Here is a 113,019-nt window from a genome sequence, read left to right as displayed (position 1 = left end):
CGCGCATGTCACGCGGATCGGATTTCGCGGCCTCCGCCCATTGCGACGGGCCATAATAGGCATCGACATAGCCAGCTTCCTGCTCACCCAGGGCGAGCGTCAGCTTTACATAGTCGGTTGCGATGGCATCGAGCGCGTTCCCCGCGTTCAGACCGGTTGCGTCGGTGATGATCGACGGTGTTGCCGGTCCTGCCTCCGCTGCTGCCCCGGCAAGGACCAGACAGGCAACAGCAGCAAGCCCGATAGACTTCACAGATTGTCTTTCAGTTTTTCTACTGTAGCATCCGGCAGCACGTCCAGCAGTTCTTCGGCCTCGCCATCCTCCAGCGATTCCAGATGGCGATCCTGCGGGGCAAATCGGAGAATACAATAGCCGACAACAGCCGACAGCAACGATCCGCCAAGCACACCGATCTTGGCTTCCTCGATCAGCAATTCATTGCCGGGAAAGGCCAGCGCGCCGATGAACAGACTCATCGTGAAACCGATACCACACAGCATTGCGACGCCATAGACCTGCAGCCAGCTGGCACCGCCCAGCCGTCCGGCAAAACCGGTTTTGACCGAGATCCAGACGCTGGCAAAAATGGCGATCTGCTTGCCGAAGAACAGACCGGCTGCAATGCCGAGCGGTAAAGGCGCGAAAATATGTTCGATACCAATGCCCTGGAGCGAGACACCGGCGTTGGCAAAGCCAAACACCGGCACGATCAGAAACGCGCTCCATGGCGCAATCGCATGTTCAAGCCGGTGAAGCGGAGAATTTTCCGCGTCCGGAGAGGTCGGCGTGACCACAATCGGAATGACCATAGCCGCCAATACGCCGGCTATTGTCGCGTGGACGCCGGACATCAGTACCGCATACCAGAGCAATGCGGCAAAGATCAGATAAGGCCAGAGCTTGAGCACCCCATTGCGGTTCATCGTGTACATGATCGCCAATATTGCGGCGCTAGCAAGCAGGGCTGCACCGTTGATCTCGGCCGTGTAGACCAGAGCGATGATCGCCACTGCCCCCATGTCGTCGACGATCGCGACAGTGACCAGAAACAGTTTGAGCGAGGTGGGTGCGCGCGGCCCTAGCAGGGCGAGCACACCGATAGCGAAAGCAATGTCAGTCGCCGCGGGAATGGCCCAGCCATTGTAGAGTGCCGGAACGTCCTTGACGATCAACAGATAGATCAGGGCCGGAACCGCCATCCCTGCCACAGCAGCGACCACTGGCAGACGCCGACGGTCCCAGCTATTGAGCCGTCCATCGACAAATTCCCGTTTGATTTCCAGCCCCACCAGCAGGAAGAAAATTGCCATCAATCCATCATTGATCCACAGATGCGGCGTCATCGGGCCCAATTTGCTCGACAGGGTTGGGCCCTTTATCTCGTGCAGAAAATGGTGATACATGTCGTACAGCGGACTATTGGCGACGATCATCGCCAGCGCGGCAGCGGCCATCAGCAATATGCCGCCCGCCGCTTCGCTTTTCAGAAAGTCGCGAAGCGCTGAATTTCTACCTGAGCGTGGCACTATTTTCTTCTCCCTTGGGGGGTCTGTCTCGGAATTTCGATTTTCCGGGTCATGCGCAGGCCCGGTGGTAAAATCAAGACCTGTGTGCAGGGAATTGAGCTCTAGGCAACAAGCAGATCGCGAACTTCAGCGGCAATGGTATAGCTTTTTTCCCGTGCCGCCTGATCGAAGATCGACCCGGAGATGATCAGCTCATCGGCACCGGTCCGCTTCACAAAGCTTTCGACTCCCTGTTTCACTGCCTCCGGCGCGCCGATGGCGCTGCCCTGCATGATCTGTCCGAGCATCGATTGCGCCTGCGGCGGCAGGCTTTCGCGATAGCCTTCCACCGGTGGTGGCATCTTGCCCGGATTGCCGGTGCGCAGCGCAACAAAGCTCTGCATCATCGAACTGGCCAAATATTCCGCTTCTGCATCGCTGTCTGCGGCAAAAATATTGAAGCCGCACAGGACATAGGGCTCGGCGAGCTGCTCCGACGGCTTGAAATCACGGCGATAAATTGTCAGCGCCTCGTCGAGCATCTGCGGTGCGAAATGCGACGCAAAGGCATAAGGCAGGCCAAGAGCCGCCGCCAGTTGCGCACCAAACAGGCTGCTGCCGAGAATATAGAGCGGGATATGGCTGCCCTGCCCCGGTGTGGCCTGAATGCCCAGCCGGTCGTCTCCCGCCAGAAACGCCTGCAGCTCCAGAACATCGCGCGGAAATTCATTGGCATCGCTGTTAAGATTGCGGCGCAAGGCCTGCGCTGTCCGCTGGTCCGATCCCGGCGCACGGCCCAGCCCCAGATCAACCCGCCCCGGAAACAGCGCTTCCAGCGTCCCGAACTGTTCGGCAATGACCATCGGTGCGTGATTGGGCAGCATGATGCCTCCGGCACCGATGCGGATTGTCTTGGTCCCGTGGCCGATATGCGACAGAGCGACGGCTGTGGCGGCACTGGCAATGCCCTCCATCCCGTGATGTTCGGCCATCCAGAACCGCTCGTAGCCCAGCGCCTCAGCATGCCGGGCAAGCGCCAGCGACCGGTCAAGCGCGGTTTGGACATCACTGCCCTGCGGTACCGGGGAAAGATCGAGAATAGAAAATTTCAGTTTGTTTGCCATGGGTTTATGTTACTCCTGAACCTTCAAATGAGGTCTGCATCTTCCGATATCAACTCCCGGCTAAACCGACCGGCGGGGGAGAAATGGCTTTATCTTCGGATTTCAACTATGTAAATTCATGTAAATTACAGAATTTTGCGAACGATTCGATACACTCTGTGACCAGGAGAGCCGTGCGAACACAGTTGGAAGGAAGCTCTCTATGCCATCTCCAGTCAGCGTCGAAGTCGTAATTGGTCTCTATCTGGTTCTGGCCTTTTTCTTTTCCGCACTGCTGGTACGTTTTTTCGGCCAGTCCTCCCTGTCAAAGTCAATCCGGCGCCATTTCTATATTTTTCCCGCCATTCCCCTCATAGCCATTGTCGTACTTCTGCTGAAAATGCTCTGGTACCTGATCCTCTATCCGACCCGTCTGTTACGATTCCTGTTTGAGAAGCTGTCGGGGAAAAAGACCTTCCGCAAAAGAAAATATCACGCCTTTTTCTTCGGCAGCTGACGGGACGAGCCGCGTTCCGCCGGCAAGAATCAACGCGCCAGTTGACCCGCCACCTTTATCGCATAGCCGTCCGGCACCGAACGAAAGCCGAGCGTCGGGAGCAGCAATGTCCAGGCACGGTCGTTGCCCGATAGGAACAGACGCGCGGTGTAAAAGCCGTTTCCCTGCAGCTTGAGCGTCAGCTGTTCCATGCCCGATCCGCTTTGCAGCGGCAGCACCAGCACCCCGTCCTGACATTGGGCATTGCCGAGCAGCCCCTGTTTGAGGTTCAATCCCGGAATATTTGCGTCGAGGGAAACCCGCACCTGACCGCTCGCCGACTGGCAACGGCCACCGGCAAAGCTGATGCTGACCGCCTGCAGCTCCATAACCGAGGCCGGCAGAGGCGCAAGCTGACTGCCAAGATTCAGCACGGTCGTGGCATCCTGCACCAGCAGGCTATTCCCGGACTTGCCGACAGTAGCGACCAGTCCGGCATCGCCGGCGACCGGCGGCCGTTCCAGGTCCATCAATATTCGACCAGTCAGCAACGGCAGTACCCGAACCCCGGCATCGAGATCGCCCAAGGGGAACGGTCCGAGCTGCGCGCCCTCGATCCGGCCGTTCCAGACCGATCCGCTGATCGCCTTGGCCGAGAAACGCGAACCTTCCAGCCCCGCCATGCCTACGGCTAGTCTTAGCGGCAGGAAGAACAAGGCCACGGCGATCACCGCCAACAGGATCAGAACATAGGTCAATGCGCGGGGCACCTGCTTTCCTTCGGTTCAGGGTTCGAGAGAAAATTGGTCGAAATAGGCAAAAATATCGGCTTCCGCGCGGCTCGCGGCATTGCGCCATTTCGGAGCAGACTTGCGGTTGAGCAACACCCCGTCCGCCGACAATATCAGCACCGTTGGCGTGCCCTCGATCGATTTGATACCAAAACGCCGGGCGATATCGATATTCCGGTCTTTGTAACCGACATCGACATAGACAAGCTCATATTTATCCTGCAGCATCGCGGCGAAACGCGGCTCGGCAAACCACCCGGCCAGACCGCGGCTGTCATGGCACCAGTTGGCACCCATAACGACAATCACTCGTTTTTCTGAAGACAGCGCACGCGCCAGCGCGGCGTCGATCAGCGCCGATGCGTTGGCTTCCTGCTCGAACGGCCGGGCTTCCGGATGATCACCGCCATGCGGAACGGCCGATAAAGCGGAGAGCGGAACAAGGGCCAGACTGGCCAGAACAAGCAGCAAGAATCTCATCCACCGGCTATTACACTTCCAGCGGTGTGAGGGAACAGGCTTTTGTCAGGCCGGGGCCGTGCAGCAACGGACTGCCCCCGTACCCGCTAGCCGCGTAGATGCGTATCGAAAAACGCCAGCGTCCGCCGCCACGACAGCGTTGCCGCTTCCTCGTCGTAACGCGGGGTCGTGTCATTGTGGAAACCGTGGTTCACATCGGGATAGAAATGCACGCTATATTCTTTCTGGTGCTCGGAAAGAGCCGCCTCATAAGCTGGCCAGCCGGCGTTGATCCGTTCGTCATTTCCGGCATGATGGATCATCAGCGGCGCCTCGATCGCCGGAGCATCGGCGGCTTCCGGCTGGCGTCCGTAATAAGGCACCGACGCGGCAAGATCGGGATAAGCCACCGCCAGCGCATTGCACACGCCTCCGCCGTAGCAGAAACCGACCGCACCCACATTGCCGGTCGAACCGTCATGATCGCGCAGAAATTCAAAAGCGGCGAAAAAATCTTCCATCAGCTTGGCGCCGTCCAGCGTCCGCTGCATTGTCCGTCCGTCGTCGTCATTGCCGGGATAGCCACCCAAGGGGGACAGGCCGTCGGGTGCCAGCGCCAGATAGCCGGCCTTGGCAACCCGCCGCGCGACATCCTCGATATAGGGATTCAGACCGCGATTTTCGTGGATCACCAGCACAGCAGGCAGCTTGCCCGTCGCTCCAACCGGTTTCGCCATCAGCGCGTTAATCTTGCCATGACCTTCCGGGCTGTCGTAGCTGATCCGCTCGACCGTGATCGCCGGGTCGTTCGGCTCGACCTGCGCTGCCCAGGCATAATCGGGCTGCAACTGATCGAGGATCATCGCCCCGGTCACGCCCGCTGCGGCAAATTTCCCCGCCTGTCTGATAAAGTCCCGCTTCGAGATCATGCCATGCACATAGCCGTCGAATATCTCGAGAATATGGGGGTGGAAGTCGCTTGCGCGCTTGCGGGTCGAAGTCATGATGGATCATCCTTCAGCGAAAATGGGCAGAATCTTGCCCGAGCATAGCATAGAATGAATCATTGAAAATCCCGTTCTTGTTGAGCCTGTCGAAGCGCCCTGATTCCTCCAGCACTGAAGAAGTGCGAGCCTAGAGAATTCCTGCAGCTAGCTCAGGATGAACGGTCATTCTGACCGCGCAACCCTTCAGGCCGCCTCGCTGACCCCCGCTTCGATCTCCGCTGCCTTCGCCTCGACCAACTTCACAATATGATCGACCATATCTTCGTCCGCGACATGGTGATCGGTAACACCGGACAGATAGACCATATGCTTGCCCTTGCCGCCGCCGGTGATGCCGATGTCGGTCTCGCGCGCCTCGCCCGGGCCGTTGACGACGCAGCCCAGTACCGAGAGTGACAGCGGCGTGCGGATATGTTGTAGCCGTTCCTCGAGCTTCTGCACCGTGCGGATCACGTCGAAACCCTGCCGCGCGCAACTAGGGCAGCTGACCACCCGGACGCCGCGCGTTCGCAGACCGAGCGCCTTGAGCATCTCATAACCGACGCGCACTTCCTCCTCGGGTTCGGCCGACAGGCTTACCCGGATCGTGTCGCCAATCCCGGCCCAGAGCAGATTGCCCATGCCGATCGAGCTTTTCACCGTGCCGCCGATCAGACCCCCGGCCTCGGTGATGCCGAGATGCAGCGGGCAGTCCACCGCGTCAGCCAGCTGAGAATAGGCCGCGACGGCAAGAAACACGTCCGACGCCTTCACCGCGACCTTGAACTCGTGAAAATCATGGTCCTGCAAAATCTTGATATGGTCGAGCGCGCTTTCGACCAAAGCCTCGGGACAGGGCTCGCCATATTTTTCGAGCAGGTCCTTTTCCAGACTGCCCGCGTTCACGCCAATCCGGATCGCGCAACCGTTGGACTTTGCCGCGTCGATAACTTCCCGCACCCGCGCCGAAGAACCGATATTGCCCGGATTGATCCGCAGACAGGCCGCGCCCGCCTCCGCCGCTTCGATCCCGCGCTTATAGTGGAAATGGATATCCGCGACGATCGGTACATTGCTCGCCCGGACAATTTGCTTCAGCGCCGCCGTGCTCTCGACATCGGGACAGGACACGCGGATGATATCAACGCCCGCCTCTTCGCAGCGGCGGATCTGGTCGATCGTCGCCTTGGCGTCGGACGTCAGCGTATTGGTCATCGTCTGCACGGTAATCGGCGCATCGCCACCGACCGGAACATCACCGACCATGATCTGGCGGGACTTGCGCCGGTCAATATCGCGCCAGGGTCGCAGCGACGGATTGTCTGAAGTCATATCTTTGCTCTTGTCAGAAGGGCTCGTTTGCCGAACATATACGCTGTCCACCGCCAAATGATAAGTGCCAATCGGGAGAGCATCGATATGATTCGCTATTTACTCAAAAGGCTGGGCCTGTCCCTCGCGCTCTCGGCAGCGACAACAACGGTGAATGCGCAGGATCGGCTGGACGGGGAAGCAGATTGGTCCATCGCCATTCATGGCGGCGCGGGGACGATCGAACGAGACAGGATCACGCCTGAGAAAGATGCGGAAATCAGGACAGCACTGAACGCGGCCCTGACAATCGGCTCGGACATATTGAGAAACGGCGGCACCGCAATGGACGCTGTCACCGCCACCATCGTCTCGCTGGAGAACAATCCCAATTTCAACGCTGGCAAAGGCGCGGTGTTCACTTGGGACAAGACCAACGAGCTCGACAGCAGCATCATGGACGGCAGCGACCTGTCTGCTGGCGCCGTTGCCGGGATCAACGGCACGAAAAACCCGATACTGCTGGCCCGCGCGGTCAAGGATAAAAGCCCGCATGTGATGCTGTCCGGCGAAGGCGCTAACCAGTTCAGCCGCGAACAGGGGCTGGAACAGGTGTCACCGGATTATTACGCCACGCCCTATCGCCTGAAACAGATCGACGACCTGCGCGCCAAAAAGGTCAGCGCCGCCGATGTGGATTACAAGTTCGGCACGGTTGGAGCGGTCGCCATGGACCGGCAGGGCCATATGGCCGCGGGCACGTCGACCGGCGGCATGACCGGCAAGCGCTGGGGCCGGATCGGCGACAGTCCGGTGATCGGCGCCGGCACCTATGCCGACAACCGTAGCTGCGCGATTTCCGCCACCGGCTCGGGCGAATATTTCATCCGTCTCGGCGTCGCCCACGAAATCTGCGCCCGCATCCGGATGCGCTTTCCCGAGGCGATCAAGGAAGCGCAACGGGCGGTGCCGAAAGATGCCGACGGCAATGACACTTATGTCGTCCACGCCAGCGAATTCATGTCATCCGATTCGGAAATCCAACAAATAGCCGATGATGTAATCGCCGAACTGGGCGAACTGGGTGGCGACGGCGGCATCATCTATGCAACACCATGGGGACAGGTCGGCTATAGTTTCAACACCGCCGGTATGTATCGCGGACGCGCAACCAGCGAGCGCGAACCAAGTGTCGCAATTTACGGGGATGAAGAATGAACAGGCGACAGCATAGAAATACGAAATCCAATATCCGCTGAAGACGCAAAAAACGGGCGTTGCGAATCGCGCGTGAGCAACATCGGCTTTCGCCACGCTAGCGGTCGCCGGCGTTGGCACGATTTAATGGCTGTTAAGGACGCAAAAGGGACGTCGGAAATACTCGGATAATATGTTCACTCATGACCCGGTTATCGGGTCTCCAACATTGACTGCATTGCTCGATAGCCGGGATTCACAGTCAGCCTAGCCTAATCCCAATGCGCGGGATCTAGCGCCAGCAGTTCCGACAGCTGCGCATAGAGCGCTGGCTCCTCGCGATGCATCAACCGTGGTTTTTCAAAAAACGCGACAATCGCTTCGGCAAAAAACTCCTGATGGTTGTTTGCGCCATAGGGATCGATGAGGGTGTTGTGTCCACGTTCAACACGTTCCACATGCTTGTGGAAGGCATCCAGCATGGCTTTTTCCCAGCCCTCGTACGCTTGCCCCTTGCGCAAGATCGGTATGCCATTGGTGTCGCCGGTCAGGCTGTCCAGCTGGTGCGCAAATTCGTGGATGACGACATTGTGTCCATCGTCTTCACCGAGCCCCCCGTGAAGCGCATGCTCCCATGACAAGATAACCGGCCCCCTGGCCCAGCTTTCGCCAAGCATCGAGTGCCTGCCCTCATGGACGACAAGTCCGTCATGAGAGTTGCGGTGTATGTGAAAAGCGGAAGGATGGACCAACACGTTTCTGATCGTATTGTACCAGGCCGGACTGTTGGCAATTAACAAGCAGGCTTGAGCGGCGATCGAGAGCCTGATTTCCTCGGTTATCTCGAGACCTTGATTGCCTCGGAAGGTGACCTGATCGAGAAATAGATTGATTTTCCCTTCCAACTTGGGACGCAATGTTTCCGGTAGCCGGCGCACAATCGGCACCAGCCTAGCGATCACTTCGCGCTGTTCTGAAGTCAGCGGTGTCGCCAACAGTTGTTCGCGCCGACGCTTCCTCGCCCAGTTCCGATATGAAAGCACTGCGACAATTGCCAATGCACCAAGGAGGAAGAACAACCAGCTCATGCTAAGGAAGTAAAAACGAAAGATGCAAAATACAATAGCGGTACAAGCAACGCCTGTGCAGCCGTTCACGCCACTGGATGTGCAACGAGGCGGTGGGATAGCAGTCAATGGAACATGCCAGTTTAAGTCGGAAGAATAGCTAGCATCCAGTGATCCTGTCCTACATTGCTGCAACGCGTTATACCGGTCAGATGGTTGACGCAGGATGAGACTATGCGATCAAGGCTGCCTTTTTTGAAAGGTTACACTCGGCGGATCCCGACCTTGGAGTGCACACCGGTTTTCTGCGCTATCCAGCCAAAGGTCACAGAAAATAACCAGGCCTCTTTGTTTAAAGTTCGCCTGGACCGGCAATAATCCTGAAAGAGGATGTTGCAATAGACGGGCGGACTTGCGACGGAGACAGGAAAAATTTCGCAATGCCTGAGGAACAAGAATGAAAAAACTGGCCAAAGCGATTTCACCGGTGCTGGCGCTTTTCATAGTCGCGCCGGTATATGCAGGGGTGCAGGCACCGTCCGAGCAGACCAAGAGCGCCGAAACTTTTGATGCCGGGCAAGCCTGGCAGGAGTTTGAAGACCAGTTCCGTCTGTTCTACGCTTATGCGCAGCGTAGCGACATCGACGTCGAGGCGCAGCTTGCACGATCGAAGGCTCTGGCCGTGCAAGCCCCTGACCGCGACATATTTCGGAAGATCCTGCACCAGACAGCGCTAACCTTTTCCGACCCGCATTTCATAGTCGGCCCCTTTGACGAGACCGACTATTCGATCATTCCCACCGGATCGGATATCGCGACCCGCTATGCCGGTGGCCGCTTTCATGTCGCCGATGTCCGCGCCGGTTCCGCTGCGGACAAGGCCGGCATCCGCCCCGGCTGGCAAATTGTCTCGGCGGACGGAATCGCAATGAGCGCCGCCGCGATCCGGCCTTACGGGAAACTGCTGCCCGAGCCGACGGACCGGCAGAGAAATTACGGCGCGATGCTCGCGGTCAGCGGCTTGCGCAATCAGCCGCGCACTCTCGTCTTTGAGGTCGACGGGAAGAACCGCACGATCAACCTGCCGGCCAGCTATGATCTCGGCAAATCCATAAGCGCCGGCCCGTTGCTCGAGACGCACAGGAATGGCGATATCGGCATCATCCGCATCAACAATGCGCTGGGCAATAATGACCTGATCCCGGCTTTCGACCGGGCTGTTGCCAGCCTGTCCGACACGCGGGCGATGATCATCGACCTGCGCAACACGCCCAGCGGCGGCAATACCGAGGTCGCGCGCAGCATCATTGGTCATTTCGTGACGGACACACGATCCTACCAGATTCACGAAATTCCCAGTCTAGAGCGGGAATTTACCGTGCCCCGCCGTTTCATCGAGCAGGTCAAGCCGCGCAACCCGCAATATCAGGGGCCGCTCGTCGTGCTCGGCGGTCGCTGGACCGGCAGCATGGGCGAAGGGCTGGTCATCGGTCTGGATGCGGCGGCCGGTGCCCATACGATTGCCTCCGACATGGCGGATCTGCTGGGCGCCCTCTCCAATATCACTCTTGCGAAATCCGGAGCGCGCATGGATCTCGGGACAGAAACGCTGTTTCACGTCAATGGCACGCCGCGCGAGGATTATATCGCCGATATGAAACTGGAATCGGCAGACCGTGATGCCGATGGCAACGATCCCGCCATGCGCAGCGCGCTGGAATATCTCGGGCGCGAATTGGACAGGTCTTGATGCCAGGGCGCGATTCCCGCTTCCCCTGCCTTAACCAGTCGGTTAAACGCAGGATATGACATGGAAACCCGAACTGGAAGAACTGGCCGAGCGCCAGCGGCTGGCCGAAAAAATGGGCGGCGAGGAAAAAGTCTCCCGCCAGCATGGCCGCGGAAAACTTGATGCGCGGGCGCGGATTGCGGGGATTGTCGATGAAGGCAGCTTCCGCGAGATCGGCAAGATTGCAGGGCGCGGGACCTATGCCGAGGACGGGACGTTCGAGGATTTCGCGCCGAGCAATCTGATCTTCGGTCGCGCCAATATCGAAGGCCGTCCAGTGGTTGCTTCTGCCGATGATTTCACGGTGCGCGGCGGAGCCGCTGATGCCGCCCTGCACCGGAAATTCACCCAGTGCGAAAAAATGGCCCATACGCTGGGCATTCCGATGATCCGGATGATCGACGGCACCGGCGGCGGTGGTTCGGTCAAAAGCCTCGAGGATATGGGATTTACCTATGTCCCGGCAGTGCCGGGCTGGGAAGATATCATCAAGAACCAAGATACGGTTCCGGTGGTGGCCCTGGCGCTCGGACCGACGGCGGGCATGGGCGCGGCGCGCACCGTCGCCAGTCATTATTCGATCATGGTCAAGGGACTGTCCCAGATTTTCGCTGCCGGTCCCGCGGTCGCCGCCGCGATTGGCGATGATCTCAGCAAGGAGCAATTGGGCGGCTCAGAGATCCACACCACCAACGGCGTGGTTGACGAAGAGGTCGCCAGCGAGACCGAGGCCTTTGTCACCGCCCGCAAATTCCTGTCCTACTTGCCGAGCAACGTGAACCAGCTGGCCGCCCGGACCGAGAACTGGGACCCGGTCGATCGCAAGGACGAAAGCCTGCTTTCTGCCGTGCCGCGGGAGGACAAGCAGGTCTATTCGATGCGCAAGATCATGACATCGGTATTCGACGAAGGCTCGGTATTTGAAATGGGCAAGCGCTGGGGCCGGGCCGCGATCACCGCCTTTGCCCGGCTCGACGGCTGGCCGGTGGCGGTACTCGCCAACGATCCGTCGTTCCTGGGCGGATCCTGGGAAGCCAAATCATCGGAAAAGGTCGAGCGCTTTGCCAAGCTGGCCGAGCAATTCCAACTGCCGGTCGTCCACCTGATCGACAATCCCGGCTTCATGATCGGCGGCGACGCCGAGCGCACCGGCACCATCCGCTATGGCGTGCAGGCGATGAACGCGGTCTATAAAGCGACCGTGCCATGGGCCAGTGTCATCGTCCGCCGCGCCTATGGCATCGCCGGCAGCGCGATGAGCAATGCCGAGAATTTCCAGTACCGCTTTGCCTGGCCCTCGGGCGACTGGGGCTCGCTGCCGATCGCCGGTGGCCTCGAGGTCGCCTACAAGAGCGATATCGAAAGCGCTGCTGATCCGGCCGCGCGACTGGCCGAGATCAGGGCCAAGCTCGACAAGGTTACCTCGCCTTTCCGCACCGCCGAGCAGTTCAGCGTCGAGGATATCATCGATCCGCGCGAAACCCGGCCCCTGCTGTGTGAATTTGCCGATCTGGCCTGGCGGAAGCTGGACGCCAGCTGATACGGGCAGCGCTTTTCCGGAGTCCAGCGGGATCGCCGGCCCCATTGTGCTGACCAAACGGCAGCAACCGCACCGACCCATCGATAATGACCAGATGGCGTGTAAAATTGTGAATAATTTCCATTCAAAGACAGGCAATTGCCCGGTCCTGTGTTAAACATCACCGGGAAATGACGAAAATATCCTATCGTTTCCGGACAGCATAACTATCATTTCATCTACCAAAAGAAACGGTTCATCGCTGGTACAGCAACCAAATGGCATGTGATACGCAGTAACAGCAATGGGTTCGGCACAATGTAGCGGGACAAAAGCTTTTAGAGTTAGGGACAAGAGGTTCTAGAGCACTGGAAATCGTCATTTTGATACTCGTAGCGCAAAAAGTTGCGCGGTTCTAGTTCGATATGATCAACTCCTTCGCCGGTNGCTCAGAGCCTTCTAAGACGTCGATGCGCCCGCTCTGCGCATTTCGCCGGCACTCCAATTTGTCTTGACCAGCGCTGTCTAATTAACCATTCAATTTAGACAACAGAGTTGAACGCCAATTTTGGATTGAGGTAACGCGAGTGCCCCTGAAAACTGCGATCCGTCCCACGATATCCCATCTTATGTCGCGTTATCCCGGCACTCCAGAACCTCTAGTCCCCTAACACACAAGCAAGGAAGGACGAAACGATGTACTTATCTCCGAGATCATTCATCAATCAGCCTGTTCAACCATTGGCCGAGCAGGATCAGGGGCGCGGCTATCAGCCGCTCTACCATCTGGACATCGTCAATCGCTGCCCCGGCTGCGGCAAATCGCACTGGCACGTCGGCCGGATCAGCGCCGAATGCGCCCATTGCGAAACCGCGCTCCCTCTGGCGATGGTCGCAAGCCAGCCGATGCAGCCGCGTTTTACCGAACATCTCAGCAAAACCGCGATGGTCGCCTGACTGCGGCTGCGATTCAGTTCGACCGCATGCGTTCCAGATAGGCGGCCGCTGCATTTGACTTGATCCGCACCCACATCGGTTTGTGGTCGGATAGCTGATATGTCCGCCAGCTGCTCTTGTAATATTTGCCCAGCGCCGCGCCCTGCTTGTCCTTTCCGCCGGCTTTCTTCCTCAATTCCTTTTCATATTCCAGCGCATCGCCATCCCGATAGACCGACTTGAATATCTCGAAAATGCCCGCATTGGCCTTTTTCGGATCGTCGGTCTGCCGGTCGATGAAATTCAGCGTGGCGTCATCGGTCATGAAGGCGATCTGGTCATAATATTTGCTCAGGTCTAGATTGGACGGCCGGTTGAGAGCATTGGGAATCCGGAAACCGTGCCGCTTCAGCGCCGTCATCGTCTCGTGATCGGGATGGACGATATTGAAATCACCCAAAAGGATCAACGACCGCCCCTCCTTTTGGGCTTGCTCGGCACGATCGGCGAAATAGTCGGCGACGCGGTCGATTTCCTGAACCCTTTGCTGCAATTTAGATCCCGATGAGGAACCGTAGAAAAGGTGCACTGTACAGATATCAAACTTGAACCAGCCGGACTGGAACGCCGTGATGAAGGGCGAGCGCCGGAACTGCTTGCCCTGAAACAGTTCGCCACCCTCTCCCGCCGTGTCATCGGTGATCAGCATGTCGGTCGGCAGAACGATTTCGCCGGCGATATTCTGGAACCGCACCTTGCGCTTGTCATAGAGATAGAGCAGCCGTTCACCGCCGCTGCCCAACTTGTGATGGGTCTTGTCCGAGGCAATGAAATCATAATCCGGACCCAGCCGGTCCATGACCGCGCGCCAGTCATCGAGATCGACCACCTCCTGCACCGCGACGAAGTCGAAGCGGGACAATATCTCGGCTATATACATCAGGCTTTCCGGCAGCCGCCGGACCTTGCCGAAATTGCGGATATTCCAGGTCGCCAGCAGCAGCGTCTGCTCGCTGTCCTTGTCGGGCAACTCGCGATCGAGCTGGCCGATCAGCCGCTCGAGATTACCGACGACGCGTGGCCGATCGTTTTTCGGAATATATTTGAGATAATAATATTGCGGCATGCGGCTTCTCCCATTTGCAGGAACCAGAACATGCGACCGATTATCTTTTGCCGGTCCATAGCTGATTTTGGTGCTGTAGGACAGTCTCGATCAATCGATGCCGTTCATTCCGAGCTTGTCGAACCCAAGGTCAGCGAAGCTGGCGGCGCCTGTCGACTGGAGGGCATCTCTCCTTTGCCATCGTGGCCACCCGCCCCGTCTCGCCCTAAAGATCGTCAAATGCCTTTAGCGCAGCCGGAGCGACAATATCGCCCCATTCCTGCACGAAATGACCGGCCTCTTCGATCAGCAGTGGCTCGGGACAGCCCCTGATCAAGCCGTGCATCATCTTCATCACCGGCGGACCGAGCACCGGATCGGAGCCGCCGATCGCCATGAAGCTGGGCCCCGTCCATTCGCTGCTCCAGTAAGCCGCAGCCTGCTTGCTGACTTGGACACCGTCCATATCCGGTTCGACCGGCACCAGCGCCGGGAATGTCCGCGCGCCGGCCTGATAGCGGTCATCCGGATAAGGCGCATTATAGGCAGCAATCTCCTCCTCGCCCATCTCCGGCGTGCCGCGCGCGATGATCTGGCCGGCATCAAAGACCGGAACGGTCAGTGCATATTCCTTCCAGGCGTTGAAGCCGTCGCCCGCGCCTGTCCCAAGTCCCAGCGCCGTGTTCATTATGATTAGCCGCGACAATCGTGGCTCGAAAGCTTCGTCTACCGGCAGCGTCAGGCCGATCAACCCGCCCCAGTCCTGCACCACCAGGGTGATATTCTGCAGATCCAGCCGCTCCACCAGCGCCAGTATATGGTTGCGGTGGAAGTCAAATGTATAGGTTTCCAGTTCGGTCGGCTTGTCGGAGCGACCGAAGCCGAAGAAATCCGGGCATACCACCCGCCCGCCTTTGGTAGTAAAATGCGGGATCATCTTGCGATAGAGAAACGACCAGCTCGGCTCGCCATGCAGGCACAAGAATGTTGTCTCCGCATCAACCGGCCCGGTATCAACCCAGGCGGCGCGCAGCCCCTCGTAGCCGGGCAGATCATCGGCATAGTGAACCGGTACGTCAAAGTCCGGGATATCGGCGAAACGCTCATCGGGCGTGCGCAGGGCGGCAATAGTCATGCTGAATATCCTCTTCTGTTTCGGCCAGCATAGCAGATGTCAGTGCCAGCAAGAAAGGGACCAGCTGCGCCAAAGTTCGTCAAAGTTCAGGCCAACGAACGCTGGTTTTGCGTGAAGAAGGATAGAAAGTTGCGGATGTTTGACATTATATTTCCTGCACATGCAGCGACGCCATTATGCCAGATCGTGCGGGTTCGGACTTCAATCGCAAGATCCAAACAAGGACGGTTGCGCCTGAGGTCGCAAATCCGATAAGGCCGATTGACGATATCATTGATAAGCTTTGGGATCATAGATTGAGGCAATCGGAAAACGATAGAAAACAAATGGATGCATCGAGCACGCTTTGCACATCCTGCGGCCTATGTTGCGACGGCAGCTTGTTCAGAATCGCGCCATTGGTCCCTGAAGATGGCGCTGTTACGCCTCCGTTGCGCTCGCAGGAAGATGACGATGAGCGCTTTCTTTCGCTTCCATGCAGGGCACTGGACAGCGAAAAATGTTGCACCGTGTACGACCACCGCCCCAGGATCTGCGGTGCTTTTCGCTGCGCTCTGCTGGATCAGCTGGATGGGGGGATAATCACTTTGCAGGACGCGACGCAAAAAGTGGCCGTAGCGCATCAACACAAATCAAGGACACTCGCGGTGGTAGGCCAGTTTGTCGATACCGATGGCCGTGGCATGAAAGATATCAAACAAAGTTACCGGGGCTTGAGCAATGCAGATCAGACGCGCGATGCGCGATCCTATAAAGAAGGAGAATTCTTGCTAAAAGCTTTCGGTCATTATCTTCGCAACACCTTCTTGGATAATCGTCAAGTCACGTTGAACTCAGCGCCTTCCACAATCTCAAAGCAGGAAGCCGACAGGCCTTAGATCGCCTGTTTTTCTGAATGGTCAGAATGACGGAAAAACAGAGCTACAAAAAGCATGATGCCGCAGCAGCCTGAAATTAGCCCGCAAAATTTATGAGGCTGCTCCAAGGGTGAGTGTTTCAACTACAGTAATTGCCTTCTTACCCTCGGTATAATCTTCCAGAACGATTTCCATCAATTCAGGCTTCTCATAAGGTCGCTTCGCAGAATTCTTTTCCGGTGTATTTGTTGGTTTCACAATCAAGCCTTTCAATAAATGCCGCGTATTAGTCGCCTTATCTGCTATCTTATATGCCTCGCAGATACCAGTCAAGATGCATCGTCGGGTGCTGGCAAAGGCAGGCTGCGCTTAGCCAGTATTCGGTAAGGCATCGTGCCTCTCCTCCCTGGAATCAAGTTACGACGCCACGCATTCGGAATAGCTCACACCAGATATTCGTCGAGCGTCAGCTGCAGGCGCCGGATCCGGGCCTCCTGATAATTGCCGAGAGACTGGGCGCCTTTTTTCGAGGCCTTGGCGCCATCTCTCTGCATCGCGAGATTGTCGGTGTCCTGATCGAGGATATCCGCAAGAACGAAGCCTTCCACGCTGGTGTAGCTGTCCCCAATCTCCAGCCGGATCGGTTTGGCGGGCGCGGGTCGCTCGCCGTTTTCTGGCAGCGGTTGCAGCACCAATATCTCGTGCAGGCAATGGTCGACGTCGATTGGCCGGAAGCGGTAGCAGAGCCGGATGTTGATGCCGGGGAAGAAGAACATGTTCGGGAACAGGAAATATTCGAGGCTGTCGATCATTTCGCTGGTCGAGACGCCGGAGAGATCGACATTGAACGCGCTGCCATGTTCCTGGCGCAGCATTTCTGCGTGGACTTTCCGGGCCGATGCCCCCTCGGGCAGATCCTTCGGGTCGCGGCCGAGCTTCTCGAAAAGCTTGGCCTCGCTAACCGGCTGGTTGAGGTGCGGACTGGGCACGCCGATCGCGTGCATGAAGCGGCTGACATTCTTGCCGAAAATATCATATTGCGCATTGGCGTCGCCGGCGGTGTAGACTGCCTGCGAATGCGTTTCCAGCACATGATAGGCCTCGAGGAAGGCCTCCATCGCCATCTTCCAGTTGGCCGGCAGGACCTTCTGCGTGTGCAGCGCGACATAGCGGTCGTCCATCGGCCATTGCTTGAAATGGTCGGGCAATATTTCCAGATAGTCGGCCAGCGGCGGTGCATCCTCGTCCATGTTGATGAAAACAAAGCCGCCCCACGTTTCGCAGCGGATCTCGGTCAGGCCGAAATTATCCTCGTTCAGATGCGGGAAGTCCCAGCGGCAGGGAATTTCCTTGAGCGATCCGTCGAGATTGAAGGTCATGCCGTGGAAGGGGCAGCGGATGTGCGAGCGCCGGGCGCCGCTGCTGCCTTCGGTGGCGAATTTCATGCCGCGATGCGGACAGCTATTCACGAACGCGCGGATCTTGCCGTCATCGCCGTGCACGACCAGGATCGAATAGGGGCCGACATCATAGACATGCTGGTTGCCGGGCGCGGGGATATGCTCCTCGCGACAGGCCCATTGCCAGGTCCGGTTCCACATATGGTCGATTTCGCGCTCATGGAAGGCCGGGTCGATATAGCGGTCGAAGCTGATATCCTCGTCGCCGAGAAATTCATATTGCTCGGTCCGCATCGCCGGCGGCGGATTGTCGCCGTCCGCGTCCATGATATCCTGCATCGAGGGACCCGGGCAGCGCGCCTCGCCCGGCGCGAGATCGGGATCGGACGGTTTGGTCAGGTCATAGGTCATAGTCGGGCTCCGGTTTGCGGGTCATGGCGGTACGATGGTAAAGCGGGTCGGCAGGCTTGCGCGCGCCAAGGATCATTGGCGAACCGTCGAGAAATGCGTCGGTGCAGGGATCGTCCCGCACCCAGTCCACCAGTTCCGAACGATAAGCGAATTTCCAGATACCGCCGCGTTTCTCCAGCCGGTCGACATAGCGCCCGCTGATGAACAGGTCGCGCTGCTCGCCCGCCTCGTTGGTCAGCTTGTGATAGGCTTGGTAATAGACTTCGCCATAAGCTTCATCGCCGGACAGCTCGATCAGATGCTGGCCGAGCATATGATGGTTGCGCTCGTGCGTTTTCAGCGCATCGATGCAGAAGTCGGCAAAGCCGTCCGGACCGCCCTCATAGATGCCGTAGCTCAGATAGGCATCGTCCCAGAATTGCGCGCGCAGCAGATCGCGGTCCAGCCGGTCCAGCCCGCGCATGTACCACGCCGCCAGATCGCGGATCGCCAGATTGGCCGTCAAGGCCTCCAGTTCGGTCGCCCTAATCGCATCTCTCCTGTTCTTTTGAGGCATAGTAGGAGCCGGACGGATCGGGTAAATTACTCTTATCGATAGCAGGAGGGATGACCATGGCGGGGGACAATCGAGCAGGCATGCAGGAGCCGGGCCGCGTCCCCGACCCCGCGGAACTGGCGGATCGCGCCGCCATCGCCGAGATCATCGCCCTGCACTGTCGCGGCGTCGACCGGGCCGACGAAGCGACGCTGAAAAGCTGCTACTGGCCCGATGCCACCACCGCTTACGGCCCGGAAGCCGTGCCCGCCCACGGCTTCTGCACGGAGCTGGTGCCGGCGATCAAGGCCTTCCGCCAGACCCACCATTTGGTCACCAACATTCTCTACGCCTTCGATGGACCGCAGGCGCGCGTCGAGAGCTCGCTCATCGCCTTTCACTATCTCGCCGGAGCCGATGGCGCAGACAGCGAGATGACCTATCTCGGCCGCTATCTCGACCGGTTCGAGAAGCGCGGCAATGTCTGGAAGATCCGGCACCGCGAACCGGTGATGAGCTGGAGCCAGAATGCCGCCACCACCCACGACGCCGACCACCCCGCCCTGTCGGCGCTGCGCCAGGCCGCGCGCTTCCCGAACGATATCGTCTATAAATAGCGCGCGGATGCGCCGGTGGGACAGCCGCGCCCCTGCCCTGCAAGAACGTTACAGGACAGCCCGTTTTTATTTTCTGTGACCTTTGCCCCGAGGCCCCTGCAAAACAGCCGGACGTTCCCAACAACAGCCCTGCCTGGTGTGACCTTTTCCACGCTCCGCCCCGGCGCGTCGGCCGGCGAGGACGAATGCCCGGCAAAGACTCGTCACAAGGCGCAGCATAAGCGCAGACGGCCCGTGTAGGACAGCGGATAGTCCGCTGCACCGGCGTCCCGTTGTGATATTTTTGCATCAGAAACGGACAATTTCGACTTATTGCATCGCCGATGGAACGCCGCTGCTTCTGGGCCGTTTCCTCTACTCGTCGATCTAGCGCGCCCGGTATTGGGCGCAGCATCGGCGGGAAGCCCGCAGCCATAGCGGGCAAGGCCGGAACGATCCTGTTCCATGTTTAGTTAGTTGGAGTAAAATTATGAAATCCCCCATGATCACCCCTCTGATCCTCTCTTCGGTTGTCGGCAGCTTTGCCGTGGCCGCCCCTGCTACCGCGCAGTCCGACTCCCCCTTCACCGGTCCGCGCGCGGAAATTCTCGGCGGCTATGACACGCTGCGTTCGGGCAGCGATGTTGATGTCGACACCGACAATGACGGCATTTTCGAGAATAATACGCTCGACCAGTCGGTTGACGGTTTCGCCTATGGCGTCGCGCTCGGCTATGACTTCGATGCGGGTCCCGTGGTCTTCGGTATCGAAGGCGAATATATGGATTCGACCGGCGAACAGGAAGGCGACGAGGACATCAACGCGCCGTTCGGTTACCGCGTCAACCTGAAGCGTGACCTGTATATCGGCGCGCGCGTCGGTGCCAAGGTCAGCCCGACCACGCTGCTCTACGCCAAGGGCGGCTACACCAACACCGCCGTTGAATCCCGCTTCCAGGACCGCGCCGAATCCGATGGCGTCGATCTCAACTTCGACGACAGCCAGCAGGTTGACGGCTATCGTCTGGGTGCCGGCATCGAGCAGGTGATCGGAACCGGCGGCAACGGCAATGGCTCGGGTGCGTTCGTCAAGCTGGAGTATCGCTATTCCAACTATAGCTCGCTGAAATATAACGACACATTGTTCAACGATAATAATGAAATCGGCGTCGACCTCGACCGCCACCAGGTTGTCGCGGGCGTTGGCTTCCGCTTTTAAGCCGGACCTAGCCCGGTAACAGAGGGGCGCGCCGTTCGATGGACGGCGCGTCCCTTCATTGTGTGTTTTTAACGCGTGCGGTTGTCGATATCTGACAGGTTGCCAGCAAGACATTCGGGCCGGGGAAAACCGTCTTCACTGCTGCGGCATAGACCGCGCTTCGTTGCAGCCGTCCTGATTGCCCAGCTTGCAGGCATAACCGAAAAACCGACGGGCCATTTTCAGGTCGACCGGGCCACCGTCGCCGGTGCGCGCCAATATGCCCGTGTTCATGCAACCGCCCACGGCCCCGGCATTGCAAGATTGCGCAAAGGCTGCACGTGCTGTGGCCCGGTCCTGTTTCACCCCTTCGCCGCCGTAGAGCGCATTGCCATAGTTCAGGCATCCGTCCGCCTTCCCTTTCGTGCAGGACTTTTCGAAGGCACTGGCTGCGCTGGCCAGATCGACTGCGCCACCTTGTCCGGCCTGGGCCATCAGCCCCAATCCGTAGCAGCCGTCAACGTTGTCGCCGCTGCAGGCTTTGTCAAACAGACGTCGAGCCTTGACGAGATCTGCACTCACGCCATTGCCAGCATAATGGAGAAAGCCCAGATTATAGCAGGCGCTCGACCGGCTACCCTCGCACGCCTTGGTCAACGGGCCAAGTGAAGCGCCAATATCTTTGGGTCCCCCCTCCCCGTCGCGCAACATCCGGCCATAGACATCGCAGGACGCTGGAATATCAGCGGCACAACCCTTCGCATAGGCGCGCCGCGCCAGCGGCAAGTCTTTCGCGACATGCGTACCGCGATACGCCATAGACCCCAGATTATTGCAGGTAACCGCAATATTTCCGTCAAAACAGGCGATTTTATATTGGGCGAAGGCGGTCGCGTGATCGCCCTTGTTCGCCGCTTCCTGTCCGGCCAGAGCCGCTTGCTGATAGCTGTTCATTCCGGACTGCGCGTGCGCCGTGTTTCCGGTGAGAATCACCGCCAAGACGACAAAAATTTTCAACAGATTCTGCATCGGCTGTTCCTTCGGTAATAGGGATGGATTTTGAAATTCAGCAAACATTGCGATTTGCATTATTGTTCATGGTGCAATGTGCGGAGCGGTATTTCTCTCGCACCTGCCTACGCGCGTCCGCGCTCGACAAGACTGACGGGGAGGCCGAAGACCCAGACGAGGAGTATCTGCGATAGCTGTTTCGACTGCCGCCATTCTGTGCGGCCCAGCGGCTGGAGGACGCGCCCGGCATATTGGTGCAATTGAATATGCCGCATTCACTGCCGCGCGACCGGCGGGAGATTTCCGTATTAATGACCCGGTTCAGATTACCCGACGGGAACCAATAGTCCAGCACATGGAGATTATCGATATAGACGCTGCCCATCGCGCCTGCATTGATGGCGGCAGTCAGCGCATATTCGGCATCATCGACGGTGCGGGAATTGTAAATGGCAGCATAGATTGCGCCGTCATAGTCCCCGCTTTTGAGGAAGCTGGTAACGATGGCGCGCTTGTTCGCCTGTACTGCTTGCCGCGCCGCTTGCTGCCGGGCGCGCTGGGCCGCTTCCGCCCGTTCCATCTTGACCCGACGGGATTTCAGCGATCCGGCAAGATCGCAGATCGATTTGCGGTCTTCACCGCCCGATCCGCATGCATGAGCAGCCAGTTGCTCCGCGTTCCGATAGTCTCCGAGATTATACAGGATACGGGCCTGGTGCATACAGGATTGCCAACGGCCAAAACCACAATTTATACCCCGGTACCGAAGGGCTTTTTCCGCATCGAAATAGGGTGAACCGCTGTCGGCAAAAACCGCTTCTGCCACATCGCAGCCGTCACGATCCTGCTCGGCACATCCCCTTTGTGAAAAATTGCCCGCCGCGGACCAATCCTTGTCGACATCACCTGCCCCGTCAAAATAGATCAACGCCAGGCGGCCGCAGGACGCCCCGTCGAAGTCGTTGCAGCCATTTTGCAAGTAGCGCAGGCTGAGAAAGGCGTCAAAATCCGAGCTTTTCGGATCAGACAGGATCATCCCGGCCTTGCCACATGCTGATTTGTCGCCGGCATTGCACTGCGCAATATAGCTATCCAAAGCAGCGTCGCTTGCCTGCGCCGTTACCGGTGAACTGAGACAAGCCGTCAGCAGCAAGAGACAAAACAGATACAAGGATCGCCAAGCCTGCCCTGTTGGAGCAAGGACGGGCAGCGATGGGGTGGATTGCAGACTGGTCATTGCCCGTGTCTATTTGCAGGCCTTGCGGGCGTCCAATGACAAAGCCTGTTAGGAATCTGCGAACGGCCGGCGTCCGGAGAGCGTCCGCCGGCAGCAGAATGTTCCGGAACCACCTTCCCCGTCTTGTCCAAAGGGCCTCCCGCATCGCCCAAGGCTATCGCAACCGGCTTCTCGATATCGCTCCTATCATGATTTCAGTGGCATCAGGCCCCCTAGTGTGCGACGCTGACACCAATGTGAATAAGCACCAAAGCGCCTCTCTGCATCTAACCTTGCCCAACCGCCTGTCCTACGGTCTTGGCGGAGCGGTTTATGCGGTCAAGGAAGCCGCCTATGTCATGTTCGTGCTGCTGTTCTACACGCAGGTGCTGGGGCTGAGCGGTACGGCGACCGGGATTGTGCTGTCGCTCAGCCTGGTCTGGGACGCGGTGTCGGACCCGATGGTCGGTAGCTGGTCCGACCGCTACAAGAGCCGCTGGGGGCGGCGGCATCCGTTCATGATTTATGCCACCGTGCCGATGGGGCTGGGCTTTATCGCGCTGTTTGCGCCGCCTGATTTCGTGCTCGACAGCCAGCTGTGGCTGGCGGCGTGGCTGTTGGGCTGTTCGCTGTGGATCCGCACCGCGCTGACCTTTTTCTCGATCCCGCATTATACCCTGGTCGCGGAAATCTCGCAGGATTATCACGAGCGCAGTGCGCTGATGGGGCAGCGCACTGCCTTTCTGTTTCTCACCACCTTGCTGCTGCCCTCGGCCAGCCTCTATTTCCTGTTCGACGAGGGTGCGGGCGGCGACGGCCGTTTTGTCGCGAGCAATTATGTGACTTATGGCTGGCTGTCGGCGCTGATCGTCTGGATCACCGCGACGGCGTGCATCGCCGGGACCTGGAAGTTTATCGGCCATACCAGAGTCGACCCTGCCCGGGCGCCCTCCACGCCCGGTTTTGCGGGGCTGTGGCTAGACTTTCTCTCGACCTTCCAGAATCGCAATTTCCGCAATGTGCTCGGCTATGATCTGGGCGCGACCGCGTCTTATGGCATCACCATTGCGCTCAACATCATTTTCTGGACCTATTTCTGGGAATTGCAGGCGACCGAGATGGGGCTGCTGCTCGGCCTGTCCGTGCTGATCGCGGTGCCTATCGCGATGGTCTTCCTGAAGACCGCCGGCCGGCGAATGCCCAAGCATGATATAGTCAAATGGGCGGTGGTGGTGATGCTGCTCGACCTGTCCTGGCCCTATCTGCTGCGCTGGCTGGACCTGATCCCGGACAATGGTGACCCGGTGATCTTCGCGGTTCTGGTTGTCCAGAACGCTGTCTTCATGAGCTTCTTCATCTTGCGGATCGTGGCCATTGCCTCGCTGACGGCCGACCTGACCGACGAACATGAGGCAGAGACAGGCCTCAGGCAGGAAGGCGGTTTCTATGCGGTGCTACAGTTCACGACAAAGCTGGGCGGTGCGGTGGGGCCGCTTTATGGCGGCTTTGCCCTCGACCTGGTCGGGCTGGAGGAAGGCATGCGGCCGGGAGCGGTGGAACGGTCGGCGCTCGACGCGCTGGTCCTGATCGGCGCCGCCGCCATCGTGCCGCTGATGCTGATGGCGTTTTTCTTCACCTTCCGCTTTTCGATGACCGAAGAGCGGCTGCTGCAAATCCAGGCGCTCATCGCGCGGCGGCGGCAGGACCAATAAAAAGGGGGCCAAGCGGCCCCCTTCTCTAATTCCATCTGGACCATCGCGGCCTGTAGAGCCGCTTCGTCCGTTCGCGTCAGCGTCACTCACCCGGTACGGGGAAACCACGCTTCTTGAGGATATATTTGACCTCCGGATCGCGGCCGCGGAATTCGCGATAGGCTTCGCCGCGGTCGGTTTCGTTGCCGGTCGCCAGAATGATCGAGCGGAAGCGTTCGGCGACCTCCTTGTCCCACGGGCTGCCGGCCTCTTCAAAGGCTGCCCAGGTGTCGGCATCCATCGTTTCCGACCAGAGATAGCTGTAATAGCCGGCCGAATAGGCGTCCGACGAGAACAGATGGTTGAACTGCGGCAAGCGGTGCCGCATCACGATTTCCTTCGGCATACCGATTTCGGCCAGTGTTTCACGCTCGAACGCGTCCGGGTCAGTGACCGGCTCTTCGCGGTTGTGCAGCTTCATATCGACAATCGCGCTGGATAGATATTCGACCGTCGCAAAGCCCTCGTTGAAGGTCTTCGACTTGTTGATCTTGTCGACCAATGCCTGCGGCATCGGCTCTCCGGTGTCGGCATGTTTCGCATAATTGTCGAGAATATAGCGGGTCAGCAACCAGTTCTCGTTCACCTGGCTCGGATATTCGACGAAATCGCGCGGCGTGCCGGCGAGGCCCGGATAGGTGATGTCATAGTTGAGATAATGCAGCGCGTGACCGAATTCGTGGAACAGGGTCGAGGCATCGTCGAGGCTGATCAGCGTCGGTTGCCCGTCGCCGCCCTTGACGAAATTATTGTTGTTCGAGGCCAGAACATAGCGGTTCTTGCCGCCCAGATCATGCTGGCTGCGATAGGTGGTCATCCATGCGCCCGACCGTTTTCCCTCGCGGGCATAATTGTCGAGATAGAAGAGACCGACCAGCTTGTCGCCGCGCTTCACCTCGAAGGTGCGCACTTCGGGATCGAAGACCGGAACGCTGCCGGTATTTTCGGTGAAGGTCATGCCGTACAGCTTGCCCGCCGCATCGAACATCGCGTCGACCATATTGTCGAGCTTGAAATAGGGTTTGATCTCGGCCGCATCGAGATCATATTTTGCCTTGCGGACCTTTTCGGCATAGAAACGATAGTCCCAGGGCGCGATGGTAATGCCGGCGCCTTCCTTGTCGGCAATCGCCTGCATGTCGGCGACTTCTTCCTTCACCCGGGCAACGGCTGCTGGCCAGACTTTCATCATCAGTTCCATCGCCGCTTCCGGATCCTTCGCCATCGTGTCGGCCATGCGATAATGGGCGTGGGTCTTGAACCCGAGTAGTTTGGCGCGATCGGCGCGTATCTTCAGGATCTTGGCAATGGTCGCGTTGGTATCATTCTCGCCGCCATTGTCGCCGCGGTTGATATAGGCGTTATAGACTTTCTCGCGCAGGTCGCGGCGCGTGGAATTCTGCAGGAAGGGCTGCATCACCGAACGGGTGTTTTTCAGCGCCCAGCCGGTCTTGCCCTGCGCTTCGGCAGCGGCCTTGATCGACGCGACAAAGCTGGCGGGCAGGCCGGCCAGATCGACTTCGTCGGTCAGATAGATATAGCTTTCCTCGTCCGCGAGCACCTTGTTGGAAAAATCGTTGAACGCTTTTGACAATTTGGTGTTCAGCGCGATCAGCTTTTCCTTGTCCGCACCTTCGAGCAATGCGCCGTTACGGACGAGTTGCTCGTAATTGCGTTCGACAAGACGCATCTGCTGCGCGTCCAGGCCGGCGGATTCCCGGTTGTCATAGACCGCCTTGGTCTTTTCGAGCAATTTTGGATCCAGCGCCAGCTCGTCAAAGAAAGCCGAGATTTTCGGCATCCATTCGCCCTGAATCTTGCGAATTTCCTCGTTCGATAGATTGCTGCTGTGGACACCCCAGATGGCGAACAGCTCGTTGGAATCATTACCGGCCAGTTCCATAGGCAGGGTGAAATTCTGAAAGGTCGGGGGCTCAGGATTGTCGCGGATCGCAACTACCTCTGCCTTGACCCTGTCCATGGTCGCCTGAAAAGCCGCGGGAAAATCGGAGACCTTGATCTTGTCCCAGGCAGGCACGCCGTCATAGGGACCGGTCCAGGGTTGGAGCACGCTGTTCCCGCTAATATCCGCAGGGACCGCTTGCATTGCGCTCATTTTGTTCAGTTCGGCTGTCGTCATTTTTTTTCCATGATTGTCGGCGAGAGCAGGTGTCGCGGTTGCGCCGATCAGCGCGGCGCTTGACACGCCCAGAAAGATTTTACGGGTGGATATCGTGAATCGCATCTACATTTCTCCAAATATGGGATCCGCTCTACGCGGCTGACCCCGAAGCGCACAAGGCGCAGTTGGAGACCGTCTAGCCAAAGCGGAGCGGAAACGCAAAAAAGGTTGCGTTGGAAATCAAATATTAGACGAACGACTGTTTATTGCCGATGAACGACATCGGAATATCCGGCTATTCCGGTCTTTCAGCAAGCAAGGCGCGGACCAGCGGCTGCAGATTCTCGTCATAGCGGGCGAGCATCACATGCTCTTCGGCATTTTCGAAATGGCTGATCAACTGCCGGCCGTTCCAGTAATGCAGGGCAATGGCCGGCGGGTCGGCAACGATCATGTTGCGCCCATCCGGATTTTCCGGATCGATCGCGCTCAGGTCCAGCGCCACCTGCGGCGCGGTGGATGCACAGATCGCCAGGCTGACATCCCCCCACCAGGTGGAAATATTGCGGTGCAGATGGCCGGTGATCATGCCCTTGACCTGGTCATGACCCGCCACCGTTTCCGCCAGCCGGCTGACCCATGGCTCGTCGGGATGGGTGGTCATCCACTCGATCCCGCTTTCGACCGGCGGGTGGTGGAGGATCAGGATGACCGGCTTGTCCGTTTGCTCGGACAGCCGCGCGGACAGCCAGGCGGCACGGGTTTCACAGAAAGCGCCGCCGTGACGCCCCTCTTCGAGCGTGTCGAGAAACAGCAGCCGCAGCTCCGCCGTGTCCACCTCATATTGAACGAAGCCGTCGGGGGCCGGAACGTCGGGAAACTGTTTGCGAAACGGCGCCCGCAGATCATGATTGCCGAGACACATGTGGACCGGAAAGGGCACGACGGACAGAGCATTTTCCAGCCGCTGATAGCTTTCCTGATCGCCGCGGTCCACCAGATCGCCGGTTGCCAGCAACAGATCGGGCTGCGGAGTCATCGCGCAAATCGCCTTGATCGCCTGATCGAGCCGCTTTCGGTTGAATTCTGCCGGATTATCCGGGTCAAAGCCCAGATGAATATCCGTGATCTGCGCCATCAGCATGGACGCTCTCCCCTTTTTGCCTTTGCCCTAGCGCCGGGCAATCTGCTTCTCCGGCTTTGTCTGCTTGTCTTTCTGTTGTTCCTTGATCAGCCAGGGCGCTCCGTCATCGGCGTGATAGTCGTGACACATGGCGCAGGTCGATGGCACGTCGGATGCTTCCTGAAATTCGCCGCCGTGGCATTCGCGGCAGGTCTTTATGCCCGGCAACAGCAGGTCAGTGGCCTGCTTCGATGCCGGTGCATTGTGACAGCTTTCACAGGTTTCTTCCTTATGGGCGTCATGGCTGAACCAGCCCTTGTGCATATAGCGGTCGGTCTGGGTCACCGGCTTGATGCCGTAGTCGACCCGACCGCGCGCGGTCGGCGGGGTGACGCCGTGACAGTCGAAACAGGCACCGCCGCGCGAGAAGACCTCGCTGATCGCCAGATTGGCGCGGCTTGGCCGGAAACGGACGGCGCGGGCATAGTCGCTCGCGACGCGGATATCGTTGCTTTCGCCCGGACGGCGGCGTTTCATTCCACCGAGATTGATCGGCCGGGCCGGGCCGGTGGAGCGGTAATAGGCCCGAAGATCGGCCTGCACCATCGCCGGTTCGCCGTGCCGCAGGGTCCGCACCGTGCCGCCAATCTCGTCAAAGGCCAGACTGTGGCACATGCTGCAGTCTTCCTTCATGTCGACCGGTTCGAAGCGCACGCCCTTGGGGTCCGGCGTGTGGCAATCCTTGCAGACCAGAGAGGGACCGAAACCATAGTCCGCCGCCAGCCGGCGCCCCATTTGCGCGACACCGCCGGTCTTCGACAGATGCAGGTCATGGGGGAATTTCAGGCCGTTATTCTCGGTCGGCTTGTCATCCAGCGAGATACGCTCACGCGGCGGGTTCTTGCCGCCCGGGCGAACCAGCACAGCGGGCCGGAATTGCGGATGTTCGATGCCGAAGTCCGACGCATTTTCCAATTTCGTGTCGGTCAACCGTGCATCCATCCCGTTGTGGCAATCCGCGCAGAATTTTTGCGCAGTGGGTTCCATAGCACCGGCGCCTTCATGCTCGCTGTGACATTCGACACACCTGCCCGGCGGTTTGTTGAAAGCCGAAGCGAAAGCGGCGCCGATTTTGCCGAAACCTTCCGGGTCGCCCCGTGCCGTCAGCAGGCGCGGCTTGGCCGCATGGTCGTGCGCATCATCTTCGTGGCAGGTGAGACAGGTCTGGTCCTGCACGGTGACGAAGGCGTCGACATGACAGGCCTGACAATCCTGCTCCAATCCATGGTGCGCGCTGCTCAGCGCGCCCGAGGACCACATGGTGTCGGCGTGAAACTGGTCGGGCCGCTCCTCGACCCCGCGCCAGGTCGCCCAGGTGTAGATCGGCCAGACCAGAAAGGCCGCCAGCACCAGCGCGATAAAGCCCCACGCGCTGACCCGTTTGCCCGGGAGCAGCCCTTTGAGCGTGTACAGCGTCGACTCGCTGCGCGTTTCGGCGGAATCGGAAAGAGCCTCGACCCGCTTGACGGTCAGGATGATATCATCACCCTCTTCGCTGACGACAATGATATGGCCGCCGAAGCCGAGTTCCGCCCCGGTGGCCGGATCGATGGTGACGGAAATCCGCTGCTGTCCGTCGAGGGTAAAATTCTGTCCCGACGTGCTTTCGACAATGAGTTGCCCATCGTCACGCTTGCGAATGACCGCATGATCCGGATTGACGGCAAGATCGGGCAGGTGGATCGCGTTGCCGGTGCTGCGGCCTACACCGATTTCATCCGTCGAGAAGGGCTTGGACCGGGTAATATCCCGGCCGGCGGCGGTGGTGGTGATCTGGCGAACAATGAAGGTCATATCGGTCTCTCCATCCTTACCAGTAGAAGAATACGCTGATGATATGCGCGGTGAGCGAGGCGATCAGCGCGAACGTCATCGGAACATGGATATAGAGCCAGACCTGCAGCATCGCCTTGAGCTTCAGGTGGCGGCGGACGCGACCCAATGTGGATTCCTTTTTTTCGAGCAGCGCCTCGACCTTGTCGAGCGGATCGTCACCGCCCATTTTAGGCTGGTAGGCCCGCTCGCGACGCAGGTCGGCCTGCGCCTGACGGGTCGCGCAATCGGGATATTTGCCGGAAATGCGGCGGAAGAAGCCGCCGCCAAACGGGTCTTGTTCAAGCGATTGCAGCACCTGGGTGGCATGTTCCGCCGATAGCGGCTGCGCTGCCTCGTGCAATTGCCGGTCGAGCGAGCGAAGATTTTCGAGCATCTCGGTCTCGGTCATTTCGTCGCGATTGTCAGACAGCGCCTTGGGTATGGTCACATAGAAATAGATACCGACGATGCCGGAAATGATCACAATCATCATGAACAGATAGGCGGCGGTGTGGATATTCCAGCCGAGCTGGAAGCCGGTGTGCAACGTGCCGATCACGATCAGACTGAGCCCGAGATAGATATGCGCCGAGGTCCAGGCCTTGAGTGACCACTGGCCCGGTGTCATCGCCCGCTTGCGCACGCCCAGCATGGTCAGCCACAGGATCAGCAGCGCCCCGATCGTGCCCAGCGTATAGCCGTACCAGCTGCCGCCATTGTGCCGCGGCGACACATCGACAAGCAGATAGCTGACGATACAGACCAGCATGATCGCCGCGGAAATCTTCAGCCAGCGGAACCCGGCATGTTTCAGGAAGCCGTCGTGCATCGCGACTTTCTTGCGGCCGGACGGGGCCGGGATGGCGTTGCTGGCCATTATGGGGTGCCCCCCTTTGCTGCGGGTTTGGTGTCTGGTGATACCGTTCGTGCTGAGCCTGTCGAAGCACCGCGTCTTGCCATCTGTCCTTCGACAAGCTCAGGACGAACGGGATGTTGCAAAAACAAACAGTTCACACCTCTTCCCCTTCCAGCTTGGCGACGGTGAGAAATTCCTCCGGAGCCACGCGGATCGCCGCACCGGTCGGGCAGGCGCGAACGCAGGCGGGGCCGCCCTTGATCCCGGCGCACATGTCGCATTTGATCGCTTTCTTCGGTTTCTCCACCGATGGATCACTATGCTCGGCGCTCCAAGTCTTGTCCGGCTCGCCCGGCCCCGGACCGGTGCCGAAGAACAGCCAGCTGAGCAGGCCGGGCTTTTTCGGCGGCACCTTGTCCATGCGGATCACACCATAGGGGCAATAGCGCTGGCAATTGCCGCAGCCGATGCAGCTGTCGTCGATGAACACCTCGCCATCGGGACCGCGATGAATGGCATCGGGCGGGCAGTCGGACATGCAGTGCGGATGCTCGCAATGGCGGCAACTGGTCGGCACATGCAGATGGGCGTAGGTCTTGCCCGCCTCGCGATCGAGACGCGACAGGCCCTCGTGACTGTCGGCACAGGCTTTCTCGCAATTGTCACAACCGACGCAGAGATTTTCGTCGATCAGCAGCACATCCGTGGCTTCGCCAATGCCATTGTCGACGAGGAAATTGGCAATGCCCGAATACATGTCGACGACGCCCGAAAAACTGTCCTTCTTCGCTTCGACAAAGGCGTTTACATCCTGTCGCGCGGCCATTTCCATCTTCGCCTTGCGCATCAGGTCCGGATGGGCATCGAGCACTTTCTTAAAGGCATCACCGTTGATCCTGATCACTTCCGACTTGATTGCGGCCTTGACCGTCGCAGTGCGATAACCACCAGCGATCAACGTCATTTCCCCGACATAGGATCCGGCCGGCAAATAGGAGAGGAACACCGGTTTTCCGCCGATCTGCTTCTCGACCACCATCGAGCCGACACGAATGACAAATATGTCGTTGCCCTCGCCGCCTTCTTCGATAATCGCTTCGCCGGCGCGGACGTTGATGATCTCGCTGGTCTCGACAACCTCGGCAATATCCTCTCTGGTCAGACCCGAACCGAACATCTGCAGCAATTGCCGTTCGGTGGAAATACGCGTGATAGCGCGCTTCGCAGCCGGCACCGATGCCTGCAGTTTCAGCGCCGCGGTGCGTGGAATTTCGACGACGATGACATCCTCGGCGGCCTTGATCGTCGCGCCGCGGCGGCGGCCCGAGATCAGACCGACCTCGCCAAAGATCGAACCCTGTTCGATCGGCACAGTGATCGAGGGATCGTCCGGATTGATTTCGACCGCGACCGAACCCTGGGCAATAGCGAACAGCGAACTTCCCGGATCGCTTCGTTCGAAAATGGCCTCGCCGCGGCGATAGCTTTGCGGCTGACTGTCGAGCATGAATTCGCGCATCTGCAAGGGTGAAAGTTCGTTGAGGATGGTTATATTGGCGCGGAAAAATTCCAGCCATTCGTCAACCGTCCGCCCTCTCGGCAGGCTGCTGAATTTTTCTTCGAGGATCGGCTCGTCGGCGGGTTTCAGATCGCTATTGCCGTTGATGAACTCGATGACATCATAGCCCTGGTTCATGCAATGTTTGATCAGCGGATAGCCGGCAAGCGCACCGATAACGTATAGGCCCTTCTTGGTGCTTTCGAAGGCCGGCGACAATTTGGGATAGGCCTCGCGGTCTTCGCTGGTAAATTCGATTCCGCATTCCTCGACAAATTTGCGCGGCGGCGCGCTGCCCATGCGCGCGATGATCCGGTCGCATTTGATCGTCTCTTGCCCGTCGCGGGTTTCCAGCACCAGTTCGCCGTCCCTGACCTCGGCCGGCGTCGTCTCGTTGCGGATCATCACCTTGCCCTGCTCGCCCGCTTCCATCAGCAGTTTCACATTGGCTTTCTTGGCACGGGCAAATTCGGCCGAGCGGTTGAGAATGGTGACAACATTATTCTGCGCCGCATCGGCAGCGAGACCCAGGGCGTTTTCGATTCCCGCATCGCCCGAACCAATGACCGTGATATGCTCGTCATAATATTCGCCCGGATCGTCGAGCTGGTATTGCACCATCTTGTTGTCGCCGCCGGGGCAACGCATCAGGTTGGGATTGCCCTGCGTACCGATCGCCATGACGATCGTTTCGGCTTGCACTGTATCGCCATTTTTCAGGGTGAGGGTGAAATTGCCTTCCTCACCTTCGATCTTGACCGGCTCCGCATTATACCTGACGTTGACGCCGCGCTCTGCGGTCTGTTCATCCCAGGTGCCGAGAATATCCTCGCGCTTGCCCGCGTCGAAATTCATGTCCGAGCGCAGCACGAGCTGGCTCGGCGTCGCCATCACATGCTTGCCCTTCTGATATTTGAAGATGGTATCGGAGAGATGGTCGGTCTTTTCGAGCAGCACATGCTTCAGCTTGAGCTGCGCCGCGCGGCCAGCCGCGCTCATGCCCGCCGGTCCGGACCCGATGATGACTACACGAAACTTGTCCGACACGCGCTCGCTTCCCCCTTATGCTTTCCCCGACCAACGCACCCTCATACGTCATAGCGATCCGGTTCGGCTTGTAATTCGGCTTTAGCGCGACCCAAAAGATTGAACTTTGGCAGTATCTTACCAAAATGCCTCTTCATTGCCAGTGCAAAATATCACAGCTATCTCGGTGCTTGTCAGGCAGGTAACGGCTGCTTATCCCTGCACGGTAAAATGAATATGTGAAACAGCCCGAGGATTGACCATGGCGAAACCAGCTCCATCGATGAATATCAGCCGAATCGCGCTTATCGTCGCGGCTTTGCTGGCGCTGGGAGCGGTGGCGGTGCAGGTCTACCGCAGCATGAATGACGAGAGCGGTGGCAGCACGACTATTGCCGATGCCGGGACCGAGGCGGCACCCAGCGTCGATGAGGTTATCGACGGTCTGGAAAAAAAGCTGCAGGAAAATCCCGACGATGCGGAAAGCTGGCGGATGCTGGGCTGGAGTTATTTCGAAACCGGAAAATTTGCAGAATCGGCTACCGCGATGAAGCGCGCCACCACGCTGGATCCGGACAATCCCGAATATTGGTCGATGCTGGGTGAGGCGCTGGTCATGGCTAGCAACGGACAGCAAGTACCGGACGACGCCGCAGCCGCCTTCCGCAACGCTCTGAAACATGATTCGAAAGATCCCCGCGCGCGCTATTTTCTGGCAGTAGAGAAAGACATGGCCGGTGACCACCGGGGGGCGATCGACGACTGGTTCGCCTTGCTCGAAGACACGCCTGCCGACGCGCCTTATGCCGCCGATATCCGGCGTGTCATCGGCCAGGTGGCGGAGAATGAAGGCATCGATGTGAAAGCCCGTCTGGCGAAAGCCGCCCCCGCTGCACCGACAGGCGGCGTCACGACCGACGGTCCGGCAGTCGCCACGGCGGCCATCCCCGGTCCCAGCCGACAGCAAATGCAGGAAGCGGCCGCCTTACCGCCCGGCCAGCAGGAGGCCATGATCGCCAATATGGTCGATGGTCTGGACAAGCGGCTGCAGTCCAACCCCGACGATGCCAATGGCTGGATCATGCTGATTCGCAGCCGCATGCAACTGGGCCAGACCGTACAGGCGAAACAGGCGCTCGACCGCGCCTTGAAGGCTTTCAAAAATGACGGGACCGAGTCCAAGCGGATCAGGGAAGCTGCGGCAGCCCTTGGTGTCTAGGCGGTATCGGCCGCCTTGCCGCACAGAGATAAACCATGTGACAATCCTGTCGCCCCATTTCTGTTCCGGGCCACACAGCGTCGCGAAGACAGCATAGCGCCGAGGCAACGGCACTATCCGGAACGGGCAAAGTTACACGAGTTTACGCCACATCCCATCGTGTTGTCGGGCTGGTGCTTTATTGCTAGGCTGGGAATGGCCTGCTTGTTGCGTGAAATGTCCATTCTGGAACAGTTTAGCGCAAATATGAACTTGAAAACGGCATCCCTGACCATAACAAACGTTGAAATCTCTTGACCGACCTCTCCAAAAAAAGACTGGATCGCTTCGTACGGATCGTTGCAAAAACCCGGCGCCAGATATCCGAACATTTTTTCGAGAATCTGAGAATTCCGGCAGCGCCGTGCCTGGATATCCTGCTGGCATTGCACACCGCCGATAGCGCTGCACTGAGCGAAAACGAGATTTCCGACTATATTTCCTGCGGTCCTTCTGTAACCCAGAGATTCCTTGACCTGATGGTAAGCAAAGGTCTGGTCGAAAAAGACGACGACAAGGTCCGGTTGACCGCCAGTGGCCAAGATGAACTGTCCGGTGTTATGGAGCAGTTTCACGCCGATTTTATCGCGAAGGTCCTATAATTTAGAAAGCGTCCGGGGCGTCTGGCCCCCTCGCGCGGGAGGCCGGTTGCACCGCAGAGTCGCTGACGAAAGCAAGCCGTTCAGCCTGCATCGCCCGGCAAGCGCGGTGAAGCCAGGGCAGAGACGATCTTGCATTCGCCAACCGTGCCATCACCGCAACATTGCAACATCAGCGACAATTCCTCGCGCAGGGCGGTGAGATCGGCAATTTTCTGGTCCACGGCGACGAGATGCGCCGAGGCCACTTCATCGACCGCATCGCAGGGATCCTCGCTGTCATCGGCCAGTCTCAGCAGTTCGCGAACCGATTCGAGCGTAAATCCCAGCGCACGCGAGCGCCGGATGAACGTCAGGCGCTCCATATGGGACAGGTCATAGTCGCGGTAATTTGCCTGTGTTCTCGCCGGCTCCGGCAAAAGTCCGGAGGATTCGTAATAGCGGATGGTTTCGACCTTCGTGCCCGTCTGCTTTGCCAACTCGCCGATTCTCATGCCTGACCCTATAGTTACTACAGGGTGCATAGATAGGAACGAGTCTCGAAAAAGCCAAGGATATATGATGGCCGGAAAGCGGTGTGGGAGCGAAACCGGCGGTCGAACAATGCGGGATGCCCCGCGCTGGAAGATGCCGGCGCTGGCATTCAGCGGCGGCTGACAGATCGTCTGTCAGACCCGCGGCGAGATCTGGTCGCTGCGGGCGGCGGCGAAGGGCACGCAAGGACAGTTGTGAGGAGGCACAGCCGGAACTTCTCCTGCAAGGGGAAAGATCGCTAGCGGAACAACGGCTCGCCAAAACTCCGGAGTTTGCGGCTGTGCAGCGTCCCCTCGTCCGCCTCTTTGGCCAGCAGATCAATCGCACGCAGGCCGATCGCCAGATGCTGGCCCACCCGCTCCTGATAAAAGGCATCGGCCATGCCGGGCAGCTTGATCTCGCCATGCAACGGCTTGTCCGAGGCGCAGAGCAGCGTCCCGTAGGGCACGCGGTAGCGATAGCCATTGGCGGCAACCGTCGCGCTTTCCATATCGATAGCGATGGCGCGGGACTGGTTGAGACGGCGGGCAATCTGTTCGAAGCGCAGCTCCCAGTTGCGGTCTCCGGTGGTAACCACCGTGCCGGTGCGCAATTGCTGCTTGAGCTTCGATTTGTCGATGCCGGTTTCCGCCTGCACCGCTTCGGTCAGCGCCAGCTGCACTTCGGCGATCGTCGGCAGCGGAATACTCGGTGGCAGCACATCGTCGAGCACATTGTCGTCACGCAAATAGGCGTGGGCAAGGACATAGTCACCGAGCCGCTGGGTTCGGCGCAGCGCGCCGCAATGGCCGATCATCAGCCAGACATGCGGACGCAGCACCGCGAGATGGTCGGTGATCGTCTTGGCATTGCTCGGGCCGACGCCGATATTGACCAGGGTCACGCCGGGCCGGCCGTCGCTGCGGACCAGATGATAGGCCGGCATTTGCGGCGGCTTGGCAATTGGTGGAGCGGACGGCTTGCCATCCTGACCGGTAATCCGGTTGCCCGGCTCGACCAGCATCGTGGCCTTACCCGACGTTACTTCCTTCAGGCCATATTCGATGAATTCGTCAACATAACGCTGATAATTTGTAAACAGGATGAACGGCTGGAAATGTTCCGGATCGGTGGCGCAATAATGGCGGATCCGGTGCAGCGAATAATCGACCCGTTCGGCGGTGAACAGCGCCAGCGCCGAGGCTTCCTCGCCCTGGAATATCTGGCCGCCATCGACGATCTCGTCATTGGTCTTGACCAGATTCGGCGTGTGGAAATAATTGGGCAGCTTCTCCTTTTTCGCGCGATCCAGGCCAGCGCCGGCATCTTCCAGCGCGAAGGCCAGCGGTATCGGCGTGTCGGACAGTTCGACCCGGATTTTCGCGGTGAATGTGCTGTCGATCCGTTGCAGCTGGTCCAGCAGATATTCGCGGTACAGCTTCGGCTCGGTAATTGTCGTGCGATAGGTGTTGATATCGGCGAGATGGCCGGACGCCAGATGGCTGGTCTCGGTCGCCTGATCGGCGGGAATTTCAACGCTGATCTGCGGATACAGGCCCTGTTGCCGGTCATCCTTGGCCAGTTTCGATGTCGCGTAGCGGCGAAAGCGCGCGGCGGTGATTTCAATCTGTTCCGCGTATAGTTTTTCAAGCAGCGCCACGGCTTCGGCAGGCGTGGCACATAAAGTGGATTCGGTTGTCATGTAGTCTCCGTTACAGTTTCAGCCCTTTAACGGAAAAACGGATCAAAGGGAAAAACTAACTACGGGAAAGATCAAGAAAGCGGGCTGCCGCCTCGAATTCCTTTTTCTTGCGATCCCGCAGGGCAGCGGCCTGATCATCGCGCCCCCATTGCTGTTCCTGCCAAAGCTCTTCCAGGTTGGCCAGCGGCCAGAGTTGATCAATATCATATTGCTGTTCGACCAGCCCCAGTGTGGCGATCAGCGAGCCAGACAGGCCGACGAGCGACAGCATGGCGGCGATGACAAAATCGGGCTGCGCCTCGACCGCAGCGGTCAGACGGGCAACGGTGTCTTCGGGCTGCGCCTGATAGCGGATGCCGTGGATCAGGTTGAACCCCACATCATAGCGTTGCCGCGCCCATTCGAGCAGCGGATCCCAATGCTCCGCCTGATGATCGATCAGTGCCTGCTGCCCCCCGTCGGCCCGGTAATAAAGCATATCGCTGTCGGCAAAGGCCGCGATACGGGAGACGATCCGCTCACGCTCGTTGCCAACCTGGTCAAGCGCGCCTTGCGCAAGAGCCGTGAGCGGCATCGAAACCGGGACAATATCGTCTTCCTGGGCCGCCCATTCCGCGGCAATCGCATCGGCGAGCGCGGGGGTCGGTACAGCCAGCGCATTGCGCTGCGGCGTTTTCATGGGGCGCCCGTCGAGCATGATGGCAAAGACGTCACCGGCAGGCGACACCGATGCTTCCTTGTAAAATCGCTTCATGGGGCGTCCGCGCCTTCTGCCGCTTTCGCGATTTCTTCCTCGGCAACCCGCGCGCGGATATATTTGCGGATGATCCAGACCGGCAGCACCCACATCTGGGCCAGACCGATAATGAGCAGCACATAGCCCACTGGAGCCGGAACCGGCGGCAGCTTGTCCAGCGCGATCGCCAGACCCAGCATCACCAGCACCACGCCGAGCAGGCGGATGATGCTGATCAGCCAGTGCACGGCTTTTGCCTGCTTTTCCTTCTCCGGATCGGGGATATATTCGTCGCGTTCGTCTTGGCTGTCGATCGGATCGGTCATCGGTTCAATATTCCATGCAGGTCCGCCATATTGGCCACCACTATTTCCGCGCCGGCCTCGATCAGTTCATGCTCGTCATGATAGCCCCAGTCGACTCCGACCGGCCGCACGCTGGCGTTAACCGCCATCGCCATGTCGAAACTGGTATCGCCGATCATCGCCGTGGTTTCCGGCGCCGCACCCGCTTCGGCCATCGCCAGTTCAACCATCGCCGGATGAGGCTTGGAAGGATGCCGGTCCGCCGTCTGGAGAGTGACAAAGCGGTCGAGCAGACCGTGGGTTTCCAGCACATGCTGCAGGCCGCGGTCCGACTTGCCGGTGGCGACCCCCAGCACCCAGCCGGATGCCTCCAATTCTTCCAGTGTCTCGAGCAATCCCTCGTAGAGCGGTTCGTGCACGCCGCCCGCTTGACGCATTTCGAAAAAGCCGTCCTTGTAGGATTGGGTCACCGCCGCGACCAGTTCAGCGTCCTCGCCGGGCAGCAGCTGTGATACCGCCTCGATCAGGCTGAGACCGACAATCCGCCGCACCAGATGATGATCGGGTGGGACCAATCCATGTTTTGTAAAGGCCTGATCCATCGAGGCGCAGATATTGGCCTGACTGTCGACCATCGTGCCGTCGCAATCGAACAGGGCTAGCTTGTTGCTCATGTGTCTCCGAATTCCTGCATCAAATGGGCCATCGCCCGCCGGCCCGTGGCATTCAGCGCAGCGGCTGCATTGTCCCGCGCCGCCGCCGGCTTGTTCTGGCCAAGCTTCGCGGTCGGGCGCCAGGCCAGTATTTCCATCTCGAAACCGATGATTGCATCGACCATTTTGTCGAATTTTGCGGCATCCATCTTGTCGCGGTGCCACGGCTGCTTCGGCGCCAGCTTCGCTTCATTCTGCTCCGTCAGGTCGTCAAGCAGGCCGATCAGGCCTTCGCGCTCCATCTGCCGGACCGTCCCCTCCAGTTCCAGCGCCAGATAATTCCAGGTCGGCACCTGATCGTCCATGTCGTACCAGTCCGGACTGATATAGGCGTCGGGCCCATTGATCACACACAGCGCCTTGTGCCCGGCAATATGGCGGGTCAGCGCATTGCCGCGCGACAGATGGAATTGCAGCGCACCGTCGCCGGTGGAAAAGACCGGCACATGGGCCACACGCGGTCCGTCCGGCGTTTCGGCAAAAACCATGCCGAACCCGATATTGGCAATCATCGCCTCGAGCGCTGCCCGCTCGTCGGCGTCGTGATGATCATTGGCGGATCTGGGCCAGCGGAAGGCGGGATCGGGATGCATTATCTGGGCTTCTTGCGCAGCGCCTGCTTGACCTTGGCCTTGTGCGGCATGTTCTTCTTGTGCGTAGCCTTGCCGGCATTGGGCCGTTCGCGCTTGGTCGGTTTGCCGGCCTTGGTCGGCTTGCCCGTGGTCTCGCCGCGACCGCGCCGTTCGCCCCGTTTGTCCTTGCGGATCTGTTTGGCATGCGCTCTGGCCTGCTGTTTGCGGACCAGCTTGCCACCCGGTTTCTTCTCGTCGAGCGGCAGATCGCCGAGCAGCAGATCGAGCCCGAGATTATCCACCGTTTCGGCAAAATGGGCCGGCAGGTCGGCGCTGACGTCGAGCGTGTGCCCATCCGGATGCTCAATCCGCAACCGGCGGGCGTGCAGGTGCATCTTGCGGCTGATCGTGCCGGTCAGGAAAGCATCCTTTCCGCCATATTTGCCATCGCCGACGATCGGGTGGCCGATCGCCGCCATATGCACGCGCAGCTGGTGGGTGCGTCCGGTATAGGGCTGCAATTCCACCCAGCAGGCCCGGTTGCCGGCGCGTTCTATGATCCGGTAACGCGACTTGGCGGACTGGCCGTTTTCCTCGTCGACGTGCATTTTTTCGCCACCCGAACCCGGCTGTTTGGCAAGCGGCAGGTCGATCATGCCATCGGCGATTTCCGGAACGCCCATGACGATCGCCCAATAGACCTTGCGCACGTCGCGGCCCGAAAAACGCTTGGAAAAGAACGAAGCCGCTCCGGGCGAACGGGCCAGCAGGATCGCCCCGCTGGTGTCCTTGTCGAGCCGGTGGACCAGCTTGGGCCGGGATTTGGCATCAAAGGTCAGCGCGTCGAGCAGGCCATCGAGATGGGTTGTCGTCTTGCTACCACCCTGAGTGGCGAGACCCGGCGGCTTGTTCACGATGATCGCGGCTTTGTCCTTGTGGATCACCAGTTCGCGCGCGAAATCGATCTGGTCCTGCGACAGGTCAGCCTTGGCCTTGACAACACGGCCCGGTCGCTCGATTTCCTGCGGGGGTACGCGCAGAACCTGCCCGGCCTGCACGCGATCCCCTGGCGAAACACGCTTGCCGTCCAGACGCAATTGTCCGGTACGCGCCCAGCGCGAGACAATGTTGAACGGGACATCTTCCATGTGCCGTTTGAACCAGCGATCCACCCGGATATCGTCATCGTCGGCGGAGATCGTGAACTGCCGAACATCGAGTGTCTTCAGCGCCTGCTTCTGCTCCTTGGTCGAGCCCTGCGGCTTTTCCTCTTCGGAGCCGCTTTCGGCGGTGGGGTCGAAGCCGCTCATGCCAGCGCCCTGACGGCCATCAGACCGGCGAACAGGGCCAGCACCGAACCGGCGACGGAGACCAGGGCATAGACGATTGCTACGCCCCATTGACTGCGCTCGATCATATTGAGAACTTCCAAACTAAAGGCCGAAAAAGTTGTAAAACCACCCAGCAGGCCGACGCCGAGCAAGAGCCGCCACGGCTCGTCGATAAAACTGCTGCGCGCCAGAACACCGGCCAGCACGCCCATCAGGAGACCGCCAGTCACGTTGGCCACCAGAGTTCCTATGGGGTATCCCACGGGAGCAAGGTGAAAGACAAGCCGGCCGAGATGATAGCGTCCCGCCGCACCCATCGCACCGCCTGCCATGACAAGAAGCGTAGCGTTCATGGGCGTCCCTTAGTCGGCTTGCGCGGTTTTTCCAAGCATATCATTGGTCAGCCACAAACGGATGGCGGTTGCAAGACCGGGCGGTTCCTCTGCGGCGATGCGTTCGACATCGATCCGGGCGACCAGTGCGTTGACTGGCAGATCGCGGCTGTCGGCGGCCGCTTTCAGCATGTCCCAGAACAGCGGCTCAAGAGAAATCGATGTCTGATGCCCGGCAATGGTGATACTCCGCTTGACCGGCGGGTGGAAGATTTCAGGCCTTTCTAGAGCCACCCGGACAATTCCCGTCGGATCAGCGACTCGAGCATGTCCATCCCGGTATCGCTGTCGTTGAGGCAGGGCAGATAGACGAATTTCTCGCCGCCGGCGGCCTGAAACTGCTCCTTGCCCCGTATCGCCAGCTCCTCGCAGGTCTCGAGGCAATCGCTCGAGAAACCGGGCGCGAAAATCGCGATATTCTTCTTCCCCTGCCCCGGCAGCGCTTCCAGCGTCGCGTCGGTTGCCGGTTCGAGCCATTTCGCCCGGCCAAAGCGCGACTGGAAAGCAACCACCAGCTCCCGGCCCATCTTTTCGGACAGCAGACGCGCGGTCTTCTGGCAGTGGCAATGATAGGGGTCGCCCAGTTCCAGCGTCCGTTGCGGCATGCCGTGGAAGCTGGCGACAATCGCGTCGGGAACAAAATCCAGCGCCGCAAGATCGCGTTCCAGACTGGTCGCCAGCGCGTCGATATAGGCCGGATCGTCATGATAGGCGGGGAGCAGCCGGATTGCGGGTTGCCAGCGCATGGCAGCAATCGCGTCGAACACCGCATCATGGACACTCGCGGTGGTGGCGCCGCTATATTGCGGATAGAGCGGCGCGATCAATATGCGATCGCAGCCTGCCGTCTTCATCGCTTCCAGCCGGGACGCGATGCTCGGATTACCGTAGCGCATGGCCCAGTCGACCATTACACCATCGATTTTGGGGGCCAGCTTTTCCGCCTGCTTGCGCGTGTAGGACGCCAATGGCGAACCGTCCTCGGTCCAGACCAGACCATAAGCTTCAGCGGATTTTGCCGGACGGGTGTTGAGGATGATCCCGCGCAAAATCGGCTGCCAGATGACCGAGGGAATCTCGACCACTCTCTTGTCCGACAGGAATTGCTTGAGATAGCGCTTGACCGCCTTCTTCTCCGGCGCGTCGGGCGTGCCGAGATTAACCAGCAGCAGGCCGACTTTTTTCGCCGCGACGGGCGGATGGTCTTGTGGCAATGGTCCGGTTTCACGCATGGTCAGGATATTTCTCCGAAAAGTGGCAATTGCCGGAGCCTCGCGCCGGTTGCCGAGAATAGCGCATTGGCGATGGCGGGCGCAACCGCCGGCACACCGAGTTCCTCATAGCCAGCGGATTCTTCCTCGCTTCTGACAAATTCGATCTGGATCGGCGGTATCTCTGCCAGTCGCGGCAGAGACAGGTCGCGCAGTCGCCTGGCCTTGGGCAGACCTTTTTCAAACCGGGTAGCACTGCCCAGCGCCATCGCCAGCCCGAAGACAATGCCGCCCTCGATCTGTTGCCGGGCTATATCGGGGTGGATGATCCGGCCGATGTCGACGCTAGCGGAAATGCGGCGTACTTCCAGACCGCTGCCACCCCTGCTGGCGCTCGCGATGATAGCGATATGGCCGCCGCGCATGCTGTGACAGGCCATGCCCTGACCGCTGCGATCCAGACCACCGTCCCAGCCGGCCATGGCGGCAACGCTGGTCAGGCAGCGGGCCAGTCTTGGCGCGTTGTTCATCATCTGCATGCGGAATGAGAGGGGTTCTACGCCGGCCTTCGCTGCCAGTTCGTCGATGAATGATTCGAGATAGAAGACATTGCTGCTGTGTGCGTTGCTGCGCCAGTTGCCGGTCGGCACGCCGACAAAGGCACTATGGTGGTCAACCGTCAGATTGGCGATGTCATAGGGTATGTCGAGTCCCTCGACAGCCTTGCTATCGGCGTCCCCGATCGAAGAGCGCATAGCTTCGGCATTGCCCAAGCCGTCGAACAGCCTTTTCACCTGTTCGCGTCCCGTAGGGGGAGCGGCAATCTTGATCTGCAGTGCCTCCACGCGGCCGCCCTTGGCCATAGCGGCATCCAGCCGCGCCTGGCTCGGCGCGCGGAAATGGTCGTGCATCAGATCTTCAGCACGGGACCACATCAGTTGCACCGGCCGTCCCATTTTCCTGGCGATCAGTGCAATCTGCGCGGCGATCTCATTGTCGAGATTGCGGTCGAACGAACCGCCGCTCAGCATCGGATAGAGAGTCACGCGGTCCTGCTGTATGTTCAGCGCTCGGGCCGCCGCCTGTACCGCCGCAACCGGCGCTTGCGTCGCCATCCACAACTCGAGGCCGCCATCCTTGTATTCCGCGGTTGCGGTCCGCGTCTCGATCGGCGCATGCAAGGCGGCATTGGCATGATAGCGCGCCCGGACCAGATTTTCCTCGGTGAATAGGCCGCTGGTTTCTCCACGCGACAGAAAGCGCGTTCCCGGCCCGTCATCCAGCGCCTTTTGCAGAAAACCGTCGATCCGCTCGCTGTCGGCCATGAAGCCGCGCGTTTCGAAAATCGGACTCATTTTATCCAGCGCCCGGTTGGCCGCCCACCAGTTGGTAGCGACCGCCGCGATCCATTGGTCGCCCTCGACCACGTCGATAAAGCCGGTAATCTTGCCGGCACCGGCGCGGTTGAACGATTTCAGCCTTGTCTCGCCGATCGGACCCTGTCTGATCGCGGCATAGACCATGTCCGGCAACCGCACGTCTCCGGCGAAATTGGCCGAACCGTCGAGCTTGCTGGGCAGATCAAGGCGCGGCACGTCCTGTCCGATCAGGCTGCCGGCTCCGGCTGTCCGCAACGGCACGGGATCGGGAAGATTCTGGCTTGCCGCTTCGCGAACCAGCGCGCCGAACCGCAAGCTTTTCTCGCCATTGGCGATCATCCCGTTTTCGACCGTACAGGCTTCCCAGGGGACATCCCATCGTTCGGCCGCCGCCTTGGTCAGCAAGACGCGTGCTGCCGCCCCCGCATCGCGGAAACTGGCAGCAAAAGCAGGAATGGAAGTGGAGTCGGCCGTCACCATGAACTGTTCGCGCACCGCTACATTCTGCGCGATCCATTGCACCGCGGCATTTTCGGTTAATTTTTTGCTGCCGGCCGGCATCAGGGATTCAGCCCATTGTTCGGCCAGCGGGATGTTGCTGTATAGTGAATTGATCGGCGCCGGTTCGACCGCAACGGTGCGCCAGTCTGCGCCCAGTTCGTCGGCGAGAATTTGTGGCAGTACCGTATAGACACCCTGCCCCATTTCGCTTTGCGGCACGACCACCGTGACCTGCCCGTCTTCGGATATTTTCAGAAACGCACCGAATATCTGTTCATTCTCGGTCGCGGCGATGTTCGGTTCGTAGCTGCGCGGCCAGATCGCCCAGGCCAGCGCCAGTCCGCCAAGGGCACCCCCGCCGATCAGGAATTTGCGACGGTTCAGTCCGCTTGCTGGCTGGTCAGGCTGCGCAATATCAGGTTCCGCCGCCATTGAATTATTTCAGCAACCCCAGGCGCGGAATATCGATCTTCGGGCAACGGTCCATGACCACCTTGAGGCCTGCCTCGGTCGCCCGCTGTGCCGCCGCCTCGTTGATCACGCCGAGCTGCATCCAAACCGATTTCGCGCCGATCGCGATGGCTTCGTCGACGACATCACCCGCCGCTTCCGAATTGCGGAAAATATCGACCATATCGATGTCACCATCGATCGCGGAGAGCGAACCGGCCACCGTCCTGCCATGCAATTTCTGGCCGGCCAGACCGGGATTGACCGGAACCACGTCATAACCCTGATCCAGTAGAAATTTCAGAATCCGGTTGCTGTCCCGTTCAGGTTTTGCCGAGGCCCCGACCAGGGCGATGCGCCGCGTCGATGTCAGCAATTCGGTAAGATCCTGATCGTTTTCCAGCAGCATGTCGCCCTTTCTCCGCCCTATTGATTGTCCAGCCATGTCGCCAGCTTTTGCGCAATATCACGAAACGCCTGTCCGTGCACATCGTCGCGACAGGCCGGTGGCATTCCACCGTCACTGGACTTGCGGATCTCGATATCGAGAGGAATTCTTCCCAAGAAGGGCATATCCATGGTTTTCGCCGCCGCTTCCGCACCACCGGCACCGAACGGATCGCTGACCTCGCCACAATGCGGACATTGGTAGCCGGCCATATTCTCGACCATGCCGATGATCGGGATCTTGGCCTGGTTGAACAGATCCACCGCACGGGTTGCGTCCATCAGTGCCAGATCCTGCGGTGTCGAGACTATCACAGCGCCCACCGGCTTGTGATGCTGCATCATCGACAGTTGTACATCGCCAGTACCGGGCGGCATATCGACGATCAGTTCCTCGACATCGCCCCAATGCGCGTCCACCAGCTGCTCCAGGGCCTTGCCGGCCATGGGTCCGCGCCAGGCGATCGCCTGGCCGGGTTTGGCCAGATGCCCCATCGACAGGACCGGCACATCATATTCGTTCGGCACCGGAATCAGTTGCTTGCCTTCTGCTTCGGGCCGCCGGCCTTCGCAGTGGAGCAACCGTGGCTGGGATGGACCATATATATCGGCATCAACCATCCCGACCTTGCGGCCGAGCTGCTGCAATGCAATCGCCAGATTGGTCGACAGCGTGGATTTCCCGACGCCGCCCTTGCCGCTGGCCACTGCGATCAACCGCCGCACGACCTTCTCTGCGGTCATCGCAATATCGACTTTCTCGATCCCGTCCAGCGCCAGCAGCCTGCCTTTCACGGCAATCTCGATCTGGCCGCGCTCGCGCACGTCCAGTCCGCCAACATTGAGCACCAGAGCAATCCGGCCTTCGGTAAATTTTACGGCGCTGAAACGGCCCTTGGCAACATCTTCTAGCGCTGCCTCGATTGTGGAAATATCGGTCATCGGATCGACATAGTTACACTTTTCTCGGATTGACACTGTTTTTCTGGCAGCGCGCTACCTATAAAGAAACTATGAATGAAAATATTAACGGTGACGCACGCCGCAAATCGATTTTGGGCTCAATTCTGAACATGGCCGGCCCCTGGGGCAATGACGGCGACGGCGGCAATGGAGGCGGCAGCGGCGGTGGTCCGCGCAATCCATGGGGCAACCCCTCCGGCGGACCATCCGGTGGTGGTCGCAAGGGTGCGGCCTCGCTTGAAGAACTGTTCAAAAAAGGCACGGGCGGCGGCTTCAAGGGCGGCATTCCCAAGCGTCCCGGCGGGCGGTCCTGGTGGCCCCTCATGGCGATCGGCTTCATCATCCTCTGGGTGCTGCTGACCAGCATCCATCGGGTCAGCCCTCAGGAACGCGGTGTCGTGACATTTCTGGGTTCCTATTCGCGGACCCTGCAACCGGGCCTGCATTTTTCGCTCCCCACTCCGCTGGAGCAAGTCGTCAAGCTGGACGTTGAGGACATCCGGACGATCGACATCCCCGAAGGCGAAGCCGAGAAGTTGATCCTGACCGGTGATCAGAATATCGTCGATCTCGCCTATTCGGTGCGCTGGAACATCAAGGCGCCGGAACTGTTCCTGTTCCAGATTGCCGAACCGGAAGAGACGATCAAGGAAGTAGCCGAAGCAGCAATGCGGGCGGTGGTCGCGAATTTCACGCTGGATGATACGATCGGCTCCGAACGGACCGAAATCGAACAGCAGGTGGAACAGAATATGCAGCAATTGCTCGACGGCTATGGCGCGGGTGTGGTCATTCGCGGTATCGCCATCAAGAAGGCCGATCCTCCGGCCGCGGTCAACGACGCGTTCAAGGAAGTGTCCGCCGCACAGCAGACCGCGCAGACCTATCTCAACGAGGCGCGCGCCTATGCGCAACAGCTCACGGCGCAGGCACAGGGTGAATCCGCCGCTTTCGACAAGGTCTACGAAGAATATCGTCTGGCTCCGACTGTGACCAGACAGCGCATGTATTATGAAACAATGGAACGTGTCCTGTCCAAGGTCGACAAGACCGTAGTCGAAGCCCGGGGCGTGACGCCCTATCTCGCTTTGCCCGAACTGAAGAAACGCGCCCAGCAACCCGCGATAACGACCGTGGAGGGCAAATAATGGGACAGATTATGAAAAATCCCGTGGCGCTCGGCGTGATCGCCATTGCGGCGCTGTTCATTCTGCTCAACACCATCGTCATCGTGCCGGAAACCCGGCAAGGCGTCGTGGTCCAGCTCGGTGAACCCAAGAGAATTGTCAACCGTTACCAGTCAGGCGAAGCCTTTGGGGAAACCGGGGCTGGCCTGATCGCCAAGATCCCGTTTTTCGAGCAGATCGTGTGGATCGACAAGCGAATCCGCGACGTCGAAATGGAACAGCAGCAAGTGCTGTCCACCGACCAGTTGCGTCTGCAGGTCGATGCCTTCGCCCGCTTCCGGATCACCGATCCGCTGCGCATGTATATTGCTGCCGGCAGCGAAGAGCGGGTTTCCGACGAGTTGCGCCCTATTCTGGGTTCCGCACTGAGGAACGAACTGGGCAAGCGGCCTTTCGCCGCTCTGCTGAGCCCGGAACGCGGTCAGGTCATGGATAATATCCAGGCCGGTCTCAACCGCGTCGCCCGCCAATATGGTGCGGAGATTGTCGACGTGCGGATCAAGCGCGCCGATCTTCCCGACGGCACGCCGCTCGACAGCGCCTATCAGCGGATGCGGACAGCGCGGGATCAGGAAGCCCGGACGATTCGCGCACAGGGAGCAAAGCAGGCCCAGATCATTCGCGCAGAGGCCGATGCCAGCGCCGCGCGGACCTATGCCGAAAGCTTTGGCAAGGACCCGCAATTTTACGATTTTTACCGCGCCATGAAGAGTTATGAAACCACCTTCCAGGACGGTGGTGAGAATGGCCCGCAAAGCTCATTCGTGCTGTCCCCGGACAACGAATATCTGCGCCAGTTCCGGGGCCGGTAAAGCATCTTGCCTTCGAACCGCGAAATTATCGACGCCTATTATACCGCATTGTCGGTGATGGACGTCGATGGTTTCGAGGCGCTGCACCATCCGGATGTCGTGTATAATGTCGCGGGGAACACGATCATTTCCGGGCGCTATGACAGCTTCGCCGCCCTGAAAGCGGTTTTGCCGGCCATATTCGAGGCTCTGGATTTCGAGCGGTTCCGCTTTGCGGAAAAATGGCGGATAATGAACGACAGTCCGGAGGGCGCAACCACCATTATGGAGGCCAGAGGCTTCACCCGAAACGGGCAGCGCTACGACCAGCGCTACGTTCATATCTTTTCATTTCGCGACGGGAAAATAGCGTCGGTTCACGAATTTTTCGACACGCAACTGGCCAATGACGCGCTCGGCTTTACAGGCAAGCCGGCGTTTGACACCGACGGTTCGTTTGAATTCTGACATCAGAAAGGCCGGATGCGGCGGCCGTCGACTACAAATGTCGTCTTTTCTGCACAATGGCGGTTTTTTTCTGCGAAACGACGATTCGCGGCTTGCGAAAGCTATTTTGCACACCCAAATAGGTTGGCATCGGGAATGTCCCGCAGTTCAGCGCTTAGGATCGGCGGACATATATGCTAATATTCAATTTCCGTTCATGAAAATTGCGCCATTAATCCCGCGATTTTGAACGGATCTGGCGATTGGAACTGATTGGTTCCGCCAGAAATTTGAGAGGAAGATTATAGTGCGTTACGCTTACGGAATTTCAGCCGCTTTGCTATTGGCCGGCAGTGCAGCCACCCTGACCGGTATCGGTCCTGCGGGAGCACAGACCGCCGCCAATGACAGCTCGGTGATGCGCAACGTCGTGCCGCGCGCCGGCGCGCCGATGAGCTTTGCCGATCTGACCGAACAGCTACAGCCTGCTGTGGTCAATATCTCCACCACCCAGCGCGTGCGGGTGAACAACAACCCCTTCGCGGGGACGCCCTTTGACGGCCTGTTCGGCAATCGCCAGAGCGGGGGCGGCGAGCAAACCCGCGAGGCGCAATCGCTCGGTTCCGGCTTCATCATCTCGGCCGATGGCTATGTGGTAACCAACAACCATGTCGTGGCACCCGGCAACCGCAATGCGACGATCGAATCGATTACCGTGATCATGCCGGACCGCACCGAATATGAAGCGGAGCTTGTCGGTCGCGATGCAGCATCCGATATCGCCGTGCTCAAGATCAAGGCCAGCAAGCCGCTGCCGTTCGTGAAATTCGGTGACAGCACCAGCGCCCGGGTCGGTGACTGGGTGATTGCCATCGGCAATCCCTTCGGACTCGGCGGGACGGTGACCACCGGAATCCTGTCTGCCATTCACCGCAACACCGGCCAGGGTGGCGCCTATGATCGCTTCCTGCAAACCGATGCCTCGATCAACCGCGGCAATAGCGGTGGCCCGATGTTCGATCTCAACGGCAATGTCATCGGGATCAACAATGCAATCATTTCGCCCACCGGCGGCAATGTCGGAATCGGCTTTGCCATTCCCGCCGAAGTCGCCGCACCGATTGTCGAAACCCTGAAAGACGGGAAGACGATCGAACGCGGTTATCTCGGTGTCCAGATCAGCGCGCTTTCCGAAGACCTCGCAGATTCCCTGGGTCTGGAGAAGAATCGTGGTGAATTTGTCCAGCGGGTCGAACCGGATGAGGCAGCAGCCAAGGCCGGTATCCAGGCAGGCGATGTGATCACCAAGGTGAACGGAAAGGCGGTAACCCCCGACCAAACCCTCTCCTATCTGGTGACCAATCTTCCGATCGGCACCGTGGTTCCGATCGAACTGATCCGCAACGGCAAGACGATCAAGGTCAATGCCAAGCTTGGAAAACGTCCTTCCGAAGAGGAACTCGCCGGCAGCACCTTTGACCCGGATGCGGAAGATGATGCGATGGGCCAGAATGACGATGGAACCAGTGCGCAGGCAACCGCCGACGCGCTAGGACTGTCGGTAATCGACCTGACACCGGCAATCGCCCGGCAGATCGGTGTCCCATCGTCGCAGAAAGGCGTGGTGGTAACCACCGTCAATCCGAACAGCGACGCAGCCCAGAAAGGCATAAGACGGGGATTTCTGATCACCAGCGTCAACCGCAAGCCGGTGACCACGGTTGCCGAACTGGATGAGGCGATCAGCAATGCGACCAGCGCGAACCGCGAGGCCGTACTTTTGCAGATCCGTCGCGGTGCTCGCCAGCCCGTATTTGTTGCGGTCCGGCTACAGGACAATTAAACGCATATAAACAGATGTAACAGACAAGGGCCGGCGCTTGACGCCGGCCTTTTTTTTGCGTCAAGTCGGGATCAGCTTTGCAATATGATTGAGGGGATCCGCTGATGGCCGATGCAACAGAAATTTTTCTCGGACTGGGCGGCGGCGAACGGCAAAGCCTCAATCTCTCCCGCGCAAACCGGCACGGCCTGATTGCCGGCGCAACCGGTACCGGCAAGACGGTCACGCTGCAGGGGCTGGCCGAAAGCTTCTCGGCCAACGGCGTTCCCGTTTTTGTTGCCGATGTGAAAGGCGATCTGTCCGGTGTTTCGATGGCCGGTTCTGGCCAGTTCAAACATGCCGACAAACTGGAGGAACGGGCCAAGGAACTTGGCATGGAAGATTACGCCTATTCCGATAATCCGGCGATATTCTGGGACCTCTACGGTAAACAGGGTCATCCGATCCGGACCACGATCACGGAGATGGGACCGCTGCTGCTTGCTCGCCTGATGGACCTGAACGACACACAGGAAGGCGTGCTCAATATTGTTTTCCGCTTTGCCGACGAAGAAGGATTGCTGCTGCTCAACCTGGACGACCTGCAGTCGATGCTCGCCTATACGGCGGAAAATGCGAAGCAGCTGTCCGCCAAATATGGCAATGTCAGCAAGGCCAGCGTCGGCGCCATTCAGCGCCAGCTGCTCCAGCTCGACAGCCAGGGCGCGGGACAATTCTTCGGCGAGCCCGCTCTGGAGATTGATGATTTCCTGAAATGCGATGACCAGGGCCGTGGCTATATCAACATTCTCGCCGCCGACCAGCTGATGCGTAGCCCGAAACTCTATGCCACTTTCCTGCTCTGGCTGCTCGCCGAGCTTTTTGAAAGCCTGCCGGAAGTCGGCGATCCGAAAAAGCCGAAACTGGTCTTTTTCTTTGACGAAGCCCATCTCCTGTTCGACGATGCGCCGAAAGCCCTGGAAGACAAAATCGAACAGGTTGTGCGCCTGATCCGTTCGAAGGGCGTCGGCGTCTATTTCGTCACCCAGAATCCGGTCGACATTCCGCAGGAAGTTGCCGGCCAGCTCGGCAACCGTGTGCAGCACGCGCTGCGCGCCTTCACCCCGCGCGACAAGAAAGCGATCAAGGCCGCCGCCGACACGTTCCGGATCAATCCTGATCTGGATGTAGAGGAAGCCATTACCGAATTGCGCGTTGGCGAGGCGCTGGTATCGACCCTGCTGGAAGACGGCGCGCCCTCGATCGTCGAGCGGACCCTGATCAAGCCTCCCCGGTCCCGCCTCGGACCGGTCACGGCAAAGGAACGCGCGATCATCAACTCCATCTCTCCTTATGACGGCAAATATGATACCGAGATAGACCGGAACAGCGCCGAGGAAATCCTGGCGCAAAAAGTGATCGACGCGACAGAAACCGCCAAGGAGGTTGAGGAAAAGGGCGAGGAAGAGGTCCGCAAACAGCCGCGCAAGAGCAAGAGCATCTGGGAAAAAGCACTCAGTCGCGGGACAAAAGTGGCCATGGGTTCAGCAGCGGGCATGGCTGCATCGACCATGCTCGGCAAAAAATCACGGGCAAACCCGGTGCGGACCGGCGTGACGTCCGCCGTCGGTTCTGTGGTGACGGATCTGGCGGGGCCGGTTGCGGGACGCTTCGTCCGCAATCTGATCGGCGGGTTAATGCGCTAACCGGCGCTGTCCCTGTAGTCGCTAGTCTTTGTTGCCCAGAAAACGCGCGACAATATCCTTTGCCAAGCGGGTCGGGCGCAAAGTGTCGGCGTCAATGCAGCACCAGCTTGACTGGACTTCGGCCAGGACCTCTTCACCCCGCCGAATGACCGTGCTGTAGAAAGCGCGCGCGCCGTGGACTTTTTCCAGCAACACTTCCGCGATCACATCATCTTCCAGAAACGCCGGCTTGCGATAGGTGATCTCGTGCTTGAGCGCGACCCACAGATGGGCGGCGACCGCTTCGGAGGGCGCAAATTTCTGCCAGTGCGCGACCACAGCATCCTGCACCCAGGTCAGATAATTGGCATTATTGACGTGGCCCATGAAATCAATGTCGGACGGTTCGATCGCGATGCTATGATGGTGTGAAATGCTGCTCATATCGACAATATATAAGAATGACCGTGACCGATTGATAGGGCAAAGTCGATTCTGGTGCTGAATCCGGGAAAGCCGCGCGACATCAGCCGCGAACAAGCTTGAATTTTTCGAACGCCAATCGCTGGTCCATCGTAAAGTTCGTAAAGGCCCCTGCGCCGTCAACCGACGAGAGAAATTCGTCCGCCGCCGCCTTCTCAACATCCGCCAATCCCCGGTGATAGTCCAGCGGGCGTTGCAGCATCCACAGGCTGAACGGCGGTGCGATCCGCTGTCCGGTCACGCCCTCGATGGAAAAATCGGCCATGCCGACCGCACGCGGAATTTCGGTATCGCGATTGGCATCAGCCCAGCGGGCGAACATATCGCTGGTTTTCTGCAGGAAGGGCATCTGCTCTGCCATCATCCGCTCCAGCACCGGGATCAAGGTCGACGGGATCGCGTCATCCGGTAGAAATTCTCCCGATAGCGGCTGCTGCACATTCACCATCCGCTCGACCCATCCGGCAACCTTCGGCGCCAGCCGCTTCATGATCTCGCCCGATGCCGGATCGCGGTATAAATGGGCATAAAGCGGACCGATAAGACCGTAATCGCCGATCGAAGGACGCGAACCCAGCAGATAGTCATGTTCGGCAAAATGCCGGTCGAGATCGGCGAGAAGCGCTTCATAGCTTGCCTCGATCGCGGGGATGGTCTGCTCGTTAATCCCCAATATCGGACAAAAACCCTTGAACGTCTGGCCCCGCTCCCGGCCGATGACAAGCTGTTCCTCCCGGCTGGCTTCGGGGGCTGCAACCGCCCCGAATTCGCCGTAGACCCATTCTTCATTATAGTTCCAGCGATAGTGCATCGCCGGGATCACCAGCCATTCGTCACCGAACACTTCCATCAGCAGCGCCACCAGCCGCTGCTTCGGCGTGTCGGGATAGACCGACGGCCCGCCGGTCGTCGCTTCGAAATGATCGATAATCAGCGTTGTGTCCTGAAGCGTTTCGCCGCCGTCGGTCACCATCACGGGAATAACGGGGCGACCGACTCTGGGGACGATAACCGTCTTGTAAACCTCTGTGGTGCTGAGAATCTCCTCGTAATCCACCCCTTTCCAGTCGAGATAGGCCCGCGCCTTGCCCGAATAGAGGGACAGCGGCCCGCCGTAGAATTTATGCGGCATCAGCCACGGCCCCGGTAGGACGCGACGCCCTGATCCGGCACCCAGAGCCCCTTGGGCGGCTCGCCCGACTGCCAGAAAATGTCGATCGGTATGCCGCCGCGCGGATACCAGTAACCACCAATCCGCAGCCATTCGGGTTTCATTTCGTCAAACAGCCGCCTGCCGATTCCGACCGTACAGTCTTCATGGAAGGCGGCATGATTGCGAAAGGAACTCAGAAACAGCTTCAACGACTTGGACTCGACGATGGTCTCTCCCGGCGCATAGTCAATGACCAGATGCGCAAAATCCGGCTGGCCGGTGACCGGGCAAAGCGAGGTGAATTCGGGCGCGGCAAAGCGTGTCAGATAGAGCTCGCCGGCGCGCGGGTTGGGCACATAATCCAGCACAGCGCTCTCGGGCGAAGCAGGAAGTGCGCTGTCCTTTCCCAGAAATTTCGGTGCGGGTTTTTGGGTGTCATCATGGGTCATGGCGGTCTTTTAGGGCAGCCCGTGCGCCATGTCATTAGCCAGCGCCATTTTCATACTGCCCCAAAGCACAGATCGTCAAAAGCCGCCTGATTGTACAAAAGGCCCGACATGTCAGAGAAAATTCTTATACCGATACTGGGCGATCAGCTGTCGATGGATATCTCGTCCCTGGACGGGCAAAACCCTGATGACTGCATCTTGCTGATGATGGAGGTCGAGGACGAAACGACCTATGTCCGGCACCACAAGGCCAAAATCGCCTATATCCTGTCGGCCATGCGCCACCATGCCAAGGCACTGGCAGAGCGGGGATGGTCCGTCGATTATGTGAAGCTGACCGACCCCGACAACCGTGGCAGCTTTTCCGGAGAAATCGCGCGGGCGCTGGAGCGGCATCGCATCGACCGCATCCGGATCACCGAGGCCGGTGAGTGGCGGGTCATGGCGATGATCGAAAATTGGGAGGACCAATTCGCCATCCCGGTGTCCATATGCCCGGATCGCCGCTTTATCGCGACGCATCAGGATTTCACAAACTGGGCGGACGGTAAAAAGCAACTGCGGATGGAGTATTTCTATCGCGAAATGCGGCGAACGACCGGAATCCTCATCGACCGCGACGGCAAGCCGGAAGGCGGCAAATGGAATTACGACAGCGCCAATCGCAAACCGGCCAGGGGCGACCTGTCCATTCCCCAGCCGATCCGCTTCCGGCCAGATGCCATAACGGAACAGGTTCTGACCATGGTGGCGGAAGAATTTTCCGGTCATCCCGGGTCACTGGAGCAGTTCCATTTTGCCGTCACCTATGAAGAAGCGATGCGGCAAAAACGCAAATTTCTGGACGAGGCCTTGCCCAGATTCGGAGACTATCAGGATGCGCTGCTCAGCGGAGAGCCGTTTCTCTGGCACTCGATCCTGTCTCCCTATATCAATTCGGGCCTGCTCGATCCGCTCGATCTCTGCCACGAAGTCGAGCAGCGCTATCGAGACGGTGACGTTCCGCTCAACGCCGCCGAAGGGTTTATCCGGCAAATCATCGGGTGGCGCGAATATATACGCGGCATCTACTGGCGCGAGGGTCCCGATTATGTCGAACGCAATTTTCTGAAGGCCAAACGGCCTCTGCCGGAATTTTACTATTCGGGTGAAACCGACATGCACTGCCTGTCCGAAGCCATTGGACAGACGCTCGATCTGGCTTATGCCCATCACATCCAGCGGCTGATGATAACGGGCAATTTTGCCCTGATCGCCGGTCTCGATCCGCAAGCGGTGCACCAATGGTATCTGGAAGTCTATGCCGATGCCTATGAGTGGGTCGAACTGCCCAATACGCTGGGCATGAGCCAGTTTGCCGACGGCGGCATTATCGCATCCAAACCATATGCTTCGTCCGGCAATTACATCCACAAAATGTCGGATTACTGTCAGAAATGCCACTATGACGTGACAAAGCGCGTTGGCGAGAACGCCTGCCCGTTCAACGCCCTGTACTGGGACTTTCTCGACCGCAACCAGAACAGGCTGGCCGATAACAATCGCCTGGCAATGCCCTACCGCACGTGGGGCAAAATGGATTCTCAAACGCGAGACGACATCCGTCGGCAGGCGAAAAGCTTCCTCGATCAGCTGCAGGGAAACTGAATTGCCGAAAAAGCACATAAGCGGTAGATTCGTCCGGCAATGCGTTATAGCCTCGACGCCTTGAAATCGAGTCGCTAAACGGCGGTTGGAGTAGCGCAAATAATTGCGGGCATGAGGAGTTTAATATGGAATTGCTGGTAACGACCGAATGGTTGGCCAACGAACTGGGCGCATCCGATCTGCGTATCGTGGACGCGACGAAATTCATGGCGGATGCCGGTCGTAATCCGGCCGCCGAATATGAAGCGGGCCATATTCCCGGTGCGGTCTTCATGGATCTCAGCGATCTGACCGACAGCAGTAACCCGATCGAAAACATGCTGCCGCCAGCGGAGAAATTTGCCAGCCGCATGCAATCGCTCGGCCTGGGCGATGGCAGCCGCGTCGTTCTCTATGATGACAGCCCGCTCAAAAGCGCAGCGCGCGCCTGGTGGATGCTGACCATGTTCGGAGCGCATGAAGTCGCCATTCTCGACGGTGGCATTGCCAAGTGGAAAGCCGAAGGCCGGCCGCTGGAAAGCGGCAAAGAGGCCTTGCGCCACCGCCATTTCACCGTCTGGAAGGACGACAAGGATATCCGTACCAAGGCCGATATGCTCGCCAATCTGCACAGCAAGGACGAGCAGGTCATCGATGCGCGCCCTGCCGATCGTTTCAGTGGCGAGACTCCGGACCCGCGCGGCAACATTGCTTCCGGACATATTCCGGGATCGACCAATATCCCGCACAGCAACTTCTTCAACGCCGACGGCACATGGAAAAGCAGCGACGAAATCAAGGCGATCTTCAGCGATGCCGGCATCGATCTTTCCCAACCTCTGGTCACGACCTGTGGCTCCGGCATGACCGCAGCGGTCGTCTCTTTTGCTGCCGCACTGGCGGGCGCAGAAAAGACCGCGCTTTATGATGGCAGCTGGGCAGAATGGGGCGCCGACGCCGACACCCCGAAAGAATCCGCCTGAACATGCCGGCGCTGCTGGAACGATAATTGGCAGATGATGACTCCGGCTTGAAAAAACCGGCGACCCAGGTTGTTACCGGCGGTCGCCGTAAAAATTGGACCGGAGCCGTGGTCAATCCCCCTATCTGGCGGGGCAGCACCCATCTTTACGAGAATGTCGCCGATCTCCGGGAAGGCCTGAAGACCAATGACGACGGGCGGTTTTTCTACGGTCGCCGCGGCTCGCCTACTCAATGGTCACTGGCCGATGCGCTGACCGAAATGGAGCCCGGCGCCGCCGGAACGATGCTCTATCCTTCTGGCGTTGCGGCCATATCCTGCGCGTTGCTGGCTGTGCTCAATCCCGGCGACGAAATCCTGCTGACCGACAGCAGCTACGATCCCAGCCGCAGCTTTGCTGATGCCTTTCTCAAGCGGATGGGCATCACCGCCCGCTATTATGATCCGCTTATCGGCGCGGATATTGCGGAAATGTTCGGCCCCGCTACAAAAGCCATATTGATGGAAAGCCCGGGCAGCCTGACCTTCGAGGTTCAGGATGTACCAGCCATTTGCAAAGCGGCCAACGCGGCAGGCATCGTCACCCTGCTCGACAACACATGGGCAACGTCACGATTTTTTCCGGCGCTGCAACATGGCGTGGATATCGCCATAACCGCAGCGACAAAATATATTGTCGGACATAGCGATGTGATGATGGGCGCGGTCACCACCCATGACAAATATTGGCCCCGGCTCCGGCGCACCGCGCAGCAACTGGGACAGGTGGTTTCTCCGGATGACGCCTATCTGGCCGCGCGCGGATTGCGGACGCTGGACGTCCGCCTGCGCCAGCACGAGGCCAGCGCACTCGAAATCGCCCGGTGGCTGAAGCAAAGGTCCGAAGTCGGTCTGGTCCTGCACCCTGCCTTACCCGATTGCCCGGGCCACGATATCTGGAAACGGGATTTTAAAGGGGCATCCGGACTATTCTCCTTCGAGCTTGCCGATGCCGACGAACATTCCCGTGCGGTCTTCATCGATGCGCTGGCGCTGTTTGGCATAGGATATAGCTGGGGCGGATTTGAAAGCCTCGCGCTGCCGGTCGATCCCGCGAAGCATCGCAGCGCGGTACCATGGACCCGAAGAGGAGCGCTGGTCCGGCTCAACATAGGCCTGGAAGACCCGGCTGATCTGATAGCGGACCTTGCCAAAGCTTTCGAATATTATCACAGTGTCAGCCCATGATCGACAATGCGCTGAAATATATTGAAGCTTTTGCGCCCGACATCCCGCGCAATGTTCAATATATCCAAGGCGCCATCGCTGCGGGGCTGGTGGTTCTCGCGCTGACCGCCGGCTGGTATCTCAGCAAATATATCGGTCCAAAACTGCGTCACCTCTGGGAAGCGCGCGCCGGTTATGAAAGCGAACTTGCCGGCCGCCGCATCCGCGACATGACCCGCCGAGCCACTACCTTCATATTATGCGGCATTTTCCTGGCGGCCTATCCCTGGTATCTGATTGCGCAAGTCGTCTTTTCACTGACCATTGCAATAACCGTCGGCCTGTTCGCCAATGACCTGATCCGTGGCGTACGGATGCCGAACTGGTTGGGAACAACCATTGGCCTCGCCCTGTTCGTCAGCATCGGGTCCGGGCTGGTCGGCGGAATCGAGCCGATTACCCTGGCGATGGACAAGGTCGGGTTCAGCCTCGGTTCCCGCCGGATCTCACTGCTCTGGATTGTCACGCTGGCGATGACCGCCGTCATTCTGCTGGCGGTGGCCCGCGTGCTGATGAAGCTGGTGGCCTATATCATCAGCAACAGCGAGCTCGACGCCGCGCAAAAGGTATTGGGGCAGAAACTGGCTACGGTTTCGATATTGGCCGGAGCCTTTGTGCTTGGTCTCGACGTGGTCGGGATCGATCTCACAGCCCTCGCGGTATTTTCTGGTGCCTTCGGCCTCGCCATCGGCTTCGGCATGCAGAAGACGATCGGTAATTTGATCGCCGGGATCATCCTGCTGATGGACCGCTCGATCAAACCGGGGGATGTGATCGCGGTTGGCAATACCTATGGCTGGGTCAACAAGATCGGCGTGCGCGCCGTTTCCGTCCTGACGCGTGCGGGCAAGGAACATCTGATTCCGAACGAGGATTTGATGACCCGCGAAGTGGAAAACTGGTCCTATTCGAGCCCCAACGTCCGGATCAGCATTCCGGTCGGCGTATCCTATAATACCGACATGGATCAGGCGATCGAGCTGATGAAACAGGCTTGTGTCGATGTGCCGCGGGTACTCAATCATCCCAAACCGGTTGTCTGGATGCTTGAATTTGGCGACAATAGCGTCAATTTCGAGATTCGGTGCTGGATCAAGGACCCGCAATCCGGTGTCGGCAATTTCAGAGCGGCAATTTTGAAAAGGGTCTGGGATCTGTTCAAGGAACATGGTGTCGAAATTCCGTTCCCGCAGCGCGATCTCCATATCAAGTCCTTGCCGGAAGGCGGGACTGTCATATTGCAGGCCGGATCGGAGCCGGCCATTGGCCCGGCAGGACCAAACGGCTCGGACTGACCAGATGCTGGAAATTTGGTTACGGTATCAGCCTGGCAGACGCCGAATGACGCTTTATTAATCACCGGCAAACAAATCCGCCTAAATTTTAAGCGGCCGAAAGCAAGTCTGTGGCGCAAGTGCAACATTTCAGAATTATGTCATCTTTACTGTCATATTCGTTCTTGTGCAGCGCAATAATATAGAGCAGCTTTCTTGGGCATGTTTAGAGACTGTTCGCGTTCGGGGTATCTGACGTAATATAATAACAGCGGAAACAAAAGTAGGAGGGGCGATACGCATTAACGAGAAAGGGATTTCCATGCGCACGTCCAATAAAGCTAATCTTGGCGGAAAAGCCAAATCAACCATCATCGGCCTCTCGGCCGCATTGCTTGCCTCTACCGCAGCCCCTGCCCTGGCGCAGGATGCGGAAGAATCCGCAAGCCCGATCACAATTTCGGGAAATGCAGCGGTCACTTCTGACTACCGCTTTCGCGGTGTAGCGCAGTCCGGCGGCGATGTCGCTATTCAGGGCGGCATCGATATCGGCCATGAAAGCGGCTTCTACATCGGCACCTGGGGATCTTCGATCAACTTTGCCGGTGGTACCGAGCTCGACATTTACGGCGGCTGGTCCGGTGAAATCGCTTCCGGTATTACCGCCGATATCGGTCTTCTCTATTATTTCTACCCTGACGCCGGCGGCGTTGGCGGTGGAGCGACCGACTTCTTCGAACCATATGCTTCGCTCTCGGCTACGCTGGGCCCGGTTGAAGCCACGGTTGGCGCAGCCTATGCTTGGAGCGGGCAAAGTGCTCTGGCCAACGAAGACAATATCTATCTTTACACCGACCTGAGCGCCGGTATTCCCGACACTCCACTGACCTTGAATGCGCATCTGGGCTATTCGGATGGCGACAGCTTCCTCAGCACGCTGCAAGGAACCGACGGCAACTATGTTGATTGGTCGTTGGGCGTAGACTATGCGATCACCGAAAATCTGTCGCTGGGAGTGGCCTATACGGACACCGACGATTCCCCGTCACAGAAAGATTTCACCGACTCTGCATTCGTCTTCACTCTCGGCGTATCCTTCTAAATTCACAAAGCAACGCTGAAAAAGGGGCCGCTCGGACAACCGGGCGGCCCTCTTTTTTAGCTTGCCGCCACCAGCCTTTGTGTTGCCGGATGCTTCGGATGCTCGATGACCGCCTGCATTGCACCGGATTCGACGATCCGCCCTTCTTCCATCACGGCAATCCGGTGACATATTCGCCGGGCGGCGGCAACGTCATGGGTGATGAACAGAAGGCTCAGGCCGTTATCTGCCTGCAGCCGGAGCAGCAGATCCAGAATTTCCGCTCCCACTAGCGGGTCGAGCGCCGATGTCGCCTCGTCCAGCACCAGAAGCTGTGGCGCCGCAATGACTGCCCGTGCGATCGCTACCCGCTGCGCCTGCCCGCCCGAAAGGCTGGCAGGAGAACGGGACAGAAAATCCTCCGTCAGATCGACTTCCAGCATGGCCTGCCGTGCCATCTCGCTCCGGTCGACAGCTATCAGACCGGGCCGCAAGTTACGCAATGGCTCGGACACAATATCCTCAACCCGCCATTGCGGATCGAGACTGGCAACCGGGTCCTGAAAGACCGGCTGGATCAACTGGCGCATGGCAAGATTGCGCTGGCGACGTCCGGGAAGCGGCGCGCCCTGCCACCGGATTTCTCCACTGGTTACCGGGCCGATACCGGCGATAGCCCGTCCAAGGGTGGATTTCCCCGATCCGGAGCCGCCGACCAACGCCAGGGACTCACCTTGCCGGATCATGATGTCGGCGTTGACCACGGCCCGGATCTTACCGCTGCGCCAGCCCGGTCGCGGGAATTCAACGCCGACATCCACGGTTTCGAGCAGCGGCTCACCGGGTTGGCCAAGCTTTGGCGGTGCCTCGTCTAGCCGCGGCGTAGCAGCGATCAGGCGCCGGGTATAATCTTTCGCAGGACGGGTGATAATCGTCCGTGTCGCCCCCTTTTCCACCAGCCGGCCCTTTGCCATCACCACCAACTGGTCGGCATGGCCCTCGACTGAAGCCAGATCATGACTGACCAGCAGCATCCCGAGCTGATGTTCGGCCCGCAATTCATCGAGCAGGTCCATGATCTCGGCGCGCAAGGACGCATCCAGCGCGCTGGTCGGCTCGTCGGCAATCAGCAATTTGGGATGATGGGCGATAGCCGCGGCAATCATCACCCGCTGGCGCTCGCCACCAGACAGCCGGTGCGGGAACTGGTCCAGTCGCTCGTCTGCCCGGGTCAGGCCGACCCGTTCCAGCATGAGTGCCAGTTCCTTGCGCGATGGCCGTGGTGATCCGGCCTGCATCGCGGCTTCCTGCAATTGCGAGCCGACCGTCAGATGCGGGGTCAGCGCGGTCTGTGGCTGCTGGAACACAAATCCGGTCAGCCTGCTGCGGGCGTTACGCAATTGCTGGTGGTCAGCGCTGGCCAGGTCGATGCCATCCAATATCATCGCGCCCGAAGCGATACCAGGCGACAGGCCGAACGGTGTCAGGCAAGTGAGGCTCTTTCCCGACCCCGAGCCGCCGATGATTGCGGTGCATTGTCCCGCTTCAACGGTCAGGCTGACATTTTGGACCAGCCGCTTGCCGGCGATCTCCACCGCCAGTTGGTCTATCTCATAAAGGCTCATGAGAAGCGGTCTCGCAATCGCTCGCCTTCGATCGTCAGGCAGACCAGGATCAGCACCAGCAAGCCGCCGGGCAGCAGCAGGCCAAGCGGCGCCATATCCATGTCGTCAGCGCCTTCCTTGACCAATATGCCGAGCGATGTCAGCGGTTCCTGCACGCCCAGGCCCAGAAAGGAGAGGAAACTCTCGACCATTACCACCTGCGGCACGGTCAGCATCAGATAGGCCAGCGCAACGCCGGCGATATTGGGCAATATATGGCGCAGCACGATCGTCGTGGAAGGCGTCCCCGCCGCTTCGGCCGCCAGAATGAAGGGCCTTTGCTTCAGCGCCATCACCTGCCCCCGCACCACCCGCGCCATGGTCAGCCATTCGACCAGCCCTATACCGACGAAGACCAGCAATATCGACCGGCCGAACACCACCATCAGCAGGATCACGATGAACATGAAGGGCAGCGCGTAGAGACCATCGACAATCCGCATCATCAGCTCGTCGACTTTGCCGCCGATCCAGCCCGCGGTCGCGCCCCAGGCGATGCCGACGACCAGCGACACCAGCGCCGCCGCCATCGCCACCAGCAGCGTGATCCGGGTGCCCGCTGCCAGCCGCGCCAGACGATCCCGGCCAATGTCATCGGTGCCGAATATATGCGGTTCGCTGAACGCCGGCGCGCGGACGGCATCCCAGTCGATCTGGTCATAGCTCCAGGGCAGAAAGAACGGCAGCAACAGAGCCAAAGCGGCAATCAACAGAACCAGAGCTAGCGGGAGATGACGCTTCAACATGCGCTCACCCTTCCCGCATTCTGGGGTCGAGCCAGCCGTAGATCAGGTCGGCAAACAGATTGAACAATATGATCAGCGCGGCGTAGAGCGTGACCACACCGAGCACGAGCGGATAGTCGCGGTTAAGCGCGCCCTGCACGAAATAGCGGCCCAGCCCCGGCAGGCCGAAGACGGTTTCCACCACCACGGCCCCGGTCAGCAGCCCCGCTGCCGCCGGGCCGAGGTAGCTTGCGACCGGGACCAGGGCGGGCCGAAGACCATGTTTGAACAGGATTTTCACCTCGGGCAGACCGCGGGCGCGGGCGGTGCGGATATGATCCTGCTTGAGCACACTCGCCAGACCGGCCCGGGTCAGTTTGGCAATCGCCCCCGACACCGGCAGCGCCAGGGCGACGACCGGCATGATTAGCCAGGCTCCCCCTTGTCCCGTTCCCGATACCGGCAGCAAGCCGAGCCATAGACCAAAAAACAGCGCCAGCGCGGGTCCGGTGACAAAGGTCGGTAGCGCGGTTGCAACCGTCGCCAGCATCATGATCGTCTTGTCCGCAGCCTGTCCGGCTCGCACGGCAGCAAACAGGCCGGCCGTCACCCCGATCATCAGCGCCAGCACTATCGCCAGCCCGCCCAGCGTCAGCGAAATCGGCAGGCCCTGCGCGATCAGTTCCGATACGGTAAAGTCGCGATAGACCAGCGAAGGCCCGAAATCCCCCTGCACCAGCCGCGAAATATAGAGCCACGCCTGCTCCCACAAAGGCCGATCGAGACCATAGGCCTGTTGCAAGGCCGCCTGCGTTGCCGGATCGAGCGGTCGCTCGCCGTCAAACGGCCCGCCCGGCGCCAGCCGCATCAGGAAGAAGGATGCCAATATGATCACCAGCAATGTCGGGATGGCCGTCATCAGCCGCCGGGTGATCAGGGCAAGCACGTGCCGCTAGAGCTCCATCCCGGCAAAACAGCCGCGCACTTCCTGCACGAACAGTTCCGGCACTTCCATCGCCGCGAAATGGCCGCCCTGTTCAGGCTCTCCCCAATAGTGCAAGTTCTGGAACCGTTGCTCTGCCCAGCGGCGCGAAGGGGTGATGATTTCGTGCGGGAAGATGCTGCACCCCGAGGGAACAGTGACCGGATCGACATTGGGCGCGCCGAAGCTTTCGCGGTACAGGCGCGCCGAGGAAGCACCGGCATTGTTGAGCCAGTAGATCATCACATTGTCGAGCAGGCGGTCGCAGTCGAAATTCTCGTCCGGCGCCTTGGCATCCTCTGCCCAGCCCTGGAATTTCTCCATGATCCAGGCCATTTGCCCGACCGGAGAATCAGCCAGACCATAGCCCAGGGTCTGCGGCCGGGTCCGCTGGATTTCCGCATAGCCAGCCCCCTGCTCCTGATAGACCGCGAAATGGGCCAGTGACGCCTGCTCTTCGGGGGTCAGGCTGGCCATCATCTCGTCCGACGGTGGTCCGACGACCACGAGATTGACATGCACGCCGGCACAATGGCCGAGATTTTGTGCGCCGATCACCGAGGTCACCATACCGCCCCAGTCGCCGCCCTGCGCGAAATAGCGGTCATAGCCGAGCCGCGTCATCAGCGTGTCCCACGCTTTTGCGATTTTCTCCAAGCCCCATCCGGTCGTGGTCGGCTTGCCGGAAAAACCATATCCGGGCAGCGACGGCAGCACCAGATGATAGGCATCTTTCGCCTCCCCGCCATGTGCCACCGGATCGGTCAGGGGACCGATCACGTCCATGAACTCGACGATCGAGCCGGGCCAACCATGTGTCATCAGCAGGGGCCGCGCATCCGGCTCTGGCGAGCGGATATGCATGAAGTGGATATCGACGCCGTCCATTTCGGTCAGGTGATGCGGGTATTGATTGAGTTCCTGCTCGCAGCGCCGCCAGTCGTAGCTGGTCCGCCAATGTTCGACGATGGTTTTCACATAGTCGAGCGGGATGCCTTGCGACCAGTCATCCACCGGCTCCGGATCGGGCCAGCGCACATGCCGCAACCTTATATCGAGATCGTCCAGTGCCGTCTTCGGGATATCGATTGTGAAGTCTCTGATCATATCATTCATATAAACCAACTTCTTCCTGTTCGTGTATCCCGAGCCTGTCGCCAGACGCAGGCTCGACAGCTCTATTCCGACATGCCGGAATAGAAAGCAATCGACTCACATCGTCGGAACCGGCACTTCGCCCGAATAGTCGTAAAAGCCCTTGCCCGTCTTGCGGCCCAGCCAGCCGGCTTCGACATATTTGGTCAGGATTGGCGCGGGGCGATATTTCGGGTCGCCGAAGTCGTTCTGCAGCACGCGCAGGATTTCCAGCAAGGTGTCCAGCCCGATCAGATCGGCCAGGGTGATCGGCCCCATCGGATGGCCGAGGCCAAGCTGCACGCCGCGGTCGATATCTTCCATCGACGCCGTGCCTTCGCCGAGCGCGAAAAAGGCCTCGTTGAGCATCGGCAGGAGGATGCGGTTGACGACGAAACAGGGCGAATCTTTCGCCATCACCGGAGTTTTGCCGACAGCTTTGGCGAAATCGCTGGCCATGGCCGCGGTCTGGTCACTGGTTGCGAGCCCGCGGATGACTTCGACCAGCCCCATCAGCGGCACCGGATTGAAAAAATGCACACCGACAAAGCGCGACGGGTCTTTCACCGACTGCGCCAGCCGGGTGATCGAAATCGATGAGGTATTGCTCGCCAAAATCGCCTGGTGACCCAGCACTTCGGATGCTGCGGCAAAAATCTGGCGCTTGACGTCTTCACGCTCGGTGGCGGCTTCGATGATGATGTCGGCATTGGCCATCGGGTCAAGCTGGACGATCGGCTCGATTCGGCCGAGTGCGGTTTCGGCGGCCTGCTGATCAATCTTGTCCTTTTCGACCAGTCGCGACAACTGCTTGGCGATACCCGCCCTGCTGCGTTCGGCGATTTCCATGCTGACATCGGAAAGATAGACGTGATAGCCCGCCTGAGCAGAAACCTGCGCGATGCCGGCGCCCATTTGTCCCGATCCGATAATACCGATTGCTTTCATATCATGCCCTTCATGCTGTTCGATGTGTTTGCACAAGCCACTAGCGATTGTCGGCCAAACTGGCTAGATTGCAATTATGTCCCCTATCAGTTTCATTGTCGGAATATTTGCCACCATCACCGCCGCGACCGCCCAGCCGGCGGCGCAACCCGGAGGGATCCGGACTTTCCGGGACTGGGCTGTCGGCTGCGACAATGGCGGAAACTGCCAGGCTGTTTCGCTGGTTCCGGACGACGGCGGATCCGGATTTGACGGCTGGGACGGACCGGTTTCGATCGTCAGGACCGCCGGCAAAGATGATATTTTCAGGATCCGCGTCCTGTTTCCTGCCCGGGAGATGGACCGTTACCGGATGAATATCGATGGCAAGCTGGTCGACACCGGGCCGATTGTGCAAGGCGATTATCCGATAGAGATTGTCGGCACGGATGCCGAAAAGGTGGCGAAGGCTATTATCAACGGAAGAAATCTCGTCATCCAGGGGCCCCAGGGCGAGAATATCACGCAAATTTCGCTGGCCGGTTCTTCGGCCGCCTTGCGCTATATCGACGAAAAGCAGCAGCGCGCCGGAACCGCAACCGCTCTGGTCGCCAGGGGACCGCGAGAATATCAGCCCGCGGATAGCGAAATTCCGACCATCACGGTCGACCGTTGGGACGATTCCAAACTGGCCCCGGAAACCGGCGATATCGTGGCGCTGGTCGAAAAGTCCAGATGCAAGGACGAGCGCTACGGGCTGGTGGAGGACCAGGTCTTTCCGCTGGGCAAACGCGGCAACCGATTCCGGGCGCTGGTGCTGATTTCCTGCGGCTCGGGCGCCTATAATTTCTCCAGCGCGCCCTTTATCGGGGAATATGTCGCAAATCCCCGCGCGACCAGCGGCTGGACGTTCGCGCCCGCCCGATTTGACCGTCAGCCCAGCTGGGGCGGCGAAGGTACCGACCCGTTGCTGGTCAATGCGAGCTGGGATGAGCGGGAGCGGAAGCTCAGCAGCTATGGCAAGGGCCGCGGGCTCGGCGATTGCGGCAGCGCTGAGAATTATATCTGGGACGGAGACATGTTCCGGCTGACCGATGCCAGCGCAATGCCGGAATGCCGCGGTGCCTATGAATGGATTTCGATTTGGCGCGCAAACTACCGCATTCTCGAAGTGACCACTGCGCCTGCCGAATAATCCTAGGGCGCGTGCTTGAGCGGATGGGCTTCCACCAGCATGAGCGTAAAATAGTCCAGCTCGTCGCTCCATTCGCGCAAGGGCGTCCAGCCGCCGGCCCGCAACATCAGCCGGGCGTCGCGCAAGCCGTATTTATGGCTATTCTCGATATGGATTTTCTGTCCTCCGGCCATTGCATGGCTATGCCCGTCGATTGAAAATTGCACATCGTCCTGGGCTTCCAGATAGATTTCGATCCGCGCATATAAATCGTTCCAGACCGCCTTGTGACGGAACCGGTCAACCGGAATATCTGCTGCCAGCTCGCGGTTGATCCGGTGCAGCAGATTGAGCGAAAATTGTGCCGTCACGCCGGCCGCATCATCATAGGCGTCGATCAGCGTCTGGACATCCTTGATCCGGTCAAAACCGATCAAGAGCTGCGCGCCCTCACCCAGCGTTTCCCGCATGAAGCGCAGCAGGTCGACCGAAGTCCGGGCGATCATATTGCCGATCGTCGAGCCGGGAAAGAAACCGAGCTTCGGCATGTCGGCCATGGCCTCCGGCAGCGCCACCCGGTTCATGAAATCGGCCTCGACCGGATATATCGGCAATTCCGGGAATTCTTCCTGAAGCAGCGAAGCGCTATGTTCCAGAAACTCGCCGGAGATATCGATCGGCACATAGGCCGCGGGGTCAATCGCTTTCAGCAGATTCGGGGTCTTGACCGAACTCCCCGAACCGAATTCGATTACCGCCCGGCCGGTGCCCGTCGATGCAGCAAAAGCCGCTCCGTTGTCCCTGAGCAATTTCGTCTCGGTCCGCGTCGGATAATATTCGGGCAGCTCGGTAATCTCTTCAAACAATTCCGAACCGCGCCGGTCGTAAAGCCAGCGCGCCGGGATCGCATAGGTGCGGTTTTCAAAACAGCGCCGGACGTCCTTGCGAAACGTATGGTCGACAAGAGAGGTGGTCATGTCCATGAGGGCGTCCTTAACGTCAAAGGTCTTTGGCTAGCCGCAATCCGCAGAATTGCCAGCGCTGGTGGGGATAGAAGAAATTCCGGTAGCTGGGCCGGACATGGCCAGGCGGAGTCGCGATACTGCCACCCTTCAGGACAGCCTGGCCCGACATGAACTTGCCATTATATTCACCGACCGCCCCGTCGGCCGGCCGGAACCCCGGATAGGGCAGATAGGCGCTGCCGGTCCATTCCCACACCGCGCCATTGTGCGGAAGGCCATGATTGGCCGCCACTTCCCATTCGGCTTCAGTGGGCAAGCGGGCGCCGGCCCAGGTGGCATAGGCATCCGCTTCATAATGGCTGATATGTTGTACCGTGGCGGACAGGTCGAGCCCATGGTGGCCGCCCAGTCCGAACGCGGACCATGTCTTGTCCGGTTCCCGGCTCCAGTACAGCGGGGCTTCAATGCCGTGCTGCTGTACCCAGGCCCAGCCGTCCGACAACCAGTGGCTGGCCTCCCGATAGCCGCCATCCTCGATAAACGCGAGCCATTCACCATTGGTCACCGGGCGGCTGGCAATCGCGTGAGGATGAAGCAATGTCTCGTGTCTCGGTCCTTCGCAATCAAAGGCAAAACCGGGTCCGTCATGACCGATTGGCTGTACACCCGTTCTGCCTTCGATCCATTCCAGAGGTCCGGGCTCTGCGGCCTCAACGGGATCCGCGCAGGAATAGGCGGGCTTTAGCGGATTGCGGGAAAAGAGATGGAGGATATCGGTCAGCAACAATTCCTGATGCTGCTGTTCGTGGTTCAGGCCAAGCTCGACCAGATCGAGCAATTCTGCGGAGAAGCCGTCCATCGCCCCCTCCATTGCCGTGTCGACATGACGACGATAGGCCATGACCTCCGCGAGCGAAGGGCGGGTTAGCAAGCCCCGTTCCGATCGTGCGTGACGGGCACCTTCGGCTTCATAATAGCTGTTGAACAGATAGGAATAAGCATCGTCGAACAGGTGATAGCCGGCGACGTGATCACGCAGCAGGAAAGTTTCAAAAAACCAGCTGACATGGGCCAGGTGCCATTTTGCCGGAGAGGCGTCGTCCATCGATTGTGCGGTCGCATCGGCATCGCTCAGCCCATCGGCCAAACCAACCGAATAATGTCTCACATCGCGGTAGCGGGCCAGCAGCTCACCTGCCCGGGAATCACTATGTGCGTCGGCCGCGTGCGAAATCGGGCGATGTGGTTGGCTGGCGATCAATCCTACTCCGGTAGCGGCTCTTATTGTCTTCGGAACATAGCGCGAACAATGATTAGGTCAACTACGCATATACACTCCGACTGGTTGCATATATCTGCGTTGCAGGGCACTTTAGCGTCCTAACGCGAGGCCCCCGGAACCCATAGAATGTCGTCCTTGCCACCCCGGTTCAGCGCGCGTCCGACTACGAACATATAGTCCGAAAGACGATTGATATAGGCCAGCGCCTGCGGGTTGATCGACGTCGCCCTGCCCGCGGCAACACAGGTCCGCTCGGTCCGCCGGGCCACGGCGCGCACCAGATGGATGGCTGCGGCGGCTTTCGTTCCGCCGGGCAAGATGAAGCTGGTCAGCGGGTCTAACTCGGCCGTGGCGGCATCAATGGCTTTTTCCAGCCGCTCCACTTGTGAAGGGACCACTCTCAGAACCATTTCCGACGGCGTAAAATCATCGCCTTCAGCGGCCGGCGTTGCCAGGTCCGCACCCAGATCGAACAGGTCGTTCTGGATAACGCGCAAGGTCTGGACCAGCGTGTCATCGGCGATTTCGCAAATCGCCACACCGAGCACACTGTTCAATTCGTCCACATCGCCAATCGCCGCCATTCGCTGATCATTTTTGGCAATGCGCGATCCGTCGACCAGACCGGTCGTCCCGTCATCACCGGTGCGCGTATAGATTTTGTTTAGCTTTACCATCGGGGAAGCGGCCTAGCTCTGGCCACCCGCCACTGCCAGCAATATCACCACCAGAATGATCGCGATCGCCTGATATTTGACGCGCGCAAACATCATTTCATTCTGCTTCTTGTGCGAAGCGGTAATGCCTTCGGCATCTACATCGCCTGGCTCCATATTGGCGAAGGCGATCAGCCCGCGCACAAGTGCATAAACAACAGCGCCAGCCGCTGCGATGATCATCAATATCAAAATATAGCTCATAATTTCACCTTAAGCCTGCGAGAGGGATATTCCAACAGGGAAGATTCCCGCCCTGAGATTCTGTACCAGTCGATAGCCGTCTTCACCAGCGGCCCGCAATACGGACAAAGAGGCAGAACCGCGGCTTTTCGACAGCTTTTCCCCCTTGTCATCGAGCAGCAGCCGATGGTGAAAATAGATAGGGGTGGGCAAGGCCAGCAATGCCTGCAGCAGGCGGTGGATGTCGGTAGCGGCGAACAGGTCTTCGCCGCGCACGACATGGCTGATCCCGTCCCGGGCATCATCGAGCGTTACAGCGAGATGGTAGGCAACCGGCATATCCTTGGGCAGCAGAATAACGTCGCCAAGTCGCTCGGGTTGGGTCAAGCGCTCGCCTTGCCGCTCGTCGATCCAGCGCAACGGGCCGGTGATCGCCGCGGCCTTTGCGACGTCAAGTCGCCAGCTATGCGGCTCCTGAGCCGCTCGCTTGCTTGCCACTTGCGGGTCCAGATGACGGCATGTTCCCGCATAAACCGGACCATCAGGCCCTTCAGGCCGCCCCCCTTGTTCCCATAATTGCCGCATATCCGACCGGGTGCAGAAGCAGGGATATAACAATCCCATCGCCTTCAGCCGGTCGGCTGCGGCCGCATAGCTGGCAAGCCGTTCGGACTGGAAAATCACATCCCCGTCCCAGTCCAGGCCTAGCCAGCGCAGGTCATTCTCTATCGCCTCGACAAATTCCGAACGGCTGCGGCCGCTGTCGATATCCTCGATCCGCAGCAGGAACCGGCCCGCGCGCTTTCGGGCGAAATCATGCGCCACCATCGCTGCATAGGCGTGACCCAAATGCAACAACCCGTTGGGACTGGGGGCAAAACGCACCACAATATGTCGATTCAATTGCCCACTTGACGTCATGAGCCGGATAATGTTCTCTGTGTAATAGTCATGTCACGTTCTTAGGCATAAAGAGCAGACAGTAAAGGACAAGGGAGACAGACACGCATGTACCACCCCGACCTGCTGAGGCATCCGGAAAGCTGCCCCTCGCTTGTCCTTAATGCAGACTATACGCCGCTGTCCTATTATCCGCTCAGCCTGTGGTCCTGGCAAACAGCAATCAAGGCGGTGTTTCTCGACCGCGTCGACATCGTTTCCAGCTATGAGCGCGAAGTACACAGCCCCAATCTCGACATGAAAATCCCGTCGGTGATTGCCCTGAAGAAATATATCAAGCCGTCCGAATATCCAGCCTTCACGCGTTTCAACCTGTTCCTGCGCGACAAGTTCGAATGCCAATATTGCGGATCACCCGACAATCTGACCTTTGACCATGTCATCCCGCGCCGCCAGAAAGGCCGCACGACTTGGGAAAATGTGACCACCGCCTGCCTGCCCTGCAATCTCAAGAAAGGCGGCCGGACACCCAAGGAAGCGCATATGCAGCTCGCCAATCAACCGATCAAGCCGACCAGCTGGCATTTGCAGGAACATGGCCGGGCCTTCCCGCCAAATTTTCTCCACGACACCTGGCATGACTGGCTATATTGGGATATCGAGCTGGAAAGCTAAGTCATTCCAAATCCGGTGATCGGGAATCAGACGTAGCGCATCGGCAGTTTTTGCGTGGCTTTGCGTTTCTCGACATTGTCCAGCATCGTTTCGACAGTCACCACAAGCTCGTCGGGGTCAAAGGGCTTTTTCAGATAATCTGTGGCGCCGGCTTCCCGCGCGATCCGTTCATCGGCCGCAGACGACCTTCCGGTCAACATCAATACCGGCGTCGCGAATAGTTCATGATGGTTGCGAATGCGGCGAACCACTTCAACCCCGCCCATTCCCGGCATGCTGCAATCCAATATGATCAGATCGGGGTTTTTCGCCTTGGCTACTTTCAGTGCCGTCAGGCCGTCACCGATCACGCCAATGGCATGCCCTGCATCTATCAGCGTATCACGGACGATCTCGGCAACCATTTCATCGTCTTCGGCATAAATAATTCTTGCCATGGAAAAATCTCCTTGATCAGGCGCGTTAGCAGGAACTCGTTAATGAATTGCCCGGCCTCCCGCGGGCGGCAGCCGTACCATATCCTCCAGCGCCCTGTGGAGGTCAGGCAAATTTGCTCAGTCGCGGATTCCGAGAAAACGAAACGTCTGTCCCAGACTGTTGAATATGCCGTGCGCAAAAATCAGCGGCATGATATTCTTGCGGCCGAACCAGAGATAAAGCATTGCAAAGGCAAACCCCCCGGCTCCGGTGATCAGGGCACCATGCATACCCTGATAATAATAGTGCCGGTAGCCGAAGAAAATCGAGGAAAACAGGGCCGCTCCGATCTCTGCCTTCCCGCTTCCGCCGAAGGCTTTGCTGGTCCGGTCGATGACAAAGGCGCGAAACAACAGCTCCTCGAAAAAGGATCCGTGGGTCCAGACCAGCAGCATGATCCCGATATAAGCCGCCAGATTGCCCTCGATATGGTCAAACCGGCCACTGGTGCCGACATCTTCGAAAAATGCGTCGGCGAAAAGCTGCATCAGCTGTGTAGCCGCGATGAACAGGGCCATTGAAAATAGCGTCAGTCCAACAGTTTTCCACCAGTTTTCGGGCCAGCGCAGTCCCAGATCCTTCCAGCCCAAGCCTCGGCGCCGCAGCAAAAGGGTCGCGACCAGCATCGCCGAAAATGTGGATGCAGGACCGGCATAGAGATAGCTGAAGGACAGAACAGACTGTTTGACCCCGACCAGAACCGCCAGAATTATGACCAGGTCGACCAGTGCCACCGGATCAAATCGCCTCACCGGCATTTCGGCCACAGGCCCCCTTTGCGATTTGACTGACATCTCGCCCTCATTTTCCCGATGTGTATTACCCCAATATAACACCAGAATTTAATCTCGCAACCACGCAGTATTTCTTGACCCTGCTGGCGGTGCAGTGCAGCATATCAATATGACAGAATCCCTGACCGTCCGCCAAAATCCAGACATCAAATATCTCGGCAAATTGCTGGGCGACGTCATTCGTTCCTATGGCGGGGAAGACCTTTACCGGCGCACCGAATATATTCGTTCGACCAGCGTCGATCGCCATCGCGGTCTCGCCGATGCGGATGCGATTGATCCCGGTCTTGATGCGCTGTCACTCGACGAGACGCTCGCCTTTGTCCGTGGTTTCATGCTGTTTTCCCTGCTCGCCAATCTGGCCGAGGACCGGCAGGGCGTCGCAGCGGAGAAAGGCGCCACGGTGGTCGAGGCGATCGAACTGCTCGCCAGCGAGGGGGTAGATCGGGACGCGATCCTGCAACTGCTCCAGGACGCATTAATCGCGCCGGTGCTCACCGCCCACCCGACCGAGGTGCGGCGCAAGAGCATCATCGACCATAAATCCCGTATTGCCGAACTGCTGCTGATGAAGGACGAGGGAGAGGAAGAAACCCCGCAAGGCGATATGCTCGACGCGGCGATCCTGCGCCAGATCGCCCTGCTCTGGCAAACCCGTCCGCTGCGCCGCGAGCGGCTGTTTGTCACCGATGAAGTGCAGATTTCGCAAAGCTATATGAAAGACGTGTTCCTGCCCGTCCTTCCCCGGCTCTATGCCAAATGGGAGCGGACATTGGGCGCGCGGCTGCCAAGTTTCCTGAAGCTCAACAGCTGGATCGGCGGCGACCGGGACGGCAATCCCTTTGTCGACGCAGGCGCGATGGAGGAAGCCTTGTCGCGGGCTGCCGAAACCGTCATCGGCTATTATCTGATGTGCGTGCACACATTGGGTGCAGAACTGTCGATCTCCACCGAACTGGCCGAAGTGCCCGAAGCGGTGCTGGAACTGGCCGAGGCCAGTGGTGATGACTCGCTCAGCCGCAAGGACGAGCCCTATCGCCGCGCCTTGTCCGGTATCTATGCCAAATTGTCAGCGACCCACCTCAAGTTGTGCGGACATGTTCCGGGGCGCGCGTCGACAATTACCGCCGAGGCCTATGACAATCCGCAGCAATTGCGCGAGGAACTGGTCATTCTGGCGCAAGGCCTGAAATCGGCCGGCAAGGGCGTCTTCGCGACATCCGGAGCGTTGGGCCGCCTGATCCGGACGGTCGAGCTGTTCGGCTTCCACCTCGCCACCCTCGATATGCGCCAGAACAGCAAGGTTCACGAACGCGTGGTCGCCGAATTGCTGAAACAGGCGGGTGTCGAAGATGACTATCTGGCGCTGGACGAAGCGGCGCGGGTCAAGCGGCTGCGCGCTGAACTGGCCAATAACCGTCCCCTTGCGAGCCCGTGGATAACCTACAGCGACGAGACCCGGAAGGAATTATCAATCATCCGCGCGGCTGCCGAAGCGCACCGGAAATATGGCCCCGAGGTGATCACCAATTATAATATCAGCAACGGCGAGAGCGTTTCCGATATATTGGAAGTCTATGTCCTGTTGATGGAAACCGGCCTCTATCACGCACCCACCGAAGACAGTGATTCACCGTCCTGCCCGGTCATGGCGGTGCCGCTATTCGAAACCGTCGCCGATCTGGAAAATGCACCGCAGGTGATGAGCGATTTCTTCGCGCTTCCCGAAATGCACGCTCTGGCAAAGGGCCGCGGTCATCAGGAAGTGATGATCGGCTATTCGGACAGCAACAAGGATGGTGGGTATCTGACCTCGACCTGGAGCCTGTTCAAGGCGAGCGATGCTTTAACCCCGATTTTCGCCGATGCGGGCATAAAAATGCAGCTATTCCATGGGCGCGGCGGTGCCGTGGGCCGTGGTGGCGGATCCGCCTTCGGCGCGATCAAGGCCCAGCCCAAGGGCACTGTCGCCGGCCGTATTCGGATCACCGAGCAGGGCGAAGTGATCGCCGCCAAATATGGTACGACCGATGTCGCGGAAGCCAATCTTGAAGCGATGACCTCCGCCGTGCTGATCAATTCGCTCGAGCCCGACCGGACCGACGATAAGGTACAGGCCGATCATGCCGCGGCCATGGACGAAATCTCGCAAGTCGCGTTCACCGAATATCGCGATCTGGTCTATGGTGACGACAGCTTCCGGACTTTCTTCCGGCAGATGACGCCGCTGACGGAAATCGCCAAACTGAAGATCGGTTCGCGCCCGGCCAGCCGTACGAAGAGCGACAAGATCGAAGATCTGCGCGCCATTCCCTGGGTGTTCAGCTGGGCTCAGGCCCGGGTGATGCTGCCCGGCTGGTATGGTGTCGGACAGGCGCTTCAAGCCTTTGACGACAAGGCGAAACTGAAGGATATGGCGCAGAGCTGGCCCTTTTTTCAGGCATCGCTCTCCAATATGGAGATGGTGCTGGCCAAGTCCGACATGGGTATTGCCGCCCGCTATGCCGGCCTGGTCGAGGATCAGGACATGGGCCAGACTTTCTTCGGCCGCATCCGGTCAAGCTGGTACCAGACGCGCGACATATTGCTGGAAATCACCGATCAGCCGCATCTGCTCGCAAAAAGTCCCGCGCTGTTCAACAGCATCGAGTTACGGCTGCCCTATATCGAACCGCTCAACCATCTGCAGATCGAACTGATGAAACGGCTGCGCGCCGGCGAAGATGATCCGCGTATCGGGGAGGGCATCCAGCTGTCTCTCAACGCCATCGCCACCGCATTGCGCAACAGCGGCTGACGGTCAGCCCGGTTTCCGGCCTGAACCCATCTGACTCTGCTGCGAAAAGGAAAGCATTTTTCCGAGCATTTTTGTCAGTCGCTTGTGCCTTTTTCCGCGCCTAGACTTCTCCGAAATAGGAGAGATTCATGGCTGTCGAGACCAAGCGTAGTTTTTGTCGTTTTTGTCACGCAAGTTGCGCAATGATTGTCGAGGTGGAGGACAATAAGGTCAAATCCGTCCGCGGCGACAAAGAAGACCATTTGTTCCACGGCTACACCTGCATCAAGGGTCGCCAGTTGCCTGATATGCACAATCTTCCGGACCGGATGATCACCAGCAAGATCCGCCAGCCCGATGGCAGCTTCAAAGACATATCGACCGCCGAAGCGCTGAAGCTCGCCGGTGAGCAAATGAAGAAAATGGTCGAGGAGCACGGACCACACAGCATCGCGATCTACTGCGGCACCAATGCTTTTCAGAACAGCGCCGTGCTCGGCACCTCTTATGCTTTTGCGCAGGGTATCGGATCGCGCAACTGGTATACCAGCGTTACGGTCGATCAGCCGGCCAAGGTTTTCACCACCGCTCGCTATGGCATGTGGATGGGTGGCGGCAACGCCTTCACTGAATCCGATGTCGCGATGTTTGTCGGCAATAATCCGATCGTCTCCCATTATTCCGGCGGCATGCCGACATCCTCTCCATCACGTGGCCTGCGCGATGCAAAGGCGCGCGGCATGAAAGTCATCGTCGCCGATCCGCGGGTCAGCGACATGGGCAAACTGGCGGACATTTATCTTCCGGTGAAACCGGGCGAAGACCCTGCCCTGCTCGCCGGCATACTCAACGTGATTTTCGAAGAAAAGCTCTACGACCAGAATTTCGTCGCCGCCCATGTCGACGGCGTGGAAGAACTGGAAGAGGCGGTCAAACATATGACACCGGATATCGCCGCGAAGCGCGCCGGGGTCGAGAAGGATCAACTGGTCGCCGCCGCCCGGATGTTCGCCGGTGCCAACAAGGGCCGGGTCGTCACCGGCACCGGTCCGGAAATGGCCGGCAATGGCACGCTGACCGAATATCTCGTGGCTTCGCTCAACATTCTCTGCGCCCGCTTCAACCAGGAGGGCGAGCGGGTTTCCGCGCCGATGGTCTTCAATCCGCTGATGGGCGGACCGAGAAAGGCGCAGGTCGCGCCGAAGATGCCGACCTTTGGCGAGGGCTTCCCCAAATCACGGATCAGGGGCCTCGGTCATCTCGGCAAGGAGATGCCGTGCAATGTGCTGGCCGACGAAATCCTGACGCCAGGCGAAGGTCAGGTCAGGGCGCTGATCTCGATCGGCGGCAATCCCGAAATCGCCTTTCCCGACCAGCAGAAAGTCCGCCGCGCGCTCGACGAATGCGAACTGTTCATCCAGATTGACCCGTGGATGTCGGCCAGCGCCAAACGCGCCGACATGATCCTGGCACCGAGCATGTGTCTGGAACGCGAAGACATCAACAATGTGTCGGATGCCTTCACCGAAGAAGCCTATGGCCATTATACCGAGGCGATGGTGCCGCCGCCCGGCGACACGATGGACGAATATGAAATGCTCTGGTGGCTGGCCAAGCATATGGGCATCGAAATGAATTTCCCTGGCGGCCCGGTCTCGATGGAAACCTGCCCGGACAAGGCGACCGTCCTAGACCTGATTTCCGAAGGCTCTCTGCTCAAACCGAGCAAGGCCAGGGCCGATGCAGCGGCGCTGGAACGCAAGGGTGCGGCGATCACCTATGAAGACCTGCATCCCGTCGTTGGTCCGGCCGATCCGGACGCGCAGGAGAAATTCGATCTCGCTGCTGGTGCCATGCCCAGCGAACTGATCGATTATGCTGCCAATGATCCGGTCGAGAGCGGCTTCGATTTCCGCCTCATCTCCCGCCGGTCCAGACACCGCTATAACAGCAATGGCCACACCTTTCCGAAGCTGGTTGAAAAAATGCCAACCAACCCGGCCTTTTTCAATCCCGCCGATCTCGCCGCAGCCGGCATTGAAGACGGTGCGATCATCGAAATAAGCTCTCCCAATGCCTCGATATTCGGGCTCGCCAGGGCCGACGAAAAAATTCGGCCCGGCGTTATCTCAATGAGCCATGCGTTCGGCGATAGCGAGGCTGGCAAGGACGATGTGATGACCAAGGGCGGCTCGACCAACCGGTTGATCGTCGACGATGCCGATATCGATCCAATCACCGGACAGGCGATGCAAAGCGCAATTCCGGTCAAAATTGCCGCGGCCTAGGGGATGATGCCATGACAATGAGCGAGAATTATATCGACCAGATGAAAGCGCTGATGGAGTGGGAGGCTTCCCGCACCGCGCCGCCGGAGGGATTTCCCCACCTTCCTGACCTGCCCGCTGGCCGCTATACGAGTCAGGAATATTATGATCTCGAGCAGCAATATCTGTGGAAGAAGAGCTGGCTGTTCGCGGCGCATATCGATGAAGTCCCCGAACCCGGCTGCTTCATGAAATGGGAACAGATTGGCGATCCGCTTGTCATCGTCCACGGCATGGATGGCGAGGTGCGGGCGTTCTACAACACCTGCCGCCATCGCGGTGCGCCGGTGGTGACCGAAGAAAAGGGCAAGACGCCGCGGCTGATGTGCGGTTATCACAACTGGACTTACAAGACCGACGGTTCTCTGGTCGGCGTGCCGGAAAAGCAGGACTTCGGCCCGGATTTCGACATGTCCTGCCGCAGCCTGATCCCGGTCCGGTGCGAGCGGCTGGGTAATCTGATCTTTGTCAATTTTGACGAAGAGGCCATGCCGCTGAAACAATGGCTGGGGCCGGTCTGGGATGAATGGAAAGAATTCCGGTTTGACAAGATCAGGCTTGCCGCGCGCCACAGTTTCGACCTGAAGTGCAACTGGAAGGTGGCGATGGAGGCCAATATGGAGGTCTATCATGTGCCCTTCATCCATCCGGATACCGTCTCTCCTCTGGTCGACAGCAAGCGCAATGTGAACACGCTCTACCCCAACGGCCATGCCCGGATGCTCGCGCCTGCGCCCGCACAGACCGACCGTGAACATGTCCGCGCCATTGACAGCCCGCCTAACTGGCAGGAGATCGATGGCGTTGGCGAATTTGGCCGCACCTGCACGCAAAGCTACACGATGTTCCCCAACTGGGTGTCACCGCTGAGCAATTATTTCGTTCCGCCGCTGATCTTCTGGCCGACCTCTTTGAATACAACCCGGCTGGAACTGGTGACCATGGCAATGGATTGGGGTGATGGCCCGGCCCCGGATCTGTGGACCGTGCCGGATGAGAGCAAGCCCAATGGCCGCGACATGTCGCCGATCATTCTCGAGGACACGCAATTCGGTGAAATGATCCAGAAATCGCTGGAGAGCGACGGCTTCAAGAGCGTGCCGCTAAGCTATCAGGAAGCGCGCATTTACAGCTTTCATCAAAATTGCGACAAGATGATCGGACTCAACCGCGTGCCGGATCATCTCGCAGTAGAACAGGTGATCGGCGAGGAATGGGTCTATCCCAATGATCCCCGAGTCGCACAGATGGAACAGATGGAAGCAGCAGAATGAAGACGGGAAAAACCTGATGGGACGCGTGCAGGACAAGATCATATTGCTAACCGGCGGAGCAATGGGACTGGGCAGGGCCGCGTCACAGCGTCTCATCGACGAGGGCGCGCGGGTGATCATCACCGATCACAATGCCGAAGCGGGCGCCGCAACCGCAGCGGAGCTTGGCGACAAGGCGGAGTTTCTGGAGCAGGATGTTACCAATCCGGATCGCTGGGGCGAAATCATCGCCCATGTCGAGGGGAAATATGGCCGGCTTGATGTTCTGGTCAACAATGCTGCGGTCACCGTTTTCGGTTCGATAGCGGACGTCAGCTACGAGGATTTCAAACGCTGTTACACCGTCGATGTCGACTCGATATTTCTCGGTTGCAAGACGGCCCTGCCGCTGATGAGCAAGACGGGCGGGTCGATCATCAACCTTTCCTCCGCCGCAGCTATCAACGCCAGCGCCGATCTGGTTGCCTATAACAGCGCCAAAGCCGCGATTCCGATGCTGACAAAGTCCATTGCCCTTTACTGCGCGCGCGAGAAAAACAGGGTACGGGTCAATGCGGTGCTGCCCGGCACGATCATGACCCCCAATGTCCGCAGCGTCATTGATGGAACGCCCAATCCAGCGGAAACCGAGGAATCCTTCCAGCTGGCCCAGCCGGTCGGTCACATGGGCGAACCCGACGATATCGCGCATCTGATCGTCTATCTTGCCTCCGAGGAAAGCAAATTCGCCACCGGAGCCGCCTTTGCGGTCGATGGCGGTCTGAGCATCTAGCTTGCCGGAGCGGCCAACGGACAGGGCCCGTGTCTTTATATTGCAGCAAAGCCTAGCCTTTCCCGCACCAAATCCCTAAATGCTCCAACATGCATTTTCTCGATCAAGCCAAAATCTATGTCAGCTCCGGTCAGGGCGGGCCTGGCGCTGTCAGTTTCCGGCGTGAAAAATATATCCAATATGGCGGCCCCGATGGCGGCAACGGCGGCAAAGGTGGCGATATCGTGTTCGAAGCCGTCGAAGGCCTGAACACATTGATCGACTTTCGCTATGCCCAGCATTTCAGAGCCCCGCGCGGCAAGGGGGGCGCCGGCCGCAACCGGACCGGTGCGGGCGGCCATGATCTGGTCATCAAAGTGCCTGTCGGTACCCAGATCCTGTCCGAAGACAAGGAGCTGGTGCTGCTCGACTTCACCCGCGAAGGCCAGCGCGCCACCTTTCTGGAAGGCGGAATCGGCGGACGCGGCAACGCCAGCTACAAAAGCTCGACCAATCGCGCCCCGCGCCAGCATCAGCCCGGCGAACCGGGCGAGGAAGCAGCCGTCTGGTTGCGACTGAAGCTGATCGCGGACGCGGGCCTTGTCGGCCTGCCCAATGCCGGCAAATCGACTCTGATCAACAAGGTGACCAATGCCAGCGCCAAGGTCGGGGCCTATCCCTTTACAACCATCCACCCCCAGCTCGGTGTGGTCCGGCACAAGAGCCGCGAGTTCGTACTTGCCGACATTCCCGGCCTGATCGAAGGCGCAGCGGATGGCGCTGGCATTGGCGACCGCTTCCTCGGTCATATCGAACGGTGCAAAATATTGCTCCATCTGATCGATGCGACCGGAGACGATCCGGTGCAGGCCTGGAAGACGGTCACCAAGGAACTGGAAAAATATGGCGGTGGCCTCGCCGAGAAACCGCAAATACTTGCGCTCAACAAAGCCGATCTGCTGGACGACGAGCTGATGGCGGACATTGCCGACCAGTTGCGCGCAGCCGGTGCGGAACATGTTCTGCCGGTATCGGGCGCCACCGGCGAAGGCCTCGATGCTGCGCTGGACAAAATACTGGAAGCGGTCGGCGAGAATAGCTCCATCGAGCAAAAGGGCCTGGATTCAGACACCTCTGGCGAAGAGGATATTGCCAAGGACTGGTCACCGCTGTGAGCGTTGACAAGCCGGAGACGATAGTCGTCAAGGTCGGCTCTTCCCTGCTGGTCGGCGAGGACGGACAGCCAAGACGGACGTGGCTTCAAACGCTGGTCGCCGATATCGCAAAACGCCATCAGGCGGGTGACAATCTGATCATCGTGTCTTCCGGTTCGATCGCTCTGGGCGCGCGCAGGCTCGGCCTCGAACAAGGTGGCCGTTCCAGCCTTTCCGATGCACAGGCAGCGGCTTCTGTCGGCCAGATCGCACTCAGCAGCCTGTGGTCGGAGCTTCTGGCCGAACATCAGATCACCGCCGCCCAGATGCTGCTCACGCTGGACGATATGGAAGATCGCAAACGCTATCTCAACGCCACCGCGACGCTGGAAAAGCTGCTGGAGCATCGCGCCGTTGCGGTCATCAACGAGAATGACAGCGTCGCCACTGACGAAATCCGCTTCGGCGACAATGACCGGCTTGCCGCGCGGGTCGGCCAGGCCGCATCGGCTGATCGCGTGCTGCTGCTCTCCGACATAGACGGCCTTTACGACCGCCGCGAGGATAGCCAGGCTTACGGACAGTTTATTGGCGTGGTCGAAGCGGTTGATGAAACGATCATGGCGATGGCAGACGGCAGTTCTTCATCCGGCCTGGGTTCGGGCGGGATGATATCGAAGCTGGAAGCGGCCAAGCTCGCCAATCTAGCCGGAATCGAGCTGTCGATCATTTCCGGACGCCACGACCATCCGCTGGAACGCTATGCACTGACCAACGTCGGGACCCTGTTCAGGGCCGGCGATGGCGCCAATGCCCGCAAGGCATGGCTGGGCGGACGACTGACCTCGGCCGGATCGATTACCATTGATGCCGGTGCGATCGCAGCCCTGCGGTCGGGAAACAGTCTGTTGGCGGCCGGAATCATCACAATTGACGGCCAGTTCGAACGCAGTGACGTGGTCGATATCCGCGATGAAGACGGTCTGACGATCGCTCGCGGTCTGGCCGAATATAACGCGCTCGACTGTGCCAAGATCATCGGTCGCCGCAGTTCGGAACTGGAGGCTCTCCTCGGCTATGCGCCGCGAAGCGCGGTGGTTCACCGCAACCAGATGGTGCTGGTCTAGCCGCGATGGCCGACATTGCTCAAAAGACAGTCGCGATCACCGGCGCGACCGGCTTTGTGGGCAGCCGGATGCTCGACCTGATCGTCCGGAACGGATATCGCGCCCGCGCACTAACCCGCCGCAAGCAGGATGAACGCCCCGGCGTCACCTGGGTACGCGGCGCGCTGGACGATCCGGGAAGCCTCGCTAGCTTGTGCAGCGGCGCGGATATGTTTCTGCACATAGCCGGCGTGGTCAACGCTCCGGACAGAGCCGGCTTTGAGGCCGGCAATGTAGCAGGCACGCTGGCCGTCATCGAGGCCGCCAAACAGGCTGGAACGCGGCGTTTCGTGCATGTCTCCTCGCTGGCTGCCACCCAGCCCCGGCTGTCGATGTACGGCGAAACCAAGGCGAAGGCGGAAAAGCTGGTCCAGACCAGCGGCCTCGACTGGACGATTATCCGCCCTCCCGCCGTCTATGGCCCCGGCGACGGCGAGTTTCTTGATCTGTTCAAAATGGCGCGACTGGGTTTCCTGACCCTGCCGCCCGATGCCGACGGCCGTTTGTCGGTGATCCATGTCGAAGATCTCTGTCACGCCCTGCTGGCCTTGCTACCGGAGAAGGAAGATTTTACCGCGAAGATATTCGAGGTCGATGACGGCAAGCCGGGCGGCTGGACGCAGGCCGGCTTTGCCAAGGCCATCGGTCGGGCAATGGACAAGCGTGTTGCAACGGTCGGGACCCCCAAATTCTTGCTCCGCCTGGCTGCCGGGGCCGACCGTCTGCTGCGCGGCGACCGGGCCAAGCTTACCGAGGACCGGGTGAATTATTTTTGCCACGATGACTGGACGATAGACCCGCAGAGGCGAATCCCGGGACCGTATTGGCAAGCGCGGATCGAGACGCACCAGGGTCTCGAGGACACCGTGAAATGGTATCGTCAGAACGACTGGCTGTAACCCGGTTCAGACAAGCGGCCCGGCGAACTGCTCGTAAATATAGGCGATGAAGGTCAGCGTCAGCCCCGCCAGAAATACCCGATAGGCCCATCCCAGAAAACGATATTTTTTCCGCTCGAGAATCTGGCCCATCTGGTAGATATCACGCAACATCGCCCGATAGGTCGATTCCTGGGTGCGCAGTTGTGTTTCCAGCAAATGTTCGACGAACTCCTCTTCGGAAATTTTGGAAAAGCCGCCAAAAAACAGCATATTGGGGGAGTTGTTTTTCTCGAGCTTGAACGAGGGCATCACCGCCAGCGCCGCCAGACCAGCGGATATGAAGGCTGAAATCGCCAGAATGAGGAGCGGCAGGGATATATTGCCAGCGTGGCTCTGGCCAATGGCGAGCGTGAAAACAACAAATGTCGCGCCAATCAGCATATTGGCCTTGTTGTCCGCCATGACACTCAATTGCACATGGTGGCGCTGGGTGGTTCCCAGCGCATAGACAACTTCATCCGGCCATCTGCTGCCTTCGTCCATAATCATACTCCCAAACCTGTAGACCTCGATAAGGCAGAAGAGTGGCAGAAAGCGCATGTCCGGGCAAGACAAGGCGCGCATTGTGCCGCTTTTGCGCCTTATTCGCTTGCCAATGGTGCGCATGTCTTGGCAAAGGTCGAGAATAGCAATTTTGAAAGCATATTATGGCAAATCGCGAAGAAATCATGGCCAAGGTCAGCGAACTGATCGGGCCGTTTAACAACAAGGGCGTCGAACTGGCCCCCGGCACCACGTTTCAGGGTGATCTCGAATGGGACAGCCTGACGGTCATGGACTTTGTTGCCGCGGTCGAAGACGAATTTGACATCATCATCACGATGAACATGCAGGCCGAGATCGAGACCGTCGGCCAGCTCGCCGATGCCGTCGCAAAGTTGATGGAAAACTAGAACCGGACACCCGTTCGCCCTGGGCTAGATCAAGGGTCGCACGAGCGGGTGATTCGTACTTCGACAGGCTCAGGACTAACGGAAGTAAAGCATGACCGATCTACTCAGTAAATTTGACCCACTCATCCAGGAGCGCGAGAATCTCCTCGCGACGGGCGTCAAGGATCCGTTTTCGCTGGTGATGGAAGAGGTGCTCTCACCCACCGTCGCCATCTGTAACGGCAAGGAAACGATTCTCCTCGGCACCTACAATTATATGGGTATGACCTTTGACGATGACGTTCGTCAGGCCGGCCTGAAAGCGCTGGAAGAATTCGGCTCCGGCACCACCGGCAGCCGCGTGCTCAACGGCACCTACAGCCTGCATCGCGATTGCGAGGAAGCGCTCAAGGAATTTTACGACATGGACCATGCTATGGTCTTTTCCACCGGCTATCAGGCCAATCTGGGGATCATCTCGACGCTGGCGGGCAAAGGGGATTATGTGATCCTCGACATCGACAGTCATGCGTCGATCTATGACGGCTGCGCGATGGGCAATGCCGAAATTGTCGCTTTCCGCCACAATGATGTCGAAGCGCTGGAAAAGCGGCTGAAACGCCTGCCCGCCGAAGCCGGCAAGCTGGTTGTACTCGAAGGCGTCTATTCGATGCTCGGCGATGTGGCGCCGCTCAAGGAAATGGTTCGTATCTGCAAGGAAAACGGCGCCATGGTGCTGGTCGACGAAGCCCATTCGATGGGTTTCATCGGCGAAAACGGTCGCGGTGTCTGCGAAGAGCAGGGCGTGATTGACGATGTCGACTTCATCATCGGCACCTTCAGCAAAAGCGTCGGGACGGTCGGCGGCTTCTGCGTCTCCAACCATCCGAAAGCCGAAATATTGCGCTTGGTTTGCCGCCCCTATGTATTCACCGCCAGCCTGCCGCCCAGCGTCATGGCCACGGCAAGCACCTCGATCCGCAAGCTGATGCACAGTGGCAACAAGCGCGCGCATCTCTGGGAGAATAGCAAGAAGCTCCACCAGGGCCTGCGCGACCTCGGCTTCACTCTCGGCACGCCGGAAGCGCAAAGCGCGATCATCGCGGTGATCATGCCGGATCTCGAAAAAGGCGCGATGATGTGGCAGGCGCTGCTCGCCGAAGGACTCTATGTCAATCTCGCCAGACCACCGGCGACACCGGCCAATATGACCCTGCTGCGCTGCTCGCTCTGCGCGGAACATACGAGCGAACAGGTCGACCAGATCCTGGGCATGTTTGAAGCAGCCGGGAAAGCAGTAGGGGCAATCTAGCGCTATGAGTAGTTCCATCCTCATCGAACAGCGCGGCGCGATAGAAATCCTGACGCTCAACCGCCCCGACAAACTCAACACGATGAACGAGGAGATGATCTTCGCGCTGCAGGATTATTTCCGCGGGCTGCAGAAGCGCCACGACGTGCGCGTTGTGCTTTTCCGCGCCGAAGGCCGCGCCTTTTGCGCCGGCCTCGATATCGGCGGCTGGAAGAATGACGGGTCAGCCGGGCAAGTCCAGCATGTCTGGCGTACCCAGCGGTCCATCGCCACGGTGATGCAACTGATGCGGCAATGTCCGCAGCCGATTATCGCGCTGGCCCGGGGCGCAGCCTGTGGCGGCGGATTCTCGCTATTGCTCGCCAGCGACGTTCGCTTTGGCGCGCCGTCGCTGAAAATGAATGCCGCCTATATCAAGATCGGCCTCGGCGGCTGCGACATGGGCTCCAGCTATTTCCTGCCGCGCATGGTTGGCGCTTCGATTGCATCGGAACTGATCCTGACCGGCCGTTTCATCCATGCCGAACGGGCGGAAAAATATGGCCTGATCAGCGAAGTCGTCGACGATGACAAGCTGCTCTCGACCGGCCTCTCCCTGGCCGAAGAGATGCTCGACACCGCGCCGATGGGCCTGCGCCTGTCGAAGGATGCCCTGAACCGCAATATCGATGCGCAGAGCTTCGAGGCAGCGCTCGCCATCGAAGACCGCCAGCAGGTGATGCTCTCGATGACCGAAGACAGCCGCGAGGCGGCCAAGGCCTTTTTTGCGAAAAGAAAGCCGGATTACAAGGACCGCTAGCATCTCGTCATTCTGAACTTGTTTCAGGATCTCGTCACTCTTGCTCCCATCTTCCGGTTCGGATTCCGGGGATTCTGAAACAAGTTCAGAATGACGGAATCATTTGCATGACGGGATCATTTGATCGCCCCGCCGGCGATCAATCGCGGCAGCATTACCAGCGCGCCCAATATCGGCCATTTGCGTTGCCAGGGCTTGATCACATAATCGGTCCCGGCGTGCCGGTTGATTTTCCACGCCAGATAATCAATCCCGCCGGCATAGGTGGCGGAGGCCTTGGCCAGCCTGGCGAGCGTCAGCAATTTTCCGTTGCGTCGCAATTGCCGCCATCTTTTTTCCACCGCATCGCGAGAGGCGACAATTTTGAGCTTTTTGTCCTCCACCTCATCCCGCGCGGCAATCGCCGCAAGCACGGCCGGTCCGAATCGCGCATAACGTTCCGGATCGGAATCAACTACGGAGCCGGAGCGGTCCTTCCGCTCAGCGCGCAGTTCGGCGCCGTAGGTCAGCTCAAATCCCCGCTTCCAGAGGTCGACAATATTATATTTGGTGTCGATGTTCATCATCGGGAAAGTCATGTCGAACAGGGTGATGGAAGCGCCTTCGATCGCCTCGACCGCTCGCACCTGCGCCGCTTCGTCCGCCTGCCAGACCAATCGGGACGGTTGCGCGAACCGCGCCCAGACACTGACCGCGCTGGCGCCGATCCGGTTCAGTTTGTGAAAATCTGATTCGCTGAGCACCGCCACCTTGGCAACCAGTCCATCATGTTCCGCCGGAAAGACATTGGGTGGCAAGCGCCTGTTCGCCCCCACGAGCCAGCTTTTGCCATAAGCCGCCTCGTAATCCGACACGATCAGATAAAAATCGAGCATCTGCCCGTCGAGCTCGGTGGAGCGCAGGCAAGAGCCGTAGAACAGCACCGCGCGCGACGCCTCGCCATATTGCGCGGCAATGGCAGCGGCAAAGGCGGTCACCCTCCCGTCGACGGGCTGGGCCAGTTCCTGTGCAATCAATGTCTTGAGTTCGCTCACGCGAAACGTCTTAGCTCAGGCGGCGAGCCGAAGAAAGGATACTGGTTTGGTGGATTTCAGAACGATCGGTTGTCCCGGCTGGGCGGAGAAAAGTTCGCCGTCCATCAGCACATTGCTGCCATCGCCTTCGATACGGATCATGTCTCCCCGTTCCAGATGGATGCCTTTCTGCACTTTTCGTCCCAGCCGCCCGAAAATCACCGACAACAGAAAGCGCATGATGGCACCGGCCTGATGATCAATGGCCAGAAACTGCATCCGGCCAATCGCATTCTTGTTCCGCATCGACCGCTTCATCAGCAACAGCTTCTCCAGCGTGGTGACGATCAACACCGCAAAATTGCCCTGGAACTGACCATCCCGAATCAGCGATATCTTGATCGGCGTCGACCGCTTCGGCAAAAACTTGCCCTTTATTCCAAACAAAACGGAGGCCAGTGCGGCGAAAACCGTCAGCACATGCGCGGCCGCGTTAGGCAGGCCCAACGGGTATATCTTGTGCCGGCAATAGAGAATGAACTCGGACAGGCCGGCCCCGCCCAGAAACATGCCCAGCACCACCTTGCTATCCTTGCTGCCATCCGACAGCGCGATCAGTTCCCGGTCGACGAGATGTTCGTGCAGATCATGTTTGGCCAGTTCCACAATCCGTTCCAGCGCCTTCAGCGGATTGCCCTCTGCGCCCAGATCAAGCGCTATCAGATTCGTCTTCCCGTTCGGCAGAACGGCCACAGGTGGCGGATTGTCGCCGAAATGGCCACCCTGGTGCAATTCGGTCAGCGCCGCCTGCACCGTGCCGTCACCGCCGTTGATGACCAGCACTTTCGGTTTTACCCGGGCAATGGTTTGCAGCGCCTTGGCGATTTCGTCGACATGATCCACCTCATAATGGAAAACATCGCTATTCTTGACGCAATAAGAGCGCACCTCCGGCAAAATCGACCGGTTTCCGGTGGAGTTCGGATTGGAAAGAAGAGCGACATTTGCCATGAATTAGCCCCAAATTGTCCTGCGTACTGGATGCATCACATATATTTCATAGTGATGCGGATGGATTTAACCTCATTGCCAAGGGCAAATTTGGTTTTCTTATAGCTTGGTTTCCCAAGATTGAAGATGTTGATGCTCGGATTGTTCGACATGCCGCCACCGTCTCTGGACAGGTCGGTCTTGCCATTGCCGTTCATATCATGACGAACAGCGATCGCATATTCGCCGGAGCGGCTGAACGGCAGACAAAAGGTCATATTTGTCGCGCTGGCCGGAACCTCGATGCGAGACAGCCATGCGCCTTTTTTCAGCCATTCCTCCTCGGTGCCACGGTAGCTCTGGACGCGAACCTTGCCTGTCGCTTCCTTCAGTCCTTCAATTTCCACCCGGACAGCGGGCCCTTTGCCCGTCTGACACTGGCGCATATCATTGGGTATGACCCGGCCTCCGGCGATTGCAGGGGCGGAAGATAGCAAAATAGCGGTCGAGAATGCGATAGATGCCGCAAATTTCAACATGACGTAGTAACTCCTAGTCGTTATACCCGCGCCATTACTCCGGCGCGGACGAGAATCAGCCCCCCGATCTACCGATTGCTATGGAATTGATTTGCGGCGAAAACATGGTGAGAGGGAGACAACAAGTTGAAACTGCTGACTTCCACTGATCGCTATCTGGCCAGATTGATCGCGGTTCCGCTGTTCAGCACATTGGTGATCGCCGCCATGCTGCTGGTACTGGAAAAAATGCTGCGGCTTTTCGATTTTGTCGCTGCAGAAGGCGGGCCGGTCAGCGTGGTCTGGCGCATGCTGGCCAATCTTATTCCCGAATATCTGTCGCTGGGCATACCGATCGGGCTGCTGCTCGGAATCCTGCTGGCTTTCCGGCAACTGGCGCTCAGTTCGGAACTCGATGTTTTCCGCGCTGTCGGCCAGGGCTATGGGCGGCTGCTCCGCGTCCCCTATCTGTTCACGATCGCGCTGATGCTGGTCAATCTGGCTCTGGTCGGATTCATTCAGCCGCTATCCCGTTATTATTATGAGGAACTGCGCTTTGAATTGCGTTCGGGCGCGCTGGGCGCATCGATCAAGGTCGGCGAATTTACCAATCTGGGCAACCGGATGACCCTGCGCATCGAGGAGAGCCGCGACAACGGCACCAAATTGAGCGGCATGTTCGTGCGCGCCGAGAGCAAACAGGGCCAGACCGTTTCGGTCACAGCGAAAAGCGGTCAGTTTCTGGCAACAGACGATCCCGACACGATCATATTGCGACTGACCGATGGCGTATTGGTCCACGACGCGCCGAACTATGAAAAACCGCGCATCTTGAGCTTCAGCAACCATGATCTGCCAATCGACCTGCCCGATATCGAAAGCTTCCGGTCACGCGGCGGCAAGGATCTGGAATATACGATACCCGAACTGGTCCGGGTCGGGCAGGATGAGAACCGTCCGGTCGCCGAACGCAACGAAAGCCGCGCCAATTTCCATTTCCGCATGGTCGAAGTGGTGATGATGCTGCTCTTGCCGCTCTTGGCAGTGGCGCTGGCGGTACCCCCGAAACGCTCCAGCTCGGCGCTTGGTGTATTCCTGTCGATCATCATGATTGTGACCTATCACAAGGTCAATGAATATGGCGAAGATATAGGCGCTCTTGGCCTGATCGATCCGATTATCGCGCTATGGCTGCCCTTCTGCCTGTTCGCCGCGCTGATCATATGGATGTATCATGTCGCAGCCCATGTGCCGGGCGGCCAGCCGATCGGTGCTCTGGAAAAGGCCTTTTCCAAATTCGGTGGGGTTTTCAAGGGGCTGCTCAATTTCAATCGCAAGCGCGCGTTGATGAAGGAATAGCCGGACATGGACTTTTTCCCATCCCGTACACTCGCCATCTATATGGCAAAAATGTTCATCATCCGGACGCTGGCAGTGCTGGCGCTGCTGGTGCTGGTGCTGCAGGCGCTCGACCTGCTCGGCGAAAGCGGCAAGATCATGGCCTATGAAGGCAATGGCGAAGCCGAACTGTGGACATATGTATCCTTGCGGGCGCCCCAGCTTATCGCTCGTTTTCTGCCCTTTTCCGTGCTGCTGGGAACGATTATCACGCTGGCCACGCTGAACCAGAACAGCGAAGTCATCTCGATGAAGGCCGGCGGCCTGTCCGCTCACCAGATTCTGGCCCCTCTGATCGTTACCAGCATGGGCGTCGCGCTATTGTCCTTCGTTTTCAACGAAACGATTGTCGCGCCTGCTACCGCCCGGTTGTCACAATGGGAGAAAGTGGAATTCGGACCGATTCCGGCGGAGAGCAACGTCCGCACCAATGTCTGGGTGAAAGATGGTAATAATCTGATCAACGCGCGGACCGTGACCGGTCGTGGCAATGACGTTCTGTTGCAGGACATCGCCATCTATAATCGCACCGAGAATGGACTGAAAAGTCTGATGCAGGGCGAGGAAGCGCGGTTCACGGGCGACGGCTGGCGAGTGACCGGCGTCACCCAGTTCGATGTCGGTACCGGAACCGAGCAAAAGAAGGCCGAGGTTCTGACCGGCGATTCGATCCGGCCGGACCAGTTCACCCTAACCAATGTGAATGCGGACAGCCTCTCGATTGTTGCGCTGCACACGGCAATCGGCGAGCTGGAGCGCGCGGGACGTCCGACCATGGGCCTGAAAGCAGGCTGGTGGCACAAGATATCCGGTCCGATGTCATCGATTCTGATGCCGTTGCTGGGCGCGGTCGCCGCGTTCGGACTGGCGCGGTCAGGGCAGTTGTTTCTGCGCGCCGTGATTGGCATGGCTCTCGGATTCGCCTATTTCGTGGCCGACAATTTCGCGCTCGCCATGGGCAATATCGGCGCCTACCCGACCTTGCTGGCGGCCTGGGCACCGTTCATGCTGTTTTTCCTGATCGGCGAAACCGTGCTGATCCGGACCGAGGAATAGACGCTTCAGTTTCTCCCGGCGCTGCCCCGCACGAGTCCGGTAATCAGAGTCCACAGACTGTCATGATCCGCCCGGTAGAATTTGGATTCGCTCGGCAATTCTGCCGCCAGACGCCGGTGCGCTTCGCCCAGGCTGTGATAGGGCACACCCGGCAACAGATGGTGCAGCGCATGATAACGCAGGCCTACCGGCGCCCATAACGCAGGCAAGGTTGCGGGTGGCGGTACGTTGACGCTGTCCAGATATTGCGCCGTCACGCTCATTTCCTGGCCGTCATTTTCCCAGAGGTGGGCGACCAGGGTGCGGATCTGGTTCAACACGACACTGCCCGACATCACCGCCAGAAAGATCAAGAACGCGCGCAGCGGGATCACATCGGTGGCAACCAGGGCCAGCAAGGCGATAGCCCAGATACTGGCGCCGATCTCGCACGCCAGCCAGCGGCGTTTCAGCTCGCCCTCGGGCGGCTTGCGGCGGAATTCCGGATTGATGATGAGGCCCGAATAGCGCTCGACAACAAGCTTGCGCAGCGGCGGTATGACTGCCGACAGCGGGCTCAGAACCGCATAGCGGAACAGCAGCGCTACCGGTGCCAGTGCAGCGACGACCACAAACAGCGGCACCGACCAGGGTTTCATTAGCGCCAGCGGCAGATATTCCGGATCTTCCACAGTGCCATATTTCCTGGTCCGGTGATGGATGCTGTGAATGCCTTCATACATGAAAGACGGGATCAGCATCGGCACACCGAACAGGGCGTTCCAGGCAAAATGGAAACCGGGAAGAGCATTGCGGCGGATATGGGTCAGTTCGTGGATGAAACTGCCGGCCCGGTATAACGCCAGCACGGCGATCAGGCCAAATGCGACAGCGACGGCGGTCGACGGGCTGAAAATGGCGCCGGCCAGCGATCCATAGCCTATGGCCGTCGATGCCAGAAAATCAGCCCAGTAGATCAAAGGCTTCGGCGCATTCAGGTCGCGCGTGACCTTGGCTGCCGTGCGGATCAGCTCGACATCCTCGGGAACGGGAACAGCCGCATTGGCGCGGCGCGATGCTGTCGCTGCCGCCGGCGGATTTTTCGGAGAGATAGTTGTCGAACTCATAAACACCTGCATTATCGTTGGATGGCCTAGAGCAGCATATCGTGGCGACATCATGGCAAGGACAAGACCGCAATGGCGCAGCTGCCCTTGACATTGCGCCTCAATTAACGCCACAGCCAGCCGCATATTTAGAAGGATAAAAAATGGTAGCCACTCAGGATATAGCCGTAGAACCTGTCACTACCAAGGCCCAGACCAAAGAGTTTATCGATATCGCCTATCGGCTCAACGCCGGTGATCCGCACTGGGTTCCCCCTCTCAGGTCCGAAGTTGCAAAGCTGATTACACCTGGCAAGAACCCATTTTTCGAACATGCCCGGGTGCAATTGTTTCTCGCTCTCCGGCACGGCAAGGTAGTTGGCCGGATCAGCGCGCATATCGACGAGCTGGCGCTGAAACAGCCGGCCGAACAGGGAATGGGGCCCGGCACCGGCAACTGGGGCCTGATGGAAGCCAGCGATGAAGCGGTGATGCACGCATTAATCCATCGTGCCGAAGCATGGCTGAAGGATCAGGGCATGACCCGCATACTGGCCCCGATCAGCATGTCGGTCTGGGAAGAACCCGGTCTTCTGACCAAAGGCCATGACCATAGTCCAATGATCATGATGGGCCACCATAATGCGGAATATCAGCGCTGGATCGAGCAACTTGATTATACGGTCGCCAAGCGGCTGGTGACCTATCATTTACCGGTGGAAGATGGCTTTCCTGAACTGATCAATCGGATCGTGGCTTCGGGCGAGCGCAACAAGAAGCTCACGATACGCAAGGTCGACAAGAAATATTTCGACCGCGACGCAGCGATCATCATGAATCTCCTGAACGACGCCTGGTCTGGCAATTGGGGATTTGTCCCGATGACTGACCACGAGATCGAACATGCCGGCAAGAGCCTGAAACCCATTGTGTATGAAGATCTGATCCGGATTGCAGAACTGGAAGGTGAACCGGTGGCCTTCATGATGACGTTGCCCGACATGAACGAAGTGCTCAAGACCATGAAGGGATCGCTCTGGCCGTTTGGCTGGGCGAAGCTGCTCTGGTGGTTGAAATTTCCCAAGTCCAGTTCGATGCGGGTCCCGCTCATGGGGGTCAAAAAGGAATTGCAGAACAGCCGACTGGCCAGCCAGATGGCTTTCATGCTGATCGAATATATCCGGCGCGACGCAAAGCGGAATTTCGGCACGAAACGCGCGGAAATCGGCTGGATACTGGAAGACAATCAGGGAATGCTGGCGATCGCCGAAGCGATTGAGGCAAGCATCAATCGCGAATATCTGATTTACGAGAAACCCATCAGCTAGGAAAAAGTGCGCAGGCCGTCGCCGAACGGCGGCTATAGATCCAGATCCACCCAGGCCGGCGTGTGATCACTGGCTTTTTCCCGCCCGCGATGCTCCTTGTCGACACCGCAGCTTTGCAAACGGTCGGCGGCAAGCGGGCTGAGCAGCAGATGATCGATTCGGAATCCCTGGTCGCGCTGCCAGCCGCCGCTGCGATAGTCCCAATAGGTCCAGATTTTGCCGGCAGGATAGGTCACGCCCAGCGCATCGGTCCAGCCGTCGTTCAATATGCGGCGATAGCCCTCGCGGCTTTCCGGCTGCATCAATGCATCATTTTGCATTGCTTTCACCGAAAAGACATCATTGTCGCGCGGGATGACATTATAGTCACCCGCCAGCACCGCCGGTACTTCTTCCGCCCAGATCTCCGCAGCCCGCTCGCGCAGCCGTTTCATCCAGCGCAGTTTGAAATCGAATTTCGGTCCGGGATGGGGATTGCCGTTGGGCAGGTAGATGCTGGAAACGCGAACTTTCGCGCCATTTTTGGCACGGATATTGGCTTCGATATAGCGGCTATGCTCGTCTTCCGGTTCGCCGTCGAGCCCGCGCTTGACCTCTTCCGGCACCTGATCGCGCGCCAATATGGCAACACCGTTGAAACTTTTCTGCCCGTGCCAGATCGCACCATAGCCGATTTCCTCGAACTTACCGGCGGGAAAGCCCTCGTCCTGCGTCTTGATTTCCTGCAGACAGGCGACATCGGGCCTGGTCTCTTCAAGCCACTCCAGAAGGCGCGGCAGGCGCGCCTTGATGCCGTTTATGTTGAAGCTCGCTATTTTCACTTAGATAGAGAAGCTGGAGCCGCAGCCACAGCCGGAAGCAGCATTGGGATTGGTCACCTGAAAAGCGCTGCCGCCCAGCGATTCGACAAAATCCACCGCGCTGCCGCGCACCAGATCGAGACTGATCTCGTCGACAACCAAGGTAACGCCGGACTCTTCAACCGCAATATCGTCTTCTTCGATGCCATCCGCCAAACCAAAGCGATATTGGAAACCGGAACAGCCGCCCCCTTCGACAGCCAGCCGCAAAATGGCCGCCTTGCCCTGTTTTTCGGCAATGGCCGCGACACGCTTTGCAGCGTTGGGAGTCAGGATAATATCCTGTTCGTTGGTTGCGAGCAGCTGGTTCATAATCTTTAGATAGGGAGAATCAAAAGGAGCGGCAAGCCTTAAGCTCTAACCGCTCCCTGATGCACCCTCTCCCAAAGGTGTGAAATTCGTATTATTCCGCCGGACCGCCCAATGCAACGCCGGAATTCAGCTTCTGCGCGATCAGGAAATCATTCGATTGCATGAACGGGATGGGATTGACCGCTTCGCCGGCGATCCGCACTTCATAATGCAGGTGGCTGCCGGTGGAACGGCCGGTCGAGCCCATGAAACCGATCAGGTCGCCGCTCTTGACCCGTGCATTGGCTTCAACATTGAGCCGCGACATATGGCCGTAGCGGGTCTGGATGCCGTTGCCGTGGTTAATTTCGATATATTTGCCATAGCCGCCCAGCCATTGCGCGCGACCGACAATGCCGTCAGCGGTGGCGTAAATCGGAGTGCCAATCGGGCCAGCCATATCGAGGCCCTTGTGATTGGCGCGACGGCCCTTGAAAGGGTCGGAGCGGAAACCGTAAGAACTGGTCAGCGTAAAGTCTTTAACCGGCTTGCGGGAAGGGATGGTCAGCTTGACCTCTTCTTTTTTCCCCTGGCCGCTCCATTTGTCGAAAATCAGTTTGAAAGCGGGGTCAGCTTCGCCCAGTGCGCTTTCGGCTGCCTGGCTTTTCAGAACATCAACCGGGATACTGGCTTCTGCCGCTTCTTCCGCTGATGCAGCGGTGGAAAAAATCATTGCCGATCCGAGAAGGGCAACCGCTGTGATCTTGCTCACAGATTTCTTAAACAAAACTACTATGTTTTCGGTCATAAAATGAACGAACCTTTATTTGCGACCCATGAAACCCATGGCTTGAATTTTGTGGCGGAACTTTCGCCCCCGTCGTGCGTTTACGGGTGTAAATTCATATTGGTTAATTATTCAATGCCATAATAATATTCTCGGGTCAGACCGGCTGTCTGGCGCGCTGAGTCGTTAAATGGAGGCTTCAACCCGCCTTTGAAGTGGGCTTTTACAAGATTTTTCCAATGGGTGTGGGGGGCCAGATTGCCCTTTTCACAGACGATTTCGAACCATTTTGTCCCGAAAGATACATGGACAATCTCGTCATGATAGATTCGCTCTAGCACCTTTGCTGTCAGTTTATCGCCTTGCTGCCTGAACCGTTCGACGGTTTCCAGCGTCACATCCAGCCCCCTCGCCTCGAGTACCATCGGCACAATTGCCAGCCGCGCCGAAACATCATGGGCGGTATTTTTGGCGCTGTCCCACAGCCCGTCGTGCGCCGGAAGCGCGCCGTAAAAGCTGCCCTGGTCCCGCAATCGCCTGTCCAGCAGCGCAAAATGCATCGATTCTTCGGCACCGACCCGCATCCAGTCATCGATAAATTCGCGTGGAAATTGCGCGCCAAAGCGCCCGATTATATCGAACGCCAGATCAATCGCGACAAATTCAATATGGGCCAGAGCATGGATCAGAGCGATTCTGCGCGCCACCGAAGTACCCTTGCCCCGCCGCGGCATGTCGCGCGGGCGCATCAGCACCGGATGATCGGGTCGCGCCGGCATGTCCGGCATGGCTTCACCAAATCCGTGCGCGAGCCGTCCCAGCCGCCATTCCCGGGCCGCGTGGCGCGCAGCCATCACCTTGGCGCGCGGATCGGCGGTCTGCAGCACGCGCAAAACCGCGCTGCCGACATCAAGCTGTTCGGTCATGTCAGGGGACTATGCCGCCTGCACCGCAGCCAGCACCTCTTCAGCATGGCCCTTGACCTTCACTTTCGGCCAGGCCTTCAGCACGGTGCCGTCCGGCCCGATCAGAAATGTCGAGCGGATGATCCCCATGAAGGTCTTGCCGTACATTTTCTTTTCCGCCCAGACACCGATTTTCTCGAGAAACTCGGTGCTTTCGTCGGAAGCGATATCGACGGTCAGCTCCTGCTTGCTGATAAAATTCTGCTGTCGTTTCGGCGAATCGGCCGACATGCCGAGCACCGCGGCGCCGGCTTTTTCAAATTCCGGAAGCAGCGCCGAAAAATCCTTCGATTCCGTCGTGCAGCCCGGCGTGCTGGCCTTTGGATAAAAGAACAGCACGAGCTTTTTCCCGGCATAGTCGGAAATCCTCACCGGGCTGCCATCCGGCGCCACCAGTTCCATATCCGGAATTTTGTCGCCCACATCGATCATATAATATCTCCTAATATTTCATCGGGATCCGGCCGCAACAGCCTGTTCCACTCGTCGATAACGCATTGGCGCGCCCGATCATAGCCGTCGAGCAGCGCATCCCAGCTTTCCTGCCCCGCCGCCTTGGCAATCAGGGCGCGGCTGGTTTCCGGCGGAAAATCGCAATCCGGCGACATCAGCCGCAGTGCCACCAGCAAGCGGGTCATCAGCTCATGCGCGGTGATCATTTCTCGGTCGAGATGCCCCGCGTCCACCAGCGCGCGGACCGCCCTGCCCAATTGCGGGTAGAGCGCCTCACCCGTTTTCAGCTGCAGAAAATGGACGATAAACTCCCAGTCGACCAGACCGCCTTCCATCATCTTGGTATCCAGCGGCCCCTTGGGCGGTTTGTGTTCGACAATATCCAGCCGCATTTTCCGGACCGCCTTGCGCAAAGCTTCGGGTTCGCGTTCCTCGCCCAGGATGTCGCATATTTCTTTTTGAAGCTCGGCCCGCGCGGCCTTGCTCCCGTAGACGGGTCGCGCCCGGGTCAACGCCATATGTTCCCAGGTCCAGGCATTTTCCCGCTGATATTTGTAGAAACTCTCCAGCGTAACGGCCAGCGGTCCCTGCGTACCCGAAGGCCGCAATCTTGTATCGACTTCGTAAAGCGGGCCAGCCGCCGTTGGAACGGACAGCGCCGTCACCAGCCGCGCGGCCAGACGGTTATAATATTGCGTAGCTCCCAATGATCGCTGGCCGTCGGACTCGGCACCATGATCCCCGCTGAACAGAAAGATCAGATCGAGATCCGAAGCATGGGTCAGCGCCTCGCCGCCCAGTCGTCCCAGCGCCAGAATGAGCAGCGCGCCGCCGGGTATCTTGCCGTGTATATCTTCAAATTCCGATATCGTCGCGTCGGTCAGCACCTGAATCGCCGCCTCCGCTACCCGGGCATAGCCCGCCGATATTTCGAGCGCGTCATGATGCCCCTCGATCAGTTGCACACCGAGTGCGAAGCGCTTGTCGCCGACCCGGGCCCGCACCCGGTCCAGCAGCATCTGGTAATCATCGCCCGGCTCCATACGGGCAAATTGTCCCACCAGTTCATCCACCGACGGCGGCAGATCCAGCGCGGTCGCATCGATCAGGCCATCGAACAATTCGGCCCGCTGGGCCAATGCATCGGCCAGAACCGGCGCGTGGCTGAGAATCTTTCCAAGCAGCTCGAGCAGGGCGGGCCGCGCTTCCAATATCCGGAAGAAATTGATCGCGGTCGGCAATTTCTCGATCAGGCTGTCGAGTCGCGCCAGCGCCTTTGTCGAATTGGGAGCCGTAGCGATCGCATCCACCAGATCGGGCAATATCGCCTCGAAGGATTCGTGAGCAGCAGAGGAACGCAACGCGGTAACCTTGCCACTCCGCCAGCGCCGGATCGCCTGCAGGAAGCTGTCCCCCTCGATCAGCTTCTTCTCCGCTATTACCGCGGCCAGCTTTTCCTCATCGACCGGCAGACGTCGGTCGTCTTCCGGCTCGATCAGATCATCGTAGATGGTGCCAACCGCCTCCACATGCGGCGCGAGCAGGTCGAGCAGCTGCTCTCCGCTCTGGAGTCCGTGCAGTCGTGCGACGCGGTCAAGGTCCGTCGCCGTATCAGGCAGACTGTGGGTCTGCTGGTCGTTAACCATTTGCAGCCGGTGCTCGATCACCCGGTAAAGCTCGTAGGATTCGCTCAGCACCCGTGCCTTGTCGCCATCGATCCGTTCGGCCTTGACCAGCGCCGCCAGCGCATCGCGCGTGGCCGGTGCGCGCAGATCCGGCTGACGGCCGCCGAAGATCAGCTGGTGCATCTGGGCGTAAAATTCCGTCTCGCGGATGCCACCGCGCCCGCGCTTCAGATCGAAACCCGGACCGAATTTCTGACCGGCGGCATAATGATCGCGAATTTGGGCCGTAACCGAGCCGATATTCCTGATCGCGCCATAGTCCAGCGACCGGCGCCAAATGAACGGATTGATCGTCTCGAGAAAATATTGGCCCAACCCTGGGTCACCGGCGGCGGCCCGGGAGCGGATATAGGCCGCCTGCTCCCACGCCAGCGCGCTCGATTCATAATAGCTGATCGCCGCTTCGACCGGCAGCGCCACCGGGCTGACTTCCGGCGACGGTCGCAGCCGCATGTCTACGCGGAAGACATAGCCGTCGGCGTCGCGGGCGTTGAGCGCTTCGACCAGCTGCTGGCCGATCCGCCGCGCTGCGTCGCTCGGTTCTTCCTTGCCGCGCACCGGGATTTTGTCGGGATCATAGATGAAGATCGGATCGATATCCGAGGAATAGTTGAGTTCCCGGCTGCCATGCTTGCCGAGGCCGATGATCGAGAATCCCTCCAGCGGCGCATCGGGATAGCGGTTCGCATATATATCGGCCAAAGCCTCGTCGAGCGCCCGATCGGCAAAGTCCGAAAGGCGGGTGATCACGTCGGTGAGCGACAATTGCCCGGCAAGATCGCCAATCGCGAGCGTGAGGGCCAGAGCCCGTTTTTCCCAGCGCAGCTTTTGCCGGACATTGGCGGCGCCCTCCCCCGCATTGCGCACATATTCCAGTGCCGCCTCGAGATTATCCTCGGCCAGCAGATCCGCCAGTTCGGGCAGCACCTGCATCGTCCTGCCGAGATAGGGCGCATGGTTACGCGCGCGGTCCAGCGCATCCTGCAGGGTCGTTTTTTCCGGCAGTCCGATGATCATGATTTCAAATAGGCGCTGCGGAAATTTTTGGCAAAATCGGCAAAGGTCCCGGCGGCAATCGCGTTCCTCATACCCGCCATCAAAGACTGATAATAAGCGATATTATGCTCGGTCATCAGCATCGCGCCCAATATCTCCTTCGCCCGGATCAGATGGTGCAGATAGGCGCGGCTATGGTTCTGGCAAACCGGACAGGCGCAATTCTCGTCCAGCGGAGCGAGATCCTCGGCAAATTTCGCGTTGCGGATATTGATCGGTCCCTGCGCGGTAAAGGCCTGCCCATTGCGGCCGGACCGGCTCGGCAACACGCAGTCGAACATGTCGATGCCGCGTTCCACTGCGCCAACCAGATCATCCGGCTTGCCGACTCCCATCAGATAGCGCGGCTTGTCAGCGGGCAGTTGTCCCGGCGCATAGTCGAGCACATCGAACATCGCCTCCTGTCCCTCGCCCACGGCCAGACCGCCAATCGCATAGCCGTCGAAGCCGATCTCGATCAGCGCCTCGGCCGAGGCCGCGCGCATTTCCCTGTCGAGCGAACCCTGCTGGATTCCGAACAACGCCGCCTTAGCCGCATGGTCCTCGCCACTGTCGAACCCGTCGCGCGACCGCTTGGCCCAGCGCATTGAGCGTTCCATCGACGCCTGTGCTTCCTCGCGTGTCGCTCCATTTTTGGTGCATTCGTCGAACGCCATGACGATATCGCTGCCCAGCAAGCGCTGAATCTCCATCGACCGTTCCGGAGTCAGCATGTGCCGCGAGCCGTCGAGATGGCTCTGGAACTCCACACCATTCTCGCTCAGCTTGGTCAGGTCGGACAGGCTCATCACCTGATAACCACCGCTATCGGTCAGGATCGGCCGATCCCAATTCATGAACTTGTGCAAACCACCCAGACGCGCCACCCGCTCCGCACCGGGGCGCAGCATCAGATGATAGGTGTTGCCAAGGATGATATCGGCGCCGGTCGCGCGCACGGTTTCCGGCTTCAGCGCCTTGACCGTCGCCGCGGTGCCCACCGGCATGAAGGCAGGCGTGCGAATATCGCCGCGCACCATGCTGATCTTGCCGGTCCGCGCCTTGCCATCGGTCGCGGCAATAGAAAAGGAAAAGCGCTCAGCCATGCAAATGCCCGATTTCTGCTACGAAACCAGATTTTACGGCCTCGATTTTGTGTTTTTCAACTGTTGGTGTAACCACTGGTCCATCCTGCTCGAATATTTCAACATCTGTGCAGGATGGGCGCAGATTCTCAAAGACCTAAATCGGGAGTAATTTATGACACAAGCAACGAAACTTGGTTCCGCAGCAACCGCACTGATTGCGGCAGCCGCGCTTTCCGCCTGTTCTGGCGGCAACAGTGAAGCAACCAGCGAGACCGCTGAAGCCACTGGCAATGAAGTGACGGAAGTGGCCGCAGCCGATCAGGAAAAATGCTATGGCATCGCTCTGGCCGGCGAAAATGATTGCAAGGCAGGCGAAGGCACAACCTGTGCCGGCACCTCGGTCCTCGATTATCAGGGCAATGCCTGGAAAAATACCGACGCCGGTGATTGCGAAGCCATGGGCGGCTCGCTCACCGAAGTCGCTGACAATGAACCGCCGGTCCCTCCGGCTGAGGCTCCGGCCGAAGGCTGAGCCCTTCCGGCAGCGAAACAAAAAAAGGGCGGCCCGAACGAGCCGCCCTTTTTTAATATCAGCAACGTCTGTGCCTAGCTTGGCAGACCGCTGATCGACTTCATTTCCATGAAATCTCGCAGACCATAGACACCGCCTTCGCGGCCGTTGCCCGACTGTTTATAGCCGCCGAAAGGCAGGCCGGGTGCCGGCCCCCAGTTGTTGACGATGACCATGCCTGCTTTCAGTTGCGGTGCGACATCGGCAGCAGCAGCCGGATCACCGGAAATAACCGCAGACAGCCCATACTCGGTATCATTGGCGATCTCGATCGCTTCGTCCAGATTGTCATAGCTCATGAGAGTGACAACCGGACCGAACACCTCTTCCTTGGCGATCCGCATATTAGGCGTCACGCCGCTGAACAGGGTTGGCTTGATATAATAGCCGCGGTTCACATTGGATGGCAGATCGGTGCCGCCGGTTTCCAGCGTGGCTCCGTCGTCAATCGCCGACTGGATCAGATCCTGGATCTTGCCAAATTGCGCCTTGTTCACGACCGGCCCTATATGTCCGCCCTCGACGGTCGGATCGCCGACTTCCTGGCTCTCGACAATATTCTTGACCACCGCAATGGCGTCGTCCGTCTGGTCCTTGTGCACGAGGACGCGGGTTGGTGCGATGCAGCTTTGCCCGCTGTTGATCATCACCCCGGCGATCGTCGGCGGCAGCACTTCCTCCAGCTTGGCACCGGGCAGGACCAGATTGGGCGATTTGCCGCCCAGTTCCTGATGGACGCGCTTGACCGTATCGGCGGCCGCTTTCGCCACCAGGATACCGGCGCGGGTCGATCCGGTGAAGCTGACCATATCAACGTCGGGATGCGAGGAAATCGCTGCGCCCACTGTCGGGCCGTCACCCTGTACGAGATTGAATACGCCGGCAGGAACGCCTGCCGCATCCATGACTTCGGCAAGGATCGCGGCGCTGCCGGGACATTCTTCGGACGGTTTCAACACCATCGTATTGCCGCCCGCCAGAGCCGGAGCGACCTTCAATGTGATCTGGTTCAAAGGCCAGTTCCACGGGGTGATCATGCCGACCACACCAATCGGTTCATAAGCGATCATATTGGGGCCGACTTTCTCGGAGAACTCGAAATTCTTCAAAGCTTCCAGCGTGCCCATGAATCCGCCGAGTCCGGCAGGCGCCTGCGCGGCATTGCCCAGGCTGACCGGCGCGCCCATCTCGACCGCCAGCGAAGCGGCAATATCGGGCATGCGTTTCTTATATTCCTCGATGATCCGCTCGAGCAGCGCCAGCCGTTCCTCGCGCGAGGTCTGGCTGAACGTCTTGAACGCGGCTTTTGCTGCAGCAACCGCGGCATCGACATCGGCCTTGGTGCCCAGCACGATCTTCGTGCCCGGCTCTTCGGTCGCCGGATTGATGACCTGGTGCGGCGTGCCGCCGATGGAATCGACCCATTGGCCATTGATATAATTCTGTTCGTAACTGTCCATTGTCATCTCTCCATTTGGAAACTTCTGTTTCAGGCATAATCATGCCCTGATTCGCTTTCTTATGCCACTAGTAACAGGGTCAGTCGGGCCTATTGCCCCGGCAGCAGCAGGCTGGAGTCGCCATAGCTGTAGAACCGATAATCATGGGCAACAGCATGAGCATAGACCGCTTGCATCGTCTCCAGCCCCATCAGCGCACTAACCAGCATGAACAGCGTCGATTTGGGCAGGTGGAAATTGGTCATCAGGCCGTCGATCGCGCGAAACTGGTAACCCGGCGTGATGAAAATATCGGTATCGCCTTCGAACGGACGGATAATCCCGTCCTCACCCGTCGCGCTTTCCAGCAGGCGCAGGCTGGTGGTGCCAACCGCGATCACGCGGCCTCCCGCTTTGCGCGCGGCATTGAGCCGGTCTGCCGTGGCCGCATCGATCCGGCCCCACTCGCTGTGCATCTGGTGGTCGTCGGTTTCATCGACCTTGACCGGCAGGAAAGTGCCCGCGCCAACATGCAGGGTCAGCGTTTCGCTGCCGATGCCGGCGGCGGCCAAAGCATCCAGCAACCTGTCGGTAAAATGCAGCGCCGCAGTCGGTGCGGCAACCGCGCCCTTTTCGCGGGCAAACATCGTCTGATAATCTTCCGCATCGCGCGCGTCGATCGCCCGCTTGCTGGCGATATAGGGCGGCAGGGGCATGGTCCCCGCACGCTCGAGCAGCAGCTCGACCGGCTCGTCACCCAGAAAATGCAGAATGAAACTGCCGTCGTCCAGCTTGGCTTCCGCTTCCGCCGATACATCCGACCCGAAATCAACCACCTCGCCGACCCGCAGCCGCTTGGCGTTTCGAATGAAGGCCTGCCAGCGGCGCAGATCGACCCGCTTGTGCAGCGTTGCACCGATTTTCGCTGCGCCGCGTGTGCCTTGCAGCTGCGCGGGAATCACCTTGGTATCGTTGAATATCAGTATATCCTGCGGGCCGAGTAATTGCGGCAGGTCGCTAACGCTATGGTCGGACATCCGGTCGCCGTCGACCCGCAACATTTTCGCGCTGTCCCGCGGGACCGCCGGCCGCAGCGCGATCAGTTCCTGCGGCAGCGCAAAGTCGAACAGATCAACGCGCACGGCTCAGGCTAGGGATTGAACGGTGCGTTCAGATCGTCGACCGAGAAAGGCTTCTCGGCGGCATTGTCGAGCGCGCTCGGCAAGACCGGCGGCTTGTTGTCTGCAGCGATCGAAGCCTGCAGGATCCGGCTGGGATTGGCTGGCGGTTCGCCGCGTTCGATGGCATCCACATATTCCATCCCGGCGATCACCCGGCCAAAGACCGTGTAATTTCGGTCGAGCGAGAAGCGCGGGTAAAAGACGATGAAAAACTGGCTGTTGGCGCTGTCTTCGCTTTGCGCGCGCGCCATCGAAACCACGCCCCGAACATGAGGAAACTGGCTGAACTCGGCCTTCAGGTCGGGCAGTTCTGACCCCCCGGTGCCGGTGCCCGTGGGATCGCCGGTCTGCGCCATGAACCCTTCGATCACCCGGTGAAAAATAATGCCGTCATAAAAGCCCTGACGCGTCAGGGTCTTGATCCGCTCGACATGATTGGGTGCCATGTCCGGAAACAGCTTGATCGTCACCCGGCCACCGGTCGACAGATCGAGATGCAGGATATTCTCTTCGGCAGGAACAGACGCCGGTGCCGGTGTCTGTTCAGACGCTTCCTGCGCGTGGGCAGGAAGGGAAGCCAGAAAAAGGGCGGAGATGGTCAATAAAAATTTGCGCAGCATGGCATACTCGATTTGGTATTGCGGGAAGGGAAAGCAAACAGCCTTTGGACGATTCTACCTTTCACTGCAATGAATTGCTGGGAAACCCTATTGATCGCCCTTCAGGCCGATCTTTTCCACTCTCGCTGTAATTTCATCGGCCACAAGCGGTGTCACGAACTTGTGGATCTCGCCGCCGAACATGGCAATTTCCTTGACCAGACGCGAGGCAATCGGTTGCAACGAGACATCGGCCATTAGAAAGACGGTCTCGATATCGCCATTCAACTGCTGGTTCATGCCGGCCATCTGATATTCATATTCGAAATCGGCCACGGCACGCAGACCGCGGACAATCACACCGGCTCCCTGTTTTTCCGCAAATTTCATCAGCAGCATATTGAAACCGACGACCTCGACACCATCGCCCAGTTCCGCGGTTTCCCGGCGCACCATTTCCAGCCGCTCCTCGTCGGAGAACATCGGCGATTTCGAGGGATTGGTGGTCACACCGATCACCAGCTTGTCGACCAGTCGCATACCGCGCTTGATGATATCCATATGGCCCAATGTAATGGGATCAAATGTCCCCGGATAAACGCCTATTCTCATGTCCCGTCCTTCCCGCCTAGCGGTCTCTGGTGATTGTATATTCGGCAATGGCGCGCAGCAGGTTGGCTTCATCGCCATAGCCGTTCAAATGCGATTTGGCCTGATCCACCAGCATCTGCGCCTGTTCTCTGGCCCTATCCAGCCCCATCAGGCTGAGAAAGGTTTCCTTGCCGGCCTCTGCATCTTTTTGCAGCGCCTTGCCGGCCTTCTCCTCGTCACCCTCGACATCCAGGATATCGTCGGCAATCTGGAAAGCGAGACCCAGATCATGGGCATAGCCGCGCAGGCTGGTCCGCCCTTCACTGGCCACCCGTCCCAGAATAGCGCCAATTTCGACGCAGGCACCAATCAGCGCTCCGGTTTTCAATTGCTGCAAGCGGGTCACTGTCGGCAGATCGAAAGTCGACTTTTCCGCCACCAAATCCATCATCTGGCCGCCCGCCATGCCAGCCGGTCCGGCAGCCTTGGCGAGGCAGGCAGTCATCTCGGCGCGGACGAACGGATCATGATGGGTGCGCTCGTCAGCCAGCAACTCAAAGGCCAGCGCATGCAAGGCATCGCCAGCCAGAACCGCCGCCGCTTCGCCAAAGGCAATATGGGTGGTCGGCTTGCCGCGGCGCAGATCATCATCATCCATGCAGGGAAGATCATCGTGGATCAGCGAATAGACGTGCAGGGCCTCGACCGCGGTCGCGGCCCGGATGGCGCAGCTTTCATCGACATTGAACAGCCGCGCGGTCGCCATCACCAGCAACGGACGCAACCGTTTCCCGCCGCCGATCGCGGCATGGCGCATGGCCTCGTATAATTCGCGACGGGCGTCGTCAGGCACCTGTAACAGCAAATCGAACTGCCGGTCGATGGCGGTAGCAACCCGTCCCATCTCCCGCAAAAGATCCGAATTATTATTGGCCGCCACCGGCTCAGTCCGCGTCAAAAGGTGCAGTAGCTTGTGGTTTGCCATCGCGGTCGAGAGTGATTTTCTCGATCTTGGCCTGCGCGGCTTCCAGACGTTGCTGACACAGCCCGCGCAGTTTCTCGCCTTCGCTGTAGAGCGCAATCGACTGGTCGAGCGGCACATCGCCGCTTTCCAGTTTGCGGACAATATCCTCGAGCCGCTTCAGCGCGTCCTCGAAATTCAGGGCGGAAAAATCTTCTTTGGTTTCGCTCATGGCGAAATTCAATGACGGCGCTTTGGGCCGCGGTCAAGGGCCGGCCTTCACTAACATCCACTTCCGGTGTAGCTCTGCACAGAAAAGCTAGGGGAAGAAACATGTTCATCGGTCATTTTGCACCTGCGATGGTCGCAGCAACCCATCCCAGGGCACCGGGACTCGGAACGTTATTTGTGGCAGGACAACTGGTCGATTTCGGTTTTTTCGGGCTGGCATTGGCGGGCATAGAAAATTTCCGGATCACGCCCGGGATCACCGAAATGGTCCCGCTTGACCTTTATGACATGCCTTATACCCACAGTCTTTTGGGCAGTGCCGTCTGGGCGGCCGTCTTTGCGCTGCTGATCTGGCTGTTCACCCGCAACCGCACCGGAGCGCTGATCGGTGGTGCCGTGGTGCTGTCGCACTGGTTCCTCGACCTGCTGGTGCACGCACCGGACCTGACGCTTGCCGGGTCACCGCCCAAAATGGGCTTTGCGCTCTGGAACCATCCGATGATCGAAATGCCGCTGGAACTGCTCCTCACCTTTGGCGCGCTGGCCTTTTTCGTCGTTCGCACCCGCCCGGTTGCCGCCGGCTCCCGAATTGCCTTAGTGCTTTTGGCCATATTGCTGGCCGTATTTCAGGCTGTTAACTGGTTTGTCCCGGAACCCGAGACGGCCGACGCGAATATGATGATTACCGCGCTGATCGCCTTTGCGGTCCTGTCTGCCGTCGCATTGCTTGTCGGCAAGACGCGGGCGTTGAAACAGGTCTGATCCGCAAAGTGCCAAGACAGGAAAGCAGAAAAAGCCATGACCCACTATATTGCCGCCTATTTTATCGCCGCCATCATCTTCGGCATTCTCGATTTTCTCTGGCTCAGCAACATGGCCCAGAACCTTTACCGGCCGGTGATAGGCGAGATCATGGCGGATGAATTCCGCAAGGCACCAGCGATGATATTCTATGCGATCTATCTGTTCGGCATCGTCTGGTTCGGGATCAAGCCGGCGCTGGCCAGCGGCCAGTGGTCCACGGCCTTGCTCAACGGCGCGTTGTTCGGCGGGATCGCTTATGCGACCTATGACCTGACCAGCCAGGCCGTACTCAAGGTCTGGTCGACCAAGATCAGCCTGTACGATATCGCGTGGGGCGCCTTTGCTACCGGCGTGACGGCGGCGCTGACCGCCTATCTGGTGCTGAAATTCGTAAAGGCCTGACGCGCGTTCCTTAGCGTTTCGCCTTCGCGGCCAGTTGTCTCATCCTGTCCGGCAGCAAGGACAATATCTCCCGCTGCCGGCCGGGCGAGGCGGAACCCCATTCGCCAATTTCCGACAGGCTGCGCCCGCAGCCGATACAAAGCCTGCTCGAACGATCTATGGTGCAGATATCATTGCATGGCGATTTCAAGCGGATAGCTGCTCGTCGATCTGGCCGAGCCGTTCCTTGCCGAAATACATTTCGCCATCGACATAGATGGTCGGGATGCCAAAGGCTCCGCGCTCTACCGCATTTTCCGTGTTGTCGATCAGCGCCTGCTTGACCGCCGGGTCCTGGGTCTGCGCGAGAAGATCGGCCGCGTCGAAGCCGCCGTCCTGCAAGATACCCCCGAGCGTGTCGCCATCGGTCACGTCGAGTCCATCTTCCCAGATCGGCGGCAACAGCAGTTCGATGAGCGCGACCCGCCTATCCGGTTCCAGCGCCACCAGCATTCGCTGCAGCGTAATGGTGTTGAACGGAAATTTCGGGTTCATCCTGAATTTGCTCAGCTTGTGCTTCTGGATGAACCGGTTCATCTCCAGCATCGCATAGTCATTCTTGCCCTTCACTTCCGCATCGCGGATGAACGGCGGCGCGTTGCCGGTCAGCTTGTGCATGCCGCCAAGAAAGGCCGGGGTGATTTTGATGGTCGCGCCATGTTTTTCGGCCAGCGCCTTGAGCGGTTGCCAGACAAGATAGGCGTTGGGGCTGACAAAATCGAAAATCAGCTCGATGGTCTTGGACATAGGTTGCTCCTTTGAACCTATCCTTAAAGCAGCGCCACGAAACATCAATTCCCTCTAGGCGAAATTGCCCCGCCCCGTTAAAGGGTCTTCATGACCACAGACACGATGATTACCGAGCCCAAAATCTCCACCGAAACCGTGCGCGAGCATGGCCTCAATGCGGAGGAATATCAGCGCATATTGAATGCGCTGGGCCGCGAGCCGAATATTACCGAACTGGGCATCTTTTCAGTGATGTGGTCGGAACATTGTTCCTACAAGTCATCGCGCCTGCATCTGAAGAAGCTGCCGACCACCGGCCCGCAGGTTATTTGCGGCCCCGGCGAGAATGCCGGTGTGATCGATATCGGCGACGGCCAGGCGGCGATCTTCAAGATGGAGAGCCACAACCATCCGTCCTATATCGAGCCTTATCAGGGTGCGGCAACCGGCGTCGGCGGCATCCTCCGCGACGTATTCACCATGGGCGCGCGGCCTGTGGCCAATCTCAACGCGCTCCGCTTCGGCCGGCCCGACCATCCGAAGATGAAGCATCTGGTCAAGGGCGTGGTTGCGGGTATCGGCGGCTACGGCAATTGCGTCGGCGTCCCGACGGTCGGCGGCGAGACCAATTTCGACCCGGCCTATGATGGCAATATCATCGTCAACGCAATGACCGTCGGCGTAGCGGACTCAGACAAGATTTTCTATTCGGCAGCCTCAGGCGTCGGCAACCCGATCGTCTATGTCGGTTCCAAGACCGGTCGCGACGGCATCCACGGCGCGACCATGGCGAGCGCGGAATTTGACGATGACAGCGATGAAAAGCGCCCCACCGTGCAGGTCGGCGATCCGTTCACCGAAAAACTGCTGATCGAAGCCTGTCTCGAACTGATGGCCAGCGACGCGATTGTCGCGATTCAGGACATGGGCGCGGCCGGGCTGACCAGCTCCAGCGTCGAAATGGCGACCAACGGCGAAGTCGGCATCATTCTCGACATGGACAAGGTGCCCTGCCGCGAAACCGGCATGACCGCTTATGAAATGATGCTCAGCGAGAGCCAGGAGCGCATGCTGATGGTGCTGAAACCCGGCCGCGAGGAAATGGCCGAAGCGATTTTCACCAAATGGGAACTGGATTTCGCGGTGATCGGCGAAGTTACCGACAGCCGCCGGATGGTGCTGACCCACAAGGGCGAGACCGTCTGCGATATCCCGCTCAGCCCGCTCGCCGACGACGCGCCGCTTTACGACCGCCCGCACCTGACCCGCGAGGAATATGCCGCGCATATCAATGTCCAGCCGGTCGGCGACCTGCCCGAAAGCACCGATATCGGCGCCGATCTGCTCAAGATGATGGCCAGCCCCGCGCTCGCCTCGCGCCGCTGGGTCTGGGAGCAATATGACTCACAGGTCGGCGCCGACACCGCGCAACGCTCCGGTGGCGATGCCGCGGTTGTCCGCGTCCATGGCACCAACAAGGGCCTCGCGATCACCACCGACTGCACTCCGCGCTACTGCAAGGCCGATCCCTATGAAGGCGGCAAGCAGGCGATTGCCGAGGCTTATCGCAACCTCTGCGCGGTCGGCGCGAAGCCGCTCGCCACCACCGACTGCATGAATTTCGGCAATCCCGAAAAGCCGCATATCATGGCACAATTTGTCGGTACGATCGAAGGCATGGGCGAAGCCTGCAAGGCGCTCGACATGCCGATCGTATCGGGCAATGTCAGCCTCTACAACGAAACCACCGGCGCCGACGGCATCAGCCACGCGATCCTGCCGACCCCGGCGATCGGTGCGGTCGGGCTGATCGACGATCTCGACACGATGATGACCATCGGTTTCAAGCAGGAAGGCGATTTGATCGCGACCATCGGGTTCCATCACGAGGAACTCGGCCAGTCGACCTGGCTGCGCGAAATCCATGGCCGCACCGATGGGCCGCCGCCGAAAGTCGATCTCAAGGATGAAGAATGGGCCGGCCGGATCGTCCGCGAACTGATCGCCGCCGGCAAGGTCACCGCCGTCCACGACATCAGCGACGGCGGCCTCGCCGTCACGCTCGCCGAAATGGCATTGGCTGGCAATCTCGGCGCCGAAATTGACCCGATGACCAGCGCCTTTGCCTTCAGCGAAGCGCAGGGCCGCTATGTCATCACCTATCGCAACGAAGATGATCTGGATCGCGCGAAAGTGCCGTTCGAGAAGATCGGACAGGTCAAGGGCGACAAGCTGGTGCTGAACGGCAAGCCGGTTGCGGTTACCGATCTGCGGGAAGCGAATGAAAGTTTCTTCCGCGACTGGATGGAAGACTAGCCCCTCCACCACTGCTTCGCAGCGGTCCCCCTCCCCGTGCCTGCGGCACAGGGAGGAAGACCATTTTGCTCCCTGTTGCGCAGCAATGGGGAGGTGTCGGCCTGAAAGGCTGACGGAGGGGCCTAACGCAGACTCTGAATATATCGCAATAGCCGGTCGGCGACATCTGCCGGATCATCGAGAACTTCCTGCGCAGATATTCTGATGATTTCGACGCCCTCTTGAGACAGTTCCCACTCGCGCTGCTCGTCACGCTCTGGACGATTGCCCATATCATGGGCCAGGCCGTCGACTTCGACACCCAGCTTTGCTGATGGACAACAGAAGTCCAGTATATAGGAGCCAATCGGGTGCTGGCGCCGGAACTTGATGCCGAGAGGCTTCTTACGAAGTTGTTGCCAAAGCATGATCTCCGGCTTGATCATGGTTTTGCGCAGTTCCCTGGCCTTTAGGATGGTTTGTCTTGTCGTTTGTGCCAATTGCCCCTCCGTCACGCCTTCGGCGCGCCACCTCCCCATTGCTGCGCAACAGGGAGGAAAGATGTAACATAAAATTCTGTGATGAGGGACGGTCAGGCCAAAACTGTCAAGCCGCACCTTTCCTCCCTGTGCCGCAGGCATGGGGAGGGGGACCGCGCGAAGCGTGGTGGAGGGGCTTCAGCCGTGCTTCTCGCCAACCAGCGGAAACAGATACACGCACAGGAAAGGGAACCACGCTGGCATCCAACCGTTGATGTGGATAATCATCTAATGCGAAAGGATGCCGATCATGGCTTCAGGATATTCGGATACCCCGCTAGCCAAAAAACTCTCCCTCAAGGACGGCATGCGCGTCTGGTTTCTCGACATGCCGGACCGTGTCCGAGCCGACATCGAGGATAGCGAACTGACCCTATCCGAGGATGAAGTCCCGTCGCCCGGCCTTCACTCGGCCCATATTTTCGTTACCGAACGGAACGCGATGGAAAAGCATCTGACTACCCTGCGTGACATGATCGATCCCGCCGGTCAGGTGTGGGTGAGCTGGCCGAAAAAGGCGTCCAAGGTCGAGACCGACATCAGCGAAGACACGATCCGCGAAGTCGCCCTGCCGATGGGATTTGTCGATATCAAGGTCTGTGCCGTGAACGAGATCTGGTCCGGCCTGAAACTGGTCATCCGCAAGGAATTCCGCTGAGAAATTCGCCCTGAAGCGAGGCTTCGGGGAGGGGGACCATCCGGAGGATGGTCGAGGGGTGTTGGTGCACCTTGCCCATCCGAGCCGCTTCGCGGCCCACCTCCCATAGCATCGGTATAAGGAGGAAGCGTTTCTAAGCCGTTTGTGCCAGCATATCGTATGGATCGACATTTCCGGCCCGGAACTTCGCATGGGCTTCGTGATAGAAATGCGGTGTCTTGATGTGCAGCCGCTCGCGCAACGCGTCCAGCGGCTGGGCGAGCAGATCGGTGATCGATTCCTCGTTGATCTTGGGACAGGCCTTGCCCATTTTCTGGCCTTCGCGGATCGCGCTGAATATCGGCGCGTCACTCTTGACCTGCTTCTTCATGTTGAGACCCGCGGCATAAGCGATGAAGACATTGCCCAGTGACGGGTTCTGGCCATAGGTAAAGGCCAAGACGCACGCTTCGCCCAGCGCATCGCGGCCATAGCCGGTAAGCACGTGGAGCAAGTCATGCGTATCGCGCTGGCGGAAACCGTACCATTCGATCATATCGCCATATTTGCGCGGACTGAACTGGTCATATTCGGCGATCAGACCGGCGGCGCTCAGCCCTTCCTTTTCCATGAAGTCGCAATAGGCATGGGCCAGACTGCCCGCCGGCATCTTGCGCAAACGTTCATGATCATCCAGAAGCGGGGCCAGTTCCGGCTCGCTTTGCAGCAGCGCCCTGCCCTTGTCGCTTTCGACAAATTTCCTGGCATCCTTGCGGAATCCGGGACGCGGCAGCGATTCAAAAATATGGAAGACCTGTTCGGTATCTTCCTTGTCCTTGATCAGTTCGCGAAAATGATGAAGCGCTTTCAGGGGACGAAAGCGGGCTGCGGGGCGATCCGGGTGGACAAATGGCATGTGCGAATCACCGGGCGCCGAGAATTTATGGTCAATTTTCATACGGTCTATATGTCGCTTACTGACATCTATGTCAATAGAGCTTAGTGGCTTTCCCGAACGCAGTCGCTGCGCTATCTCTGTGCCGCAAAAGCCGATGACGCGTTTTGACCGCAGGAGATGGTAGAATGAAGCCGCATGACAACCTGCCCTATAGCCAGTTGCCGGATTATTCCGACGCGGAACGGGTCGCCCGGTCGCGCGCCTTTTACGAGGCGATCCGGACCCGGCGTACCTGCCGCTATTTCAGCAACGAAGCCGTGCCCCGCGC

General features: G+C 58.9%; 112 protein-coding genes (2 of these 112 only partly in view). 42 read left to right on the top strand and 70 right to left on the bottom strand.

Annotation, left to right across the window (positions count from 1 at the left end):
• The 3 genes from BOSE62_RS16155 to BOSE62_RS16145 all read right to left on the bottom strand — a co-directional run.
• On the bottom strand, positions 1-253 hold the start of the coding sequence (locus tag BOSE62_RS16155) for a hypothetical protein (protein WP_236554095.1). It extends 1,094 nt beyond the left edge of the window; the window shows 253 of its 1,347 coding nt (coding positions 1-253); its start codon is at positions 251-253; its stop codon lies off the left edge, out of view.
• Positions 250-1,527, bottom strand: coding sequence for a Na+/H+ antiporter NhaA (nhaA, locus tag BOSE62_RS16150; RefSeq protein WP_159647750.1), 1,278 nt, complete (start codon positions 1,525-1,527; stop codon positions 250-252). The genes BOSE62_RS16155 and nhaA overlap by 4 nt, the downstream gene beginning before the upstream one ends.
• 101 nt (positions 1,528-1,628) lie before the next feature.
• Positions 1,629-2,630 carry an LLM class flavin-dependent oxidoreductase gene (locus BOSE62_RS16145; RefSeq protein ID WP_159647749.1) on the bottom strand — a complete coding sequence of 334 codons (1,002 nt, stop codon included), beginning with the start codon at positions 2,628-2,630 and terminating at the stop codon, positions 1,629-1,631.
• Between the two features lie 202 nt (positions 2,631-2,832).
• Here BOSE62_RS16145 and BOSE62_RS16140 point away from each other — a divergent pair, with 202 nt between their 5' ends.
• Positions 2,833-3,126, top strand: a complete 294-nt coding sequence (locus tag BOSE62_RS16140; protein WP_159647748.1) for a hypothetical protein — start codon at positions 2,833-2,835, stop codon at positions 3,124-3,126.
• 29 nt (positions 3,127-3,155) lie between these two features.
• Here the strand turns inward: BOSE62_RS16140 and gspN are convergent, their stop codons facing one another.
• The 4 genes from gspN to ispG form a co-directional block, all read right to left on the bottom strand.
• Entirely contained in the window at positions 3,156-3,875 is a 720-nt protein-coding gene (gene gspN, locus BOSE62_RS16135) for a type II secretion system protein N (protein WP_159647747.1), read from the bottom strand.
• 15 nt (positions 3,876-3,890) lie between these two features.
• On the bottom strand, positions 3,891-4,376 hold the full coding sequence (locus BOSE62_RS16130) for a thioredoxin family protein (protein WP_159647746.1): 486 nt from the start codon (positions 4,374-4,376) through the stop codon (positions 3,891-3,893).
• 86 nt (positions 4,377-4,462) lie between these two features.
• Entirely contained in the window at positions 4,463-5,359 is an 897-nt protein-coding gene (gene yghX / locus BOSE62_RS16125) for a YghX family hydrolase (RefSeq protein ID WP_159647745.1), read from the bottom strand.
• A 186-nt stretch (positions 5,360-5,545) separates the two neighbouring features.
• Positions 5,546-6,673, bottom strand: a complete 1,128-nt coding sequence (gene ispG / locus BOSE62_RS16120) for a flavodoxin-dependent (E)-4-hydroxy-3-methylbut-2-enyl-diphosphate synthase (protein ID WP_159647744.1) — start codon at positions 6,671-6,673, stop codon at positions 5,546-5,548.
• Positions 6,674-6,760: 87 nt separating this feature from the next.
• On the opposite strand from ispG, the gene BOSE62_RS16115 reads away from it, so the two are divergent.
• Complete coding sequence (locus BOSE62_RS16115) at positions 6,761-7,870, top strand: isoaspartyl peptidase/L-asparaginase family protein (protein ID WP_159647743.1); 1,110 nt, start codon at positions 6,761-6,763, stop codon at positions 7,868-7,870.
• 251 nt (positions 7,871-8,121) lie between these two features.
• Here the strand turns inward: BOSE62_RS16115 and BOSE62_RS16110 are convergent, their stop codons facing one another.
• On the bottom strand, positions 8,122-8,937 hold the full coding sequence (locus BOSE62_RS16110) for a zinc-dependent peptidase (RefSeq protein ID WP_159648099.1): 816 nt from the start codon (positions 8,935-8,937) through the stop codon (positions 8,122-8,124).
• 436 nt (positions 8,938-9,373) lie between these two features.
• On the opposite strand from BOSE62_RS16110, the gene BOSE62_RS16105 reads away from it, so the two are divergent.
• The 3 genes from BOSE62_RS16105 to BOSE62_RS16095 all read left to right on the top strand — a co-directional run bounded on the left by BOSE62_RS16105 (position 9,374) and on the right by BOSE62_RS16095 (position 13,181).
• Entirely contained in the window at positions 9,374-10,666 is a 1,293-nt protein-coding gene (locus tag BOSE62_RS16105) for a S41 family peptidase (protein ID WP_159647742.1), read from the top strand.
• Positions 10,667-10,721: 55 nt separating this feature from the next.
• Entirely contained in the window at positions 10,722-12,245 is a 1,524-nt protein-coding gene (locus BOSE62_RS16100; protein ID WP_159647741.1) for an acyl-CoA carboxylase subunit beta, read from the top strand.
• A gap of 675 nt (positions 12,246-12,920) precedes the next feature.
• Positions 12,921-13,181, top strand: a complete 261-nt coding sequence (locus BOSE62_RS16095; RefSeq protein WP_159647740.1) for a hypothetical protein — start codon at positions 12,921-12,923, stop codon at positions 13,179-13,181.
• A 13-nt stretch (positions 13,182-13,194) separates the two neighbouring features.
• Here BOSE62_RS16095 and BOSE62_RS16090 read toward each other — a convergent pair whose 3' ends face one another.
• Positions 13,195-14,286, bottom strand: coding sequence for an endonuclease/exonuclease/phosphatase family protein (locus tag BOSE62_RS16090; protein WP_159647739.1), 1,092 nt, complete (start codon positions 14,284-14,286; stop codon positions 13,195-13,197).
• Between the two features lie 205 nt (positions 14,287-14,491).
• Positions 14,492-15,400, bottom strand: a complete 909-nt coding sequence (locus BOSE62_RS16085; protein WP_159647738.1) for a haloalkane dehalogenase — start codon at positions 15,398-15,400, stop codon at positions 14,492-14,494.
• A 176-nt stretch (positions 15,401-15,576) separates the two neighbouring features.
• On the opposite strand from BOSE62_RS16085, the gene BOSE62_RS16080 reads away from it, so the two are divergent.
• A complete protein-coding gene (locus BOSE62_RS16080; protein ID WP_159647737.1) occupies positions 15,577-16,278 on the top strand; it encodes a YkgJ family cysteine cluster protein in 702 nt (233 codons plus the stop codon).
• Positions 16,279-16,368: 90 nt separating this feature from the next.
• Here the strand turns inward: BOSE62_RS16080 and BOSE62_RS17435 are convergent, their stop codons facing one another.
• The 3 genes from BOSE62_RS17435 to BOSE62_RS16070 all read right to left on the bottom strand — a co-directional run bounded on the left by BOSE62_RS17435 (position 16,369) and on the right by BOSE62_RS16070 (position 18,624).
• Positions 16,369-16,515 (bottom strand): hypothetical protein, encoded by a 147-nt coding sequence (locus BOSE62_RS17435; protein WP_236554092.1) that lies wholly within the window; start codon positions 16,513-16,515, stop codon positions 16,369-16,371.
• Positions 16,516-16,700: 185 nt separating this feature from the next.
• Positions 16,701-18,068, bottom strand: coding sequence for an aromatic ring-hydroxylating oxygenase subunit alpha (locus tag BOSE62_RS16075; protein ID WP_159647736.1), 1,368 nt, complete (start codon positions 18,066-18,068; stop codon positions 16,701-16,703).
• On the bottom strand, positions 18,058-18,624 hold the full coding sequence (locus tag BOSE62_RS16070) for a nuclear transport factor 2 family protein (protein WP_159647735.1): 567 nt from the start codon (positions 18,622-18,624) through the stop codon (positions 18,058-18,060). Before BOSE62_RS16070 ends, BOSE62_RS16075 begins: the two co-directional genes overlap by 11 nt.
• Before the next feature lie 56 nt (positions 18,625-18,680).
• Between BOSE62_RS16070 and BOSE62_RS16065 the strand changes: the two genes are divergently transcribed.
• Both BOSE62_RS16065 and BOSE62_RS16060 read left to right on the top strand, forming a co-directional pair.
• Entirely contained in the window at positions 18,681-19,220 is a 540-nt protein-coding gene (locus BOSE62_RS16065) for a nuclear transport factor 2 family protein (protein WP_159647734.1), read from the top strand.
• Between the two features lie 469 nt (positions 19,221-19,689).
• The gene (locus tag BOSE62_RS16060; protein WP_236554089.1) at positions 19,690-20,418 is read left to right on the top strand and encodes an outer membrane protein; all 729 of its coding nucleotides are present in this window, start codon (positions 19,690-19,692) and stop codon (positions 20,416-20,418) included.
• 135 nt (positions 20,419-20,553) lie between these two features.
• Here the strand turns inward: BOSE62_RS16060 and BOSE62_RS16055 are convergent, their stop codons facing one another.
• Together BOSE62_RS16055 and BOSE62_RS16050 are read right to left on the bottom strand one after the other, a co-directional pair.
• Positions 20,554-21,426 carry a tetratricopeptide repeat protein gene (locus BOSE62_RS16055; protein WP_159647733.1) on the bottom strand — a complete coding sequence of 291 codons (873 nt, stop codon included), beginning with the start codon at positions 21,424-21,426 and terminating at the stop codon, positions 20,554-20,556.
• A 37-nt stretch (positions 21,427-21,463) separates the two neighbouring features.
• Positions 21,464-22,504 carry a sel1 repeat family protein gene (locus BOSE62_RS16050; protein WP_236554087.1) on the bottom strand — a complete coding sequence of 347 codons (1,041 nt, stop codon included), beginning with the start codon at positions 22,502-22,504 and terminating at the stop codon, positions 21,464-21,466.
• Between the two features lie 377 nt (positions 22,505-22,881).
• Here BOSE62_RS16050 and BOSE62_RS16045 point away from each other — a divergent pair, with 377 nt between their 5' ends.
• Positions 22,882-24,336, top strand: coding sequence for an MFS transporter (locus BOSE62_RS16045; RefSeq protein ID WP_159647732.1), 1,455 nt, complete (start codon positions 22,882-22,884; stop codon positions 24,334-24,336).
• 82 nt (positions 24,337-24,418) lie between these two features.
• Here BOSE62_RS16045 and BOSE62_RS16040 read toward each other — a convergent pair whose 3' ends face one another.
• From BOSE62_RS16040 to BOSE62_RS16020, 5 genes are all read right to left on the bottom strand, one after another.
• Positions 24,419-26,620 (bottom strand): M3 family metallopeptidase, encoded by a 2,202-nt coding sequence (locus tag BOSE62_RS16040; RefSeq protein ID WP_236554085.1) that lies wholly within the window; start codon positions 26,618-26,620, stop codon positions 24,419-24,421.
• A gap of 172 nt (positions 26,621-26,792) precedes the next feature.
• Positions 26,793-27,641 (bottom strand): phosphodiesterase, encoded by an 849-nt coding sequence (locus tag BOSE62_RS16035; protein ID WP_159647731.1) that lies wholly within the window; start codon positions 27,639-27,641, stop codon positions 26,793-26,795.
• A gap of 27 nt (positions 27,642-27,668) precedes the next feature.
• Entirely contained in the window at positions 27,669-29,474 is a 1,806-nt protein-coding gene (locus BOSE62_RS16030; RefSeq protein ID WP_159647730.1) for a cytochrome c3 family protein, read from the bottom strand.
• 16 nt (positions 29,475-29,490) lie between these two features.
• Entirely contained in the window at positions 29,491-30,372 is an 882-nt protein-coding gene (locus BOSE62_RS16025) for a hypothetical protein (RefSeq protein ID WP_159647729.1), read from the bottom strand.
• Between the two features lie 133 nt (positions 30,373-30,505).
• The gene (locus BOSE62_RS16020) at positions 30,506-32,956 is read right to left on the bottom strand and encodes a cyclic nucleotide-binding domain-containing protein (protein WP_159647728.1); all 2,451 of its coding nucleotides are present in this window, start codon (positions 32,954-32,956) and stop codon (positions 30,506-30,508) included.
• Between the two features lie 241 nt (positions 32,957-33,197).
• On the opposite strand from BOSE62_RS16020, the gene BOSE62_RS16015 reads away from it, so the two are divergent.
• Together BOSE62_RS16015 and BOSE62_RS16010 are read left to right on the top strand one after the other, a co-directional pair.
• Complete coding sequence (locus tag BOSE62_RS16015; protein ID WP_236554084.1) at positions 33,198-34,154, top strand: tetratricopeptide repeat protein; 957 nt, start codon at positions 33,198-33,200, stop codon at positions 34,152-34,154.
• A 293-nt stretch (positions 34,155-34,447) separates the two neighbouring features.
• On the top strand, positions 34,448-34,795 hold the full coding sequence (locus BOSE62_RS16010; protein ID WP_159647727.1) for a hypothetical protein: 348 nt from the start codon (positions 34,448-34,450) through the stop codon (positions 34,793-34,795).
• Between the two features lie 80 nt (positions 34,796-34,875).
• Here the strand turns inward: BOSE62_RS16010 and BOSE62_RS16005 are convergent, their stop codons facing one another.
• From BOSE62_RS16005 to BOSE62_RS15945, 13 genes are all read right to left on the bottom strand, one after another.
• Positions 34,876-35,286 carry a MerR family transcriptional regulator gene (locus tag BOSE62_RS16005; protein ID WP_159647726.1) on the bottom strand — a complete coding sequence of 137 codons (411 nt, stop codon included), beginning with the start codon at positions 35,284-35,286 and terminating at the stop codon, positions 34,876-34,878.
• Positions 35,287-35,564: 278 nt separating this feature from the next.
• A complete protein-coding gene (locus tag BOSE62_RS16000; RefSeq protein WP_159647725.1) occupies positions 35,565-37,007 on the bottom strand; it encodes an AMP nucleosidase in 1,443 nt (480 codons plus the stop codon).
• 55 nt (positions 37,008-37,062) lie between these two features.
• The gene (locus BOSE62_RS15995) at positions 37,063-37,761 is read right to left on the bottom strand and encodes an ATP12 family chaperone protein (protein ID WP_159647724.1); all 699 of its coding nucleotides are present in this window, start codon (positions 37,759-37,761) and stop codon (positions 37,063-37,065) included.
• On the bottom strand, positions 37,758-38,069 hold the full coding sequence (locus tag BOSE62_RS15990; RefSeq protein ID WP_159647723.1) for a hypothetical protein: 312 nt from the start codon (positions 38,067-38,069) through the stop codon (positions 37,758-37,760). Before BOSE62_RS15990 ends, BOSE62_RS15995 begins: the two co-directional genes overlap by 4 nt.
• Positions 38,066-38,722 (bottom strand): HAD-IA family hydrolase, encoded by a 657-nt coding sequence (locus BOSE62_RS15985; protein WP_159647722.1) that lies wholly within the window; start codon positions 38,720-38,722, stop codon positions 38,066-38,068. The genes BOSE62_RS15990 and BOSE62_RS15985 overlap by 4 nt, the downstream gene beginning before the upstream one ends.
• Positions 38,719-39,354, bottom strand: coding sequence for an FMN-binding negative transcriptional regulator (locus tag BOSE62_RS15980; RefSeq protein WP_159647721.1), 636 nt, complete (start codon positions 39,352-39,354; stop codon positions 38,719-38,721). The genes BOSE62_RS15985 and BOSE62_RS15980 overlap by 4 nt, the downstream gene beginning before the upstream one ends.
• Entirely contained in the window at positions 39,354-40,733 is a 1,380-nt protein-coding gene (locus tag BOSE62_RS15975) for an RluA family pseudouridine synthase (protein ID WP_159647720.1), read from the bottom strand. Before BOSE62_RS15975 ends, BOSE62_RS15980 begins: the two co-directional genes overlap by 1 nt.
• Complete coding sequence (gene crcB, locus BOSE62_RS15970; protein WP_201295693.1) at positions 40,640-41,017, bottom strand: fluoride efflux transporter CrcB; 378 nt, start codon at positions 41,015-41,017, stop codon at positions 40,640-40,642. The genes BOSE62_RS15975 and crcB overlap by 94 nt, the downstream gene beginning before the upstream one ends.
• Before the next feature lie 9 nt (positions 41,018-41,026).
• Complete coding sequence (locus BOSE62_RS15965) at positions 41,027-41,290, bottom strand: ribbon-helix-helix domain-containing protein (protein ID WP_159647719.1); 264 nt, start codon at positions 41,288-41,290, stop codon at positions 41,027-41,029.
• Positions 41,281-42,288, bottom strand: a complete 1,008-nt coding sequence (gene hemH / locus BOSE62_RS15960; RefSeq protein WP_159647718.1) for a ferrochelatase — start codon at positions 42,286-42,288, stop codon at positions 41,281-41,283. Before hemH ends, BOSE62_RS15965 begins: the two co-directional genes overlap by 10 nt.
• A gap of 2 nt (positions 42,289-42,290) precedes the next feature.
• On the bottom strand, positions 42,291-44,579 hold the full coding sequence (locus BOSE62_RS15955; protein WP_159647717.1) for a xanthine dehydrogenase family protein molybdopterin-binding subunit: 2,289 nt from the start codon (positions 44,577-44,579) through the stop codon (positions 42,291-42,293).
• 4 nt (positions 44,580-44,583) lie between these two features.
• Positions 44,584-45,006: a CoA-binding protein gene (locus BOSE62_RS15950; protein WP_159647716.1), complete on the bottom strand. Its 423-nt coding sequence runs from the start codon at positions 45,004-45,006 to the stop codon at positions 44,584-44,586.
• A 17-nt stretch (positions 45,007-45,023) separates the two neighbouring features.
• On the bottom strand, positions 45,024-45,986 hold the full coding sequence (locus BOSE62_RS15945) for an Mrp/NBP35 family ATP-binding protein (protein WP_159647715.1): 963 nt from the start codon (positions 45,984-45,986) through the stop codon (positions 45,024-45,026).
• Between the two features lie 131 nt (positions 45,987-46,117).
• On the opposite strand from BOSE62_RS15945, the gene hflK reads away from it, so the two are divergent.
• The 5 genes from hflK (at position 46,118) to BOSE62_RS15920 (ending at position 51,960) form a co-directional block, all read left to right on the top strand.
• The gene (gene hflK, locus BOSE62_RS15940) at positions 46,118-47,155 is read left to right on the top strand and encodes an FtsH protease activity modulator HflK (RefSeq protein WP_159648093.1); all 1,038 of its coding nucleotides are present in this window, start codon (positions 46,118-46,120) and stop codon (positions 47,153-47,155) included.
• Positions 47,155-48,006, top strand: a complete 852-nt coding sequence (gene hflC, locus BOSE62_RS15935) for a protease modulator HflC (protein ID WP_159647714.1) — start codon at positions 47,155-47,157, stop codon at positions 48,004-48,006. Before hflK ends, hflC begins: the two co-directional genes overlap by 1 nt.
• A gap of 6 nt (positions 48,007-48,012) precedes the next feature.
• Positions 48,013-48,453, top strand: a complete 441-nt coding sequence (locus BOSE62_RS15930; RefSeq protein ID WP_159647713.1) for a nuclear transport factor 2 family protein — start codon at positions 48,013-48,015, stop codon at positions 48,451-48,453.
• Between the two features lie 286 nt (positions 48,454-48,739).
• Positions 48,740-50,275 (top strand): Do family serine endopeptidase, encoded by a 1,536-nt coding sequence (locus BOSE62_RS15925; protein ID WP_201295692.1) that lies wholly within the window; start codon positions 48,740-48,742, stop codon positions 50,273-50,275.
• A 104-nt stretch (positions 50,276-50,379) separates the two neighbouring features.
• Positions 50,380-51,960 (top strand): helicase HerA-like domain-containing protein, encoded by a 1,581-nt coding sequence (locus tag BOSE62_RS15920; RefSeq protein WP_159647712.1) that lies wholly within the window; start codon positions 50,380-50,382, stop codon positions 51,958-51,960.
• 21 nt (positions 51,961-51,981) lie between these two features.
• Here BOSE62_RS15920 and BOSE62_RS15915 read toward each other — a convergent pair whose 3' ends face one another.
• The 3 genes from BOSE62_RS15915 to queF all read right to left on the bottom strand — a co-directional run bounded on the left by BOSE62_RS15915 (position 51,982) and on the right by queF (position 54,024).
• On the bottom strand, positions 51,982-52,383 hold the full coding sequence (locus BOSE62_RS15915; protein WP_159647711.1) for an acyl-CoA thioesterase: 402 nt from the start codon (positions 52,381-52,383) through the stop codon (positions 51,982-51,984).
• Between the two features lie 82 nt (positions 52,384-52,465).
• Positions 52,466-53,554, bottom strand: a complete 1,089-nt coding sequence (locus BOSE62_RS15910; RefSeq protein WP_159647710.1) for a glutathione S-transferase family protein — start codon at positions 53,552-53,554, stop codon at positions 52,466-52,468.
• The gene (queF, locus tag BOSE62_RS15905; RefSeq protein WP_159647709.1) at positions 53,554-54,024 is read right to left on the bottom strand and encodes a preQ(1) synthase; all 471 of its coding nucleotides are present in this window, start codon (positions 54,022-54,024) and stop codon (positions 53,554-53,556) included. Before queF ends, BOSE62_RS15910 begins: the two co-directional genes overlap by 1 nt.
• A gap of 108 nt (positions 54,025-54,132) precedes the next feature.
• Here queF and BOSE62_RS15900 point away from each other — a divergent pair, with 108 nt between their 5' ends.
• The 5 genes from BOSE62_RS15900 to BOSE62_RS15880 all read left to right on the top strand — a co-directional run bounded on the left by BOSE62_RS15900 (position 54,133) and on the right by BOSE62_RS15880 (position 60,274).
• Positions 54,133-55,671: a cryptochrome/photolyase family protein gene (locus BOSE62_RS15900; RefSeq protein WP_159647708.1), complete on the top strand. Its 1,539-nt coding sequence runs from the start codon at positions 54,133-54,135 to the stop codon at positions 55,669-55,671.
• 125 nt (positions 55,672-55,796) lie between these two features.
• Positions 55,797-56,633, top strand: coding sequence for a 3-mercaptopyruvate sulfurtransferase (sseA, locus tag BOSE62_RS15895; RefSeq protein ID WP_159647707.1), 837 nt, complete (start codon positions 55,797-55,799; stop codon positions 56,631-56,633).
• 26 nt (positions 56,634-56,659) lie between these two features.
• Positions 56,660-57,859: a cystathionine beta-lyase gene (gene metC, locus BOSE62_RS15890; protein WP_159647706.1), complete on the top strand. Its 1,200-nt coding sequence runs from the start codon at positions 56,660-56,662 to the stop codon at positions 57,857-57,859.
• Positions 57,856-59,193 (top strand): mechanosensitive ion channel family protein, encoded by a 1,338-nt coding sequence (locus tag BOSE62_RS15885; RefSeq protein WP_159647705.1) that lies wholly within the window; start codon positions 57,856-57,858, stop codon positions 59,191-59,193. The genes metC and BOSE62_RS15885 overlap by 4 nt, the downstream gene beginning before the upstream one ends.
• A gap of 301 nt (positions 59,194-59,494) precedes the next feature.
• Positions 59,495-60,274 carry a TorF family putative porin gene (locus BOSE62_RS15880; protein WP_159647704.1) on the top strand — a complete coding sequence of 260 codons (780 nt, stop codon included), beginning with the start codon at positions 59,495-59,497 and terminating at the stop codon, positions 60,272-60,274.
• A gap of 56 nt (positions 60,275-60,330) precedes the next feature.
• Here BOSE62_RS15880 and BOSE62_RS15875 read toward each other — a convergent pair whose 3' ends face one another.
• The 5 genes from BOSE62_RS15875 to BOSE62_RS15855 all read right to left on the bottom strand — a co-directional run bounded on the left by BOSE62_RS15875 (position 60,331) and on the right by BOSE62_RS15855 (position 65,706).
• On the bottom strand, positions 60,331-61,878 hold the full coding sequence (locus BOSE62_RS15875; RefSeq protein WP_159647703.1) for an ATP-binding cassette domain-containing protein: 1,548 nt from the start codon (positions 61,876-61,878) through the stop codon (positions 60,331-60,333).
• Positions 61,875-62,663 carry an ABC transporter permease gene (locus tag BOSE62_RS15870; RefSeq protein WP_159647702.1) on the bottom strand — a complete coding sequence of 263 codons (789 nt, stop codon included), beginning with the start codon at positions 62,661-62,663 and terminating at the stop codon, positions 61,875-61,877. The genes BOSE62_RS15875 and BOSE62_RS15870 overlap by 4 nt, the downstream gene beginning before the upstream one ends.
• 4 nt (positions 62,664-62,667) lie before the next feature.
• Positions 62,668-63,588, bottom strand: a complete 921-nt coding sequence (locus tag BOSE62_RS15865; RefSeq protein ID WP_159647701.1) for an ABC transporter permease — start codon at positions 63,586-63,588, stop codon at positions 62,668-62,670.
• A gap of 6 nt (positions 63,589-63,594) precedes the next feature.
• Positions 63,595-64,740 (bottom strand): epoxide hydrolase family protein, encoded by a 1,146-nt coding sequence (locus BOSE62_RS15860; RefSeq protein ID WP_159647700.1) that lies wholly within the window; start codon positions 64,738-64,740, stop codon positions 63,595-63,597.
• Positions 64,741-64,836: 96 nt separating this feature from the next.
• Positions 64,837-65,706 carry a 3-hydroxyacyl-CoA dehydrogenase family protein gene (locus BOSE62_RS15855; protein WP_159647699.1) on the bottom strand — a complete coding sequence of 290 codons (870 nt, stop codon included), beginning with the start codon at positions 65,704-65,706 and terminating at the stop codon, positions 64,837-64,839.
• A 76-nt stretch (positions 65,707-65,782) separates the two neighbouring features.
• Between BOSE62_RS15855 and BOSE62_RS15850 the strand changes: the two genes are divergently transcribed.
• Complete coding sequence (locus BOSE62_RS15850; RefSeq protein WP_159647698.1) at positions 65,783-66,880, top strand: DUF1176 domain-containing protein; 1,098 nt, start codon at positions 65,783-65,785, stop codon at positions 66,878-66,880.
• Positions 66,881-66,882: 2 nt separating this feature from the next.
• On the opposite strand, the gene egtD is transcribed toward BOSE62_RS15850, so the two are convergent.
• The 5 genes from egtD to gluQRS all read right to left on the bottom strand — a co-directional run bounded on the left by egtD (position 66,883) and on the right by gluQRS (position 70,926).
• Positions 66,883-67,842: an L-histidine N(alpha)-methyltransferase gene (gene egtD, locus BOSE62_RS15845; RefSeq protein WP_159647697.1), complete on the bottom strand. Its 960-nt coding sequence runs from the start codon at positions 67,840-67,842 to the stop codon at positions 66,883-66,885.
• Positions 67,843-67,858: 16 nt separating this feature from the next.
• Positions 67,859-69,058, bottom strand: coding sequence for an ergothioneine biosynthesis protein EgtB (gene egtB / locus BOSE62_RS15840; RefSeq protein WP_159648091.1), 1,200 nt, complete (start codon positions 69,056-69,058; stop codon positions 67,859-67,861).
• Between the two features lie 146 nt (positions 69,059-69,204).
• A complete protein-coding gene (locus BOSE62_RS15835; protein ID WP_159647696.1) occupies positions 69,205-69,783 on the bottom strand; it encodes a cob(I)yrinic acid a,c-diamide adenosyltransferase in 579 nt (192 codons plus the stop codon).
• A 12-nt stretch (positions 69,784-69,795) separates the two neighbouring features.
• On the bottom strand, positions 69,796-70,026 hold the full coding sequence (locus BOSE62_RS15830) for an HIG1 domain-containing protein (protein ID WP_159647695.1): 231 nt from the start codon (positions 70,024-70,026) through the stop codon (positions 69,796-69,798).
• A gap of 9 nt (positions 70,027-70,035) precedes the next feature.
• Positions 70,036-70,926 carry a tRNA glutamyl-Q(34) synthetase GluQRS gene (gene gluQRS, locus BOSE62_RS15825; RefSeq protein WP_159647694.1) on the bottom strand — a complete coding sequence of 297 codons (891 nt, stop codon included), beginning with the start codon at positions 70,924-70,926 and terminating at the stop codon, positions 70,036-70,038.
• 87 nt (positions 70,927-71,013) lie between these two features.
• On the opposite strand from gluQRS, the gene BOSE62_RS15820 reads away from it, so the two are divergent.
• On the top strand, positions 71,014-71,580 hold the full coding sequence (locus BOSE62_RS15820; RefSeq protein WP_159647693.1) for an HNH endonuclease: 567 nt from the start codon (positions 71,014-71,016) through the stop codon (positions 71,578-71,580).
• 26 nt (positions 71,581-71,606) lie between these two features.
• On the opposite strand, the gene BOSE62_RS15815 is transcribed toward BOSE62_RS15820, so the two are convergent.
• Both BOSE62_RS15815 and BOSE62_RS15810 read right to left on the bottom strand, forming a co-directional pair.
• On the bottom strand, positions 71,607-72,017 hold the full coding sequence (locus BOSE62_RS15815) for a response regulator transcription factor (RefSeq protein WP_159647692.1): 411 nt from the start codon (positions 72,015-72,017) through the stop codon (positions 71,607-71,609).
• Between the two features lie 117 nt (positions 72,018-72,134).
• A complete protein-coding gene (locus BOSE62_RS15810) occupies positions 72,135-72,851 on the bottom strand; it encodes a CPBP family intramembrane glutamic endopeptidase (protein ID WP_159647691.1) in 717 nt (238 codons plus the stop codon).
• 109 nt (positions 72,852-72,960) lie between these two features.
• Here BOSE62_RS15810 and ppc point away from each other — a divergent pair, with 109 nt between their 5' ends.
• From ppc to BOSE62_RS15775, 7 genes are all read left to right on the top strand, one after another.
• Complete coding sequence (ppc, locus tag BOSE62_RS15805) at positions 72,961-75,648, top strand: phosphoenolpyruvate carboxylase (RefSeq protein ID WP_159647690.1); 2,688 nt, start codon at positions 72,961-72,963, stop codon at positions 75,646-75,648.
• A 128-nt stretch (positions 75,649-75,776) separates the two neighbouring features.
• Positions 75,777-77,915 carry a molybdopterin-containing oxidoreductase family protein gene (locus tag BOSE62_RS15800; protein ID WP_159647689.1) on the top strand — a complete coding sequence of 713 codons (2,139 nt, stop codon included), beginning with the start codon at positions 75,777-75,779 and terminating at the stop codon, positions 77,913-77,915.
• Between the two features lie 11 nt (positions 77,916-77,926).
• Positions 77,927-79,228 carry an aromatic ring-hydroxylating oxygenase subunit alpha gene (locus BOSE62_RS15795; protein ID WP_236554082.1) on the top strand — a complete coding sequence of 434 codons (1,302 nt, stop codon included), beginning with the start codon at positions 77,927-77,929 and terminating at the stop codon, positions 79,226-79,228.
• Between the two features lie 16 nt (positions 79,229-79,244).
• The gene (locus BOSE62_RS15790) at positions 79,245-80,000 is read left to right on the top strand and encodes a glucose 1-dehydrogenase (RefSeq protein WP_159647688.1); all 756 of its coding nucleotides are present in this window, start codon (positions 79,245-79,247) and stop codon (positions 79,998-80,000) included.
• Between the two features lie 89 nt (positions 80,001-80,089).
• On the top strand, positions 80,090-81,154 hold the full coding sequence (obgE, locus tag BOSE62_RS15785) for a GTPase ObgE (RefSeq protein WP_159647687.1): 1,065 nt from the start codon (positions 80,090-80,092) through the stop codon (positions 81,152-81,154).
• Complete coding sequence (gene proB / locus BOSE62_RS15780; RefSeq protein ID WP_236554080.1) at positions 81,151-82,260, top strand: glutamate 5-kinase; 1,110 nt, start codon at positions 81,151-81,153, stop codon at positions 82,258-82,260. Before obgE ends, proB begins: the two co-directional genes overlap by 4 nt.
• 5 nt (positions 82,261-82,265) lie before the next feature.
• Positions 82,266-83,198, top strand: coding sequence for an NAD-dependent epimerase/dehydratase family protein (locus BOSE62_RS15775; RefSeq protein WP_159647686.1), 933 nt, complete (start codon positions 82,266-82,268; stop codon positions 83,196-83,198).
• 6 nt (positions 83,199-83,204) lie between these two features.
• On the opposite strand, the gene BOSE62_RS15770 is transcribed toward BOSE62_RS15775, so the two are convergent.
• Positions 83,205-83,723, bottom strand: coding sequence for a Pycsar system effector family protein (locus tag BOSE62_RS15770; protein WP_236554079.1), 519 nt, complete (start codon positions 83,721-83,723; stop codon positions 83,205-83,207).
• 164 nt (positions 83,724-83,887) lie between these two features.
• On the opposite strand from BOSE62_RS15770, the gene BOSE62_RS15765 reads away from it, so the two are divergent.
• The 3 genes from BOSE62_RS15765 to BOSE62_RS15755 all read left to right on the top strand — a co-directional run bounded on the left by BOSE62_RS15765 (position 83,888) and on the right by BOSE62_RS15755 (position 86,223).
• Positions 83,888-84,133, top strand: a complete 246-nt coding sequence (locus BOSE62_RS15765; RefSeq protein ID WP_159647684.1) for an acyl carrier protein — start codon at positions 83,888-83,890, stop codon at positions 84,131-84,133.
• 91 nt (positions 84,134-84,224) lie between these two features.
• The gene (spt, locus tag BOSE62_RS15760) at positions 84,225-85,424 is read left to right on the top strand and encodes a serine palmitoyltransferase (RefSeq protein WP_159647683.1); all 1,200 of its coding nucleotides are present in this window, start codon (positions 84,225-84,227) and stop codon (positions 85,422-85,424) included.
• A 4-nt stretch (positions 85,425-85,428) separates the two neighbouring features.
• Positions 85,429-86,223 (top strand): enoyl-CoA hydratase/isomerase family protein, encoded by a 795-nt coding sequence (locus BOSE62_RS15755; RefSeq protein ID WP_159647682.1) that lies wholly within the window; start codon positions 85,429-85,431, stop codon positions 86,221-86,223.
• Positions 86,224-86,339: 116 nt separating this feature from the next.
• On the opposite strand, the gene BOSE62_RS15750 is transcribed toward BOSE62_RS15755, so the two are convergent.
• Genes BOSE62_RS15750 through BOSE62_RS15740 form a run of 3 tightly spaced genes read right to left on the bottom strand, consistent with a single transcriptional unit; the run spans position 86,340 to position 88,765 of the window.
• The gene (locus BOSE62_RS15750) at positions 86,340-87,257 is read right to left on the bottom strand and encodes a hypothetical protein (protein WP_159647681.1); all 918 of its coding nucleotides are present in this window, start codon (positions 87,255-87,257) and stop codon (positions 86,340-86,342) included.
• Positions 87,258-87,272: 15 nt separating this feature from the next.
• Positions 87,273-88,247 carry a diacylglycerol/lipid kinase family protein gene (locus BOSE62_RS15745; protein ID WP_159647680.1) on the bottom strand — a complete coding sequence of 325 codons (975 nt, stop codon included), beginning with the start codon at positions 88,245-88,247 and terminating at the stop codon, positions 87,273-87,275.
• 35 nt (positions 88,248-88,282) lie between these two features.
• Positions 88,283-88,765, bottom strand: coding sequence for a DUF2141 domain-containing protein (locus BOSE62_RS15740; protein ID WP_159647679.1), 483 nt, complete (start codon positions 88,763-88,765; stop codon positions 88,283-88,285).
• A 132-nt stretch (positions 88,766-88,897) separates the two neighbouring features.
• Between BOSE62_RS15740 and lptF the strand changes: the two genes are divergently transcribed.
• The gene (lptF, locus tag BOSE62_RS15735; protein WP_159648088.1) at positions 88,898-90,103 is read left to right on the top strand and encodes an LPS export ABC transporter permease LptF; all 1,206 of its coding nucleotides are present in this window, start codon (positions 88,898-88,900) and stop codon (positions 90,101-90,103) included.
• Between the two features lie 6 nt (positions 90,104-90,109).
• Entirely contained in the window at positions 90,110-91,198 is a 1,089-nt protein-coding gene (lptG, locus tag BOSE62_RS15730) for an LPS export ABC transporter permease LptG (protein ID WP_159647678.1), read from the top strand.
• A 5-nt stretch (positions 91,199-91,203) separates the two neighbouring features.
• On the opposite strand, the gene BOSE62_RS15725 is transcribed toward lptG, so the two are convergent.
• The gene (locus BOSE62_RS15725; protein WP_159647677.1) at positions 91,204-92,304 is read right to left on the bottom strand and encodes a fatty acid desaturase family protein; all 1,101 of its coding nucleotides are present in this window, start codon (positions 92,302-92,304) and stop codon (positions 91,204-91,206) included.
• Between the two features lie 143 nt (positions 92,305-92,447).
• Here BOSE62_RS15725 and BOSE62_RS15720 point away from each other — a divergent pair, with 143 nt between their 5' ends.
• Entirely contained in the window at positions 92,448-93,611 is a 1,164-nt protein-coding gene (locus BOSE62_RS15720) for an N-acetyltransferase (RefSeq protein WP_159647676.1), read from the top strand.
• Between the two features lie 32 nt (positions 93,612-93,643).
• Here the strand turns inward: BOSE62_RS15720 and xth are convergent, their stop codons facing one another.
• From xth to tgt, 7 genes are all read right to left on the bottom strand, one after another.
• On the bottom strand, positions 93,644-94,432 hold the full coding sequence (gene xth / locus BOSE62_RS15715; RefSeq protein WP_159647675.1) for an exodeoxyribonuclease III: 789 nt from the start codon (positions 94,430-94,432) through the stop codon (positions 93,644-93,646).
• On the bottom strand, positions 94,433-94,783 hold the full coding sequence (gene erpA / locus BOSE62_RS15710; protein WP_159647674.1) for an iron-sulfur cluster insertion protein ErpA: 351 nt from the start codon (positions 94,781-94,783) through the stop codon (positions 94,433-94,435).
• A 91-nt stretch (positions 94,784-94,874) separates the two neighbouring features.
• Positions 94,875-95,534, bottom strand: coding sequence for a M23 family metallopeptidase (locus BOSE62_RS15705; protein WP_236554078.1), 660 nt, complete (start codon positions 95,532-95,534; stop codon positions 94,875-94,877).
• A gap of 143 nt (positions 95,535-95,677) precedes the next feature.
• Positions 95,678-96,475 (bottom strand): ferritin-like domain-containing protein, encoded by a 798-nt coding sequence (locus BOSE62_RS15700; RefSeq protein ID WP_159647672.1) that lies wholly within the window; start codon positions 96,473-96,475, stop codon positions 95,678-95,680.
• 9 nt (positions 96,476-96,484) lie between these two features.
• Positions 96,485-96,946 (bottom strand): peroxiredoxin, encoded by a 462-nt coding sequence (locus tag BOSE62_RS15695; RefSeq protein ID WP_159647671.1) that lies wholly within the window; start codon positions 96,944-96,946, stop codon positions 96,485-96,487.
• On the bottom strand, positions 96,943-99,669 hold the full coding sequence (locus tag BOSE62_RS15690; RefSeq protein WP_159647670.1) for a bifunctional [glutamine synthetase] adenylyltransferase/[glutamine synthetase]-adenylyl-L-tyrosine phosphorylase: 2,727 nt from the start codon (positions 99,667-99,669) through the stop codon (positions 96,943-96,945). The genes BOSE62_RS15695 and BOSE62_RS15690 overlap by 4 nt, the downstream gene beginning before the upstream one ends.
• Positions 99,666-100,793, bottom strand: coding sequence for a tRNA guanosine(34) transglycosylase Tgt (tgt, locus tag BOSE62_RS15685; RefSeq protein ID WP_159647669.1), 1,128 nt, complete (start codon positions 100,791-100,793; stop codon positions 99,666-99,668). The genes BOSE62_RS15690 and tgt overlap by 4 nt, the downstream gene beginning before the upstream one ends.
• A 154-nt stretch (positions 100,794-100,947) precedes the next feature.
• Here tgt and BOSE62_RS15680 point away from each other — a divergent pair, with 154 nt between their 5' ends.
• Entirely contained in the window at positions 100,948-101,307 is a 360-nt protein-coding gene (locus tag BOSE62_RS15680; RefSeq protein ID WP_159647668.1) for a BufA1 family periplasmic bufferin-type metallophore, read from the top strand.
• 74 nt (positions 101,308-101,381) lie between these two features.
• Here BOSE62_RS15680 and BOSE62_RS15675 read toward each other — a convergent pair whose 3' ends face one another.
• The 6 genes from BOSE62_RS15675 to BOSE62_RS15650 all read right to left on the bottom strand — a co-directional run bounded on the left by BOSE62_RS15675 (position 101,382) and on the right by BOSE62_RS15650 (position 106,349).
• A complete protein-coding gene (locus BOSE62_RS15675; protein ID WP_159647667.1) occupies positions 101,382-102,806 on the bottom strand; it encodes an aldehyde dehydrogenase family protein in 1,425 nt (474 codons plus the stop codon).
• Positions 102,807-102,895: 89 nt separating this feature from the next.
• Positions 102,896-103,927: a tRNA preQ1(34) S-adenosylmethionine ribosyltransferase-isomerase QueA gene (gene queA / locus BOSE62_RS15670; RefSeq protein ID WP_159647666.1), complete on the bottom strand. Its 1,032-nt coding sequence runs from the start codon at positions 103,925-103,927 to the stop codon at positions 102,896-102,898.
• An 8-nt stretch (positions 103,928-103,935) separates the two neighbouring features.
• A complete protein-coding gene (locus BOSE62_RS15665) occupies positions 103,936-104,586 on the bottom strand; it encodes a peptidylprolyl isomerase (RefSeq protein ID WP_159647665.1) in 651 nt (216 codons plus the stop codon).
• 87 nt (positions 104,587-104,673) lie between these two features.
• Positions 104,674-105,177: a pantetheine-phosphate adenylyltransferase gene (gene coaD / locus BOSE62_RS15660; protein ID WP_159647664.1), complete on the bottom strand. Its 504-nt coding sequence runs from the start codon at positions 105,175-105,177 to the stop codon at positions 104,674-104,676.
• Positions 105,178-105,193: 16 nt separating this feature from the next.
• Positions 105,194-106,060 carry a polyprenyl synthetase family protein gene (locus tag BOSE62_RS15655; protein WP_236554204.1) on the bottom strand — a complete coding sequence of 289 codons (867 nt, stop codon included), beginning with the start codon at positions 106,058-106,060 and terminating at the stop codon, positions 105,194-105,196.
• A gap of 40 nt (positions 106,061-106,100) precedes the next feature.
• Positions 106,101-106,349 carry an exodeoxyribonuclease VII small subunit gene (locus BOSE62_RS15650; RefSeq protein ID WP_159647662.1) on the bottom strand — a complete coding sequence of 83 codons (249 nt, stop codon included), beginning with the start codon at positions 106,347-106,349 and terminating at the stop codon, positions 106,101-106,103.
• Positions 106,350-106,525: 176 nt separating this feature from the next.
• Here BOSE62_RS15650 and BOSE62_RS15645 point away from each other — a divergent pair, with 176 nt between their 5' ends.
• On the top strand, positions 106,526-107,110 hold the full coding sequence (locus BOSE62_RS15645) for a hypothetical protein (protein ID WP_328799791.1): 585 nt from the start codon (positions 106,526-106,528) through the stop codon (positions 107,108-107,110).
• A 36-nt stretch (positions 107,111-107,146) separates the two neighbouring features.
• Entirely contained in the window at positions 107,147-107,554 is a 408-nt protein-coding gene (locus BOSE62_RS15640; protein ID WP_159647660.1) for a DUF2177 family protein, read from the top strand.
• Positions 107,555-107,564: 10 nt separating this feature from the next.
• Here BOSE62_RS15640 and BOSE62_RS15635 read toward each other — a convergent pair whose 3' ends face one another.
• Together BOSE62_RS15635 and BOSE62_RS15630 are read right to left on the bottom strand one after the other, a co-directional pair.
• Positions 107,565-107,744 carry a DUF1289 domain-containing protein gene (locus BOSE62_RS15635; protein WP_159647659.1) on the bottom strand — a complete coding sequence of 60 codons (180 nt, stop codon included), beginning with the start codon at positions 107,742-107,744 and terminating at the stop codon, positions 107,565-107,567.
• Positions 107,741-108,340: a 2-hydroxychromene-2-carboxylate isomerase gene (locus BOSE62_RS15630; RefSeq protein WP_159647658.1), complete on the bottom strand. Its 600-nt coding sequence runs from the start codon at positions 108,338-108,340 to the stop codon at positions 107,741-107,743. The genes BOSE62_RS15635 and BOSE62_RS15630 overlap by 4 nt, the downstream gene beginning before the upstream one ends.
• Positions 108,341-108,430: 90 nt before the next feature.
• Here BOSE62_RS15630 and purL point away from each other — a divergent pair, with 90 nt between their 5' ends.
• Positions 108,431-110,638: a phosphoribosylformylglycinamidine synthase subunit PurL gene (gene purL / locus BOSE62_RS15625; RefSeq protein WP_159647657.1), complete on the top strand. Its 2,208-nt coding sequence runs from the start codon at positions 108,431-108,433 to the stop codon at positions 110,636-110,638.
• Positions 110,639-110,760: 122 nt separating this feature from the next.
• On the opposite strand, the gene BOSE62_RS15620 is transcribed toward purL, so the two are convergent.
• On the bottom strand, positions 110,761-111,117 hold the full coding sequence (locus BOSE62_RS15620; RefSeq protein ID WP_236554077.1) for an endonuclease domain-containing protein: 357 nt from the start codon (positions 111,115-111,117) through the stop codon (positions 110,761-110,763).
• Positions 111,118-111,406: 289 nt separating this feature from the next.
• Between BOSE62_RS15620 and BOSE62_RS15615 the strand changes: the two genes are divergently transcribed.
• Positions 111,407-111,814 carry a DUF3052 family protein gene (locus BOSE62_RS15615; RefSeq protein WP_159647656.1) on the top strand — a complete coding sequence of 136 codons (408 nt, stop codon included), beginning with the start codon at positions 111,407-111,409 and terminating at the stop codon, positions 111,812-111,814.
• Positions 111,815-111,947: 133 nt separating this feature from the next.
• Here the strand turns inward: BOSE62_RS15615 and BOSE62_RS15610 are convergent, their stop codons facing one another.
• A complete protein-coding gene (locus BOSE62_RS15610; protein WP_236554075.1) occupies positions 111,948-112,751 on the bottom strand; it encodes a Coq4 family protein in 804 nt (267 codons plus the stop codon).
• Between the two features lie 125 nt (positions 112,752-112,876).
• Here BOSE62_RS15610 and BOSE62_RS15605 point away from each other — a divergent pair, with 125 nt between their 5' ends.
• On the top strand, positions 112,877-113,019 hold the 5' end (the start) of the coding sequence (locus BOSE62_RS15605) for a nitroreductase family protein (protein WP_159647655.1). 532 nt of this gene lie beyond the right edge of the window; only the first 143 of its 675 coding nucleotides appear in the window; its start codon is at positions 112,877-112,879; its stop codon lies beyond the right edge, outside the window.

The organism is Sphingorhabdus sp. 109 (genome assembly GCF_902506555.1).
In the GTDB taxonomy this organism is placed as follows: Bacteria; Pseudomonadota; Alphaproteobacteria; order Sphingomonadales; family Sphingomonadaceae; genus Parasphingorhabdus.
The sequence above is the reverse complement of the archived record's forward strand: the minus strand, read 5'-3'. Positions and strand labels throughout refer to the sequence as shown.

What these genes read in the sequence shown, in the direction of transcription:
- hflC (WP_159647714.1), top strand. Translation starts at nt 47,155, where the DNA reads ATGGGACAGATTATGAAAAATCCCGTGGCGCTCGGCGTGATCGCCATT.
- spt (WP_159647683.1), top strand. Translation starts at nt 84,225, where the DNA reads ATGACCGATCTACTCAGTAAATTTGACCCACTCATCCAGGAGCGCGAG.
- erpA (WP_159647674.1), bottom strand. Translation starts at nt 94,783, where the DNA reads ATGAACCAGCTGCTCGCAACCAACGAACAGGATATTATCCTGACTCCC.
- hflK (WP_159648093.1), top strand. Translation starts at nt 46,118, where the DNA reads ATGGCCGGCCCCTGGGGCAATGACGGCGACGGCGGCAATGGAGGCGGC.
- BOSE62_RS16085 (WP_159647738.1), bottom strand. Translation starts at nt 15,400, where the DNA reads ATGACTATTGCCGCCCTGCGCACGCCCGATGAGCGTTTCGCCGATATC.
- BOSE62_RS15745 (WP_159647680.1), bottom strand. Translation starts at nt 88,247, where the DNA reads ATGGCAAATGTCGCTCTTCTTTCCAATCCGAACTCCACCGGAAACCGG.
- BOSE62_RS16130 (WP_159647746.1), bottom strand. Translation starts at nt 4,376, where the DNA reads ATGAGATTCTTGCTGCTTGTTCTGGCCAGTCTGGCCCTTGTTCCGCTC.
- BOSE62_RS15790 (WP_159647688.1), top strand. Translation starts at nt 79,245, where the DNA reads ATGGGACGCGTGCAGGACAAGATCATATTGCTAACCGGCGGAGCAATG.
- obgE (WP_159647687.1), top strand. Translation starts at nt 80,090, where the DNA reads ATGCATTTTCTCGATCAAGCCAAAATCTATGTCAGCTCCGGTCAGGGC.
- BOSE62_RS15720 (WP_159647676.1), top strand. Translation starts at nt 92,448, where the DNA reads ATGGTAGCCACTCAGGATATAGCCGTAGAACCTGTCACTACCAAGGCC.
- ispG (WP_159647744.1), bottom strand. Translation starts at nt 6,673, where the DNA reads ATGACTTCAGACAATCCGTCGCTGCGACCCTGGCGCGATATTGACCGG.
- BOSE62_RS15920 (WP_159647712.1), top strand. Translation starts at nt 50,380, where the DNA reads ATGGCCGATGCAACAGAAATTTTTCTCGGACTGGGCGGCGGCGAACGG.
- BOSE62_RS15870 (WP_159647702.1), bottom strand. Translation starts at nt 62,663, where the DNA reads ATGTTGAAGCGTCATCTCCCGCTAGCTCTGGTTCTGTTGATTGCCGCT.
- BOSE62_RS15875 (WP_159647703.1), bottom strand. Translation starts at nt 61,878, where the DNA reads ATGAGCCTTTATGAGATAGACCAACTGGCGGTGGAGATCGCCGGCAAG.
- BOSE62_RS15835 (WP_159647696.1), bottom strand. Translation starts at nt 69,783, where the DNA reads ATGGTAAAGCTAAACAAAATCTATACGCGCACCGGTGATGACGGGACG.
- BOSE62_RS15995 (WP_159647724.1), bottom strand. Translation starts at nt 37,761, where the DNA reads ATGAAGCGATTTTACAAGGAAGCATCGGTGTCGCCTGCCGGTGACGTC.
- BOSE62_RS16115 (WP_159647743.1), top strand. Translation starts at nt 6,761, where the DNA reads ATGATTCGCTATTTACTCAAAAGGCTGGGCCTGTCCCTCGCGCTCTCG.
- BOSE62_RS15690 (WP_159647670.1), bottom strand. Translation starts at nt 99,669, where the DNA reads ATGATCATCGGACTGCCGGAAAAAACGACCCTGCAGGATGCGCTGGAC.
- BOSE62_RS15980 (WP_159647721.1), bottom strand. Translation starts at nt 39,354, where the DNA reads ATGCATCCCGATCCCGCCTTCCGCTGGCCCAGATCCGCCAATGATCAT.
- BOSE62_RS15775 (WP_159647686.1), top strand. Translation starts at nt 82,266, where the DNA reads ATGGCCGACATTGCTCAAAAGACAGTCGCGATCACCGGCGCGACCGGC.
- BOSE62_RS15810 (WP_159647691.1), bottom strand. Translation starts at nt 72,851, where the DNA reads ATGTCAGTCAAATCGCAAAGGGGGCCTGTGGCCGAAATGCCGGTGAGG.
- BOSE62_RS15770 (WP_236554079.1), bottom strand. Translation starts at nt 83,723, where the DNA reads ATGGACGAAGGCAGCAGATGGCCGGATGAAGTTGTCTATGCGCTGGGA.
- BOSE62_RS15910 (WP_159647710.1), bottom strand. Translation starts at nt 53,554, where the DNA reads ATGCCGCATAAATTCTACGGCGGGCCGCTGTCCCTCTATTCGGGCAAG.
- BOSE62_RS16070 (WP_159647735.1), bottom strand. Translation starts at nt 18,624, where the DNA reads ATGCCTCAAAAGAACAGGAGAGATGCGATTAGGGCGACCGAACTGGAG.
- crcB (WP_201295693.1), bottom strand. Translation starts at nt 41,017, where the DNA reads ATGAACGCTACGCTTCTTGTCATGGCAGGCGGTGCGATGGGTGCGGCG.
- BOSE62_RS16040 (WP_236554085.1), bottom strand. Translation starts at nt 26,620, where the DNA reads ATGCGATTCACGATATCCACCCGTAAAATCTTTCTGGGCGTGTCAAGC.
- BOSE62_RS15985 (WP_159647722.1), bottom strand. Translation starts at nt 38,722, where the DNA reads ATGAGCAACAAGCTAGCCCTGTTCGATTGCGACGGCACGATGGTCGAC.
- BOSE62_RS15695 (WP_159647671.1), bottom strand. Translation starts at nt 96,946, where the DNA reads ATGATCGATGTGGGCGACAAAATTCCGGATATGGAACTGGTGGCGCCG.
- BOSE62_RS16075 (WP_159647736.1), bottom strand. Translation starts at nt 18,068, where the DNA reads ATGACCTATGACCTGACCAAACCGTCCGATCCCGATCTCGCGCCGGGC.
- BOSE62_RS15615 (WP_159647656.1), top strand. Translation starts at nt 111,407, where the DNA reads ATGGCTTCAGGATATTCGGATACCCCGCTAGCCAAAAAACTCTCCCTC.
- BOSE62_RS15640 (WP_159647660.1), top strand. Translation starts at nt 107,147, where the DNA reads ATGACCCACTATATTGCCGCCTATTTTATCGCCGCCATCATCTTCGGC.
- BOSE62_RS15795 (WP_236554082.1), top strand. Translation starts at nt 77,927, where the DNA reads ATGACAATGAGCGAGAATTATATCGACCAGATGAAAGCGCTGATGGAG.
- BOSE62_RS16100 (WP_159647741.1), top strand. Translation starts at nt 10,722, where the DNA reads ATGACATGGAAACCCGAACTGGAAGAACTGGCCGAGCGCCAGCGGCTG.
- BOSE62_RS16015 (WP_236554084.1), top strand. Translation starts at nt 33,198, where the DNA reads ATGGCGAAACCAGCTCCATCGATGAATATCAGCCGAATCGCGCTTATC.
- BOSE62_RS16000 (WP_159647725.1), bottom strand. Translation starts at nt 37,007, where the DNA reads ATGACAACCGAATCCACTTTATGTGCCACGCCTGCCGAAGCCGTGGCG.
- BOSE62_RS15950 (WP_159647716.1), bottom strand. Translation starts at nt 45,006, where the DNA reads ATGCTGCTGGAAAACGATCAGGATCTTACCGAATTGCTGACATCGACG.
- BOSE62_RS15650 (WP_159647662.1), bottom strand. Translation starts at nt 106,349, where the DNA reads ATGAGCGAAACCAAAGAAGATTTTTCCGCCCTGAATTTCGAGGACGCG.
- purL (WP_159647657.1), top strand. Translation starts at nt 108,431, where the DNA reads ATGACCACAGACACGATGATTACCGAGCCCAAAATCTCCACCGAAACC.
- BOSE62_RS15945 (WP_159647715.1), bottom strand. Translation starts at nt 45,986, where the DNA reads ATGACCGATATTTCCACAATCGAGGCAGCGCTAGAAGATGTTGCCAAG.
- BOSE62_RS15700 (WP_159647672.1), bottom strand. Translation starts at nt 96,475, where the DNA reads ATGACCGAACAGCTTGATGTCGGCAGCGCGGTTTTGCGCGTGCTGCAG.
- BOSE62_RS16030 (WP_159647730.1), bottom strand. Translation starts at nt 29,474, where the DNA reads ATGACCTTCATTGTTCGCCAGATCACCACCACCGCCGCCGGCCGGGAT.
- BOSE62_RS15610 (WP_236554075.1), bottom strand. Translation starts at nt 112,751, where the DNA reads ATGAAAATTGACCATAAATTCTCGGCGCCCGGTGATTCGCACATGCCA.
- BOSE62_RS16060 (WP_236554089.1), top strand. Translation starts at nt 19,690, where the DNA reads ATGAAATCCCCCATGATCACCCCTCTGATCCTCTCTTCGGTTGTCGGC.
- coaD (WP_159647664.1), bottom strand. Translation starts at nt 105,177, where the DNA reads ATGAGAATAGGCGTTTATCCGGGGACATTTGATCCCATTACATTGGGC.
- lptG (WP_159647678.1), top strand. Translation starts at nt 90,110, where the DNA reads ATGGACTTTTTCCCATCCCGTACACTCGCCATCTATATGGCAAAAATG.
- BOSE62_RS15820 (WP_159647693.1), top strand. Translation starts at nt 71,014, where the DNA reads ATGTACCACCCCGACCTGCTGAGGCATCCGGAAAGCTGCCCCTCGCTT.
- BOSE62_RS15915 (WP_159647711.1), bottom strand. Translation starts at nt 52,383, where the DNA reads ATGAGCAGCATTTCACACCATCATAGCATCGCGATCGAACCGTCCGAC.
- BOSE62_RS16090 (WP_159647739.1), bottom strand. Translation starts at nt 14,286, where the DNA reads ATGCCGCAATATTATTATCTCAAATATATTCCGAAAAACGATCGGCCA.
- BOSE62_RS15725 (WP_159647677.1), bottom strand. Translation starts at nt 92,304, where the DNA reads ATGAGTTCGACAACTATCTCTCCGAAAAATCCGCCGGCGGCAGCGACA.
- sseA (WP_159647707.1), top strand. Translation starts at nt 55,797, where the DNA reads ATGGAATTGCTGGTAACGACCGAATGGTTGGCCAACGAACTGGGCGCA.
- BOSE62_RS15855 (WP_159647699.1), bottom strand. Translation starts at nt 65,706, where the DNA reads ATGAAAGCAATCGGTATTATCGGATCGGGACAAATGGGCGCCGGCATC.
- BOSE62_RS15830 (WP_159647695.1), bottom strand. Translation starts at nt 70,026, where the DNA reads ATGAGCTATATTTTGATATTGATGATCATCGCAGCGGCTGGCGCTGTT.
- BOSE62_RS15900 (WP_159647708.1), top strand. Translation starts at nt 54,133, where the DNA reads ATGTCAGAGAAAATTCTTATACCGATACTGGGCGATCAGCTGTCGATG.
- gluQRS (WP_159647694.1), bottom strand. Translation starts at nt 70,926, where the DNA reads ATGACGTCAAGTGGGCAATTGAATCGACATATTGTGGTGCGTTTTGCC.
- BOSE62_RS15990 (WP_159647723.1), bottom strand. Translation starts at nt 38,069, where the DNA reads ATGACCGATCCGATCGACAGCCAAGACGAACGCGACGAATATATCCCC.
- BOSE62_RS15675 (WP_159647667.1), bottom strand. Translation starts at nt 102,806, where the DNA reads ATGGACAGTTACGAACAGAATTATATCAATGGCCAATGGGTCGATTCC.
- BOSE62_RS15860 (WP_159647700.1), bottom strand. Translation starts at nt 64,740, where the DNA reads ATGAATGATATGATCAGAGACTTCACAATCGATATCCCGAAGACGGCA.
- BOSE62_RS15765 (WP_159647684.1), top strand. Translation starts at nt 83,888, where the DNA reads ATGGCAAATCGCGAAGAAATCATGGCCAAGGTCAGCGAACTGATCGGG.
- BOSE62_RS16145 (WP_159647749.1), bottom strand. Translation starts at nt 2,630, where the DNA reads ATGGCAAACAAACTGAAATTTTCTATTCTCGATCTTTCCCCGGTACCG.
- BOSE62_RS16140 (WP_159647748.1), top strand. Translation starts at nt 2,833, where the DNA reads ATGCCATCTCCAGTCAGCGTCGAAGTCGTAATTGGTCTCTATCTGGTT.
- BOSE62_RS15630 (WP_159647658.1), bottom strand. Translation starts at nt 108,340, where the DNA reads ATGTCCAAGACCATCGAGCTGATTTTCGATTTTGTCAGCCCCAACGCC.
- BOSE62_RS15655 (WP_236554204.1), bottom strand. Translation starts at nt 106,060, where the DNA reads ATGGGACGGGTTGCTACCGCCATCGACCGGCAGTTCGATTTGCTGTTA.
- yghX (WP_159647745.1), bottom strand. Translation starts at nt 5,359, where the DNA reads ATGACTTCGACCCGCAAGCGCGCAAGCGACTTCCACCCCCATATTCTC.
- ppc (WP_159647690.1), top strand. Translation starts at nt 72,961, where the DNA reads ATGACAGAATCCCTGACCGTCCGCCAAAATCCAGACATCAAATATCTC.
- BOSE62_RS15740 (WP_159647679.1), bottom strand. Translation starts at nt 88,765, where the DNA reads ATGTTGAAATTTGCGGCATCTATCGCATTCTCGACCGCTATTTTGCTA.
- BOSE62_RS15975 (WP_159647720.1), bottom strand. Translation starts at nt 40,733, where the DNA reads ATGGGGCGTAGCAATCGTCTATGCCCTGGTCTCCGTCGCCGGTTCGGT.
- BOSE62_RS15885 (WP_159647705.1), top strand. Translation starts at nt 57,856, where the DNA reads ATGATCGACAATGCGCTGAAATATATTGAAGCTTTTGCGCCCGACATC.
- BOSE62_RS16035 (WP_159647731.1), bottom strand. Translation starts at nt 27,641, where the DNA reads ATGCTGATGGCGCAGATCACGGATATTCATCTGGGCTTTGACCCGGAT.
- BOSE62_RS15800 (WP_159647689.1), top strand. Translation starts at nt 75,777, where the DNA reads ATGGCTGTCGAGACCAAGCGTAGTTTTTGTCGTTTTTGTCACGCAAGT.
- BOSE62_RS16025 (WP_159647729.1), bottom strand. Translation starts at nt 30,372, where the DNA reads ATGGCCAGCAACGCCATCCCGGCCCCGTCCGGCCGCAAGAAAGTCGCG.
- BOSE62_RS15955 (WP_159647717.1), bottom strand. Translation starts at nt 44,579, where the DNA reads ATGGCGGCGGAACCTGATATTGCGCAGCCTGACCAGCCAGCAAGCGGA.
- BOSE62_RS15850 (WP_159647698.1), top strand. Translation starts at nt 65,783, where the DNA reads ATGTCCCCTATCAGTTTCATTGTCGGAATATTTGCCACCATCACCGCC.
- BOSE62_RS16095 (WP_159647740.1), top strand. Translation starts at nt 12,921, where the DNA reads ATGTACTTATCTCCGAGATCATTCATCAATCAGCCTGTTCAACCATTG.
- queF (WP_159647709.1), bottom strand. Translation starts at nt 54,024, where the DNA reads ATGACCCATGATGACACCCAAAAACCCGCACCGAAATTTCTGGGAAAG.
- tgt (WP_159647669.1), bottom strand. Translation starts at nt 100,793, where the DNA reads ATGGCTGAGCGCTTTTCCTTTTCTATTGCCGCGACCGATGGCAAGGCG.
- BOSE62_RS15815 (WP_159647692.1), bottom strand. Translation starts at nt 72,017, where the DNA reads ATGGCAAGAATTATTTATGCCGAAGACGATGAAATGGTTGCCGAGATC.
- BOSE62_RS16065 (WP_159647734.1), top strand. Translation starts at nt 18,681, where the DNA reads ATGGCGGGGGACAATCGAGCAGGCATGCAGGAGCCGGGCCGCGTCCCC.
- BOSE62_RS15680 (WP_159647668.1), top strand. Translation starts at nt 100,948, where the DNA reads ATGACACAAGCAACGAAACTTGGTTCCGCAGCAACCGCACTGATTGCG.
- BOSE62_RS16055 (WP_159647733.1), bottom strand. Translation starts at nt 21,426, where the DNA reads ATGCAGAATCTGTTGAAAATTTTTGTCGTCTTGGCGGTGATTCTCACC.
- BOSE62_RS16080 (WP_159647737.1), top strand. Translation starts at nt 15,577, where the DNA reads ATGCCAGATCGTGCGGGTTCGGACTTCAATCGCAAGATCCAAACAAGG.
- egtD (WP_159647697.1), bottom strand. Translation starts at nt 67,842, where the DNA reads ATGGACATGACCACCTCTCTTGTCGACCATACGTTTCGCAAGGACGTC.
- BOSE62_RS15880 (WP_159647704.1), top strand. Translation starts at nt 59,495, where the DNA reads ATGCGCACGTCCAATAAAGCTAATCTTGGCGGAAAAGCCAAATCAACC.
- BOSE62_RS16105 (WP_159647742.1), top strand. Translation starts at nt 9,374, where the DNA reads ATGAAAAAACTGGCCAAAGCGATTTCACCGGTGCTGGCGCTTTTCATA.
- BOSE62_RS15755 (WP_159647682.1), top strand. Translation starts at nt 85,429, where the DNA reads ATGAGTAGTTCCATCCTCATCGAACAGCGCGGCGCGATAGAAATCCTG.
- hemH (WP_159647718.1), bottom strand. Translation starts at nt 42,288, where the DNA reads ATGCGTGAAACCGGACCATTGCCACAAGACCATCCGCCCGTCGCGGCG.
- BOSE62_RS16110 (WP_159648099.1), bottom strand. Translation starts at nt 8,937, where the DNA reads ATGAGCTGGTTGTTCTTCCTCCTTGGTGCATTGGCAATTGTCGCAGTG.
- BOSE62_RS15665 (WP_159647665.1), bottom strand. Translation starts at nt 104,586, where the DNA reads ATGCTGCGCAAATTTTTATTGACCATCTCCGCCCTTTTTCTGGCTTCC.
- BOSE62_RS16005 (WP_159647726.1), bottom strand. Translation starts at nt 35,286, where the DNA reads ATGAGAATCGGCGAGTTGGCAAAGCAGACGGGCACGAAGGTCGAAACC.